91 protein-coding genes, 2 tRNA genes, 5 pseudogenes and 1 riboswitch (1 of these 99 running past the window's edge) are annotated in these 115,343 nt (G+C 60.6%); of the genes and pseudogenes, 55 read left to right on the top strand and 43 right to left on the bottom strand.

Annotated features, from left to right (window positions below; genetic code table 11):
* Positions 1 to 221: 221 nt before the first annotated feature.
* Genes NVV72_00005 through NVV72_00020 form a run of 4 tightly spaced genes read right to left on the bottom strand, consistent with a single transcriptional unit; the run spans position 222 to position 2,577 of the window.
* The gene (locus NVV72_00005) at positions 222 to 1,163 is read right to left on the bottom strand and encodes a CPBP family intramembrane metalloprotease (protein MCR6657784.1); all 942 of its coding nucleotides are present in this window, start codon (positions 1,161 to 1,163) and stop codon (positions 222 to 224) included.
* A 25-nt stretch (positions 1,164 to 1,188) separates the two neighbouring features.
* On the bottom strand, positions 1,189 to 1,539 hold the full coding sequence (locus NVV72_00010; GenBank protein ID MCR6657785.1) for a DUF3147 family protein: 351 nt from the start codon (positions 1,537 to 1,539) through the stop codon (positions 1,189 to 1,191).
* Positions 1,539 to 2,321 (bottom strand): RNA methyltransferase, encoded by a 783-nt coding sequence (locus NVV72_00015; protein ID MCR6657786.1) that lies wholly within the window; start codon positions 2,319 to 2,321, stop codon positions 1,539 to 1,541. Before NVV72_00015 ends, NVV72_00010 begins: the two co-directional genes overlap by 1 nt.
* A 4-nt stretch (positions 2,322 to 2,325) precedes the next feature.
* The gene (locus NVV72_00020; protein ID MCR6657787.1) at positions 2,326 to 2,577 is read right to left on the bottom strand and encodes a hypothetical protein; all 252 of its coding nucleotides are present in this window, start codon (positions 2,575 to 2,577) and stop codon (positions 2,326 to 2,328) included.
* Positions 2,578 to 2,716: 139 nt separating this feature from the next.
* Here NVV72_00020 and NVV72_00025 point away from each other — a divergent pair, with 139 nt between their 5' ends.
* Together NVV72_00025 and NVV72_00030 are read left to right on the top strand one after the other, a co-directional pair.
* Complete coding sequence (locus NVV72_00025) at positions 2,717 to 3,178, top strand: SRPBCC domain-containing protein (GenBank protein ID MCR6657788.1); 462 nt, start codon at positions 2,717 to 2,719, stop codon at positions 3,176 to 3,178.
* A complete protein-coding gene (locus NVV72_00030; GenBank protein MCR6657789.1) occupies positions 3,175 to 3,483 on the top strand; it encodes a metalloregulator ArsR/SmtB family transcription factor in 309 nt (102 codons plus the stop codon). The genes NVV72_00025 and NVV72_00030 overlap by 4 nt, the downstream gene beginning before the upstream one ends.
* Positions 3,484 to 3,489: 6 nt before the next feature.
* Here NVV72_00030 and NVV72_00035 read toward each other — a convergent pair whose 3' ends face one another.
* Positions 3,490 to 3,612, bottom strand: a complete 123-nt coding sequence (locus NVV72_00035; protein ID MCR6657790.1) for a hypothetical protein — start codon at positions 3,610 to 3,612, stop codon at positions 3,490 to 3,492.
* 195 nt (positions 3,613 to 3,807) lie between these two features.
* Between NVV72_00035 and NVV72_00040 the strand changes: the two are divergent.
* The 8 genes and pseudogenes from NVV72_00040 to NVV72_00075 all read left to right on the top strand — a co-directional run bounded on the left by NVV72_00040 (position 3,808) and on the right by NVV72_00075 (position 11,847).
* Positions 3,808 to 5,021, top strand: a pseudogene (locus NVV72_00040) (NADP-dependent isocitrate dehydrogenase).
* A gap of 223 nt (positions 5,022 to 5,244) precedes the next feature.
* Positions 5,245 to 6,396 carry a GDSL-type esterase/lipase family protein gene (locus tag NVV72_00045; protein ID MCR6657791.1) on the top strand — a complete coding sequence of 384 codons (1,152 nt, stop codon included), beginning with the start codon at positions 5,245 to 5,247 and terminating at the stop codon, positions 6,394 to 6,396.
* Between the two features lie 81 nt (positions 6,397 to 6,477).
* The gene (locus NVV72_00050; protein ID MCR6657792.1) at positions 6,478 to 7,593 is read left to right on the top strand and encodes a GDSL-type esterase/lipase family protein; all 1,116 of its coding nucleotides are present in this window, start codon (positions 6,478 to 6,480) and stop codon (positions 7,591 to 7,593) included.
* Complete coding sequence (locus NVV72_00055) at positions 7,594 to 7,944, top strand: hypothetical protein (GenBank protein ID MCR6657793.1); 351 nt, start codon at positions 7,594 to 7,596, stop codon at positions 7,942 to 7,944.
* A 43-nt stretch (positions 7,945 to 7,987) separates the two neighbouring features.
* The gene (locus NVV72_00060; protein ID MCR6657794.1) at positions 7,988 to 8,677 is read left to right on the top strand and encodes an SGNH/GDSL hydrolase family protein; all 690 of its coding nucleotides are present in this window, start codon (positions 7,988 to 7,990) and stop codon (positions 8,675 to 8,677) included.
* On the top strand, positions 8,674 to 9,741 hold the full coding sequence (locus NVV72_00065) for a putative zinc-binding metallopeptidase (protein ID MCR6657795.1): 1,068 nt from the start codon (positions 8,674 to 8,676) through the stop codon (positions 9,739 to 9,741). The genes NVV72_00060 and NVV72_00065 overlap by 4 nt, the downstream gene beginning before the upstream one ends.
* Positions 9,742 to 9,860: 119 nt before the next feature.
* Complete coding sequence (locus tag NVV72_00070) at positions 9,861 to 11,039, top strand: GDSL-type esterase/lipase family protein (GenBank protein MCR6657796.1); 1,179 nt, start codon at positions 9,861 to 9,863, stop codon at positions 11,037 to 11,039.
* Between the two features lie 187 nt (positions 11,040 to 11,226).
* Positions 11,227 to 11,847 (top strand): DUF2939 domain-containing protein, encoded by a 621-nt coding sequence (locus NVV72_00075; protein ID MCR6657797.1) that lies wholly within the window; start codon positions 11,227 to 11,229, stop codon positions 11,845 to 11,847.
* Positions 11,848 to 12,351: 504 nt separating this feature from the next.
* Here NVV72_00075 and NVV72_00080 read toward each other — a convergent pair.
* On the bottom strand, positions 12,352 to 12,642 hold the full coding sequence (locus tag NVV72_00080) for a glycine zipper domain-containing protein (protein ID MCR6657798.1): 291 nt from the start codon (positions 12,640 to 12,642) through the stop codon (positions 12,352 to 12,354).
* A 158-nt stretch (positions 12,643 to 12,800) separates the two neighbouring features.
* Positions 12,801 to 14,348, bottom strand: a complete 1,548-nt coding sequence (locus tag NVV72_00085) for a tetratricopeptide repeat protein (GenBank protein ID MCR6657799.1) — start codon at positions 14,346 to 14,348, stop codon at positions 12,801 to 12,803.
* A gap of 283 nt (positions 14,349 to 14,631) precedes the next feature.
* On the opposite strand from NVV72_00085, the gene NVV72_00090 reads away from it, so the two are divergent.
* The 3 genes from NVV72_00090 (at position 14,632) to NVV72_00100 (ending at position 16,946) form a co-directional block, all read left to right on the top strand.
* Positions 14,632 to 15,090 (top strand): hypothetical protein, encoded by a 459-nt coding sequence (locus NVV72_00090; GenBank protein ID MCR6657800.1) that lies wholly within the window; start codon positions 14,632 to 14,634, stop codon positions 15,088 to 15,090.
* A gap of 130 nt (positions 15,091 to 15,220) precedes the next feature.
* The gene (locus NVV72_00095; GenBank protein ID MCR6657801.1) at positions 15,221 to 16,144 is read left to right on the top strand and encodes an AEC family transporter; all 924 of its coding nucleotides are present in this window, start codon (positions 15,221 to 15,223) and stop codon (positions 16,142 to 16,144) included.
* Between the two features lie 21 nt (positions 16,145 to 16,165).
* A riboswitch (yybP-ykoY riboswitch) is annotated at positions 16,166 to 16,295 on the top strand.
* A gap of 63 nt (positions 16,296 to 16,358) precedes the next feature.
* A complete protein-coding gene (locus tag NVV72_00100) occupies positions 16,359 to 16,946 on the top strand; it encodes a TMEM165/GDT1 family protein (GenBank protein MCR6657802.1) in 588 nt (195 codons plus the stop codon).
* Here the strand turns inward: NVV72_00100 and NVV72_00105 are convergent.
* The 6 genes and pseudogenes from NVV72_00105 to NVV72_00130 all read right to left on the bottom strand — a co-directional run bounded on the left by NVV72_00105 (position 16,930) and on the right by NVV72_00130 (position 24,999).
* Positions 16,930 to 17,715 carry a glucose 1-dehydrogenase gene (locus tag NVV72_00105; GenBank protein ID MCR6657803.1) on the bottom strand — a complete coding sequence of 262 codons (786 nt, stop codon included), beginning with the start codon at positions 17,713 to 17,715 and terminating at the stop codon, positions 16,930 to 16,932. The genes NVV72_00100 and NVV72_00105 overlap by 17 nt on opposite strands.
* Positions 17,716 to 17,775: 60 nt before the next feature.
* Complete coding sequence (alaS, locus tag NVV72_00110) at positions 17,776 to 20,409, bottom strand: alanine--tRNA ligase (protein ID MCR6657804.1); 2,634 nt, start codon at positions 20,407 to 20,409, stop codon at positions 17,776 to 17,778.
* A gap of 274 nt (positions 20,410 to 20,683) precedes the next feature.
* Positions 20,684 to 21,769 carry a recombinase RecA gene (recA, locus tag NVV72_00115; GenBank protein ID MCR6657805.1) on the bottom strand — a complete coding sequence of 362 codons (1,086 nt, stop codon included), beginning with the start codon at positions 21,767 to 21,769 and terminating at the stop codon, positions 20,684 to 20,686.
* A 148-nt stretch (positions 21,770 to 21,917) separates the two neighbouring features.
* Complete coding sequence (locus NVV72_00120) at positions 21,918 to 23,660, bottom strand: SLC13 family permease (protein MCR6657806.1); 1,743 nt, start codon at positions 23,658 to 23,660, stop codon at positions 21,918 to 21,920.
* Between the two features lie 81 nt (positions 23,661 to 23,741).
* Entirely contained in the window at positions 23,742 to 24,116 is a 375-nt protein-coding gene (locus NVV72_00125) for a glycoside hydrolase (GenBank protein MCR6657807.1), read from the bottom strand.
* A gap of 46 nt (positions 24,117 to 24,162) precedes the next feature.
* Positions 24,163 to 24,999 (bottom strand): annotated as a pseudogene (locus NVV72_00130) (glycoside hydrolase).
* A gap of 814 nt (positions 25,000 to 25,813) precedes the next feature.
* On the opposite strand from NVV72_00130, the gene NVV72_00135 reads away from it, so the two are divergent.
* Both NVV72_00135 and NVV72_00140 read left to right on the top strand, forming a co-directional pair.
* On the top strand, positions 25,814 to 26,155 hold the full coding sequence (locus tag NVV72_00135) for a helix-turn-helix transcriptional regulator (GenBank protein ID MCR6657808.1): 342 nt from the start codon (positions 25,814 to 25,816) through the stop codon (positions 26,153 to 26,155).
* 11 nt (positions 26,156 to 26,166) lie between these two features.
* Positions 26,167 to 27,123, top strand: a complete 957-nt coding sequence (locus NVV72_00140; GenBank protein MCR6657809.1) for a hypothetical protein — start codon at positions 26,167 to 26,169, stop codon at positions 27,121 to 27,123.
* A 173-nt stretch (positions 27,124 to 27,296) separates the two neighbouring features.
* Here the strand turns inward: NVV72_00140 and NVV72_00145 are convergent, their stop codons facing one another.
* Positions 27,297 to 28,643 carry a GGDEF domain-containing protein gene (locus NVV72_00145; GenBank protein ID MCR6657810.1) on the bottom strand — a complete coding sequence of 449 codons (1,347 nt, stop codon included), beginning with the start codon at positions 28,641 to 28,643 and terminating at the stop codon, positions 27,297 to 27,299.
* Positions 28,644 to 28,873: 230 nt separating this feature from the next.
* On the opposite strand from NVV72_00145, the gene NVV72_00150 reads away from it, so the two are divergent.
* The 14 genes from NVV72_00150 (at position 28,874) to NVV72_00215 (ending at position 49,212) form a co-directional block, all read left to right on the top strand.
* Entirely contained in the window at positions 28,874 to 30,313 is a 1,440-nt protein-coding gene (locus NVV72_00150) for a DUF4832 domain-containing protein (protein MCR6657811.1), read from the top strand.
* A 98-nt stretch (positions 30,314 to 30,411) separates the two neighbouring features.
* On the top strand, positions 30,412 to 31,206 hold the full coding sequence (locus tag NVV72_00155; protein ID MCR6657812.1) for a hypothetical protein: 795 nt from the start codon (positions 30,412 to 30,414) through the stop codon (positions 31,204 to 31,206).
* 271 nt (positions 31,207 to 31,477) lie between these two features.
* On the top strand, positions 31,478 to 32,515 hold the full coding sequence (locus tag NVV72_00160; GenBank protein MCR6657813.1) for a LacI family DNA-binding transcriptional regulator: 1,038 nt from the start codon (positions 31,478 to 31,480) through the stop codon (positions 32,513 to 32,515).
* 375 nt (positions 32,516 to 32,890) lie between these two features.
* The gene (locus NVV72_00165; GenBank protein ID MCR6657814.1) at positions 32,891 to 34,903 is read left to right on the top strand and encodes a TonB-dependent receptor plug domain-containing protein; all 2,013 of its coding nucleotides are present in this window, start codon (positions 32,891 to 32,893) and stop codon (positions 34,901 to 34,903) included.
* Positions 34,885 to 35,790, top strand: a complete 906-nt coding sequence (locus tag NVV72_00170) for a TonB-dependent receptor (GenBank protein MCR6657815.1) — start codon at positions 34,885 to 34,887, stop codon at positions 35,788 to 35,790. The genes NVV72_00165 and NVV72_00170 overlap by 19 nt, the downstream gene beginning before the upstream one ends.
* A gap of 209 nt (positions 35,791 to 35,999) precedes the next feature.
* Entirely contained in the window at positions 36,000 to 36,527 is a 528-nt protein-coding gene (locus NVV72_00175; protein ID MCR6657816.1) for a gluconokinase, read from the top strand.
* A gap of 67 nt (positions 36,528 to 36,594) precedes the next feature.
* The gene (locus NVV72_00180) at positions 36,595 to 39,606 is read left to right on the top strand and encodes an SMP-30/gluconolactonase/LRE family protein (protein MCR6657817.1); all 3,012 of its coding nucleotides are present in this window, start codon (positions 36,595 to 36,597) and stop codon (positions 39,604 to 39,606) included.
* Positions 39,607 to 39,609: 3 nt separating this feature from the next.
* Positions 39,610 to 40,950, top strand: a complete 1,341-nt coding sequence (locus NVV72_00185; GenBank protein MCR6657818.1) for a GntP family permease — start codon at positions 39,610 to 39,612, stop codon at positions 40,948 to 40,950.
* 204 nt (positions 40,951 to 41,154) lie between these two features.
* Positions 41,155 to 41,247 carry a potassium-transporting ATPase subunit F gene (locus tag NVV72_00190; GenBank protein MCR6657819.1) on the top strand — a complete coding sequence of 31 codons (93 nt, stop codon included), beginning with the start codon at positions 41,155 to 41,157 and terminating at the stop codon, positions 41,245 to 41,247.
* A gap of 29 nt (positions 41,248 to 41,276) precedes the next feature.
* Positions 41,277 to 42,995 carry a potassium-transporting ATPase subunit KdpA gene (gene kdpA, locus NVV72_00195; GenBank protein MCR6657820.1) on the top strand — a complete coding sequence of 573 codons (1,719 nt, stop codon included), beginning with the start codon at positions 41,277 to 41,279 and terminating at the stop codon, positions 42,993 to 42,995.
* Between the two features lie 4 nt (positions 42,996 to 42,999).
* Positions 43,000 to 45,093 (top strand): potassium-transporting ATPase subunit KdpB, encoded by a 2,094-nt coding sequence (gene kdpB / locus NVV72_00200; GenBank protein MCR6657821.1) that lies wholly within the window; start codon positions 43,000 to 43,002, stop codon positions 45,091 to 45,093.
* Positions 45,094 to 45,274: 181 nt separating this feature from the next.
* The gene (gene kdpC / locus NVV72_00205; GenBank protein ID MCR6657822.1) at positions 45,275 to 45,847 is read left to right on the top strand and encodes a potassium-transporting ATPase subunit KdpC; all 573 of its coding nucleotides are present in this window, start codon (positions 45,275 to 45,277) and stop codon (positions 45,845 to 45,847) included.
* A 72-nt stretch (positions 45,848 to 45,919) separates the two neighbouring features.
* Positions 45,920 to 48,532: a sensor histidine kinase KdpD gene (locus NVV72_00210; protein ID MCR6657823.1), complete on the top strand. Its 2,613-nt coding sequence runs from the start codon at positions 45,920 to 45,922 to the stop codon at positions 48,530 to 48,532.
* Positions 48,529 to 49,212 carry a response regulator gene (locus tag NVV72_00215; protein ID MCR6657824.1) on the top strand — a complete coding sequence of 228 codons (684 nt, stop codon included), beginning with the start codon at positions 48,529 to 48,531 and terminating at the stop codon, positions 49,210 to 49,212. Before NVV72_00210 ends, NVV72_00215 begins: the two co-directional genes overlap by 4 nt.
* Positions 49,213 to 49,239: 27 nt before the next feature.
* Here NVV72_00215 and NVV72_00220 read toward each other — a convergent pair.
* The 3 genes and pseudogenes from NVV72_00220 to NVV72_00230 form a co-directional block, all read right to left on the bottom strand.
* Positions 49,240 to 51,043: pseudogene (locus NVV72_00220) on the bottom strand (DUF885 family protein).
* 17 nt (positions 51,044 to 51,060) lie between these two features.
* Positions 51,061 to 52,887, bottom strand: a complete 1,827-nt coding sequence (locus NVV72_00225) for a DUF885 domain-containing protein (GenBank protein MCR6657825.1) — start codon at positions 52,885 to 52,887, stop codon at positions 51,061 to 51,063.
* Positions 52,884 to 53,060 (bottom strand): hypothetical protein, encoded by a 177-nt coding sequence (locus NVV72_00230; protein ID MCR6657826.1) that lies wholly within the window; start codon positions 53,058 to 53,060, stop codon positions 52,884 to 52,886. The genes NVV72_00225 and NVV72_00230 overlap by 4 nt, the downstream gene beginning before the upstream one ends.
* A 183-nt stretch (positions 53,061 to 53,243) precedes the next feature.
* Between NVV72_00230 and NVV72_00235 the strand changes: the two genes are divergently transcribed.
* Both NVV72_00235 and NVV72_00240 read left to right on the top strand, forming a co-directional pair.
* Positions 53,244 to 53,780 (top strand): superoxide dismutase family protein, encoded by a 537-nt coding sequence (locus NVV72_00235; protein ID MCR6657827.1) that lies wholly within the window; start codon positions 53,244 to 53,246, stop codon positions 53,778 to 53,780.
* An 85-nt stretch (positions 53,781 to 53,865) separates the two neighbouring features.
* Positions 53,866 to 54,438 carry a hydrolase gene (locus tag NVV72_00240; GenBank protein ID MCR6657828.1) on the top strand — a complete coding sequence of 191 codons (573 nt, stop codon included), beginning with the start codon at positions 53,866 to 53,868 and terminating at the stop codon, positions 54,436 to 54,438.
* Here the strand turns inward: NVV72_00240 and NVV72_00245 are convergent.
* From NVV72_00245 to typA, 4 genes are all read right to left on the bottom strand, one after another.
* Positions 54,425 to 54,787: a hypothetical protein gene (locus NVV72_00245; protein ID MCR6657829.1), complete on the bottom strand. Its 363-nt coding sequence runs from the start codon at positions 54,785 to 54,787 to the stop codon at positions 54,425 to 54,427. The genes NVV72_00240 and NVV72_00245 overlap by 14 nt on opposite strands.
* 32 nt (positions 54,788 to 54,819) lie before the next feature.
* On the bottom strand, positions 54,820 to 55,212 hold the full coding sequence (locus NVV72_00250) for a hypothetical protein (GenBank protein ID MCR6657830.1): 393 nt from the start codon (positions 55,210 to 55,212) through the stop codon (positions 54,820 to 54,822).
* 96 nt (positions 55,213 to 55,308) lie between these two features.
* Positions 55,309 to 55,965 (bottom strand): hypothetical protein, encoded by a 657-nt coding sequence (locus NVV72_00255; protein MCR6657831.1) that lies wholly within the window; start codon positions 55,963 to 55,965, stop codon positions 55,309 to 55,311.
* Positions 55,966 to 56,240: 275 nt separating this feature from the next.
* Entirely contained in the window at positions 56,241 to 58,079 is a 1,839-nt protein-coding gene (gene typA / locus NVV72_00260) for a translational GTPase TypA (GenBank protein ID MCR6657832.1), read from the bottom strand.
* A 1,054-nt stretch (positions 58,080 to 59,133) separates the two neighbouring features.
* On the opposite strand from typA, the gene NVV72_00265 reads away from it, so the two are divergent.
* On the top strand, positions 59,134 to 59,337 hold the full coding sequence (locus NVV72_00265) for a cold-shock protein (protein ID MCR6657833.1): 204 nt from the start codon (positions 59,134 to 59,136) through the stop codon (positions 59,335 to 59,337).
* Positions 59,338 to 59,386: 49 nt separating this feature from the next.
* Positions 59,387 to 59,638 (top strand): hypothetical protein, encoded by a 252-nt coding sequence (locus NVV72_00270; protein MCR6657834.1) that lies wholly within the window; start codon positions 59,387 to 59,389, stop codon positions 59,636 to 59,638.
* 235 nt (positions 59,639 to 59,873) lie between these two features.
* Here NVV72_00270 and NVV72_00275 read toward each other — a convergent pair whose 3' ends face one another.
* The 5 genes from NVV72_00275 to dctA form a co-directional block, all read right to left on the bottom strand.
* Positions 59,874 to 60,281 (bottom strand): response regulator, encoded by a 408-nt coding sequence (locus tag NVV72_00275; protein MCR6657835.1) that lies wholly within the window; start codon positions 60,279 to 60,281, stop codon positions 59,874 to 59,876.
* Positions 60,282 to 60,344: 63 nt separating this feature from the next.
* On the bottom strand, positions 60,345 to 60,557 hold the full coding sequence (locus NVV72_00280) for a hypothetical protein (protein MCR6657836.1): 213 nt from the start codon (positions 60,555 to 60,557) through the stop codon (positions 60,345 to 60,347).
* Positions 60,490 to 61,746, bottom strand: a complete 1,257-nt coding sequence (locus NVV72_00285) for a hypothetical protein (protein MCR6657837.1) — start codon at positions 61,744 to 61,746, stop codon at positions 60,490 to 60,492. Before NVV72_00285 ends, NVV72_00280 begins: the two co-directional genes overlap by 68 nt.
* Before the next feature lie 118 nt (positions 61,747 to 61,864).
* On the bottom strand, positions 61,865 to 62,647 hold the full coding sequence (locus NVV72_00290; GenBank protein MCR6657838.1) for a glycine zipper 2TM domain-containing protein: 783 nt from the start codon (positions 62,645 to 62,647) through the stop codon (positions 61,865 to 61,867).
* 94 nt (positions 62,648 to 62,741) lie between these two features.
* Complete coding sequence (gene dctA / locus NVV72_00295; protein MCR6657839.1) at positions 62,742 to 64,022, bottom strand: C4-dicarboxylate transporter DctA; 1,281 nt, start codon at positions 64,020 to 64,022, stop codon at positions 62,742 to 62,744.
* 63 nt (positions 64,023 to 64,085) lie between these two features.
* On the opposite strand from dctA, the gene NVV72_00300 reads away from it, so the two are divergent.
* Positions 64,086 to 64,538: a hypothetical protein gene (locus tag NVV72_00300; protein ID MCR6657840.1), complete on the top strand. Its 453-nt coding sequence runs from the start codon at positions 64,086 to 64,088 to the stop codon at positions 64,536 to 64,538.
* A complete protein-coding gene (locus NVV72_00305; protein ID MCR6657841.1) occupies positions 64,535 to 65,362 on the top strand; it encodes an NAD(P)H-hydrate dehydratase in 828 nt (275 codons plus the stop codon). Before NVV72_00300 ends, NVV72_00305 begins: the two co-directional genes overlap by 4 nt.
* 97 nt (positions 65,363 to 65,459) lie before the next feature.
* On the opposite strand, the gene msrA is transcribed toward NVV72_00305, so the two are convergent.
* On the bottom strand, positions 65,460 to 66,089 hold the full coding sequence (gene msrA / locus NVV72_00310; GenBank protein ID MCR6657842.1) for a peptide-methionine (S)-S-oxide reductase MsrA: 630 nt from the start codon (positions 66,087 to 66,089) through the stop codon (positions 65,460 to 65,462).
* 234 nt (positions 66,090 to 66,323) lie between these two features.
* On the opposite strand from msrA, the gene NVV72_00315 reads away from it, so the two are divergent.
* A tRNA-Ser gene (locus tag NVV72_00315) sits at positions 66,324 to 66,413 on the top strand.
* A 474-nt stretch (positions 66,414 to 66,887) separates the two neighbouring features.
* The gene (locus tag NVV72_00320; GenBank protein ID MCR6657843.1) at positions 66,888 to 67,547 is read left to right on the top strand and encodes a hypothetical protein; all 660 of its coding nucleotides are present in this window, start codon (positions 66,888 to 66,890) and stop codon (positions 67,545 to 67,547) included.
* 138 nt (positions 67,548 to 67,685) lie between these two features.
* On the opposite strand, the gene NVV72_00325 is transcribed toward NVV72_00320, so the two are convergent.
* The 3 genes and pseudogenes from NVV72_00325 to NVV72_00335 form a co-directional block, all read right to left on the bottom strand.
* Positions 67,686 to 68,357, bottom strand: a complete 672-nt coding sequence (locus tag NVV72_00325) for an alpha/beta fold hydrolase (protein ID MCR6657844.1) — start codon at positions 68,355 to 68,357, stop codon at positions 67,686 to 67,688.
* A gap of 11 nt (positions 68,358 to 68,368) precedes the next feature.
* Positions 68,369 to 69,724, bottom strand: a complete 1,356-nt coding sequence (locus NVV72_00330) for an erythromycin esterase family protein (protein ID MCR6657845.1) — start codon at positions 69,722 to 69,724, stop codon at positions 68,369 to 68,371.
* A pseudogene (locus NVV72_00335) lies at positions 69,714 to 70,277 on the bottom strand (phosphoribosyltransferase family protein). The gene NVV72_00330 and the pseudogene NVV72_00335 overlap by 11 nt, the downstream one beginning before the upstream one ends.
* Positions 70,278 to 70,511: 234 nt before the next feature.
* On the opposite strand from NVV72_00335, the gene NVV72_00340 reads away from it, so the two are divergent.
* The 9 genes from NVV72_00340 to NVV72_00380 all read left to right on the top strand — a co-directional run bounded on the left by NVV72_00340 (position 70,512) and on the right by NVV72_00380 (position 85,493).
* Entirely contained in the window at positions 70,512 to 71,456 is a 945-nt protein-coding gene (locus NVV72_00340; GenBank protein ID MCR6657846.1) for a CHAD domain-containing protein, read from the top strand.
* Between the two features lie 203 nt (positions 71,457 to 71,659).
* The gene (locus NVV72_00345; GenBank protein ID MCR6657847.1) at positions 71,660 to 73,615 is read left to right on the top strand and encodes an ATP-binding protein; all 1,956 of its coding nucleotides are present in this window, start codon (positions 71,660 to 71,662) and stop codon (positions 73,613 to 73,615) included.
* Entirely contained in the window at positions 73,612 to 75,813 is a 2,202-nt protein-coding gene (locus NVV72_00350; GenBank protein MCR6657848.1) for an EAL domain-containing protein, read from the top strand. Before NVV72_00345 ends, NVV72_00350 begins: the two co-directional genes overlap by 4 nt.
* A gap of 352 nt (positions 75,814 to 76,165) precedes the next feature.
* The gene (locus tag NVV72_00355) at positions 76,166 to 77,080 is read left to right on the top strand and encodes an ATPase (protein MCR6657849.1); all 915 of its coding nucleotides are present in this window, start codon (positions 76,166 to 76,168) and stop codon (positions 77,078 to 77,080) included.
* Positions 77,077 to 77,847: a copper homeostasis protein CutC gene (locus tag NVV72_00360; protein ID MCR6657850.1), complete on the top strand. Its 771-nt coding sequence runs from the start codon at positions 77,077 to 77,079 to the stop codon at positions 77,845 to 77,847. Before NVV72_00355 ends, NVV72_00360 begins: the two co-directional genes overlap by 4 nt.
* A gap of 24 nt (positions 77,848 to 77,871) precedes the next feature.
* Positions 77,872 to 78,621 (top strand): GntR family transcriptional regulator, encoded by a 750-nt coding sequence (locus NVV72_00365; protein MCR6657851.1) that lies wholly within the window; start codon positions 77,872 to 77,874, stop codon positions 78,619 to 78,621.
* A 139-nt stretch (positions 78,622 to 78,760) separates the two neighbouring features.
* A complete protein-coding gene (locus NVV72_00370; protein MCR6657852.1) occupies positions 78,761 to 79,489 on the top strand; it encodes a GntR family transcriptional regulator in 729 nt (242 codons plus the stop codon).
* 140 nt (positions 79,490 to 79,629) lie between these two features.
* Positions 79,630 to 83,958: an alpha-L-fucosidase gene (locus tag NVV72_00375; GenBank protein ID MCR6657853.1), complete on the top strand. Its 4,329-nt coding sequence runs from the start codon at positions 79,630 to 79,632 to the stop codon at positions 83,956 to 83,958.
* Positions 83,959 to 83,984: 26 nt separating this feature from the next.
* Complete coding sequence (locus NVV72_00380; protein MCR6657854.1) at positions 83,985 to 85,493, top strand: tryptophan 7-halogenase; 1,509 nt, start codon at positions 83,985 to 83,987, stop codon at positions 85,491 to 85,493.
* Here the strand turns inward: NVV72_00380 and NVV72_00385 are convergent.
* The 10 genes from NVV72_00385 to NVV72_00430 form a co-directional block, all read right to left on the bottom strand.
* Positions 85,482 to 87,764, bottom strand: coding sequence for a hypothetical protein (locus NVV72_00385; GenBank protein ID MCR6657855.1), 2,283 nt, complete (start codon positions 87,762 to 87,764; stop codon positions 85,482 to 85,484). The two genes, NVV72_00380 and NVV72_00385, sit on opposite strands and share 12 nt — an antisense overlap.
* Positions 87,765 to 87,770: 6 nt before the next feature.
* On the bottom strand, positions 87,771 to 88,787 hold the full coding sequence (locus NVV72_00390; GenBank protein MCR6657856.1) for a N(4)-(beta-N-acetylglucosaminyl)-L-asparaginase: 1,017 nt from the start codon (positions 88,785 to 88,787) through the stop codon (positions 87,771 to 87,773).
* Positions 88,788 to 88,797: 10 nt separating this feature from the next.
* Positions 88,798 to 91,089, bottom strand: a complete 2,292-nt coding sequence (locus NVV72_00395; GenBank protein ID MCR6657857.1) for a GH92 family glycosyl hydrolase — start codon at positions 91,087 to 91,089, stop codon at positions 88,798 to 88,800.
* Complete coding sequence (locus NVV72_00400; protein MCR6657858.1) at positions 91,086 to 92,516, bottom strand: glycoside hydrolase family 125 protein; 1,431 nt, start codon at positions 92,514 to 92,516, stop codon at positions 91,086 to 91,088. Before NVV72_00400 ends, NVV72_00395 begins: the two co-directional genes overlap by 4 nt.
* A 2-nt stretch (positions 92,517 to 92,518) precedes the next feature.
* Positions 92,519 to 94,369 carry a beta-galactosidase gene (locus NVV72_00405; protein MCR6657859.1) on the bottom strand — a complete coding sequence of 617 codons (1,851 nt, stop codon included), beginning with the start codon at positions 94,367 to 94,369 and terminating at the stop codon, positions 92,519 to 92,521.
* 10 nt (positions 94,370 to 94,379) lie between these two features.
* On the bottom strand, positions 94,380 to 96,629 hold the full coding sequence (locus NVV72_00410) for a glycoside hydrolase family 3 C-terminal domain-containing protein (GenBank protein ID MCR6657860.1): 2,250 nt from the start codon (positions 96,627 to 96,629) through the stop codon (positions 94,380 to 94,382).
* The gene (locus NVV72_00415) at positions 96,590 to 96,961 is read right to left on the bottom strand and encodes a hypothetical protein (GenBank protein MCR6657861.1); all 372 of its coding nucleotides are present in this window, start codon (positions 96,959 to 96,961) and stop codon (positions 96,590 to 96,592) included. The genes NVV72_00410 and NVV72_00415 overlap by 40 nt, the downstream gene beginning before the upstream one ends.
* Positions 96,961 to 99,510 (bottom strand): glycoside hydrolase family 2 protein, encoded by a 2,550-nt coding sequence (locus tag NVV72_00420; protein MCR6657862.1) that lies wholly within the window; start codon positions 99,508 to 99,510, stop codon positions 96,961 to 96,963. The genes NVV72_00415 and NVV72_00420 overlap by 1 nt, the downstream gene beginning before the upstream one ends.
* Positions 99,511 to 99,653: 143 nt before the next feature.
* Complete coding sequence (locus tag NVV72_00425) at positions 99,654 to 101,270, bottom strand: alpha-L-fucosidase (protein ID MCR6657863.1); 1,617 nt, start codon at positions 101,268 to 101,270, stop codon at positions 99,654 to 99,656.
* Positions 101,271 to 101,549: 279 nt separating this feature from the next.
* Positions 101,550 to 104,285, bottom strand: coding sequence for a TonB-dependent receptor (locus NVV72_00430; GenBank protein ID MCR6657864.1), 2,736 nt, complete (start codon positions 104,283 to 104,285; stop codon positions 101,550 to 101,552).
* 675 nt (positions 104,286 to 104,960) lie between these two features.
* On the opposite strand from NVV72_00430, the gene NVV72_00435 reads away from it, so the two are divergent.
* The 6 genes from NVV72_00435 (at position 104,961) to NVV72_00460 (ending at position 110,355) form a co-directional block, all read left to right on the top strand.
* Entirely contained in the window at positions 104,961 to 106,538 is a 1,578-nt protein-coding gene (locus NVV72_00435) for a sulfotransferase (protein MCR6657865.1), read from the top strand.
* The gene (locus tag NVV72_00440) at positions 106,539 to 107,225 is read left to right on the top strand and encodes a hypothetical protein (GenBank protein MCR6657866.1); all 687 of its coding nucleotides are present in this window, start codon (positions 106,539 to 106,541) and stop codon (positions 107,223 to 107,225) included.
* Between the two features lie 102 nt (positions 107,226 to 107,327).
* Complete coding sequence (locus NVV72_00445) at positions 107,328 to 107,936, top strand: aspartyl/asparaginyl beta-hydroxylase domain-containing protein (GenBank protein ID MCR6657867.1); 609 nt, start codon at positions 107,328 to 107,330, stop codon at positions 107,934 to 107,936.
* A gap of 9 nt (positions 107,937 to 107,945) precedes the next feature.
* Positions 107,946 to 108,362, top strand: a complete 417-nt coding sequence (gene secB / locus NVV72_00450; protein ID MCR6657868.1) for a protein-export chaperone SecB — start codon at positions 107,946 to 107,948, stop codon at positions 108,360 to 108,362.
* Between the two features lie 192 nt (positions 108,363 to 108,554).
* A complete protein-coding gene (locus tag NVV72_00455) occupies positions 108,555 to 110,030 on the top strand; it encodes a beta-N-acetylglucosaminidase domain-containing protein (protein ID MCR6657869.1) in 1,476 nt (491 codons plus the stop codon).
* A complete protein-coding gene (locus NVV72_00460; GenBank protein MCR6657870.1) occupies positions 109,957 to 110,355 on the top strand; it encodes a hypothetical protein in 399 nt (132 codons plus the stop codon). The genes NVV72_00455 and NVV72_00460 overlap by 74 nt, the downstream gene beginning before the upstream one ends.
* Before the next feature lie 162 nt (positions 110,356 to 110,517).
* Here the strand turns inward: NVV72_00460 and NVV72_00465 are convergent.
* A tRNA-Arg gene (locus NVV72_00465) sits at positions 110,518 to 110,594 on the bottom strand.
* A 256-nt stretch (positions 110,595 to 110,850) separates the two neighbouring features.
* Between NVV72_00465 and NVV72_00470 the strand changes: the two genes are divergently transcribed.
* Complete coding sequence (locus NVV72_00470) at positions 110,851 to 113,745, top strand: helicase-related protein (protein ID MCR6657871.1); 2,895 nt, start codon at positions 110,851 to 110,853, stop codon at positions 113,743 to 113,745.
* Positions 113,746 to 113,949: 204 nt separating this feature from the next.
* Here NVV72_00470 and NVV72_00475 read toward each other — a convergent pair whose 3' ends face one another.
* Entirely contained in the window at positions 113,950 to 114,219 is a 270-nt protein-coding gene (locus NVV72_00475) for a hypothetical protein (protein MCR6657872.1), read from the bottom strand.
* A gap of 228 nt (positions 114,220 to 114,447) precedes the next feature.
* Between NVV72_00475 and NVV72_00480 the strand changes: the two are divergent.
* Together NVV72_00480 and NVV72_00485 are read left to right on the top strand one after the other, a co-directional pair.
* Positions 114,448 to 114,740: pseudogene (locus NVV72_00480) on the top strand (transposase).
* A 341-nt stretch (positions 114,741 to 115,081) separates the two neighbouring features.
* On the top strand, positions 115,082 to 115,291 hold the full coding sequence (locus NVV72_00485) for a cold-shock protein (protein ID MCR6657873.1): 210 nt from the start codon (positions 115,082 to 115,084) through the stop codon (positions 115,289 to 115,291).
* A 50-nt stretch (positions 115,292 to 115,341) separates the two neighbouring features.
* Here the strand turns inward: NVV72_00485 and NVV72_00490 are convergent, their stop codons facing one another.
* On the bottom strand, positions 115,342 to 115,343 hold a 2-nt sliver of the coding sequence (locus NVV72_00490) for a hypothetical protein (GenBank protein MCR6657874.1). The gene runs 169 nt beyond the window's last position; only 2 of the gene's 171 nt are visible here; its start codon lies beyond the right edge, outside the window — the gene reads right to left on this strand; the stop codon is cut by the window's right edge — 2 of its three bases fall inside, at positions 115,342 to 115,343.

Here is a 115,343-nt window from a genome sequence, read left to right on the forward strand (position 1 = left end):
CAAAGAATTTTGCAGTTGCGAAATTCGGCGAAAATGCCGGCCGGCGCCCGCCTTCGAAATTGCCTTAAAGGACTCTAATCGCTGCAGTTTCCTGCGGTTCATGTCGTCGCCGTAAGACGTTGTCGTCGTCGGGAGGGCGGCTTCTAACCACCCCTCCCCCATGAGTCAACCGCGATTTCGTACTTTTTCTCAGATAGCGTCGTTTATGCACAGAACACGGACTAAACCGCCGTTTCCGCCAGCTTTTTCGGCGCCGGATAGCCTGCGCCCTGCTTCAGCGCACCCTTTGATACCTGCCAAGCTATGGCCGCACCGAGCACAATCGAGGTCACAAGGCTGCCTTCCGGGCCAAAACTGGCGCCGGTCAGCCACCAGGCGGCACCGGGCTTGCCCATCAGATCGACGACGATCGGCGCCGCCGCCAGTTTTTCACCGCTGACTTCCAGGCCAAATCCAACGCCCAGCAGCCAGTTCCATGCCGTATGCCAGGCACAGACGCCCCACAGCGAGCCTTCACGAATGGCGTAGAAGCTGAGGAAGATGGCGACCAGCACGATATTGAGCAGCCCCACGGCCAGTTCCGGCGACGGCTTGATATTGCCTGCGTGCAGAAGCGAGAACACGATCATATTCACCGCTATGCCCCAATAGATGCCATGACGCGACGCGATGACCTGCAAAAGATAGCCGCGCATGGCGGTCTCTTCGGTCGCGCCCTGCACCATGAAGCCGCAGAACAGCGCCACCAGCGGCACGAAGGTCATCAGGCTCGGCGCCTTCCAGAAACCGAGGCTCTCAAACTGATAACCGCCGAGTAGCCAGATACTGCCCACCACAGTTGCCAGAAAACCAAGCCCGATCGCCAGTCCGCGCAGATAACGCTTCACAAAATCGCCATTAAAGCCAAGCGTCTGCGGTCCGCGGCGCTCGAACAGCCAGACCCACAGCAGAAAAATGCCGATGATCGGCCCAAAGATCAGGAGCTGATAGACATCGCCTATCCAGCTTGTGCCGGGAATCAGCGGAATATGATTGATCAGCCCGATAAAGGCGCCCGGCATCATGCCAAGGATAATGAATATCACGCTCAAAGGGATGGCAAAAGCGGTCCAGGTCCGGCGATGTCGCTCGGTGCGGGGTGCGTAAAGTTCGATTCCTGCCATGATTGCCCCTTTTGAAATCCGCCCTCTATAGCTTGAGCCCGAAGCGCGGTCCGATAAATACCATCCCCATATACAAGCCAATGGTTAATGCGCAGCCACTGACCAGTGCAGGATAAAAGCCCACGCCCCGGCGCAGCAGGAACGGAATAAGCAGAAACATGGGCAAAGAGGGCAGCACGAACCAGAAAGTGCCTTCAGCATGGGCGGCCATGCGCTCGATATCTTTTGTATCGCGCCACAGCCACAACATGCCCAGGATCGAGACCAGCGGGAGCGAGGCCACCAGCGCGCCAAAGCCCGGCCAGCGCTTGGCGATTTCAGAGACCGCCGCGATGATAATACCCGATAGCAAAGCCTTGATCGCCAGATACAGCATTATTCGCCCTTCTCTGCTTTTTCCTTCGCCAATCGCGCGAGCACCCGCCCGCGCCCTTTGGTGAGTGCCGTCACCACGCCGCGCCAGGTGCGGATTTCCTGTTCGGTCAAATTGGCGCGATTGAGCGACGAGCGCAGGTTGCGCACCATGGAGGGCCGCTTGGCCTCCGGGAAGAAGAAGCCCGAAATATCCAGTTCGGCTTCCAGATGTTCATACAGCCCGACCAGATGCTTCATCTCGGCCGGCGGGTCCTGGTTTTTCGTGAACTCAGCGCCCGGCGCGTCCATGATCTGCAACCGCCATTCGTAGGCGACAATATTGACCGCCTGCGCCAGGTTCAGCGACGAAAAGCGCGGATCGACCGGTATAGTGACAATATAATGGGCGTGAATCAAATCGTGCGTTTCCAGTCCGGTGCGCTCGGCGCCGAACAGCAGCCCGGTCTTAAGCCCCACGCGCGCCTTTTCCATGCCATCGGACGCACATTCCCGCGGCGTGATCACCGGCAGATTGACCTCGCGGTTGCGTGCCGTCGTGGCATAGACCACCTGCAGATCAGCCGTCGCTTCCTCTACAGTGGCATAGACCTTCGCCCCATCGAGCGGCCATTGCGCGCCGGCGGCCATGGTCCAGGCCTTTTCCTGCGGCCAGCCGTCACGCGGCGCGACAAGGCGCAACTCGGTCAGGCCGAAATTGCCCATGACGCGCGCCACAGCGCCGATATTTTCCGCCATCTGCGGCCGGTCAAGAATAATACAGGGAAGCTGGGGATGATAGGTCATAATATTAAGCAATTATTTTGACAAGAACGAGAAACGAAACAATTAAAACAACAACACAAATAACTAAAGTTACATAATAAACGGCGAGCGTGGCGCCAAATATTACTGGATTATTTTCTTTATCTAACTCTATTAACTGATGATTTCTGATTACGCCATTTTTTCTAGCGGAAACAATCTGAAAAACACACCATAAAGCTACCAGGCCCACCGGAAGCCAGAAGAGCCAATTTTTAATTAAAGCAATAATTTGCATTCGCCTCTCTCGCACTTGTCCGCGCTTATAGCGCGTGACGCGCGGGCGTCAAACGACACAACACTAAAGTTTTAACTTGACTATTAGCACTCACGACACAATACTGAAGCCATAGCTTCACTGTCAGAAAGGCAGCGCCATGACCCAGCCCGTCGTCCACCACACCTTCATTATTGAAAAGATCTACCCGAAGCCGCCGGCAGCCGTTTTCGCCGCCTTTTCCGATCCGGCCCAAAAATCCCGCTGGCTCAGCGCCGGCCGGCAGGCCATGACCGGGTTCGAGCTGGATTTCCGCGTCGGCGGCCGCGAATTCGCCGGCTACCTCATGGGCGCCGATACGCCCTTTGAAGGCGCGAAAATGACCAGTGACGGCCTCTATCTCGATATCGTGCAGAATGAGCGTATCGTTATTGGCTCCAACATGGCGATGAACGACCGCTCCTTCTCCGCCGCCCTGCTCACCTTCGAGTTCCTGGCGGATGGCGACAGCACAAAACTCATCCTCACCCACCAGGGCGCCTTCTTCGAGCATTCCGATGGCCCCGAAATGCGCCAGCACGGCTGGACCAAGCTGCTGGACCAGTTGGCGGATACACTTTGAGCGACATCGCTAAAATCTTCCACGCCTTAGGGGATCCCACCCGCCGCGATATGGTCGAGCGCCTGACCGACGCGCCCTTGTCGGTCTCCAGACTGGCCGAACCCTATGCCATGAGCCTGACCGCCGTCGGCCAGCACCTCGCCATTCTGGAAGCCGCCGGCCTGGTCACGACGCAGAAATCCGGTCGGGTGCGCACCTGCGCGCTCGCCCAGCCCGGCCTTGACGCCCTGGGCGACTGGCTGGCCGCGCGTCGGTCTCCGTGGGCGCAGAAACTGGACGCCCTGCGCGATATGCTGGACGAATAAAGGGGCTTACCGGTATTCGCGGAACGCCAGGAAAACCAGCATCACCAGGGCCAGCGGCAGAAGCGCAAAGGCGCGGGCCGTATCCATCCATTCGGGATGTTTGGGCGTTTCAATCGATTGCGTGTTCATTTCGGCACCTCACTGTTGTTTACGCAAGGGCAATGCAAGCGCCGGGCCACATTTTACCGGCCCCAAACACAATGATCCGGGCGCCCAATTTACCGTTTTGCGCCGCCCACCTTTTCCGCTATAGCACCTGCCGTTAGCGGCATGGCCGGCCCTGTGCGCCCCCTTGTCAGCTCCCGTTTGGAAAAGGATTCTGTAATGGCTAAAATCAAGGTGGCGAACCCGGTCGTCGATATCGACGGCGACGAAATGACCCGCATCATCTGGCAGCTTATCAAGGACAAGCTGATCCACCCCTACCTGGACATCAATCTCCAGTATTTCGACCTGGGCATGGAACACCGCGACGCCACCGACGACCAGGTGACGATCGATGCCGCCAATGCCATCAAGGCGTGCGGCGTCGGCGTCAAGTGCGCCACCATTACGCCTGACGAGGCCCGCGTGAAGGAATTCGGCCTGAAGAAGATGTGGAAGTCGCCCAACGGCACCATCCGCAACATCCTGGGCGGCGTTGTGTTCCGTGAACCGATCATCTGCTCGAACGTGCCGCGCCTCGTCCCCGGCTGGACCCAGCCGATCGTCGTTGGCCGTCACGCCTTCGGCGACCAGTACAAGGCCACCGACTTCCTCGTCCCAGTCCCGGCAAGCTGACCATGAAGTTCGAAGGCGATGACGGCAAGGTGCAGGAATACGAAGTGTTCCAGTTCCCCGGCGCCGGCGTGGCCATGGGCATGTACAACCTCGACGCCTCGATCCGCGATTTTGCCCGGGCCTCGTTCGAATACGGCATCGCCCGCCACTATCCGGTCTACCTGTCGACCAAGAACACCATTCTGAAAGCCTATGACGGCCGCTTCAAGGACATCTTCGCCGAAATCTTTGAGGCCGAATACGCCGCCAAGTACAAGGAACTGGGCCTGACCTACGAGCACCGCCTGATCGACGACATGGTCGCTTCGGCGCTGAAGTGGTCCGGCGGTTTCGTGTGGGCCTGTAAGAATTATGACGGCGACGTCCAGTCCGATACCGTGGCGCAGGGCTATGGCTCGCTCGGCCTGATGACCTCGGCCCTGGTCACGCCGGACGGCAAGATCATGGAAGCCGAAGCCGCCCACGGCACCGTCACCCGTCACTACCGCCAGCACCAGAAGGGCGAAGCCACCTCGACCAATTCGATGGCCTCGATCTTCGCCTGGACCCAAGGTCTGAAGCACCGTGCCAAGCTCGATGGCAATGCCGAGCTGAACACCTTCGCCGAAACCCTGGAAAAGGTCTGCATCGACACTGTCGAAGCCGGCTTCATGACCAAGGATCTGGCCCTGCTGGTCGGCCCGACGCAGGGCTGGCTGACGACCGAGGGCTTCCTCGACAAGATCAGCGAAAACCTGACCAAGGCCTTGGCCGCCTAAGTTATCATGGGGGAAACAAGCTTTCCCCCATGCGCCCCCTTTGAAAAAAGAGCCGCCGCATCCTCACCGATGCGACGGCTTTTTTCTTTTCTCCTCCCCATTTCTTAAATGGGGAGGTGGCAGTGGCGAAGTCCGCAGGACTGGTGCCACTGACGGAGGGGCGCCTTGACGCCCTGCCCTCCCCCTGAAATAGTCGCCGCATAACCATAAGGAAACCGGGACGATGCACATTGGGGCGGGACTGATACTGACAGGACTACTCGCCACCGGCGCATACGCCGCACCGCCTAAGCTCGAAACCCTCCCGCAGGTTCCCGCCGGCTATATCAAGGTGGCGCAGTCCGTACACGGCCGCTATTCCAACGCCGACGCCCTCGCGTCCGTCCTCGCCGGCAAGGCGTCACTAGATGACGACCTGCCGGTCAGCTTCCAATGGCCGGGCATCTATATCGAGGCCGAGTTCGGCGGCCCCGAAATCCTGATCAATTTTGGCAACACGACCGACGCCTTCACCGTCTACATCGATGGGGAGGAATCCGCTAAGGTCATCAAGCCCGGCAACACAGTCTATCGCCTCGGCGGCCTGGCCCGGGGCTGGCACCGCCTCCGCATCGAGAAGACCGACGAATCGCAGGACACGGTCGGCACCTTCGGCAATATGTGGATCGGCCCGAAGGAAGATTTCCGCTGGCCTGAGCCCCGCGCCCACCAGATCGAGTTTATCGGCGATTCCTATACCGCCGGTTATGGCAATACCTCGTCCAAACGCGAATGCACTGAGGAAGAGGTCTGGGCCACCACTGATACGCAACAAGCCTTCGGCCCGCTCACCGCCAAACACTATGACGCAGATTACCAGATCAACGCCTATTCCGGCATCGGCATTGTCCGCAATTACAATGGCGGGGCGCCGAAGCGCAACATGCCGCTGCTTTATCGTTCGGCGCTGATCGAGGACGAAACCGTCCATCCCTACAATAATCCCCAATGGAACCCGGCCATCGTCGTCATCGCGCTCGGCGGCAACGACTTCTCAACGCCCGTTCACGCTGGTGAAAAATGGGCCAGTGAAAACGCTTTGACCAACGATTACATCGCCTCTTACGTCGCCTTCGTCCAGCAGGTCCGCGCCAGCCATCCCGACGCCCGCTTTATCCTGATGAACTATGGCGAGGACCGGGTCGCCGCTGCCATTGCCGAGGTCATCGAACGCCTCAATGCCGCCGGCGAAACCCGCGTCGCATCGCTCGATGTCGGCAAAGGATTCGCCCTGACCGGCTGCGACTGGCACCTGAATACCGCCAATGACAAACGCATCAGCGACAGCCTGATCGCCTATATCGACGCCCATCCTGAGCTTTGGCAGGGTAAATAGCCAGCGCCAGTTTACCCTGATCTTGACGCCCTGCCCCGCCCCTGAAATAGTCCAATCCATAAAAATAATGGAGTTGAGACGATGCGGCATTTGGGGCGCAATCTGGGATGGGCAGCCATCACGGCCATTCTGATGGCCGGAACAGCGCAGGCGCAAAAAATAGAGCATATTCCGGCCGCATCTACACCTGCCGGAACCCAGCTTCCAGTGCGCACCGGCGGACGAACCACCAGCCCGGACGGTAATCCGCCCTTCACCCATCAATGGCCCGGCATCTATTGGGAAAGCCGTTTCAGGGGAACCGAAGTGACCGTCGCCTTTGCCGATCCGGTCAATATCCTGCATATTTCCATCGACGGTAAACGGGTCGATACAGTCAGCAAACCCGGTGAATCACAGGTGCGTATCTCCGGATTGAGCGACGGCATTCACGAAATTCTTGTAGAAAAAGCGACTGAAAGCCAGAGCGACGCCGCCACTTTCAAGGGCTTTTATGTCCCGCAACAGAAAGATCGCCTGCCGCTCGGTATTCCACCGGTCTACAGCATGGAGTTCATTGGCGATTCCTATACCGTCGGCTATGGCAATACCGCCGGAAAGCGCACCTGTACGCCGGACGAGCTCTGGGCCTCGACCGACACCACCCAGGCCTTCGGTCCGCTGACGGCGCGTCATTATGGCGCCATGTACCAGATCAATGCCTTTTCCGGCCGCGGCATTGTGCGCAACTATGACGGCTTCGCCGGCGACAGCCTGCCCCAGCTTTACGCCTACACCGTGTTCGACGGCCAGACGAAATATCTAAAGCCGGATTGGCTACAGCCCCAGATCATCGTCATCGCGCTCGGCACCAATGACTTCTCCACGCCGGTCCATGCCGGTGAAAAGTGGAATAATCAGGATGAACTGATCGCCGATTATGAAGCAACCTATGTCGCCTTCGTCAAATCCCTGCGCGAAAAGACCCCCAACGCCACTATCCTGCTGATTTCCTATGACCCGGCCACCTCGCCGCAGATCAGCACGGTGCGCGACCGCCTCAAAGCTGATGGCGACGGCAAGGTCGATTTCCTTGAGATCACTGATTTCACCAAGAATGCCTGCGACTACCACCCCGATACCAATGACGACCGCAAGATCAGCAATACCCTGATCGCCTGGATCGATGCCCACCCCGACGTTTGGCAGGGCAAATAGATGCGTCTTGCCCTGCCGCTCCTGCTCGCTTTCCTGATGGCGCCCGCTTTCGCCGGCACGCCGGTGGGCACAGCCCTGCCGCTGCATATTGGTGGGCGTGTGGTGGCCGTCAGTGCCGATGATCCGGCGCAGGGCTACCGTCATCAATGGCCCGGCACCTATTTCGAGGCGCGCTTCAAGGGGACGGAAGTCCACCTGCGCCTCAATGACGAGGTCAACCGCTTCAATGTCTATGTCGATGGCCGGGTCGTCAACACGCCCAGCCGTCCCGGCGAGGGCGATATCCTGCTCGGCCCCTTCCCGCCCGGCGAACACACCATCCGCGCCGAGAAACTGAGCGAGATCGTTTGACGCCGCGCAATTCACCGGCTTCTTCGTCGCCGATCCGGCCAATGTGCTGCCGGCGCCCGAAGCCCTGCCGCGCGAGATCGAGTTCATCGGCGATTCCTATACGGTCGGCTATGGCAATACCTCCCCTACCCGCACCTGCCCCGGTGATCAAGTCTGGGCCACCACCAATACGCAACTGGCCTTCGGCCCGCTGATCGCCAAGCATTTCAGCGCCGATTACCGCATCAACGCCATTTCCGGCCGCGGTGTGGTGCGCAATTATAATGGCGGCGATGGTCTGCACCTGCCGCAAGCCTATCCCTATACGGTCGCGCCGCAGATGGTCGAAACGGCCGACTGGCGCCCGCAAATCATCGTCATCGGCCTCGGCACCAACGACTTCTCCACGCCCCTGCATGGCGGTGAGGTCTGGACGACGCGCGACGAACTGCACAGCGATTTTGAACAGACCTATGTCCAGTTCGTGCAAACCCTGCGCGCGCAGAACCCGCAAGCCTTCTTCATCCTGATGGCTACCGATCAGGCCAATGGCGAGATCCAGTCCGAGGTCAAAAAGGTACTCACCGCCTTGCGCGCCGCCGGCGAGAGCCGCATCGATTTCTTACCCATGAATAGCCTAGCTTTCAGCGGCTGTGACTGGCACCCTTCCACCGCCGATGATGCCCAGGTCGCCAACAGCCTGATTACCTATATCGACGCCCACCCCGATCTCTGGAACCATAACACCGAATGAAGCTCTTTCTCTGCGATAATTGCGGGAACCCGATCTATTTCGAGAACCGGTCCTGCCTGAATTGCGGCTTTCGCTTAGGCTTCGTATGCGAGGAAATCGCCCTTCACGCCATGCAGCCTGATGCCGCCCGCGCCGATCGCTGGCGCCGCGTCGATCAGCAGCAGTTCGTCTATCGCTTCTGCCCGAACGCCGCCTGGGATATCTGCAACTGGCTGGTGCGCGACGACAGTGATGAGGAATTCTGCACCGCCTGCCGTTATAATGGCCTGGTGCCCGACCCGAATACATCGGACGGCCTGCGCCGCTGGCGGGCCATTTCCGACGCCCAGCGCCACCTCTTCTATTCCTTCCTGCGCTGGGACTTGCCCCGCCCCGGCCGCAAGGAAGACCCCGAAGGCGGGCTACTGTTTGATCTGAAGGACGATGTCATCCTGCCCGATGGCTCCTGCCAGCCGGTGCTGATCGGCCATGACGAGGGCCATATCGTTATCCGCACGGCCGAGGCCGACGACCCGACGCGCGAACAGCAGCGCGCCATGATGAACGAGCCCTACCGCACCCTGCTCGGCCATTTCCGCCACGAGACCGGCCATTTCATCTGGAACCGGATGGTGCGCGATGCCGGCAAGACCGAAAGCTTCCGCGCCCTGTTCGGCGATGAAAACGCCGATTACCAGCAGGCGCTCGACCGCCATTACAGCGAAGGCCCGCCGCCGGGCTGGGGCAGTACCTATATCAGCCATTACGCTACCACCCACCCGTGGGAGGATTTCGCCGAATGCTTCGCCCATGTGCTGCATATCGTCGATTCGCTGGAGACGGCGCATATGTTCGGCATTGCGCTTGCGCCCATGTCGCATGACTTCCTGGCCACACATGCGAACTTCGACCCCTATTCGGTGCTCGATTTCGACCGCATCGCCGAGGTGTGGATCCCGTTGTCGGTGGCGCTGAACAGCATCCACCATTCGATGGGCGAACGCGACCTCTATCCGTTTATCCTGACCCCGGTGATCCAGCAGAAACTGGCCTATGTCCATGGCCTGCTGACGCGGCAGATATAGCTCTTGTCAAAGCGTTCGGGTCGAGGGCCTTTGGCCCTCGTCGCCGAAGGCTCTTGCGAGGCTTGTCTTTTGCCCACAGCGGGTCTTAGATGACACCAATCTAAGGGGGAACCAATTCCATGTGGAAAACAATAGCGACGGCCATCGTCCTGACTGCAAGCGCCACGGCAGCGTCAGCCTCAAACACCCCTCACCCACCGGCGAAAGATATTGCCTTGCCGGTGCATGTCGGCGGCCGGGCTTTCAAAATTCCACATGAATATTCAAACGGAGCCACCTACAGCTATCAATGGCCTGCCGTCTATTTCGAGTCCCGTTTCACAGGTGATGCGGTCACGGCAAAATTTGCCGATAAAGCTAATAACTTCAACATCATCGTTGATAACAAGCTACTCATGGTGGTGAACAAGCCGGGCCTGACCAATATCACGCTGGATCGGCTTGGTCCGGGAGAACATACCATCCGCGTCGAAAAGCGTTCGGAAACCCAATATGCGGAAGGCTCATTCTTGGGCTTTTACATCGCCAACGATTCCGGCGCAGAAAAGCGAATCCTGACTGCCCCCGTCCGCGCCCGCCAGATCGAGTTTATCGGTGATAGCCTGACCGTCGGCTACGGCAACACCTCGGCTTTTTCTCAATGCACACCCGAAGAGATCTTCGAGACAACCGACAGCCAGCAAGGCTTTGGTCCGCTGACCGCGAAACATTTCAACGCCGACTACGAAATCAACGCCTTTTCCGGCCTTGGCATGGTGCGCAACTACGATGGCCGCGAACATCCGAAATACCATATGCCGATGCTTTATAAACGCGTCCTCTACGATATTGTTGAGGGAGACCACCCCTTCATGGCATCTGGCATGTATCTGCCAGGCAATCCCAATACACCGCCATCCGGACCCGACTGGCACCCGCAGGTCATCGTCATCGGCATCGGCGGTAATGACTTCTCCACGCCCGTCCGCCCCGATGAGCCCTGGGGCAATGAAGCCAATCTCCGTGCCGATTATGTCAAGACCTACACCGCCTTTGTGAAAACCATCCGCGACCGCAATCCGGACGCCTTTATCCTTCTCGCCACCCCGCCCGATCGTCAGGAAGGCTATACCGGCGGGACGGATGATGTCTTTGCCGCCATCAAGGCCACCGGCGACACCAAAATCGATCGCGTTACCCTGCCCGAACTGGACAAGATCGGTTGCAACGGCCACCCCTCCACCCGCGCCGATGCCCGCGTGGCCGATTTCTACATCCAATATCTCACCAATCACCCGCAGGTCTGGCAGGGCAAGTAACCCTTCTCCTCCCTTGCGAGCCTCTTGGCGAAGCGGGGGAGGTGTCGAGCAAGCGTAGCCGACAGGTGAAGCGTCGAGACGGAGGGGGCATTGTGGTCACACTCTGCAACCTTCACCACCCAAACAGGCGACAAACGAAAATACCCATGCTAGGAATGGTTAACGCGGTTTTCGAGGGGAACATACTGTGTCGCGCATTTTCGGGGTAATACTGCTTCTGGTCATCGTGGCCGCAGCCGGCCTGTTCTACACGGCGCCGATCATTTCGTTCTATGATGTCCGCAGCGCCTGCAAGAGCCAGGATATCGAGTCCCTCGCCAAGCTGATCGATTTCGATTCCGTCCGCGCCAGCCTGAAAACCCAGCTCTTGGCCGGCGATGAAGGTATCGCCGCGCCAGCCCCTTCCGCGCTGAATGATCCGGTCGGCGCCACCGGCAATGCCGTCAAGGGCGTGGCCGATTCCATCGGCAAGGCGTTCAACGACCTGGTCAACCCGAATGCACCGAAAACCCCGCCCAAGCCGGTGATCGACGTCAATTCCTACCTGACGCCCAAGGCGCTACTCGGCCTGACCTATGGCGCGGCGAAAGACGCCAACCGCTTCGAACTGTCGCAATATGAAGGCAAGCCGCCTGCGCCCAAGACCGCCTTTTTCAGCCTGGAACGCGCCCGCCTGACCGTGACCGACGAACTGCGCGGCACCACCACCTTCACCTTCGAGCGCCACGGCCTGACCCACTGGCAACTGGTCCATATCGGCCTCCCCACCCCGGATATGGAACCCAAGCCCGAAACCCCGGCAGGCTGATATCTCAATGAGAGCTACTCTTAGATTCGTTGCTTTTGCCCTATTGATCGCTCTCGGATTGTCGTTTTTCAACTACAGTTCCTGGGAAGATAAGGTTCTAAGCCCCGATTTCCGTATTCCGAATATGGCTCTTGGCCGCACAATTGAATACCCTATAAAAGGCACAGTCGCTTATGTTAGCCACGACCAATTTGACCATATAAATAGGTCAAAACTCTTTATGTTTGGATGCTTTGCGGGAATGGTCCTTTTAGCAGGTGTTGACTATCTCACACGCAACAAGGCTGCAAAGTGATTTAACGCACATAGTGTTACTCCCCTTATACCTCCCCAGTTCACTGGGGAGGGGGACCGCACGAGCGCGCAGCGTGAGATGTGGTGGTGGGGGTTCTTGCTTTACTCAAATGAAGTCACGGGCATGAGAGCCAGCAACCGCATCGTTCTGTCCAGCGATCACAGCGCCATCAAAGGCATAGCCTGACATATCGCGGCACCTTGGCGGCGTTAGTTCGTGTAATGCCGCTCGCCGTTGTCATCCACCCAGTATTTATTGCCACGGCCATCACTGTAGACTTCACGTTTCTTGCCCTGCTCGACCACATAGCCGATGACAGCGCCGGCGACAGCGCCAACCACCGCGCCCTTTACAGCGTCATTGCCGGTGGCGGCCCCTACCGCCGCACCGCCCACGCCGCCGATAAGCGCGCCGCTGCCCACACCGTCCGTTGCACACCCGCTCAGCAAAACAGCGGAGGACAGGCCCAATACAGCGATTTTCGTAAATGCGATTTTCATGGCGTTTCCTTTTCGTCAGAAAGCGAACGGAGCGCACTGAGCGCCCGTTGGTCACATCGACAGTACTCGACCGGCGCTATTTTTTTGATCGGGGAAAGGCCGCCGGATTGTAAATATGAGGCAATGGCCTGCGGCAGGAAAGCCGCCGGGTTGATATTCTAACCAGACATCGCCGCCTGATATTGGTTCAATTTATCCTGCACAAATTTGTAACCAGGCTTAATGGCCAAGGCTTTTTTCATGTCCTCTATGGCATCGGCCTTATCCCCCTGCTCCCAACGAGCCAGGCCGCGATTGACATAGCCGCCACTTAGCTCTGGTTGCAGTTCTATCGCCTTTGTGGCGTCCAAAATCGCCCTGGCATAGTCATGCTGCCTGTAATATATGCCAGAGCGGTTGATGTAAGCAACGACGAAGGCGGGGGAAATCTCGATAGCTTTCGAATAATCCGCCAGGGCCAGGTCATACTTGCCCAAAGCCACATAGGCCCCACCGCGATCATTAAGGATTTCCACGGCGCCGGGTTTCAGCGTCAGCGCTCTTGAATAGTCCGCAATAGCAAGTTCATCTTTGCCGTTGCCGGAATAGTGGCACCCCCGTGAATAAAGGTATGCGTAATTTTCCGGAGCGAGGTCTATCGCCCTGGAAAAATCCGCCAGGGCCAGCCCTGGCTGATTTTTTTGGTCATACGCCAATCCCCGCCTGACATAGGGGTCCGCAGATTCCGGCCGCAGTTCTATCACCTTGCTGAACTGTTCGATCGCCTGATCGTATTGTGCCTTGGCTGCATAGGCCATGCCCAAATTATAATGCGCAGGCGCCCTGTCCGGAGCCAGGCTTATGGACTTGCTGGCATCGGTAATGGTGAGATCGTATTTGCCCAGGTAAAAATAGGCATTGGCGCGACCGGTGTAACAGGATGCGTCATCAGGTTTCAGAGACAGGCATTGATTGTAATCGGCCACAGCCGTCTCGTGTTCGCCCTTCATATCATACGCTATTGCCCGATTGTAATAGGCGGAAGAATAGTCCGGTCTCAGTTTTATCGCCGCCGTGAAATCGGCAATTGCCAGATCGTGCGCCCCCTTTTCGTCATAAGCTGCCCCACGACTGTTATAGGCCGTGGCATTGCCGGGATCGAGTTGGATCGCGGCAGTATAGTCGGCAAGGGCATGCTCGTAATCGCCCTTTTTCTCGAAGGAAGCACCGCGGTTACTGAAATTCTCAGCACTGACGCCATTCAACGAAATAGCCTGCGTGTAGTCATTTATGGCGTTGTCAAAATCGCCCTGACCGGCATAGGCGGCGCCACGGTTGCCATAGGCGTCGACGTCCTGCGGATGTAATATGATCACCCGCGAATAGTCGGCTATGGCCAGATCGAAGGCCTGACGGCCATAATAGAGAATGCCGCGATTGAACAGGGCATCGTCATCATCTGGATCGAGGTCTATGGCCTTGCTGTAATCAGCGATGGCCTGGTCGACATGCCCTAAATCGTCGTTCGCATAGCCTCTGTAATAATAGGCTTTGGCCAGGGCCACCCGGCTCTGACCGGCCTGATCGATCAGGCCGGTACAGGCATTGACAGCCAGGGCTGCATCGTCGCCTTGGCACAGGCGCCAGTCGTCCGCCGGATTGGCCATCCCCGTATGCGGGAAAACCAGAGCCAGCAAGGCCAGAAACCCTATTCCCCTCTTCAACACAACCTATTCCTTCTATAATTGAAGCAAAATTATACCAGAAGAAGCACTGCCCACTAGCCCACATTTTAGACTTGGACGCATTAGCAATTGGAATGACAGAATATCAATTACCTCAATCCTGCACGCTCATCCCTTGCTCAAAATCTATCCCCGCTCCCTTTTCCCGGTGCATCATATCCGGATGTCTTTGGATGACCACACAGCACAGCAACACCTAAGCCCGGAAGAGCGGCGCGGGCTTTTGCGCGCCTTTGCTGACCGGATGCTGCTCAAAGTTTCCGCCATGGACGATCCCCAAGACCTGCCGGGCGTCGAGAAGGCCATGCGCGTGGCCGCCGTGATCGAACGTGTCTACAGCCGTTGCGACCGCGCCGAGCGCCAGATACGTGACAAAACACCCGATCCAAACAAGCTCGAAGCCGAACGCGCCATCCATGAGACCGCCGCCATCAAGGCCCGCGTTTCGCTCGCCAATACGCTGAAATGGGGCGATGAGCGCCGCCCCGACCTGGGCCAATGGTGGGAAGCCGCCCAAAACATCACAAATCCTGCGACGCAAGCCCATGCTCCGGCGGCCCAGACCGCAACCGCTTCTGACCCTGAGGTCATCTATACTGACCTGACCGACGACATCGAAGCCGCCCGCGCCGAACTGGTCCTGAAAAAACGCGCCGAAGCGTATTCGGCGCAAATCCCCATTCCTCCCGCTGCGTGGGCCGCCGCCTCGATCTGGTTAAAATGACACCAACTGCCCTCTCCCCTCGCTGAGGGGAGAGGGGGGGAGAACAGTTTGACGAATTTCGACAACAAGACATCGTGGCATAACGCCTGACCGCACTTGCCGTGCAGCGGTTTAAAGCGCATGAAGCCGTATGCTCGATACCCTGATCCGCGTCCTCGTTTTCTTCGCCTTTATCGGCCTCGGCGCCCTGTTGGTGAAGCTGAAACGCCTGAACGCGCAAGGGCTCGATGGTCTTTCCGCCTATTTCTACTGGCTGGCCTTTCCGTGCTGGCTGGTGGTCAGTTTCGCCAAATTGCCGCCCTTCCATCCGGCCCTGACCCTGCCGCTTGTGGCCTATATCTCCGCCATGATCGCCACGGCCGTCATGGTCATCGCCACTGCGCGCCTGTTGAAAGCGAAGCCTGACGAGTCGATCGCCGCGGGTATGGCCGGCTTCATCAACAATTCGGCCTTCTTAGGCATTCCCATCGCCATCAGCCTGTTCGGTCCGGCCGTCTCGCAGACCGGGCCGCTGGTGGTGGCCGCCGATTTCCTGATCCTGTTCAGCCTCGGTTGCGCCGGCCTCGCCAAGGCATCCGGCCACACGGTGAAGATGGCGCTCATCAATACCGCCCGCAACCCGACCGTCATCGGCGCGCTGATCGGCGTGCTCTGCATGGTCGCCGGCTTTCATTTCCCGCCCGCCATCGAAAATGCGCTCGATATGCTGGGCCATTCCGGACCGCCCGTCGCCCTGGTGGCGCTCGGCGGGATGCTGGGCATGATGCCGGCCTCAAACCTGATCCGGCCCGATGCCGCCAGCGCCGCCGCGATTATCGGCAAAATCCTGCTGGCCCCGGCGCTGGTCGCCCTTGTCCTGACGCTGCTGCATGTCGATCCGCTGACCTTCCGCGTCTTCGTCTTTCTCTCGGCCACCCCCACCGCGGTCAGCGTCTTCATCCAGTCGAAGATGTATGGCCTGTGGTTCGAAGGGGCCGCGCGTTCGGTGGCGCAATCCACCCTGATCAGCCTGTTCACGCTGTCGGCGCTGGCCCTGCTCTTGACGGCAAGCTGAAAGGCGCTATAAGCGCCTCATCCTTCAGGGGAGTAACCGCTTCGCCAATCCAGGCGAAGGTTATCGTCAACACACTTGCCGGGCATCGGCATGGCGATAGCGGTCCAATCGGACAAGGTGAGACCTGCGGTGTCGTGCGTCGCCTTTGATCGGGCGCCGCTGCATGGCGCCGTATGTCTTGAACCTTGCGCCCGATCAGAACTGAAGCCTTTAAGTGTCCCTCCCCCTTGACGCCTTCCTTCATTCCACCCTGCTTGTCGCTGTCTCCGAAATCGGCGACAAGACGCAGATCCTGTCGCTGATCCTGGCGGCGCGTTATCGCAAATCCATCCCCATCGTCTTCGGCATACTGGTGGCGACGCTCGCCAACCACGCCCTGGCGGCCTTCGGCGGCACCCTGCTCACGCATACGGCGCTGAAAGCCTGGATGCCGCTGATCCTGGCCCTCTCCTTCATCGGCCTCGGCCTGTGGATTCTGGTGCCCGACAAGGTGGATGACGAAGACGGCGCGGTGAAAAAAGACTACGGCGCCTTCGTCACCACCACGATCATGTTCTTCCTGGCCGAGATGGGCGACAAGACCCAGTTCGCCACCATCGCCCTGGCCGCCGAGTACAACAACATCCTGATGGTCGTCGCCGGCTCTACGTTCGGCATGATGATCGCAAATGTCCCCGCCGTCATCTTTGGTGATAAGATCATGAAATACGTGCCGCTGAAATGGGTGCGGATCGTCGCCAGCCTGCTGTTTGTCGGCTTCGGCGCCTGGGCGCTCTGGCAGTATGTCACTTCGGTGATGTAGCCGTGCCAGCCAGTATGCCGCCGTCGATGTTAAATTCCGAACCGGTGATATAGGTCGCCTCGTCGGAAGCCAGCAGGATCGCCACGGCGGCCACCTCGTCCGGCCGGCCGAAGCGATGCAGCGGCATATTGGCCAGCAACTGCTTTTCGTCGTCCGCGCTGTCGATCATGGCGTCCCACATTGGCGTGCGGATCGAGGCCGGATAGAGCGAATTACAGCGGATGCCCAGGTTCTGATCGGCGCAATAAAGCGCCACCGTCTTGCTGTGGTTGCGGATCGCCGCCTTGCTGGCGGCATAGGCGGCGGTCTTCGGCACCCCCACCAGGCCGGAGCGGCTCGACATATTGATGATCGAGCCGCCCCGGCCCGTGGCGCGCATGGCCTGGATGGCGTGTTTGCAGCCCAGGAAGACGCTGTCGAGATTGATGCGCATCACCTGATGCCAGTCATCGAGGCTGGTATGTTCCGGGTCATGCGGACGGCCGCTTTCGGTGCCGGTAATGCCGGCATTATTGACCAGCACGTCGAGCCCGCCATGCTCCGCCACGATGGCCGCCATCACCGCCGCCCACTGCGCCTCGTCGGTGGCATCATGGCGCATGAAACGCGCGTTCGGACCCAATGCCGCTGCCCGCGCCGCGCCGGTTTCGGCATTGATATCGCTGACGATGACGCGCGCGCCTTCCGCCACAAAGGCCTCGGCGATGGCCGCGCCGATGCCGCTGGCTGCGCCGGTGATAAGGGCGGTCTTGCCCAACAGTCTGTTCATAAGAAAATACCCTGTCCGTTTCCAGACAGGGTATGCAATTTTCCGGTGGCTGCCTATGGCTTAAATCAGCGCCTTGACCGCCGCCAGGCCCTCATCGGCCCTGGAATCGTCCGGCGCGCCGCCCTGGGCGAAGTCCGGCTTGCCGCCAGCGCCCTGGCCGCCCATGGCAATCACTGCCGCTTTGGCCAGTTCGGCGGCATTGTACTTCGCCGTCAGATCGGGCGTCACCGCCACGGTCACGGCCGCCTTGCCGTCCAGCTTGCCGACCAGGGCCACGATGCCGCTGCCGACCGACTTCTTGAAATCCTCGGCCAGAGGACGCAGATCCTTGCCGCCGACGCCTTCCAGCACACGGGCAATGACCCCGGTGCCGTTGATCTCTTCCGGCCCGGACGCCGCACCGCCGCCGACCGCAAGCGCGCGCTTGACTTCGGAAAGTTCCTTTTCCAGGCGCTTGCGCTCTGCGATCAGGGCCTCGACGCGCGCTTCGACCTGCGCCACCGGCACCTTGAACTGATCCGCCAGAGATTGCGCCACACCGGCCTGCCCCAGCAGGTACTGGCGCGCCGCCTCACCGGTAAAAGCTTCGATGCGGCGGATGCCGGCAGCGACACCGCCTTCGGAAATAATCTTGAACAGGGCGATATCACCGGTGCGCGACACGTGCGTGCCGCCGCACAGTTCGACCGAATAATCCCCCTCGCCTTCCAGCGCATGGCCGAGCGCCAGAACGCGCACTTCCTCGCCGTACTTCTCACCGAACAGCGCAACGGCGCCGGCTTCGATCGCCTTTTCCGGCGACATCAGCTTGGTGGAGGCAGCCTGGTTTTGCAGGATCACGGCATTGACCTCGGCCTCGATGCGCGCGATCTCGTCGTCGGTCAGCGGCGCGCCGTGGCTGAAGTCGAAACGCATCCGGTCGGCATCGACCAGTTGCCCCTTCTGCGCCACATGCGGCCCAAGCACATGCTTGAGCGCGGCGTGCAGCAGGTGCGCTGCCGAGTGGTTTGAGCGCGTGGTATGGCGCTTTTCGGCATCGACCTTCAGTTCCACCTTGTCGCCGGGTTTCAGCGTGCCTTCGGTGATCTCCAGTTGATGGACAATCAGGTCGCCGGCCTGGCGGTAGGTGTCCCTGATGACGCCCGCACCATGCAGCAGTTCGACCGTACCTGTATCGCCGGCCTGCCCGCCGCCTTCCGGATAGAAGGGGGTCTTCTCGAAGACGACCTCGACCGTGTCACCGGCCAGGGCCTCGCTGACCTGCTGGCCATCCAGCAGCAGCGCCTGCACATGGGCCTGCGCTTCCAGGTGTTCGTAACCAACAAATTCGGAGGCACCGATGGCTTCCTTGATAGTAAACCATTCAGCCGACTGGGCCTTTTCGCCCGAACCCGTCCAGTTTTCGCGGCCGCGCGCCTTCTGGGCTTCCATGGCGTGCTCGAAGCCGTCGAGATTGACGCTCAGACCCTTGGCGCGGACGGCGTCCTGGGTCAGGTCGAGCGGAAAGCCATAGGTATCATAGAGCTTGAAAGCTGTTTCACCGCTCAGCATGTCGCCTTCTTTCAGGTCGCGCGTCGCTTCATCGAGCAGGGTCATGCCGCGGCCAAGCGTGCGGCGGAAGCGTTCTTCCTCCTGGCGCAGGGTCTCGACGATCGTGGCCTCGGCGCGCTTCAGTTCGCCGAAGTGGCTGCCCATTTCCGATACCAGGGTCGGCGCCAGCTTGTGCAACAACGGTTCCTGCGCGCCCAGCAGATAGGCATGGCGCATGGCGCGGCGCATGATGCGGCGCAGGACATAACCGCGGCCTTCATTCGACGGCGTCACGCCATCGGCGATCAGGAAGGACGACGAGCGTAGATGGTCGGCGATGACGCGATGCGACGGCAGGCTGTCGCCCTCGGCCTTGACGCCGGTGGCCGATTCCGAGGCACGGATCAGAGTCTGGAACAGGTCGATGTCGTAATTGTTATGGACGCCCTGAAGCACGGCGGCGACCCTTTCCAGGCCCATGCCGGTATCGATCGACGGCTTGGGCAGGCTGACGCGCGTGCCATCGGCCGACTGGTCGAACTGCATAAAGACTAGGTTCCAGATCTCGACGAACCGGTCGCCATCCTCTTCCGGCGTGCCCGGAGGGCCGCCCCAGATATGATCACCATGATCGTAGAAGATTTCGGTACAGGGACCGCACGGACCGGTATCGCCCATCGACCAGAAATTATCCGAGCCGGCGATGCGGGCGATTTTCGATTCTGGGAGGCCGGCGATCTTCTTCCACAGGTCGAAGGCTTCATCGTCATCGATATAGACGGTCGCCATGAGGCGGTTTTTGTCGATGCCATAGTCCTCGGTGATCAGCTTCCAGGCAAATTCGATCGCCTCGGCCTTGAAATAGTTGCCGAAGGAGAAATTCCCCAGCATTTCGAAGAAGGTATGATGGCGCGCCGTATAGCCGACATTATCGAGATCATTGTGCTTGCCGCCGGCGCGCACGCATTTCTGCGAGGTGGTGGCGCGGTTATAGGGCCGCGTTTCCGCACCGGTGAAGACATTCTTGAACTGCACCATGCCGGCATTGGTGAACATCAGGGTCGGATCGTTATGCGGCACGAGCGACGAGGACGACACGACCTCGTGGCCCTGCCTGGCAAAGTAATCGAGGAAGGTCTGACGTATCTGGTTTAAGGACGGCATGAGTGTCTTCGGTTCTTGAAATAAAGATCGCTATATAGAGGGGCTTACTCACAAGCGCAAAGACCTTTGCGCAGGCAGGACTATCTTTTTGTTAGGGCCGCCGGTGTGCAACAAAAAAGACGCCCCTTGCGAGGGCGCCTTTCTCTGACCGGGCCGGCGGACCGGCGGTTTGGAACCGGCCCAACCTGATCATATTTAGCTCAAGCGCCGCATGGCTCGCCGCATTAGCGGCGGCGGGCAGTCGCCCTTGCCAGATTACTAACGTAATCTGGAACTACAAAGATTCATCACCGTCATTGGCATCCGGTTCCGGCGCGCCCAGCATCTCCTCGGAGATGGCGGCCGTTTTCTTGCGGATGCCGTTTTCGATTTCCTTCGCCATGTCCGGATTGGCCTTCAGGAAATCTCGGGCATTGTCACGGCCCTGACCGATGCGGGTCGAGTTATAGGAATACCAGGAGCCTGACTTCTCGACGATACCGCCCTTGACGCCGAGGTCGATAATCTCACCGATCTTGGAAATGCCTTCGCCGAACAGGATATCGAACTCGACCTCGCGGAACGGCGGCGCAATCTTGTTCTTGACCACCTTGACCTTGACGCTGTTGCCGATGTTCTCATCGCGCACCTTGATGGCGCCGGTGCGGCGGATATCGAGGCGGACCGAGGCGTAGAACTTCAGGGCATTGCCGCCGGTCGTCGTTTCCGGCGAACCGTACATGACACCGATCTTCATGCGGATCTGGTTGATGAAGATGACGATGCACTTCGACTTGGAGATAGAGCCGGTCAGCTTGCGCAGAGCCTGCGACATCAGACGGGCCTGCAGGCCCGGCAGGCTGTCGCCCATGTCGCCTTCGATTTCGGCGCGCGGCGTCAGCGCCGCTACCGAGTCGACAACCACGATATCGACGGCGCCGGAACGGACCAGGGTATCGGTGATTTCAAGCGCCTGCTCACCATTATCCGGCTGCGAGACCAAAAGGTCATCGAGATTGACGCCGAGCTTGTGAGCATAGGTCGGATCGAGTGCGTGTTCGGCATCGACAAACGCCGCGGTGCCGCCCAGCTTCTGGATTTCGGCCACGGTGTGCAGGGCCAGGGTCGTCTTGCCCGACGATTCCGGCCCGTAGATTTCGATGACGCGACCCTTGGGCAGGCCGCCGATACCCAGCGCCATATCCAGGCCCAGAGAGCCGGTGGAGACGGATTCGATTTCCTGAACCTTGCCATTCGAGCCCAGTTTCATCACCGAACCCTTGCCGAATGCGCGGTCAATCTGCGCCAGCGCCGCTTCCAGGGCGCGCTGCTTTTCACCTTCGTTCTTGCCTACCAATTTCAATACCGCCTGAGATGACATAACCAAACCCTCCTATGTCACGATTCCCCGCCCGCGGGGCCTGTTTTCGTCGTCGTGAGGATTAACACGTACCCCATTTGTTCCAAGTTCGCAATATGTTCCAATCGCATTTTGGAACATTTTTAGAACATGCAATGGATTCAACAGTCTAGCCGTACTGCAGACTGAGCACCACGGCTGTAGTGGCAATCACCAGCAGCGACATCAGCGCGCCTACCCGCGAATAGTCACTGAACCGGTAACCGCCCGGCCCCATGATCAGCAGGTTGTTCTGGTGGCCGATTGGGGTGAGGAAATCGCATGACGTGCCCACCAGGACCGCCAGCAGCATGGCGTCAGGCTGGACATGCAGCAGTTGCGCCAACTGGATCGCCAGCGGCCCCATGATTACCGCCGTCGCCACATTATTGAGCAGGATGGTCAGGCACAGGGTGAGCGCGCACATGGCGGCGATGGCCAGAGGCAGCGGAAAGCCGGTCATGACGCCCCCCACGGTTTTAGCGATGAAATCGGCCGCGCCGGAGGTCTCGAAACTGCCGCCCACCGGGATCATCGCCGCCAACAGCACCAAGATCGACCAGTCGATCGAGCTGTAGACCTCTTCCTTCGGAATCAGCCGCAGGGCCGCGATCAGCGCCGCTGCCCCAAGGAAACTCAATGACGGCGGCACATCGGTGAAAATCACCAGCAGGATCGCCGCCGCGAAGATCGCCACGGTCTGGATCGCCGTGCGCAGGTTGACGGGTATGGAATCGCGCCGGTCGAGTTCGATCAGCCGCTCATTGGCGGCGAAACGGGCGATATCATCCGGCGGACCGCTGATGAACAACTGGTCGCCGCTCTGGATCGGCACCACCGAAAGCGCGCACCGCAGGGTGGCGGCGCGCGGCCCCGCCGCCACCACTTCCAGGCCGCCATTGCTGTGCGATTTTACCGCGTCATGCGTCTCGCCGATCAGGGGCGAATTATGCGGCACCATCAGGCGCGCCGTGACATGCCCCGGCTCCGCCGTCTCCTTGCCGCGCAGGAAATCGATCGTTTCCCTTATCTCCGCCGGCAAAGACCGCGAGATCAGCAGCAGGCGGTCGCCCGACTGCACGCGGTTGTTCTTCGGCCATTTGATTGTCTTGTTACGCCTCAGAAGCCCCAGTATGCGCGTCCGGGTCTGGCGCAACTGCCGGGAAATATCCTCGCGGACCAGCACCTTGCGCGCATCGAGCGGCAGTTCCAGCACGCGCCAGGGTGAATCGGCCGTCATCTCATTGCCCTTGCGGTGCGGCAGCAGGCGCCAGCCCAGCAGGATCAGATAGGTCAGCCCCACCACGCAGACCGCCAGCCCCACCGGCGTCATGGTAAAGAACCCGAACGGCGCCCCCAGCGCCTTTTCGCGGAAAGACGACAGGATCATATTGGGCGGCGTGGCAATCAGGGTCGTCATGCCGCCGATCATGGTGGCGAAGGAAAGCGGCATCAGCACCATCCCCACCTGCTTCTTGCTCTGCCGCGCCAGTTCGGTGGCCAGCGGCATCATGATGACCAGGGCGGCGATATGATTCATGAAGGCGGACAGGAAACAGGCCCCGATCAGCAGCATGGTCAGACGCGCCGTGAAGCCGGCCTTTTCCGGGATGACCGAGCGCGCCACCCAGCCGGCCACACCAGTCAGTTCCAGCGCCCGCCCTACCACCAGAACCGCCGCCACGGTGATGACCGCCGGATCGGCAAAGCCCTTCAGGGCATCGCCAAACTTCACCAGGCCCGTGGCCAGGCAGGCAAACAGCGCCGACAGGGCAATCAGGTCGTGGCGCACCTTGTCGCTGATGAAAAGCGCCAGCGCGCCGATGAGAATAATGCCGCAGAGCAGCGGCGGAGACACATAGTCGGTCAGCAATGGAGGCCCCGGAAATGGCCGCGCCCGCCATCGGGCCGCGGTAAAACGGACAGCCATTAGCCGCCGCCGGGCGCTAAATTTTCAATGTGGAGCTGCATTCTGTTTATAGAGCGGCGGGTCAGCCGGCGGACACATATCAATAGCAGACGCACCGGGCCGGGTCAGGCGCACGCAATCGCCTTCAAGCCCCTGCCAGGCCGTGCTGCCGAAATTGGCGACCAGCACCCGGCCATCGGCGTAGCTGGCCTGCTGGACCAGGCGATCCGGCGTCAGCCACTGAAATCCGGTCAGGGCCAAGGGAGGCTCCACGCCATGCGCCTGGCCGAAATCAGCCTCGGCTGCCTTCAGCCAGGGGGCAATGCGCGCCAGTTCGCGGCGGTCGAGGTTCCACATGGTCGGCGTGCCGTAGAGCAAGGACCGGGCAAAGCGGTTCCGCTCCTCGCCGGCGATCTTCATCAAGCCGAACTCCCAGCGGTCGGCCGATACCACCAGAATCGTGGAAAACCGCCTCGAACAAAGGCAGGCGGTCCGAAGCACCAAACAGCGCGCGCGCCTCATCTGGCGTCGGCGTCACGGGCCTGAAAAACATCGGCGGGCGTTCCGGCGGCCAGTAACCGCCGAAATCCGGGTTCTTGTGCATCGGCCAGATAGCGGCGGAGTGGGCCTGCGCCGTGCCGTGCGAATAGTGGGTCACGCCCGCAGCCCAGGCGGTGACGCTTTCCGACCCCAGCACCAGTTTATACTGGTTGATCGCCAGGCCCAGGCGCTTGAGGCGATTGGCGCGGTCCTGCGCCCTGGTCATCGGGTGATCGGGGCTGTGATCCTCGAAGAAGTCGCCGAAAGCATCGACATCGATAAAGACGTGGCTTACGCCATCCTTGATATGTCCGGCATAGCGCTGGCCGGGAATAAACGGCCCCGGATAGCGAGCAATCGCCTCGGTCGACATATAGCAGCCGCGATTGGCGAAGCCCGTTTTCGGCTTGCCATCGGCCTCGATGACGCAGCCCTTCGGATAGAGATCACCCGGCCAGATCGCCACCGGCGTGTCGGCCGTGGCTGCCGGCTGGCCGTTATCGAAGGACTCATATGGCCCGGCCAGATAGCCCATCGCCGCCGCCTTTTTCAGATAGTCGGGGGTGACCACGAATTTGCCGGTCCGTTCGTCCTGATCGTAGGCCAGCAGGATGCGGTCGATGCCCAAGGCTTTCAGGTCATCGAGAAAGGCCAGATCACGGCCATCGCCCCAGACATAGGCGTGCGGCGCCCCGAACAGACGCGGCAGATCGGGCACCGCCTTGTCGGCAAAGGATTTGAACTGACCGCGGCCCTTCAGCATCTCCCGGTAGAACAGCGCCGGCGCCAGCGGCTCCGGCGGCCGGATGGCCAACAGCAGCTCGATCTTTTCCGCGCCGGGGCCGAACGCATGTTTCAGTCGCCCTTGCAAGCCGTCCTGGTCATGCAGACACAGTTTCGATTGCAGCCCGTCGGCCAGGGCGTAGGTCACGGCACGGCTTTCGGTCAGGTAGCTCCAGGCCGGGAACGACAATGCCGTCGTGCCGCCCATGCAGTGCTCTTTGCTGTAGGCCGCCTTCCAGAATGGATCATCGACCGTGAAGGCCATCCCCTCCCCGTCCGGCACCAGCCAGGTGCCGCCCGCTGCCGGCGGCAGGTTCCAGACCATGTCTTCGCCCGCCTTGCCGCTTATGGTGAGCCGCAACGCGCCGCCTTCGGTGTCAAGCACTAGATCGTGGCCCGCGCTGTCAGTCCAGTGATGGCTCGTTGCGCCGTCATCGGTGACGTTTATGTCCTGCGCGGGATAGAGCGGCGGCATGACCGTCACCGCCGTGCCGTCCGGCAGTTGCGCCTCGATGCTCAGGGTGCGTGGATCGACATTATAAACCGTGTCATCGATCTTCATGACAAGAGGCGACGCGGCCGCGGACCCGGCGATGACAACACCCAGCCAAAGCGTCAGACCCGATAAAGCGCCCCTGATCATATATGCCCCCTGTAAGATATGCCCGACGCTAGCAGGCCCGCCCGCGCCCGGCAATTAACGTATCGGTGAGCCGCTATTGACAAAACATACTGCATCACACATACTGTGTAATATACAGTGTACAACACATACTATGCGAGACGCAGGCTATATGGACGGTGAAAGCGATCTTTTCGAGAGTTTGCGCGCGGAGTTGCGGCGCGGATCGCTCAGCCTGGCGGTCCTCGCCCGGCTCAGGGTGGAGCGTTACGGCTACACCCTGCGCCAGGCCCTGGCCGAGGACGGGCTGGATATGGAGGAAAGCACCCTCTATCCGCTGCTGCGCCGGCTGGAGGCGCAGGGGCTGCTGGTCAGCGAATGGCGCGAGGAAGAGAAACGTAAAAAGCGGTTCTACGTTCTCTCTCCTGCGGGAGAGATCATGCTGGAACGGCTGATCGGAGAATGGCGGGCCATCAGCGCCTCGCTGGAAAAGATAACGGGTAAAGCGGTTTAAAGGGGTTCAAAATGGACATGCTGGAAGACTATCTGCGGGCCGTATCGCGGCTTCTGCCAAGGGCCAAACGCGAGGACATCATCGCCGAACTGCGCGACGAGATCCTGACGCGCATCGAGGCGAAGGAGAGCGAACTCGGCCGCACGCTCAAGCCTGACGAGACGGAGCAGGTGCTGCGCGATTTCGGCCACCCGATCGTCGTCGCAGCGCGCTACCGTGACGGCCCGCAATACAGCGTCGGCCCCGCCCTCTATCCGTTCTGGATCTTCGCCGTGCGCCTGGCCGTGATCATCGAGATCGTCATCTCCGCCATTGTCTTCTTCGGCCGCATCGTGGGTGGCGCCAATCCCGCCCAGGCGTTCGGCACCGCCCTCGGCTCGGGCCTCACCGGCGTCATGACCCTGATCGGCTTCGCTACGGTCGCCGCCTGGATCATCGAGCGCAAGGGCATCACCATCGACTACTTCAACACCTGGCGGGTGCGCGACTTGCGCTTCCTCGATTTTCCGGTGTGGAACTGGGGCGATGTCAGCGAGTCATTCGATAAATGGCAAAGCGGCGCGCCCTATCGTGGGGGCTCGCGTGACTACGCCTATCACGGATGGACCCTGCGGCAGTCCTCGGTCGGACGCGGCGTCGGCGCCATCGTGGCGGGCGTGGTCTTTATCCTGTGGTGGGTGGGCATTCTGAGCTTTGGCCTGCGCCCGATTCCGGTCGATTATGCCAGCCTGCATGTCGATCCCGGCCGATTGGCTCAGGTCGACTGGCCGGCGCTCAAGGCCGCGCTCTACTGGCCCGTCCTCGGCCTGGCTGACCGCCACCGTCCTGTTCGGCGCCGCCGTCCTGACCTGGCCCCGCGGCGTCCGCCTGCGCGGCGTGATCGACATGGTCATCGGCCTGTCCGTCATGGGCCCGGCCGGCTGGGTCTGGACCGCCTCCCCGATCACCGATGCCGTCCGCGTCGATGACGTGCCGCACCTTTTTCAGCGTATCCAGGTCTTCCTCGCCAATCCGATTCCCATCCCGCTGGAACTGGGCGTGACGGTCTTCCTGATCCTGTTCGCCTTCGGCGGCGCCTGCCGGGCACTGGGCGGCCTGTGGGAACTCCTCACCGGCGCCCCGCGCTATCCGGGGATGCACCCTAAGCCGCCTTCATCGCCGGGCGGTGCAGGCGGACACAGTTCCGGCCGCCGGCCTTGGCGGCATAGAGCGCGATATCAGCCAGGGCAACCATCTGCGACAGCTCTTTTTCCGGCACATTCGACCAGTGAATGCCGAAACTGGCGGTAATCCGGCCGCCTTCACCGAAGTCGAATGTCTCGATACATTCGCGGATCTTTTCCGAAACCCGCTGTGCGCCGCGCCGGTCGATACCCGCACAGACCACCACAAACTCTTCCCCGCCCCAGCGCGCCACCAGATCGACCGCGCGCACATTGCGGCTGATCACCCCGGCAATCTGGGCCAGCACCCGGTCGCCATACGCGTGGCCAAAGCGGTCGTTCAGCGCCTTGAAGTGGTCTATATCGATCAGGATGACGGTCATCGCCGCCTCACGCCGCGCCCGGCGCAATTCCTCAAAGCGTTCGGTGACACCCCGGCGGTTCAGCACCTTCGTCAGGTGATCGTGGCGCGCCGCCTCCTGCGCCTCACGCAAGGCCAGGGCATCCAGGGTCCGGCGCTCGCGCAAGGCCCGCCGCAGATTACTGAGCCGGTAGCCGAGATAGGCGACGATCATCAGGATCCACAGGCCGAGCAACAGCGAATACCACTGCGCGTCGCTCATGATCGCAGTCCTGATCTCAATGCCCTTTATCCGGAAGGCGTGCGGCCCCAGCGGTGCCTCGGAACCGGTTTCGATGATGATCGAGGTGATATTATCGAACTGCGGCCGGCCATACTGCGGGGCCAGTTTGTATTTGCGCAGCCACCAGTCGGCCACGCCGAAATCATCGGGCACGAAGCTGGTCCGCTGCCATTTTCCGGGCGTGGTGTCGGCCTCCACGCGCAGATATTTCGGCGTGTCGTCATCGGTGGCGCGGCTGTAATGCGGGTCGAAATTCTTGAGATGCACCCGGAATGAGGTCGCGTGGCCCTCGTACATCAGGGTGATGGCGAGGGTGCGCATATTGGTCAGGTTCAGGCCGTGCGTGCCACGATTGCGATCGACAAACAGTTCATAGCCGCAATAGGGATACGGGTTGCCGGCACGCAGGTCGCAATCCCAGGCCAGCGGCCCGGTGCCCTGCACCACCGTCTTGCCGCCGGAATCGGCATCGGAAAAGACCAGATGACTGTTTGAGGCGGTACTGGCCGGTGTAAAGTGCGTGGTGCGCAGGAGTATCTGGTCCTGCCAGATGACGGCCCCGGCGGTGAGCAGCAACAGCCCCAGCAGTGCCAGTTCAAACCTGACATTCGCCAGCAGGCGCGCGGTTCGGCCGGCACGCTCCGCGAAATCCTTAGGCAAGCCCTTGATACGCAAGGCCATTCACTACCTCAAACCACAGGTTTCCATTTTCCCTGTGGATATCTTACACGCCAACCCTAAGCGGACCGTGAAGGTTTAGCGTTAACGCGGTTATCTTAAATCATCGCATCCATTATTATTTTCTTTTTATTTCGTTTTATATCATTTTATAACTTGTAGTATTTTTATAGCCAATTAACCTGGGAACAAAGCACCCGTCTTTCGTCCGGGTGCAGACATGGGAGATATCAATGACTGTGTTTGCCTTTTCCCGCATTCTGGCGCTTTCGGCCTTCGTGACTTTCGCCCTGACCGCTTGCGGCACCAGCACGCAGGCATCCCCGGCAGAACCGCCGCCTGCGCCAGACTCCGCGGTTCAGGCGGTCTTTGCCACGACAGACTCCGACTTTCCCAATCCCGAACGCGGCTTCTACCATGCGTCGGCTACCGGCCTGGAGGCGCTCGACGCCGCTGAAATGACGCAAGCCTACGCCGATGGCTATCGGCTGATCTATGTCCGGATCAATCTGGATGACTACCTTGATGCCGACCTGCCGCCCGCCTTTCTGCAGCGGCTTGAGGCCGGCTTCGCCGTCGCCCGCTCATCCGGCGTCAAGCTGATCGTCCGCGCCACCTATAATTATCCGCAGGGCGAGACCGAATATCACGATGCCAAGGACGCCTCCCTGGCGCGGGTGAAAAGCCAGCTTGCGCAGCTCAAGCCGCTCCTCAATCGCAATGCCGACGTCATCGCCTTCATGCAGGCCGGCTTCATCGGCGCCTGGGGCGAGTGGCACACCTCGTCAAACAACCTCACAACGCCCGAAAACCGCACCGCGATCAAAGACGCCCTGCTCGATGCCGTGCCGCCGACGCGCTTCATCCAGTTCCGCTATCCGCCCTATATCCGCGACTGGTATCCAAACCCGCCGGGCGTGACCGCGGCGATAAAAGACAATTTCCGCATCGGTTTTCATAACGACTGCTTCCTGGCCAGCCAGACGGATGTCGGCACCTATTCGGAAGACCCGGCCACCCGCGCCGGCGAGCAGCAGTTCACCGACGCGCTGGGCGATGCCGGCCCCTTCGGCGGCGAGACCTGCAATCCGGCCGATGACCCTGGTGCTATCCCCCGCACCGCCTGCGCCGATATCCTGGCCGAAGGCGCGCGCTACAATCTCACCTACCTGAATGATGGCTATTATCGCCGCCTGTTCCATGACAACTGGACAAAAGGCGGCTGCATGACCGAGGTTCGCAGCCATATGGGCTACCGCCTGGCCCTCGTCAGCGTGGCTCATGCGAAAACCGCCGCACGCGGCAGTGATTTGTTGATTTCAATCGTGATACGTAACAGCGGCTGGGCACGGCTCTATAACGCCCGGCCGGTCGAGATCATTCTGCGCGATCCGGTCTCCGGAGACCTTCGGCGTCTGGAAGCAAACGGCGCCGATCCGCGCCGCTGGCTGCCGGGCGCGGATACGACTGAGACCCTTAAAATCAGCCTGCCGGCGGATTTACCCGCGGGCACGCGCGAGGTCTGGCTGGCCCTGCCCGATGCCGACAGCCGGATTCAGGCCGATCCGCGCTTTGCTATCCGCCTGGCCAATGCCGATAACGCGGCGAAAGGCCAGACATGGGACGCGGACCTGGGCGCCTTCGCGCTCGGCACCACGTTAGATATAAGGTAGGCCCTGCCCTTAAAGCCAAACTTGCCAATCCCCTTGTTCACGATTAGCCTCGGCACTGTACTTTGCGAAAGCGCACTGTCACAAAAGGGGGAAACATAATGTCATTTACCATCGCCAATGTCTTCGGCGGCACCTTTTCCAGCATCCGGAAAGGATTCATTCCGCTGCTCATTGTCACCCTGCTGCTCTATCTGGGACCAAACCTGCTTGTCACCCTGGGCCTGCGCTTTGGAATGGGCGTTAACCTGGGCACGCTCGCGGCCTTTCAGGGCAAGGCCCTGGCTGTAACCATAGCGGCCTCGCTCGTGATGTATTTTCTGGTTTTCGTCCATATCAGCACGGTGACCGAGATCACCGTCCTGACCGCCACGGACCAGCCCGTTAATCTGGGCACGATTTTGAAACATGGTGTCGTCAATGCTATCCCCATCTTCGTGATCTATCTGCTGTGCGGTATCGGCTGGATGATCGGCAGTCTGTTCCTGCTCGTTCCCGGCTTTATTTTCGGCACCATCTTCTCGCTTGTCATACCCATCTATGTCGCGGAAAGGTCGGGTATATTCAAAGCGTTCGGTCGCTCACGCGCGCTGACCAAGGGGCGCCGCTGGGGTGTTTTCGGCTTCTGGTGCCTGATCGTGGTCATTTTCTACATCCTGATGCTGGCCATCGAAATGCCCATCATCATGCCGATCATGCGCCAGGCCATGCAGGCCCAGACCACCGGACAGACGCCCACGGATTTCATGCCGCCCGGGTCGATGCTGGTCCTGCTCACCATTGCCGGCAGCCTGGCCAGCGTCATCTTCCTGATGATCAATGCCACGGTCTATAACTGCCTGCGCTTCGAGAAGGAGCGCTATACCGGCCTGAACGTGGAAAAGATCTTCGAGTAGAACTTTTAAGCGGCGGAACCCACCGGTTCCGCCGCTACACAACTATCCCTTAGGTGATGATCTAAAATCGTGTGCGGGCCGGTGCGGCCGACTTTCCCTCGGATCACACCACTATTTTTTGACACTGCCCACCTTTGATGATAGCGCTGTCATTGAATAACCGTGCCGAATTTGTCTAAATCAAACAATCGCCCGGTAAAACCCCTTCGGACTTGTCCTCAGCAATGCGTACAGATAGATATTCGGCAATAGTCAGGGGGCGGCACGCAAAGTGTTAGACAAGTCGGCCAGGCGCAGTGTACGGGCCTCCAGTTCGGGGCGCGCAACACTGGACGATATTGCCGCGAAACTCGGCGTATCAAGCATTACCGTGTCGCGGGCGTTTCGCAATCCGGGCAAGGTCGCGGACGAATTGCGCGAACGGATAATTAAGGTGGCCGATGAGCTTGGCTATGTCCGCAACAGAGCCGCGAGTACCCTGGCCTCCGCCCGGTCCATGAATATCGCGGTCATCATCCCCTCCTTAGGCAACGCCGTCTTCGTCGACATACTGAACGGTATCGACAAAATCCTCCGGCCGCGCGGATACCAGATGCTCCTGGGCGTCAGCCATTATTCATCGGAAGAGGAAGATGCGCTCGTCCGCGCCTATCTGGCCTTCGATCCCGACGGCATTATATTGCCAAGCCTGAACTATCGGGAATCGACGCGGCACCTGCTTGAAAAGACCGGCGTGCCGGTCGTGCATCTCATGGAATTGTCCGACCAGCCTGACGTTCATTGCGTTGGCTTTTCGCAGGAAGCCGCCGGCAAGGCGATGACACAACACCTTCTGGCAAAGGGCTACAAACGCATCGCTTTTGTCGCTTCCCAGCTTGATTCGCGTACTCTGGCGCGCGGCCGCGGATACCGCGACGCCCTTGTGGAAACCGGGCTGTATGACCCGAAGCGCGAGCTTATGGTGCCGGATCCGTCCTCGATCGCCCTGGGCGGCCGCTTGCTTCAGCGCCTTCTGCAACAGGCCCCCGACACCGACGCGATCTTTTTCTGTAATGACGACCTGGCGCAGGGCGCGCTTTTTGAATGTGCGCGGCAACAGATTCCCGTGCCGTCGCAACTGGCCGTCGCCGGCTTCAATGACCTTTCTGCCTCGGCTTCGACCGTGCCTTCGCTGACCACAATCGCCACGCCGCGATTCGATATCGGCGTCCAGGGCGCAAACATGCTCTTGTCCCTTATCGAACATCAAAGGGTAAACCGTTCGAGCATCGATCTGGGTTTTGAACTGAAGCCTCGGGAAAGTGCCTGAAAACCGGCTTGCACCCGTGATAAAATTTGACCGCAGCGGGATCAACTCAGACATTTTTTAAAAATCGGATTTGACTCCGGCGAAATTTCACGCATAGTGACGTTCGCATGACAGCGTTACCATCTGATAGCGCTATCATGTAATAAAATATGACACAGGAAATGCCCTTGCCTGCCCGGAAACGGTCGGGCTTTTACAAAACCAAACAATGTTAGCGCTGTCATTATGCTTATAAAGCATAAGGCAGATAACGCAATGCTATGCGATAAAAAGCGGCATGAAAATGCCCGCGCACAATGTTAGCGCTGTCATAATGCACCACATTGTTTTCAAACAGGATTGGGAAAGAATATGCACAACTCGAAGCGAAACATCTTGATCGGATCAGGGTCGCTGCTGGCGTTCTGCGCCTTTGCGGGCGCCGTTCTGGCGGCCGAGCCCGCGCCGCAGCAAACGGACAAGTCCGATGACACCACTGTCGTTGTCGTCACCGCCTCGCGCATCACATCACGCGGCTTCAAGGCCCCTACCCCGACAACCTCCATCAGCACGACGGACATCGCCAACATGGCGCAGCCGAACGTGTTCACCACGATCACGCAATTGCCTTCCCTGCAAGGCTCCAGCGGCGTGGCCACCAATACGTTCAGCACATCGAGCGGCCAGCAGGGCCTCAGCTCCTTCGCCCTGCGCGGCCTGGGCGTCAGCCGCACCCTGACCCTGCTCGACGGCCAGCGCGTCGTCCCTTCCAATATCGGCACCGGCGCCCCTGACATCAGCCTGTTCCCGCAACTGCTGCTCAAGCGCGTGGACGTGGTCAATGGCGGCGCCTCCGCTTCCTGGGGGTCCGATGCCGTCGGCGGCGTCGTCAATTTCATCACCGACAAAAAATTCGAGGGCTTCAAGGCCAATGTCGAAATGGGTGAAACGACCTATGGCGATGACAAGCAGGGGCTGGTCCAGATGGCCTTCGGCAAGTCCTTCCTGGAAGGTAAGCTGCACACCGAGTTCGCCGTTGAATACCACAAGGAAGACGGCATCGAAGCCGGCGACTTTGGCGAGAATGCCGCCAACGGCCGTGACTGGTATCGCAGTTCAACCCTGGTCAATACCGGCATCACCAATAACGGCTCACCGCAGTACGTGAACGTCGATCACGCTCAATCCACCACCTATTCGAAATATGGTTTGATCACCTCCGGCCCGCTGCAGGGCATTGCCTTCGATCAGAACGGTAATCCGTATAACTTCGCCTATGGCTCGAACGGCGTACCGCAAAAGGATGCAGCCGGCACGGTCGCGGGCTGCTATATCGGCTTCTGCGTTGGCGGCGACACCTCAGCCAATGTCGGCGTCGGGGCCAGCCTGCAATCGGCCATCACCCGGTCGAACTTCTATAATCGCACCTCGTTCGATCTGAACGAGGACAACGAAATCTACTTCACCATCAACCTGGCCAAGGTCGATACGCACAACCAGCCGAACCCCGGCTTTACCGAACCGGGCCTGACTATCCAGTGCTCGAACCCTTACGTGCCTGACACGATTGTCACCCAGTGCGGCCTGAATGGTATTACCAGCTTCAAATTGGGCACGGTTACGCCCTTCCTGCCCAGCATCCGCGTCAATACCGAGCGCAAGCAGGAACGGTTTGTTGTCGGCGCCGACGGCAAGTTCGAGCTGTTTGGCAGCAACTGGAACTACGACGCCTATTACGAGCACGGCAAGCAGAACTCGGATATCTTTGTCCATAACCTCCTGCTGAAGGGCCGCTTTACCGCCGCGATCGATGCGGTAGAAGAGAATGGCGTCATAGTCTGCCGTGATCCGGTGGCCCGCGCCAATGGCTGCCAGCCGATCAATGTTATCGGCAACCAGACCCCGAGCGCCTCGGCGATCGCCTATCTGCAACCGGCCGTCGGCGCCTACCAGAATACGATCCAGACCCAGGACGTAACGGCCGTCAGCATTTCGGGCGAGCCTTTCTCACTGTGGGCCGGCCCGGTTTCGATGGCGACCGGTGCGGAATATCGCCGCGAATGGTACAGCGCCGTGGCCGATCCCTATGGCAACGGCACGACCACGCCTTATAATGCCGACTATCCGGCCGATCCGCTGCTCAGCACGGGCGGCGGCAATTTCTACGCCGGCAACTACCGCAACGGCACAGGCAGCTTCAACGTTATCGAAGCCTTCCTGGAATTTAACGTGCCGCTGCTTAATTCCGACGCGACCGGCCAGCTCAACATGAACGTCGCCGGCCGTGCCGAAAAATACAGCACGGCGGGCAATGCCGAAGCCTGGAAGGTCGGCTTTACCTGGGATACCCCCTCAGCGGCCTGCGCTTCCGCACCGTCCGGTCCCAGGACGTGCGGGCGCCGAACCTGAACGACCTGTTCGGCCCAACCACCTCGACCAATATGCCGAACTTCACCAATCCGTTCACCAACACCACTTTGACCATTTCGCAGAACCAGGGCTCGAACCCAGGCCTCAAGCCGGAAATCGCGCAAAACTTCACCTTCGGGGCGGTTCTGTCGAACCCCGACTGGCTGCCTGGTTTCAGCGCGTCGATCGACTATTACGACATCAAGCTGGAAGACGCGATTGCCTCCGGTCCCAACGCCACCCAGCTCGTACAGTACTGCTTTGACGGCTCCGTGCCGGCGGCCTGTAACGCCTTCGATCTGACCGGCGCCAACCCGTATGTCAATGTCGGCAGCATCAACGCCGCCTCGATCAAGACGAGCGGTGTCGATTATGAACTGAGCTATCAGATGCCGCGCCCGCTCGGTCTGCAGGGCAACCTGATCTTGCGCGGCCTGGCGACCAATGTGCATAACTTTACCACGGTACCGGGCCTGCCGGGCACCATTCCTTCGGAATCCGCCGGACAGAACTCCGGTGCGACGCCTGACTGGAAAGCGCTGTTCGTCCAGACCTATTCGACGCCGACCTACAGCCTGACCCTGCAGGAACGCTGGTTCAGCAACGGCGTGATCGGTACGCAATATGTGGTTTGCAGCACGGGATGCCCGGTTTCGACCTCCAACAACCCGACCCTGGACAACAACACCATGAAGGGCGCGACCTATGTCGATCTGGCCGGTTCCTACAACATCAACAAGAATGTCGTGGCCTACTTCAAGATCGACAACCTGTTCAATGTCGATCCGGAGCCATCGCCCCAGACCAATACGGGCCTCGATGTAAACCCTGCGCTCTATGATACGCTCGGCCGCTTCTACCACGCAGGCCTGCGGTTCAACTTCTAAAACCATCCACCGGATATCCGCTGCCTGGCGGCAGATATCCGGTGCTCCTTATTGGAGCGTTTTTCTCCCCCACTTGGCGCGATATCCTGGCAAGCGTGAGCGCAGCGATATTCGAGCCACATGCTTTCAGGCGAAGCCTTCTCCCTGGGCGCCTGGAAGCATGTTTTTTCTTTTCATTCCACGTCCCTGTCGGGCTCCGAGGTAACGCATTGACACTTTCGGCGAAGGCGATCGTCATCATGGGCATCAGCGGGTGCGGCAAATCCACCCTTGGCAATGCGCTGGCCGAGGCAACAGGATACCGGTTCATCGAAGGGGACGATCTCCATACCCCGGAGAATATCGCCAAGATGTCCGCCGGCATCGCCCTGACGGATGATGACCGCTGGCCCTGGCTGGAACGCGTCGCCGATGTGCTGGGCAGCGCTGATGAAAGCAGTGGTGTCATCATCTCCTGCTCGGCCCTTAAATATATTTACCGCGATTTTCTGAGATTGCGGGCCGGGCACCCCATTCTGTTCGTCTTCCCGAATCTCCCGGTCGAGGTCGTGCGCGCCCGTCTGCGCCATCGTTCCGACCATTACATGCCGCCGAGCTTAGTGGACAGTCAGTTGGCAATACTCGAACCGCCCCGGCCGGATGAACGGGTGCTGATCCTGAATGGTACGCCCACCACCGCCCAGTCCGTCAACCTGGTCATGGGTTATCTTTCGGCCCTGACCGAACTCCCCACCTGATCCCTCCCCCCACACCGGAATTGAGGTTACGCTTATGGTACGCAAACACTGGCAAAAAAGACACTGGATGCTCGCTGCGTCCCTGACCGTTCTCTCGTTTGGCATCTGGTCATCGGCCCAGGCCGGCCAGTCGGTTTTCGTGACCGCGCCCCACGATCCGCTGGCCATAACAGTGAAAGCGGTGGGCGATGGCAAGGCGGACGATACGGCCGCGATCCAGGCCGCGATCGATACCGCCGCCAAATCCGGCGCCGGCAGTATTGTCTGGCTGCCATCCGGCCGCTATCGCCTCACACGGACCCTGCTCGTGCCGCCAGCGGTGCGGTTGTTTGGCGAAGGCGCGAAACGGCCCACGCTTGTCCTGGCGGACCGGACGTCGGGGTTCGATACGGGTGTGAAAACCATGGTGACCTTCACCGGCGCCGATCAATATGCCACCGGCCCCGTGCCCGTGCCGGTGCCCTCGGCCATGCCCGGCAAACCCGATGTGCGTGATGCCAATTCCGGGACGTTCTATTCGGCGCTGTCGAATATTGATTTTGAAATCGGCGATGGCAATCCGGCCGCGGCGGCCGTACGCTTCCGGGTCGCCCAGCATGGCTATCTCAGCCATATCGACTTCCATATCGGCTCAGGCTTTGCCGGTATTTACCAGGCCGGTAACGAAGCCGAAGATCTGCACTTCTATGGCGGGCGCTACGGCGTTGTCACCGAAAAGACCTCGCCCGCCTGGCAATTCACCCTGATTGACTCGCACTTTGAAGGCCAGCGCGATGCCGCCATCCGCGAGCACGAGGTCGATCTCACCCTTGTCAACGTCACGATCAAGGATACGCCGACCGGCATCGATATCGACAAGGGCTACAGCGACAGCCTGTGGGGCAAGGACGTGCGCTTCGAGCGCGTGTCGAACGCCGCCGTGGTCATCAGCAATGAGAACAGCCCCTTTACCCAGATCGGCTTCGATAACGCCATGGCCGCGAACGTACCCGTTTTCGCCCGCTTCCGCGAGTCCGGGAAAACCGTCAAAGGACCGGCCAAAGCGTACCAGATCGGCGCATTCAATTACGGGCTAAAAATCGATAACCTCGGCGAAATGGGGCATTTCGACACCCACTTCCAGGCCAAGCCGCTGGCGCAACTGCCCAAATGGGATGGTCCCGTGCTGCCGGCCCTGCCGCCTGTCGATCAGTGGGTGGATGTCCGCAGCCAGGGCGTTATCGGTGACGGCGTGGCCGACGATACGGCGGCCCTTCAAAAGGTCATCGATAATAATCGCGTCGTTTATCTGCCGATCGGCCATTACCTGGTCAGCGACACCCTGCATCTGCGCCCGGACACGGTTCTGATCGCCCTGCATCCCAGCGCGACCCAGATCACCCTGGCTGAAAATACGCCGGCCTACCAAGGCGTCGGCAATGCCAAGGCCCTGGTCGAAAGCGCCAGGGGTGGCAACGCCATCATCACCGGCCTCGGCCTGTTCACCGGCGGCGTCAATCCGCGCGCCACGGCGCTGCTGTGGAAGGCCGGTGAAGGCTCGCTGGTGGAAGATGTCCGCATCCACGGCGGCCACGGCACGCTTCTGCCCAATGGCAAGCGCGTCGATTTCTCCGACCCTAAGTTCCGCATGGATGGCCAGCATCCCGGCATCTGGGTGACCGATGGCGGCGGCGGCACCTTCGTGGCCAACTGGACGCCCAATACCATGTCGGACGCAGGCTTCTATGTCAGTAATACCAAGACCCCCGGCCATGTCTATGAACTGTCGGCCGAGCACCATAACCGCCATGAAATCGTGCTCGACAACGTGGAAAACTGGGAATTCCTGGCGCCCCAAACCGAGCAGGAAGTGATCGACGGGCTGGAATCGATGTCGCTGGAAGTGCGCAACTCGAAGAACATCCTGTTCGCCAATTATCACGCCTATCGCGTGACCCGCAGCCTGAAACCGGCACCGACCGCCGTCAAACTGTTCAATGTCGATAATATCCGCTTCCGTAATATGTCCACCAATGCCGAAAGCGGCTACGCCACCTGCGATGATAACGGTTGCGGCACCTATCTGCGCGCCAGCAAGTTCTCGTTTGAAAATGCCGTCACCGACATGACGCACAAGCTAGAGGTGCGTGAGCGGCAGTTCGCCGTGCTCGACGTATCGGCCATGCCGCCGGCGCCTCAGCCTGCGAACGTGCCGGCCGGCCTGACGGATGCGAAGGTCGAAAAGCTGGAGGACGGTTTCTATTCGATCGCCGGGGGCGCGGTCGATGACAAGGGCAATCTCTATTTTGTCGACCACCACTTCCACCGCATCTATCGCTGGTCGGAAGCAAAGGGCCTGGAAGTCGTGAGCGATGCCGCACTCGACCCGGTCAACCTGGCCGTCGATAAATCCGGGCACCTGATGGTCCTGTCCTCGGATGGCCCGAACGCCACGGTCTACAGCCTCGATCCGTGGGCCGCCACGCCGGAACTGACCCGCATTGCGCCCACGCCGGTCGCGGCGCACCCCGACGCGGTCACCGCCCTGCCCGGCAATCTCTGGAACAACGGCGAATTCCGCGACCAGCTCGATCCGAAGACCTACACCTTCACCACGCTGGCGGAGATGTTCGCGCGCGACGTCGCTATCCCGAAGCCGCTTGAATATGTCTCTCCGGATGACAGCCTGGTCCTGCCGGCCTTCCGCGTCTACAGGCAGGGGCCGACCAACTTCCAGGGCTGGCGGTGGTCCGATACGCTCGACACCTACGGCTTCGTCACGGGCAAGCCCGGCGACCGGGTGACGGTCAGCAACGGCTCCGAAGGGCGGATCTACAGCGGGCAGGTCGGACAAGGCGGCAGCCTGACCGATCTGAAGCCGCTGACCGACCGCGGCGGTGAAAGCGTCGCCGTCGATGCCAAAGGGCGGCTGTTCGTCGCCAACGGGCAGGTCTTCATCTATGACAATGAAGGCAAATCCCTCGGCCGCATCGATACGCCGGAACGGCCGCTGCAACTGATCTTCGGCGGCCCCGACCGACAGACGCTGTTCATTCTCACACATCACAGCCTTTACAGCCTCGATGTGAAAGGTTTCTGATCCATGCTGGCCCTGTCCCCGGAAACGACCGCCCTGGTCATCGTCCTCGCCGCGGTCGTGTCCCTGATCGTCATGATCGCCTGGGCCAAGGTCCAGCCCCTGCTGGCCTTTGTCGTGGCATCGATTCTGGCCGCTCTGCTGCTGCAAATGCCGCTCGACAAGGTGACGCATTCGATCGAGCAGGGCATCGGGGATATGGTGGGCTCGCTCGCCGTATTACTGGCCTTCGGCGCCATCTTCGGCAAGATCGTTGCCGACAGCGGCGCGGCCAAGAAGATCTCCAAGGTGCTGATCGGGCTGTTCGGCGACAAGCGCATTGCCCTGGCCCTGTGCCTGACCGGCTTTATCGTCGGCATTCCCCTCTTCTATAACGTAGGGTTCGTATTGCTGGTGCCGCTGATTTTCTCGGTGGCGCGCCAGTCTGCCCGGCCGATCGTATTCCTCGCCGTGCCGGTCATGGCGGGCCTGTCCATTGCGCACGGCTTCCTGCCGCCGCATCCGTCACCAGCGGCGATCGTGCCCATGTTCAGCGCCAATATGGGCCTGACCCTGATCTACGGGCTTATCGTCGGCATCCCCACCGCCCTGATCGCCGGCCCGGTGTTTGCCCTGAGCGTCAGGCACATCCGGGCCAATCCACCGGCGCTGTTCGTTGCGGAGGAGATTCCGGACGACCAGTTGCCGTCAGCGGCCAACAGCTTCCTGACCGCGCTTCTGCCGGTCATCCTCCTGACTGGTTTCACCCTGCTCGGTTATGCCAGCGGTCTCGATGCGTCTGAGAAGGCGCTCATCAGTTTCCTCGGCAATCCGATGATCGTGATGCTGGTGTCCGTCATTGTGGCGCTGGTGACCCCGGGCCTGGGGCGGCGCAAGCCGCTGGGCGAACTCATGACCGGCTCGGGCACGGCCCTGCGCGAAATCGCCCCGATCCTGCTGATCATCGCCGGCGCGGGCGCCCTGAAGCAGATCTTCGTCGATGGCGGCGTCAATGATCAGCTTGGCATTCTGCTCAAGAGCCTGCCGGTGCCGCCGCTGGTCCTGGGCTGGCTGATCGCCGGGGTCATCCGCCTGTCCCTGGGTTCGGCGACGGTGGCCGGATTAACCGCCGCAGGACTGGTCACGCCGCTGGTCAAGGCCAGCGGGGTCGATCCGAACCTCATGGTGCTGGCGGTCGGCGCCGGCAGTCTGATGTTCAGCCATGTCAACGATTCCGGCTTCTGGATGTTCAAGGAATATTTCGGCCTGTCCGTCAAGGACACCCTGCGGTCCTGGACCCTGATGGAGGGCCTGGTCGGTATATTCGGACTGATCTTCGTCCTCATTCTCAATCAGTTTCTGAAATAGCGCAGACGGTTTTTTGCCTGCGCATATACGGAAACTATATGACGGCATCCGGTGATTATACGCCGGGCATACGCCTGAGCGCTTAAAACAGCCTCCATCACAGGAGGTTCTCATGAGCATCGTCTATCTGCTGATTGGCAGCATTTTCTTCGTCATCTGCAAGACATTTGTCGAATATTGCGAAAAGCTGCGGGAGGACGGGCAATGACCGTTCTCTATGTCGCGGCCGGCCTCATCACCCTGGCCATAGCGGGCTATCTGATCATCGCCCTGATCAGGCCCGAACTCTTTCCGTAACATTCGAGCCATAAATCCGAGACTGTCACATGTCCTATGCACTCACGGGCAATAGCTGGTTGCAGCTTGCCCTTTATCTGGCTGCGCTTATCGCGCTCGCCTGGCCGCTTGGCCTTTACATGGCTAAAATCCTCACGGCCGAGCGCCTTTTCATGGCGCCGGTCGAAAACGCCGTTTATGGCGCGCTAGGCATCAAGCCCTCCGAAGACATGACCTGGAAAAACTATGCCACGGCGGTCATCGTCTTTTCCTTCGGCGGTTTTGCCCTGCTCTACCTGGTCCTGCTGTTCCAGAGCCACCTGGGCCTTAATCCACAGGGCATGGCCGACCTGACGCCCGACCTTGCCTTCAATACGGCGGTCAGCTTCGTCACCAATACCAACTGGCAATCCTATGCCGGTGAAAGCACGCTTGGCTATGCCAGTCAGATGCTCGGCCTAAGCGTGCAGAACTTCCTGTCGGCGGCGGTGGGCATCTCAGTGATGGCGGCGCTGATCCGTGGTCTTTCCCGCCAGTCCGCCAAAGGCATAGGCAATTTCTGGGTCGATCTGGTGCGCAGCACGCTTTATGTCCTGCTGCCCCTGGCCCTGGTCTGGGCCGTGCTTTTGGGCTCGCAGGGTGTCATCCAGACGCTTGATGCCTATGTCACCGGCCACACGCTGGAAGGCGCGCAGCAGACCCTGGCGCTGGGCCCCGTGGCCAGCCAGGAAGCCATCAAGATGCTCGGCACCAATGGCGGCGGCTTCTTCAACACCAATTCATCGCATCCGTTCGAGAATCCGACACCGCTTTCCAACTTCATTGAGGTGCTGGCCATCCTGCTGATCCCTGCGGCCTGCTGCTTTGCCTTCGGCCAGATGATCGGCGACAAGCGTCAGGGTATCGCCGTTCTGGCCGCCATGACCCTGGTTTTTGTGCCGCTGACGCTCTTCTGCGTCTCGGCCGAACAGGGCGGCAACCCGCATTTCACCGCGCTGGGCGTCGATCAACTCGCCTCGGCCACCCAGGCCGGCGGAAACATGGAAGGCAAGGAGACCCGCTTCGGCATCGTCAATTCCGCCCTGTGGGCCACGGCCACCACCGCTGCTTCCAATGGCTCGGTCAATGCCATGCATGACAGCTTCACGCCTCTGGGCGGCGCCGTGCCCATGCTGCTGATGAAGTTCGGCGAAGTCATCTATGGCGGCGTTGGCTCCGGGCTTTACGGGATGCTCGTCTTCGTCATCATCACCGTCTTTATCGCCGGACTGATGGTCGGTCGCACGCCGGAATATCTCGGCAAGAAGATCCAGGCGTTCGAGATCAAGATGGCCTCAATCGCCATACTCGCGCCCTGCGCCTTCGTGCTGATCGGTACGGCGTTGGCGGTGCTGACCCCCTGGGGCAAGGCCGGACTCTATAATCCCGGCGCGCAAGGCTTCTCCGAGGCGCTCTACGCCTTCACCTCGGCGGCCAACAACAACGGCTCGGCCTTCGCGGGCCTCGGCGCCAATACGCCCTTCTATAATACGGCACTCGGCATCTGCATGTTGTTCGGACGGTTCTTTGTCCTGCTGCCGGTCCTGGCCGTCGCCGGGTCGCTGGCCACCAAAAAGGCTGTCCCCGTCTCGGCCGGCACCCTGCCCACCCATACCCCGCTGTTCATCGCGGTCCTGATCGGCGTCATTCTGCTGGTCGGCGTCCTGACCTACCTGCCGGCATTGGCCCTGGGGCCAATCGTCGAGCACCTCAACATGATTAAGGGCTAAGTTCATGTCCTCTATAACCGCTAAAAAGTCCGGCCTGTTTGAAGGCGCCGATCTCGGCTCAGTCCTCAAACAAACAATCCAGCGCCTCAACCCGGCCTATCAGGTGCGCAATCCGGTGATGTTCGTCGTCTTTATCGGCTCGATCGTCACCACTTTGATCTTCGCCGTCATGCTGGCCGCACCCACAAGCGTCATTGGCACTTCAGTTTCTGGGGGCCAACCCCTGTGGTTTATCGGCCTGATCACCTTCTGGCTGTGGTTCACGCTTCTGTTTGCCAACTTCGCCGAGGCCATCGCCGAAGGCAAGGGCAAGGCCCAGGCCGACAGTCTGCGCTCCGCCCGCAAGGATGTGTCGGCCAAAAAGCTCGACAAATCGGGCCAGGTCTCGATCGTCGCCGCCAACACCCTGCGCAAGGGCGACCTTGTCCTGATCGAGGCCGGCGATGTCGTCCCCGCCGATGGCGAGGTCATCGAGGGCATTGCCTCGGTCGATGAAAGCGCCGTCACTGGCGAGAGCGCCCCGGTCATCCGCGAATCCGGCGGCGACCGCGATGCTGTCACCGGCGGCACGCGCGTCCTTTCCGACCAGATAAAGGTGCGCGTCACCTCCGATCCCGGCGAGAGCTTCCTCGACCGCATGATCGGCCTGGTGGAAAGCGCCAAACGCCAGAAGACGCCCAACGAGATCGCCCTGTCGATCCTGCTGGCCGCCATGACCCTTATCTTCCTGCTGGCCGTGGCCACCCTCCTGCCCTTCTCGCTGTTTTCGGTGGCGCGCGCCGGTTCCGGCTCGGTCATCACCATCGTGGTGCTGATCGCCCTGCTGGTCTGCCTGATTCCGACCACCATCGGCGGGCTTCTGTCGGCCATCGGTATTTCGGGGATGCAGCGCCTGATCAAGGCCAATGTCATCGCTACCTCCGGCCGCGCGGTCGAGGCCGCCGGCGACGTCAACGTCCTGCTGCTGGATAAAACCGGCACCATCACCTTCGGCAATCGCCAGGCGGTCGAGTTCTTCCCGGCGCCGGGCGTCACCGCCCGGCAACTGGCCGAGGCCGCCGAACTGGCCTCATTGGCTGACGAGACCCCGGAAGGCCGCTCAATCGTGACGCTTGCCCGCACGCAGTTCGGCCTGGCCGAAAGAACCGCCAATGATGTGGAGGCCACCTTCATACCCTTCAGCGCCGAACAGCGCCTCTCAGGCATCGTGGTCAATGAGCGCCATATCATGAAGGGCGCTGGCGATGCCATTGCCGCGCTTGTCGCCCTGAAAGGCGGCGCGGTAACATCGGAAGTGACCGCCCAGATCGACGATATCGCCCGCAAGGGCGGCACGCCGCTGACCGTCGCCGAAGGCCCGCAGGTGCTGGGCGTGGTCTACCTCAAGGATATCGTCAAGCCTGGCATCAAGGCGCGCCTGGCCGACCTGCGCAAGATGGGCATCAAGTCCGTGATGATCACCGGCGACAATCCGCTGACCGCCGCAGCCATCGCTTCGGAAGCCGGGGTTGATGACTTCATCGCCCAGGCGACGCCCGAGACCAAGCTGAAATATATTCGGCAGATGCAGGCCGGCGGCGAAATGGTCGCCATGGTCGGCGACGGCACCAATGACGCCCCGGCCCTGGCGCAATCCGACGTGGCTGTGGCGATGAATTCCGGCACCCAGGCGGCCAAGGAAGCCGGCAATATGGTCGATCTCGACTCAGACCCCACCAAGCTGATCGAGATCGTCGAGATCGGCAAGCAGCTCCTGATGACACGAGGGGCGCTGACCACCTTCAGCATCTCCAACGACCTGGCCAAGTATTTCGCCATCATCCCGGCGGCGTTCGCCACCACCTATCCGGCGCTGGGCCTGCTCAATATCATGCACCTGGCCTCGCCGCAGAGCGCCATCCTGGCGGCGGTAATCTTCAATGCCCTGATCATCATCGCGCTCGTACCGCTGGCCCTGAAAGGCGTCAAATATCGCGCGGCCAGGGCGCAAAACCTGCTCACCCGCAATGTGCTGATCTATGGCCTGGGCGGCGTCATCACCCCGTTTATCGGCATCAAGCTGATCGATATGGGCCTGGCGGCTGTCGGGCTGGCTTAAGAAAAGAAAGGAAGCAAGATTCCCCACCACCAAAGCGCTAAAGCGCTTCGGTCCCCCTCCCCAACAAGTTGGGGAGGTATAAAAGCAAGTCTTTCTTGTACCTCCCCGGCTTTGCCGGGGAGGGGGACCACAAGCGAAGCGAAGTGGTGGTGGGGTTTCTGGCTTAATCAAGGAACCCGAAATGACCAATCTCTTCAAACAGGCGCAGGCCACGATCGTCAGTCTGCTGTTCTTCACCCTCCTTCTGGGCGGCCTCTACCCGCTGCTGACCACAGCCATCGTCCAGACCGCTTTTCATGCCAAGGCCGAAGGCAGCCTGATCCGTGACGGCAAGGGCCAGGTGATCGGCTCCCGCCTGATCGGCCAGAATTTCAGCCAATCGCAATATCTCTGGGGCCGGCTGTCGGCTACTGGCCCGACGCCCTATAATGCCGGCGCCTCTTCCGGCTCCAATCTTGGCGTCAACAATCCGGCGTTGATGGAGGCAGTCAAAGGCCGGATCGACGCGCTGAAAGGCACCAAACCCGTACCGGTAGATCTGGTCACTGCCTCCGGCTCCGGCCTCGATCCGGAGATCAGCCCGGCGGCGGCGGCCTACCAGGTGCCGCGCATCGCTAGCGCCCGCCGGATCAGCGCAGCGGTCGTCACCGAAGCCATCGCCCGATCGACCAGGGGCCGCACCTTCGGAATCCTCGGCGAACCGCGCGTCAATGTGCTAGAGGTCAATCTGCGACTGGATGGCCAACTGAAGTGAACACCCGACCCGACCCCGACAAGCTCCTCGGCCCTCGTCAATGCCGACGAGGGCCGCCTCGCGCGTGGTGCCTTGAAGATCTTCTTCGGGGCCTCGGCCGGCGTCGGCAAGACCTACGCCATGCTCTCGGAAGCCCGGCGATTGGCGGCGGAAGGCCGTGACGTGCTGATCGGCGTCATCGAGCACCATGGCCGCAGCGAAACCAGGGACTTGACGGAAGGGCTGGAGATCCTGCCCCGGCTGGAAATCGATCATCGCGGCGTCAAGGTTCATGAATTCGATCTCGATGCGGCGCTTGCCCGCCGGCCTTCGCTGATCCTGATGGACGAGTTCGCCCACACGAATGCGCCGGGCTCGCGCCATCCCAAGCGCTGGCAGGATGTCGAGGAATTGCTCGACAACGGCATCGACGTCTATACCACCCTCAATGTCCAGCACCTCGAAAGCGTTAACGACCAGGTGGCGCGCCTGACCGGCGTCTGGGTGAAGGAAACCGTACCCGACAGCGTGTTTGACGAAGCGGCCGATATCGCCCTGATCGATATTCCGTCCGATGAACTGCTGAAGCGTCTGGCCGATGGCAAGGTCTATGTCGCCGAAGGCGCCAATACCCGCGCCGCCGAAAACTTTTTCAAAAAGACCAATCTCGGGCACTTGCGTGAACTGGCCCTGCGCCGCACCGCCGAACGGGTGGACGCCCAGAATGACCAGTTGAGCGCCGCCACCGGTCAGGGTGAAGCCGCGCTCTCCGAAAAGGTGCTGGTGCTGGTCGGGCCCGACAGTTTTTCCGGCCGCCTGATCCGCCATACCCGCCGCATGGCCGGCCGTTCCAAGTCGCCGTGGACCGCGCTCTATGTACAGACCGACCGCCACGAACTGCTTGACCGGAAAGGCCGCCTGCGCGTCGAGCATAATCTGCGCCTGGCCGAACGCATGGGTGCCCAGGTGGTGCGGCTGAACGGCACCCATGCCGCCACCACCATCATCACCTACGCCACAGCAAACGGCTTTACCCGCGTTGTGGTCGGCAATCGCAAGGTGCCCCTCTGGCGGCGCTGGGGCAAGTCGCTGTCGCAAAAGCTGATCGAACGCGGCGACGGGCTGGAAATCACCACCCTCAGCGCCGACTATATGCCGGCCGATCGCTCTGAAGCCGCGCGTCCTCGCTCAATCGCAGGTCTGGCCGCGCCGCTGATCGTGCCGTGGATGGACTATGTCTATGCCGCCCTGGTCGTGGCGGTCGTGACCGCCCTGGGCTTTCCCCTGCGCGGCGTCACCGATCCCGACAATCTCGCCCTGCTCTACCTGACCGGCGTGGTCATCGCCGCGGCGCGCTTCGGCATTGGCCCCGCCGTGCTGGCCTCGGTGATCAGCCTGCCCGCCTTCAATTTCTTCTTCACCCAGCCCTATTACACCTTCAGCTTCTATGACTCGCATTACTATTTCACCTTCGGTTTCATGCTGGCCACATCGCTGATCGTCGGCTCCCTGACCGCTCGCCTCTCCCTGCACGCCCGCATGGCGCGCAAAAGCGAACAGGAAACCCGCCTGCTCTACGACCTGACGCGCGGCCTTTCCTCGGTGCGCGGCTATGCCGCCATGGCCGAGGTGACCGCCCGCCACCTGGCGCCGGCGCTCAATGCCGAGGTGCGTTTATGGGTGAGCGAGGACAAGGTGCTGACGGCCTTTCCGGCAGGTGAGAGCGAAATCAGGGAAAGCGGTGCGGTGCAATGGGTGGCGGCCAATGGCCAGATCGCCGGGCGCGGCACCGATACCCTGCCCTCTGCGCGCGGCCTCTACCTGCCGCTTATCGCCGAGAACAAAACCCTCGGCGTGCTCGGCCTGACACCGCCGGACGACCGCGCCTTTACCGGCGCCGACATTCTCGTTTTCGAGACCATAGCCAGCCTGATCGCCAGCGCCCTGCAACGCGCCCAGCGCGCCGATGAGGCCGAGACATCGCGCATCGAAAGCGAAAACGAGAAGCTGCGCAATGTGCTTCTGGCCTCGCTGTCGCATGACCTGCGCACGCCCCTCACCGTGATGAACAACAGCATCTCCACCCTGTTGAAACAACGCAAGAAGCTGCCGCGCGAGGCGGTCGACGAACTGACGGGCCTGTGGGGCCAGATGCAACGCCTGCAGAAGTTCGTCACCAACCTGCTGAAAATGGCGGCCATAACGTCCGGACAACTCAGGCTGAATTTCGAGCCCTATCTGATCCAGGAAATCATCGGTGCCGCCATCAGCCGCGTGGAGCCGCAAAAGGAAAACCGCCAGGTCCGCACCCAGATCAATGGCCAGATACCGATGGTCATGATCGATGGCGCCCTGATCGAACAGGTGCTGCTCAACCTGCTGGAAAACGCTTTCGCGCATACGGCCGCCAACGGCGTTATCCTGATCTCGGTCGAAAACGACGCCGACCGGGTGCGTGTGCGGGTATCGGACGATGGCAACGGTCTGAAACCCGGCGAGGAAGACCAGATCTTCGAGAAATTCCATACCCGCCAGAGCGAGAAATCCGACCGCAGCCATTCCGGCACGGGCCTGGGCCTGGCCATCTGCCGCGGAATCATCCAGGCGCACGGCGGCCTGATCTATGCTAAGAACAATCCGACCGGTGGCGCCAGTTTTATCTTCACTCTGCCAATAGCCAGCGAAGCGGCAAAGGATCAAATATGACCGCCACGATCCTGATCATCGAAGATGAAACCGAAATCCGCCGTTTCCTGCGCGCCACGCTCAATACCAACGGCTTCACGCCGCTGGAGGCCGAAACGGCCCACGAGGGCCTGCAAAAGCTCATCGCCCAACGGCCCGAAGTCGTCATCCTCGATCTCGGCCTGCCCGACCAGGACGGCCAGGATTTCATCCGCGATGTCCGTGAGTGGTCGCAGGTGCCGATCATCGTCGTCTCTGCCCGCGAGCAGGAGGCCGACAAGGTGCTGGCGCTGGAAAACGGCGCCGACGACTACCTGACCAAGCCCTTTGCCGCCGGCGAATTGCTGGCGCGCATCAAGGTAGCCCTGCGCCACGCCCAGCGCGTGGGAAACAGCGTCGGCCATACCTATGATTTTGACGGCCTGAGCATCGACCTCTCCGCGCGGCGCGTGACGCTGGATGGCGAAGAGGTCCGCCTGACGCCGATCGAATACAGGCTGCTCAGTGTGCTGGCCAAGAACGCCGGTAAGGTGCTGACCCACGCCTATCTGCTGAAAGAGGTCTGGGGACGGCATTCAACCGAGCAGAACCACTATCTGCGCATCCATACCCAGCACCTGCGCGAAAAGCTGAACGACGATCCGCTGTCGCCGCGCTTTATCATCACCGAACCCGGTATCGGCTACCGGCTGAAGATATGAGGCGGTAAGGCCCGCCACCATCCTTCGTCAGATCAGGCCCGCATCCTTATAGACCTGTTCCAGTACATCGAGCGGCACGGCGCCGCACAGAAGTCCAGTATCGTGGAACTTTTTGATGTCGAAGGCCGTCCCAGCCTTGGCTGTGGCCGCTGCGCGCAGCTTCAGCCACTGGATCTTGCCGACCATATAGCCCAGGGCCTGCCCCGGCCAGACGCAATAGCGCTCGATCTCGGTCTCGTTGGAATCGCCGAGATTGGTCATCATGAAGGCCATGGCCTGCTCGCGGCTCCAGCGTTTGGCGTGCATTCCGGTATCGACCACCAGGCGGCAGGCACGGAACATGGCATCGCTCAGGTAACCGATATGGCCGAACGGATCGGTCGCGTACATGCCCATATCGGTGCCGGCCAGTTGCTCGGCATAGAGCGCCCAGCCCTCGATATAGGCGTTGAAGCCCGAAATCTTGCGCAGTTCCGGCAGGTTCTTGTTTTCCTGCTGGATGGAAATCTGCATGTGGTGACCGGGAATGGCCTCGTGATAGGTGAGCGTCGGCAGGGTCCAGCTCGGCACTTCCTTCGTGTCGCGCAGGTTGATGTAATAGGCGCCCGGACGCTTGCCATCGAGCGAAGCCCCCTGATAATAGCCGCCCGGCGCACCCAGTTCGGTCGCCTTGGGCACGCGCTTGACCGTCACCTTCGATTTCGGCAGCACGCCGAAGAACTGCGGCAGCTTGGCGAAAACGACCTCGACCTGCTTGTTCAGGTCGGCCAGCAGCTTGTCCTTGCCGGCGTCAGTGTTTTCGTACCAGAATTTCGGATCCTTGTGCATGGCCGCCAGGCGCTCGCCGGTCGTGCCCTTCGTCATCCCCTGCGCCTTCATGATGGCGTCCATCTCGGCCGAGATTTCCTTCACCTTGTCGAGGCCGATCTGGTGGATTTCATCCGGCGTCAGCGTGGTCGAGGTATTGGCCTTGACACCAAAGGCATAGCGCGCGTCGCCATTCGGAATATGCCAGACGCCGGCGTCATGCGTCGCTTTCGGCAGGGCGGCCTTCAGCGCCTCGATCTGACGGCCGAGCGCCGGCAGGATGGCCTCCTGGTACGCCTTGGTCGCGGGCGCCGACCAGTCGCCGGCAATGGCCTTGTCCCCTGGTGCGGTTGACGATCGATTGCACCAGCGGCGACGCGTCGGCCTTGGTGCTGCTTTGCGTCTCCATCTGCCGGATCGCCTTTTGCAGGGCGAAGTCGGGCGGCACGATGCCGTCGGCGATGCTGGCATTGAAGCGTGCCGTTTCCTGGTCGAGCAACTGGGCATACTGGTTCAGGCGGCTGAGATAGGCGTCGGCATCATCCTTGGTCTCGATCGCGTGCTGGCTGTCGAGGAAGTCCGGCACATACTGATAGCTGCCGGTCAGTTGCGTGATCGGGTACGGCCCCCAGTAGGTACCGCCATCACCGAACTTGAAGCTCTTATAGCCCTCCAGCGTGGTTTCGGTATCCCACAGCACGGTGTCGTAATTGATGCGGTCCATGCCGGAGAGCGTATTGCGATCGATGGCCTTCAGGGCGGTGGCCGACTTTTCGTAATAGGCGGTCAGGCGGGCGCGTTCTTCCGGCGTGGCCGGGTCGAGCTTCGATTTCAGCGGGGCCAGCTTGTCCTTGTCCAGACCCAGCGAGGTGGCGAGCATCGGCGAATTGGCCACCGTCTCGTCGTACATCGACTGGAACAGCGTATTGAGATCGGCGGCCTTCGCCGCCGGCTTCGAGCAGGCGGTGACCGCCACGGCCGCCGGGGCGGAGCCGCCGGCCAGCAGATTACGACGATTGATCATATTATTTCCCTTTTTCATCAAATCATTCCAGCCGTTTTGTACACATCATCCAGCACATCCAGCGGCACGGCGCCGCAGGTCAGGCCGACATCATGGAAGCGCTTGATATCGAAGCCGGGCTTCGCCTTGGCGGCATCGCGCAGCTTCAGCCATTCGAGCTTGCCGACCATGTAGCCCAGCGCCTGACCCGGCCAGACGCAATAGCGCTCGACCTCAGCCGTCGCCTCGCCCTGCGCCTTGCCGGCCGTATCCATCATGTAGGTGATCGCCTGTTCGCGGCTCCAGCCGGCGCCGTGGATGCCGGTATCGACCACCAGCCGCACCGCGCGGAACAGGGCATCGTGCAGATAGCCGATACGCCCGGCGGGGTCGGTGTCGTACATGCCCATCTCACCGGCCAGTTGCTCGGCGTAGAGCGCCCAACCCTCGACATAGGCATTGAAGCTGGAGAGCTTGCGCAGCATCGGCAGCCCTTTTGTCTCCTGCTGGATCGTGCCTTGCAGATGGTGGCCCGGAATGGCTTCGTGATAGGTGAGCGTGGGCAGTGTCCAGCTCGGCAGCTCGGAAATATCACGCAGATTTATGTAATACATGCCCGGCCGCGCCCCGTCGACCGATCCCGGACTGTAATAGCCGCCCGGCGCCCCGGCCTCGGTCGTCACCGGCACGCGCTTGACCTGCACCCGGGTATTGGGCCGAACCCCGAACCATTGCGGCAGGCGGATCTGCACCGCCTTGACCTTGGCGTTCAGGTCCTCCAGCAGCTTCGCCTTGCCGGCGTCGTCATTGGCATAAAGATACTGCGGGTCCTTGTACATGGCCTTCATGCGGTCGGCCACGGTGCCTTGCGTGCGCCCCATCGCCCGGAACCGCGTCTCCAGTTCGGCGGTGATCTCGCTGACCTTTTGCAGGCCCAGTTTGTGGATGTCCTTCACCGTCAGGCTCGAAGACGTATTGAGCCTGACGCACTGATCATAATAGGCGCGGCCATTGCTCAGGTTCAGCACCCCGGCATCATGCTTCGCCACACTCTGCTGCGCCGTCAGGGCATCGACCTGGCGGCCAAGCGCCTCCTTCACCGAACCTGAAACAATGGCTGTGGCCTGCGCCTGCCAGTCACCAGCAATCCCCTTGGCCGCCGTGCGCGTCACCAGCGAGGTGACCAGGCCGGAGGTCGCCGGATCGGCGTCGCGCAGAGCGGTCAGCGCCGCGATCGTCTTGCTCATGATGAAATCGGGCGGCACCACGCCGCGCGCGAAATCGGCTTTCGCCCGCGCCGTTTCCTGATCGAGCACCCCCGCCCAGGCCGACAGGCGGCTGAGATAGGCTTGCGCGTCACTGGCATTTTCAATGGTATGCTGGCTATCGAGAAAGTCCGGAATATACTGCCACGATCCCGAAAGCTGGCTGATGACATAGGGATTGGGGAACCCGCCGCTCCACGACCCGCCGCAGGGCGCGCTGTCGCCGAAGGTAAAATTGCGCGCCAGGGCCAGTTGATTGCTGTTGTCCCACAGCACGGCGTCATAATTGACCCGATCAGTCGCCGCCAGTTGGTCGCGCGGAATGGCGCTCAGTCGATCCACCGCCCTTTGCAGCCGCGTGACATGCGCCGCCTGCGCGGTGGCGCTGCGGTCATCGAGCTTCGCTTTCAGGGCGGCGAATTCGCCATATTCCGGCTTGTCGAGCCCGGCATAGGTGGCCAGAACCGGCGAGGCCAGCAGCATATCGCGCAATATCGCGCCGAAGGCCGCGGTCAGGGCCTGGGCCACTTCCGGCGGCGTCACATCGGGGATCGGCGGGGGCGGCGGCTCCACCGGCTTTGGGGGCGGCGCCTTCTTCACGGCCTTTTTCGGTGCGGCCTTGCCCCTGGATTTCTTCGTCGTTTTGCTTGATTTTTCTTGCCCGAAGTCTTCTTCGCGGCCGGTTTTTTCTTCTTGGCGGCGGCCAGGGCTTCGGTGGCGGTCAGGCCCAGCAGGGCGCCCAAGGCGCCCACCAGAAAACGACGATCGATCATAAGAACCCACTTTATGGTTTATTATGACGGCGAACCTATGCCGAACTTGTCTCGCCCGCAACCGCCCGCACATGAATAGTTTGTCATCTGACGATCCGCCGCATCATTCCCTTATGGTTTCCTTATGCCACAGATGCTACGAACGCCTTGTTCAGAATCGTTCGCAAAACCGGGAGCCTACGCATGATCCGTTACAGCCTCGCCGCCCTCGCCCTGCTCGCCACACCGGTGCTGGCGCAAACATCGACGCCCCCCGCACCCGCTTCGGATACGCTCACTGGTAAACTGGCCGGCCCTGAGGGTGCCGATATGGGCAGCGTCACCATCACACCGGCGCCGAACGGCGTCATCCTGCGCGTTGAGGCCAAGGGGCTTACCCCCGGCTGGCACGCCATGCACTTCCATGAAAAAGGCGCCTGCTCGGATGAGAAATTCGCCTCGGCCGGCGGCCACGTCCATAATATGACGCCTGTCACCCACGGCCTGCTCAATGCGAACGCCAATGACGCCGGCGACCTGCCCAATATCTTCGCCAATGCCGACGGCACCGCCACGGCGGAGGTTTATTCCAGCTTCGTCAGCGCCCGCGAAGGCGGCAAGCTGCCCGCCCTGATGGATAGCGACGGTTCCGCCGTGGTCATTCACGCCATGGCGGATGACTACACCACCCAGCCGATCGGCGGCGCCGGCGTCCGTGTCGCCTGCGCCGCCCTGCAATAGTTTGATGAAAAGGCGGTGGACCACCACCGCCGCCTTTTGCTAAGACAGAGGCGTCCGGGGGGCAGATCATTTGTAAGGCCGCGCCATGTCCCTCCCCCCGCTTGATCCCGGCACCACCGCCCTCGTTCTGATCGACCTGCAAAAGGGCATCGCCACACCCGGCCGCGCGCCCCATGACAGCACCGACGTGCTAGCCAGGGCCAAATCCCTGGCCGCACAATTTCGCGCCGCCGGCAGCCCGGTTTTCCTCGTTCACGTCTACTGGGCGAAGGACTACAAAGACGCCCTGAACCAGGCGGTTGACCAGCCGGCGCCACTGCCGGCCGATGGCCTGCCACCGGCTTTCTATGAATTTGTCGATGGTCTGAAACAGGACGGCGATATCATCATACACAAGCGCAACTGGGGCGCCTTCCACGGCACGGACCTCGAGCTGCACCTGCGCCGCCGCGGCATCCAGACAATCGTGCTGGCAGGTATCGCCAGCAATATCGGCGTCGAATCCACCGCGCGCGACGCCTGGGAACGCAATTACAGCCTGGTCGTGGTAGAAGACGCCTGCACCACTAATGCCGCCGAGGCCCACGCGGCGGCATTCAAGTACATTTTCCCGCGTATTGCGCGCGTGGTCAAAAGCGAAGAGGTCAGGCTGGCCTGACCGGTTCGTCGTCAGGCGCATCCACTACCGGCGGCTTCAGCCACTGCTTCAGGCGCCGCCGGATCATCTGGCCGCCGACAAACAGCAGCAGGACCACCGCCGCCAACAGCCAGAAGGACAGGCCACGGATCAGCATCTCGTCGGAATGGCCGAAATACCAGGTCACGCCGTCCCGGTAATGCGGCAGCACAAACCCGCCGGGCGCATCGGTTACGTGCGGCCGCACCGCATAGAGATGGCTGATAAACAGCGGCAGACTGATTGCTGGCACGGCCACAAACACAAAAGCCGCCAGCAGACGCCACCAGGCGGCAGCAGGACGGGGCTTGGAAACAGGCGCTTTACTCATGCCCGCACCCTAAGCCGCCCCGCCCTAAAAACTCAATGCGGAACCAATGGCAATGACAACTGCCGCTTCGCCGCCGGAATGACCGGCGCGATCCGCAGCCGCGGCTTGACCACCGCCTTGACCGGATAAAGCGGCCGTTCCGCCCGCTTCGGCCGCGCCAGTACGGATACCCGTGGCGCGACCGGCGGCAGGACCGGCGCCTCGCCATTGATGGCGATCCGCACCATGCCGCCGCACGTCTCATCTCGGCAGCGGTATTTCCATTCGAGCAGGTCGACAAATTCCACGCCTAAGTGCCTGTCGATCAGCCCCTGCACGTTCTCGCTCCATTGCCGCCCGCAGCTCCGGCAGGTGGCGCCAATCCGGGTGTCGCGCGGCAAATCCTTCACCTGCGGCGGACATATATAGGTTTTGGTATCCAGCATGATGAAACATCCTCAAGGGAACAGCCACGCCCCAATGTTCTTATTTTGTTCCATTCTGTGGATAAAGTCAACAGGCAAAACTCTCCTGCCTGCGCTCTAAAATCCGTCAGGTACGTCAATGCCCATTTCACGGGCGCGCGAATGCACCATATCCCGGTGCTCATTGCGGATGCGGTCGCGCTCGGCGTCGCTGCCTGCCGTGCGCATCCGTTCATGAAACTGTAAGCGTTCCTGATCGGTGAGCAGCAGTGACATCAGATAGCGATTCTGCGCAGGTCCGGCCCCCGAGCCCGGACCAAACGGCGCATCAACACCCAGTTCGCGCGCCCGTTCTGCTATGATATTGCGATGCTCGTTACGGATGCGCGTGCGGTCCGCATCCGTCGATGCCTGCTGCATTTCCTGGTGAAAGCGCGAGCGCTCCTCGCTCGTCAGCAGGCTCCAGTTGCTGATCTGGTCGCGCAGAGCCTGATCCGTGCGCAAACGATCCTGATCATTAAGCCTGTCCTGATCCTTGAGCCGATCCTGGTCCTTGAGGCTGTCCTTGTCCTTAAGCCTGTCCTGGTCCTTGAGCCGGTCCTGGTCGGTGGTACGCGTCCCCATGGGCATGTTCATTGCCCCGCCGCGCCCCTGACCACCCCCACCACTACCGCCGCCGCCGCCGCCGCCGCCCTGCGCCTGCGCCTGCGCGGGTTCACCCGCCACCGCTACCATCAATATTGCCGGAATGATCCATAATTTGGCTAAAGACATGCCTTTCTCCTTTCATGCGTGAATACCGCCGGTCGGCAAAATGCCGCAAACTCTGGAGGTATTTCTAATGGAAGGGAGGGCCGGCCGGTTTGACCGCAATCAAGACGGCGGTCATTTCGGGATTACGGCTCCGACCATAAAAAAACGGCCTCAGTTGCCTGGGGCCGTTTAATGATAAGCGAGAGATTTGAGTCGAGTAGCAGGAGGTGAGCGCCAGCAGGTATATCTGGTACCTGCCAGCGAAACCGACGCCCTAATCGACCAAAGATCGATGCTTAGGCGTCTGCCTTAACGCGCTTCTTGCGGAACGACGGGTTCAGCTCCTTCTTGCGCAGGCGGATCGACTTCGGCGTCACTTCCACCAGTTCATCGTCTTCGATATAGGCGATCGCCTGTTCCAGCGTCGGACGGCGCGGCGGCGTCAGGCGGATGGCTTCGTCCGTGCCCGAGGCGCGGATATTGGTCAACTGCTTGGTCTTCATCGGGTTGACGTCGAGGTCATCGGTACGCGAATTTTCGCCGATAATCATGCCCATATAGGTCTTTTCGCCGCCGCCCACGAACATGGTGCCGCGTTCTTCCAGCTTCCACAGCGCAAACGCCGCGGTTTCGCCGTCGCCGTTGGAGACGAGCACGCCCTTGCGGTTCTGGTCGATCAGGCCCTTATAGCCTTCATAGTGCGAGAACACACGGTTCAGCACGCCGGAGCCACGCGTATCGGTCAGGAACTCGCCCTGATACCCGATCAGCGAGCGCGACGGCGACTTCAAGGTGATGCGCGTCTTGCCGGCGCCCGAAGGCCCCATGTCCTTCAGCTCGGCCTTGCGGGCGGAGAGCTTTTCGATGACCACGCCGGTATATTCTTCGTCAACGTCGATCACCACGTCTTCGATCGGCTCCAGCTTCTCACCGGTTTCCGGATCGTTCTTGAAGACCACGCGCGGACGCGAAATGGCCACTTCAAACCCTTCGCGGCGCATGTTTTCGATCAGCACGCCCAGTTGCAGTTCTCCACGGCCGGCCACTTCAAACGCGTCCTTCTCGTCGGTTTCCGTCACGCGGATGGCGACGTTCGATTCGGCTTCACGCAGCAGGCGCTCACGGATAACACGCGACTGCACCTTGGTGCCTTCCTTGCCGGCCAGCGGCGAATCGTTGACCGAAACGGTCATCGAGATGGTGGGCGGATCGATCGGCTGCGCCGGCAGCGCGTCGGTCAGGCTCATGTCGCACAGCGTATCGGCCACGGTCGCCTTGGAAAGGCCGGCAATCGCGCAGATGTCACCGGCTTCGGTGCCTTCGTCGATCGGCTGGCGCTTCAGGCCGCGGAAGGCCAGCACCTTGGTGATGCGGCCGCGCTCGATTTCAACGCCGTCGCGGTTCAGCGCCTTGATGGCCAGGCCCGGAACGGCGCGGCCCGAATTGACGCGGCCGGTCAGGACGCGGCCGAGGAACGGATCGGATTCGATCAGAACGGCCAGCATCTGGAACGGCTTGTCCTTGTTTTCGACCACCTTCGGCGCCGGCACATGTTCCACGATCAGGTCGAAGAGCGGCCCCAGGTTATCCGAAGGCACATTCATGTCCATCGTCGCCCAGCCGTTCTTGCCGGAAGCGTAGATGTGCGGGAAATCAAGCTGCTCGTCGGTCGCGCCCATGGCGGCGAACAGGTCGAAGGCTTCATTGTGGACGCGGTCCGGATCGGCGTGCGGGCGGTCGACCTTATTGATGCAGAGGATCGGACGCAGGCCCAGCTTCAGCGCCTTGCCGAGCACGAACTTGGTCTGCGGCATGACGCCTTCCTCGGCGTCGATCAGGATGACGCAGCCGTCAACCATGCCCAGGATGCGTTCCACTTCGCCGCCGAAGTCGGCGTGGCCCGGCGTGTCGATGATGTTGATGCGGGTCTCGCCCGCCTTGCCGTTCCACAGAACGGAGGTACACTTGGCGAGGATGGTGATGCCGCGCTCGCGCTCCTGGTCGTTTGAGTCCATGGCGCGCTCGACGGTCGCTTCATTGGCGCGGAAAACGCCGGACTGGGCCAGCAGGGCGTCAACGAGAGTGGTCTTGCCATGGTCAACGTGGGCGATGATGGCGATATTACGCAGATTCATAAAGGGCCTTTAAACTGTTTCGCCTCCCCTGTTTACGGGGGAGGTGGCGCGAAGCGCCGGAGGGGGCTTTCATCTTAAGCCTCCCCAACAGGTCAGGGCGGCTTCTGTTTATACCTCCCCAACTTGTTGGGGAGGGGGGACCGCGCCCGTCAGGGCGTGGTGGTGGGGTATCTTGCTTCCCTCTCCTCCCCTGCGAAGCGGGGGAGGTGGCGCGAAGCGACGGAGGGGGCATAAGGCCCTTCCCGCTCCGGATGCCAAAAAAGCCTCTGCGAATTCGGAGAGGCTGCGAGGTGGAGGTGTCTATAGATTTGCGCGCCGTATAACCGAAACCGGCCCAAAAGGCCAGACCACCCGCCAAACTATTTTTCGCGGGTGCGAGAGGCAGGCAGGGGCACGGCCCCTGCACCCGGAAGGTGCTTACAAGCGCCTATTTACATAATACAAATAGCGAACCATCGGATATAGAATAAAGGGAGAGCTTTAGCTCTCCCTGATCCGTAATAAATTCACTTGTTAAGCTGTCGGATCGTATTCTCCGCTTTTGCTATAGCATCCTTTGCAATTTCAAGAGCGGCAATAGCCGCAACAGCTTGTGCTGCTTTCGGGTATGGCCCAGGTGGTGGAAGATCTTGAGAGGATGCCGGTATATCCCCCCGGATGGAGGCCGGCCTCGACACCGACAGCGCGCCGGAAACCGGCGAAGAGACCGACGCCATTGCCCTGAAGCGGCGGCGCGAGCCTGGCGCGCCACGTGCAAATAAAGCCAAAATGACCGCCGCCGCTCCACATCGAAATCTTATTTATTTCGCCAGATCAAAAAGTATATTTTGAAATACGCCTTCATATATTGAGCCCATCCTGCAAATATTTCTTCAATAATAGCGAATTTTATTGCTATTAAACCCCATATATGAGACCCTGAAATATATTCGAAACCAGACCTTTGACTTGTCTGCACGCTCAGGCCTTCTCTCAAGCATCGCAAATTTCGGACCGTGCCGCGCATTCTCGCGCCGCATAACCGCACGATCGTGCGATCTTCAAGGAGCCCCCCATGGCCAACGGTACAGTTAAGTGGTTCAACCCGATCAAGGGTTTTGGTTTCATCCAGCCGACAGACGGCAGCGGCGATGTCTTCGTCCATATCTCGGCAGTCGAAAAGGCCGGTCTGCGCAGCCTGAACGAAGGCCAGTCGATCGCCTACCAGATCGTCAATGAGCGCGGCAAGAACGCCGCGGTTGATCTCAGCACCGTCTGAGCAAAGGAAAGGGCCAGGTTCGGCCACGCCGGACCTGCGCACGCATATCATGACACAAAAGCTTTCATTGGCGGCCCTGCGCTGGGACGACATCTGGCCGACCGCCGGCGAAACCGGACTGAAGCACCAGGTCGTGCCCGTTCGCTTTTGCATCCTGCCGCGCGGCAAATCCTGGCAGGTCTCGCGTAACGCCGCCTTCTGGGGCGTTTTCCAGTCGCGCACCGAAGCCGATAACTCGGTCCGTCAGGCCATGCTGGCCATCTTCACGGCGGGCGGCGCGGCCCAGGTTCGCTTTACCTGACCCCAATTTACCCGCAGACCAAAGACTTGCCGGACGGCCTTTCGCGATCGCGCTCTGGCCGACGCCCGTCCGCTCTGAATAAACAAGAAACCCCACCACCAACGCGCAAGAGCGCGTCGGCCCCCCTCCCCGGCAGAGCCAGGGAGGTATAAGAAATATCATACCTCCCCAATTTATTGGGGAGGGGGACCGCGCCCAGAGGGCGTGGTGGTGGGGTTTCTTGCTTTTTAACCCCTCAGTTCACCCGCTTGACCGAAACCGCCGTCACGATCTCTTCAAGCTGCTCCATCAGGAACGGCTTGCACAACACCTCGTCCATCCCGGCCAGTTGACACAGCCGGCGCGTGCCCATGTCCGAATGTCCGGTGATCCCCACGATCGGCACCGGCGGCACCAGCCCCTCACCTTCCTGGCCGCGGATCGCCTTGGTGGCCATGAGCCCGTCCATGACCGGCATCTCGATATCCATGAGGATCAGCGCATAGGCCGAACGGCCCGACATCTCCAGCGCCTCGCGGCCGTCGCGCGCGCGCTCGACGCCGAAATCCAGCAGGTCCAGCATGGATTCGATGACGAAGGCAGTCTCGTCATTGTCATCGGCCACAAGGACCAGACGGTTTGTCTTGGGACTGAGTTCGCTCATGCGGCACCCTTTTACACTGCCGCGAACATAGCCCGGCGCATGTAAAGGTTCAGTACGGGATGGCTATTGGCGGCCCATGTTTCGATCCGCCCAGGCGATGAAGCTGGCGATATTCGGCGCATCCGTGTGGCCGCCGGTGTGCTGACGCCAGGCCAGTTGGCCATCCAGCAGGTCGGTCAGCGGCGGTGGCATGACGGCGGTTTTGTAGTCATTGCCGACGCCAAGATCCTTCGCGCCGAGCAGCTTCCAGACGCTGCCGGCCGCCACGGTCGCCATATAGCTGCCCTGCTGGTCCAGCCATTTGGCGTCGCCCTGTTCGGGCACGCCGTAGGAGATAAAGACCAGTCGCGGCGCCGCCAGGGCGATCAGTTCGTGGGAATCCACCGGCAGGTCGCCGGCAGTCTGCGGCCCGCCATATTTGAGGAAGTTGCCGGCCATCCAGTGATATTCGCCGGAACCGGTCAAGGATCTCGACCGCCTCGCCGAAATTGCGCCGGTGCGGCTTGGCCCCGCCTTCGCCGGAAGAGCCGATCAGCCCCATGTAAAAGCGCTGATCGAAAGCCATGGTGACCAGCGCCGCCTTGCCGTAGCGCGACACGCCCTCGATGCCGATGTGCGATTTATCCACCTCCGGCCGGGTGGTGAGATAATCGAACACTTGGCCGGCGCCCCAGGCCCAGGCACGCAACGCGCCCCAGTCGTCCGGCTTGCGTGGCTGGCCCTTGTTGACGAGGCCGATGATGCCTTGAGTCAGGCCCGCGCCGTTATCGGCCTGGTAGCTGGTCGGGTTAAGGATAACCACGCCCCAGCCATCGGCCACCAGTTGGTGGATGCGGTCGAGATTGGCGGCCTGCGCCGCGGCCAGAAAGCCCGCCATGCGTGGGTCAAGGTCTTTCGGCGGCGCGGGCGGCACTTTCGGCGCCGGGAACTGGGCCGGCCCCCAGTTGAACATGATCAGCACCGGCGCCGGGGCTTTCGTCTTCGCCGGCAAGATCAGCACGGCGTCGATATCAACGCCGATCGCCGGATAAGCCGAATTATCGACACGCCCCACCAGGCGCGAAGCCAGAATGTCTGTGCCCAGCAGGGTTTCCGCCTCGCTTTCGGTGGTACGCCACGTCACGGCAGGCACATTTGCGGGGATACGGCCATAAACCTCGCGCTCGAAGGCTTCGGCAATCTGCGGCCGCCGTTTTTGCCACCAGTCATCGACCGTAGTGACCTTCCGGCCATTGTCGAGGGTCAGGATATCCGGCCAGTCGGGATAGGGATTGGCCCTGGCTTCGTCATAATTGGCATGGTCCGGCGCCTTTTCATCGCCGTTCGGACCTGGCCGCAGGGTCTGGATACCAAGCTGGTCCATCATGTTGCGGTGGTCCTGCTCAGCGGTAATGGTTTCGGCCGGCGCCGCCCCTGGTAGCGCTAACAAAAAGAGACCCAAAACGACGCTGACAACCGCTTTCATGATATCCTCCGGGCAAATGACGGCGTCATTGGCGCGCCGTCTGCCCCCACCTTTTCATAAAAGGGCTCGCAGGTGAAGACGATAAAGGCGGAAGATGTCCCCACCTTCCGCCTTCCTGTTAGTATCCGGAGCTTGAATAGCTGCTGCTGGAATAGCTGGACGATTCCTCGTGCCAGCCGCCGTCACGGTCACGCCAGCCATAGGCGACCACCTGGCCGATATGCCAGCGGCCGTCATCATCCTGCCAGCCTACGGCGCGCGGACGGCCATAGTGCCACTGGCCCTGGTCGTCGCGCCAGCCTTCGTCGGCATTATACGGGCGGCGGGAACCATATTGCGAACCGGAATTATACCGGTCATCGACATAAGGCCGATCCGACCCATTATTATCGTAAGGCCGGGACTGGTAGTCGCTGTTGTCGCTGTAGGGAACGGTGTTGTATCCGCTGTCGTCCGACTGGCTGTAGCGGCTCGATGGCGCATCATAATAGACGTTGTCGTAATAGCCGCTTTGCGGACGGTCACGGAAGTAAAGTACCTGATAGCCATCGGGCGCCGCCGGTGGCGAATAATACTGCCCCTGGCGATAGGCGTAATAGGCGCCGTTGTAGCACTTCACCGACGACTTGCCGACCTGGTTGCCGATCACGCCGCCGAGCACTGCGCCGCCGACCGTACCGAGACCGCGTTCGTGCTTCGATACCTGGCTGCCGGCCAGGCCGCCGACCACGGCGCCGATCACCGCACCATTGGTGCCGGCATTGTCCTTTTTGGCGTAACAATAACCATCATAGGATCGTGTGTCATACTGGGCGTGAGCCGCGAAGGGCGTGGCCAGGGTGGCCGCCATCAGGCCGAGCACGGCCAGCGAGGGCGCCAGATATTTCTTGTGCTGTGTCATCTCAAGGTTCTCCTCCAGGCGCAAAGCCTTTGCCTGCCAGCCTGAACCCATAAGTATAAGTATGCAATAAGGCGCGCTTGCGGCGGGAATTGGCCTATTCGGCCGATATTTCCAGCGCATTGCGATGCAGGCCGGCCCTGAGCGCGGCCCTGTCCAGTTCGCCTTCCCAGCGCGAAACGACGACGCAGGCCACACCATTGCCAATGAAATTGGTCAGCGCCCGGCATTCGCTCATGAACTTGTCGATGCCGAGTACAATGGCCATGCCGGGCACCAGCGCCGGATTGACCACGGCAAGCGTCGCGCCAAGGGTAATAAAGCCCGCGCCGGTGACGCCGGAAGCGCCTTTCGAAGTCAGCATGGCCACGCCCAGAAGGGTCAGTTGCTGCATCAGGCTGAGGTCATAACCCAGGGCCTGGGCGATAAACAGCGAGGCCAGGGTCATGTAGATATTGGTGCCGTCAAGATTGAACGAATAGCCGGTCGGGATCACCAGCCCCACCACCGGCTTGGAGCAGCCGAGCGCCTCCATCTTGCGCATCAGGTTCGGCAGGGCACTTTCCGAGGACGAGGTGCCGAGCACGATCAGCAGTTCATCCTTGATATAGGCGACGAAGCGGAAAATCGAAAAGCCGCACAACCAGGCAACGATGCCAAGCACGACAACAACGAACAGGATAGCCGTCAGGTAAAAGGTGCCGATCAGCATCAGCAGCGATCCCAGCGCCGCCGCGCCAAACTTGCCGAGCGTATAGGCCATGGCCGCGCCGGCGCCGATCGGCGCCAGCTTCATGATTTGGGTGATGATATCGAAGATGATCTGGCTTCCCTGGTCGATCAGGTTGCGGATTTCCTGCACCGGCGGACCGATACGCTGGAGGGCCAAGCCGGTCAGGATAGCCACCAGCAGCACCTGCAGGATATTGCCCTCGGCAAAGCCGCTCAGGAAGGTATCCGGGATCAGGTGCAGGAAGAAATCGACCAGGGTTTCGTGGGTTTCCGGCGCGACGTATTTCGCCACGGCGGCGGCATTGCCGGCGGCGTGCATACCGGCGCCCGGCTTGATGACATTGGCGACGATCAGGCCGAGTATCAGCGCGAAAGTCGAGATCACCTCGAAATAGACCATGGCCTTGACGCCGACCCGACCGACCTGCTTGGCTTCAGCCACCTGGCCGATGCCGGAGACAACCGTGCAGAAGATCAGTACGGCAATGGTCATCTTGATCAGCTTGACGAAACCGTCGCCCAGCGCCTTCACCCAAGGCTGCGCCGCCACCTCCGGCCAGATCAGGCCGATGGCCGCGCCAAGCATCACGCCGAACAGCACTTGCACATAGAGATGACGGTAGAAGGGTTTCTTATTCTCTGGCATGGCCGCCCCGTTTATCATTGGCGCACACTGTATAAGCGGTTAGGCTTCGTCACAATGGTTCAAATGCGCCCGCTCACCGCTGCCGAGATCAACGCCCTGCCGACAGGGTTGCTGGCTGCCGTGCCTTTTGCGGAGGTGCGGTTGGTCAGTGCCCACCACTGGGTATCCTGGCTGGCGCAGTTTATCGGGCGCGGCCCGCAAATCGTGGTGCGCGGCCGCCGGATTTTCTGGCCTCACCTGCCTGCGGATATGAGCGGCAGTTCGGCCGCCATGAGCCTGCTGGCGCATGAACTCGTCCATGTCTGGCAATATGAAAGCGGCATGACTCTTATGCGCTATGTCTGGCGCGAACGCGGGCATTATCATTACCGGATCGATGGCCGGGCCTATGTTGATTACGGTTATGAGCAGCAGGCGGCGATGATGGAGGACTGGATGCGATTACAAGTTGGACTGACACCGAGATATGGACAGGTTGACTCCACGGCACTGAAAGAGATCATACCCTTCCTATGACCGATAACACCCCTGCCCCCTGGCTTTCCGCCCTGCCCGCCCTCAAGACGGACGGCAGCAAGTACGATCGCGGACACTGTGTCGTGCTCGGCGGGCCTGTGGCCAGCACGGGTGCGGCGCGGCTGGCGGCGCGGGCAGCGCTGCGGATCGGGGCCGGGCTGGTTTCGGTGGCCTGCGATCCATCGAGCTTGATGGTCTATGCCACGGCGCTGGAAGCGGTCATGACCAAGCCGGTGAAGGACGAGGCCGCCTTTGCAGACTTGATCAGTGATCCCCGCATCACTTCGCTCGTTATGGGGCCGGCGGCGGGCGTCAATGACCGGACAAAGGCATTTGTGCTGGCGGCGCTGAAAGCCCAAAGAGCCTGCGTGCTCGATGCCGATGCCCTGACCGTTTTCAAGAACGATCCGTCGCAGCTTTTCGACGCCATCCGTTCGCCGGTCCTGCTCACACCGCATGAAGGCGAGTTTGCCCGGTTGTTCGGCAAGGTTACCCACCGCGAAGACGATGCCTTGCGGGCCGCAAAGACCAGTGGCGCGGTGGTGTTGTTGAAGGGTCGTGATACGGTCATCGCCGCGCCGGATGGCCGTCTTGTCATCAACCGCGACGCCCCGCCGACCCTGGCCACCGCCGGTTCCGGTGATGTGCTGGCGGGGTTCGCCGGCGGGCTGATGGCGCAGGGCATGGAGGTTTTTGAAACCGCCTGCGCCGCCGCCTGGATACACGCCGAAGCGGCGCGCCTGTTCGGCCCCGGCCTGATTTCGGAAGACCTGAGCGAAATGGTGCCGCAGGTGCTGCGTCAGTTAGAGCGTTTTCCGATCTGATTTGATCAGATCGGAAAGCACTCTAACTCTTTACTGTACCACACTTTTTAATCCGAAAAGTGCGTTACACTTTTCGGAAAGTGCTCTAAACCGCTGATCAGATGGCGCAGACGGCGCCGGTGCCTTTCAGACCGCAATAGCCTTCCGGATTCTTGGCGAGATAACCCTGGTGGTAGCCTTCAGCGAAATAGAACGGCGCTTCCGGCTCAATCTCCGTGGTGATCAGACCCTTTCCGAGCGCATTCAGCGACTTCTGGAACGCCGCCTTGCTGCTGACGGCGGCATCATACTGCGCCTCGGAGGTGGTGAAGATTGCCGAACGGTACTGGGTGCCGATATCATTGCCCTGGCGATAGCCCTGCGTCGGGTCATGGCTTTCCCAGAAAACCTTCAGCAATTGCTGGAAGCTGATCTTTTTCGGGTCGAAGACCACGAGCACACCTTCGGTATGACCGGTCTGGCCGGTGCAGACCTCCTTGTAGGTCGGGTTGGGCGTATAGCCACCGATATAACCGGCGGCAGTGACGTAGACTCCTTCCTGCTGCCACAGCTTGCGCTCGACGCCCCAGAAACAGCCCATGGCGAAGACGACCGTTTCCATGCCGGCCGGATAAGGCCCCTTCAGCGGTGTATGCAGCACAAAATGGGTTTCTTCGGTCGGTATGGGCTCGCTGCGGCCCGGCAGGGCCTGGTTGGCGGAAATCATCTGGGATTTAAGGCCGAACATGGTGTTTTCCTTTATTATGGCTCAAGAGCCGCCGGGCTCGCCGCAAAGGCGGCGGCGGGCGCTTGCCCTTGCCAAATCCCCTGATAAGGGGATTTGGAGACTTATATTACGCTTTGCCGCCAATATAGTTACAAAAAAAGCGGTGGTAAGAGGCAAACTAGGCTTGCTCATTCGCAAAGCATGGGTATAAAGGCCGCCTTCCGCGCACCACCGACCTGGTGCGGCTTGATGGATGGACAGATGGCGGAGTGGTCGATCGCGCACGCTTGGAAAGCGTGTGTACGTGCAAGCGTACCGAGGGTTCGAATCCCTCTCTGTCCGCCATTAAAAAAGGCTCCCGCAAGGGGGCCTTTTTTAATGGCGGAAAACGGGGTTCAGAACCGCTCGGTACTGGAAAAATGCCGGGTTCGTAAACCGAGCACAGCGAAGGTTTCGGCGGAGCGAAGCGCAGCCAATCCCTCCCTGTCCGCCCCATAAACAAAATTCTTTAAAATTCAACAAATTAACAAAAACCCGGACAGCCAACGAACATTCTACCTCACATTATTTATGGGGGTGAATGGGAATAAACGGGCACCCCCAGCCTGCACGCGGCGACTAAGCACATGCGAAAAAAGCCCCGCCGGAAAACATCCACTAGATCCATCGAGTGGAACTTGTTTGATTTGGCCGTTTTATGCGCTGATTTGGATCGTTATGAATTTTGACCATTTGAGTTTACAGAGACCGAAATTCGGTGTGGCAGGCCATTTTCGAGACTGATAGGATGTGATCGCACGCACATGCAGTCGAAGAAAAATGCCCCTTATCAATTATCAGCCTTTTCCAAGAAAACTGTTTAAATTCATGGAGGCAAGGTACGTCGCGGATTTCATAAGCGGGAATGCCGTTATGGTAGGAACGCTAGTGGATTTTAACAAAGCAGAGCATGGAAAAAATAAGGCAGACGATTATGAAGGTCGTATTGGCTTAGGTGGACCTGGCACGGCCGTGATTGGGTCGGAGCCTGTAATAGGCATCCGAGGATTAACTATAGAGTTTGGAAACAGTACCCGGCCAGCCATAATATTTCAGTGTCCTAACCATTATGTCTTCTGCGCTTCTCGTGAACTCTTGCCTGAAATAGCCGCTGATCTTGATCCGAAATATGACGCATGTGTCGAGATTTCGACGCCCGAGATATTTATGGAGGCATTGCACAAAGCAATTATGAGTCAGGGAAGTGGAAGAACTATGGGGTCTACTGGCAATGTTGAATATGCAAATCGTAACTTTGGACCAAATGATATCCATGAATTGGACAGGCATTTAAGCCCCTTTAGAAAGCCTGAAAGATTTAGGACGCAGCAGGAGTTCAGGCTCGCGGTTCCCTGTGATCAAACCGCTTCGCCTCAACTTTTTAAAGTTGATATGGCCGGAGTGATTGCAAAGGAAGTACATGAGTGGAGAGAATGCTGACGAATATCATTGTGGCGAGCTATTGCACGTTAAGCCGCGATATCGACTTTCGTTTACCAAGACTATCATCAATCAGTCCCGCCTAAAATGGCGCATATAAGACGTATAAATCCCTCCCCCCACACCACCGTAAAACCTCTAACCCAAATACCTTTTGAACCAGTCCGCAGCCTGATTCGCCACGCTTTCGAGGCATCCGGGCTCTTCAAACAGGTGCGTGGCGCCGGGCACGACCAACAGTTTAGACCGGGCATTCAGGCCGCGCAGGGCCTGCTCGTTCCACTCAAGCACCTGAGGATCATTGCCACCGACAATCAGCAGCACCGGCGCCTTGACCTTATCCAGAAAAGCCGCCGCCAGATCCGGCCGGCCGCCGCGTGAAACGACCGCGCCGATACGGTCAGGCTGGCGCGCCGCCGCAATCAAAGCCGCGCCACCGCCGGTGCTCGCACCGAAATACCCCAGATGAAGCGCGGCAAGCGCCGGCTGCTCAACCACCCAGTGCGCAATGTCAACAAGCCGGTCGGCCAGCAGCGGTATATCGAACCGATACTGGCGGGTCTGCTGGTCGATCTCTTCCTCCCCGCTGGTCAGAAGATCGATCAGCAGGGTCGCCGTGCCCCGGTCGTTCAATGTTTTCGCCACGCGCCGGTTACGCACGCTCCTGCGGCTTGAACCGCTGCCGTGGGCGAAGACGACCAGCCCCTTCGCGTCCTCCGGAACGGTCAGGTCTCCCGCAAGGCTCATATCGCCCGCAGGCACGACGACAGGGATGGAAAGCGCTTCGGCAAGATGAGTATGCGGTATCATGATGAATGCCCTCAAAAACCGCTGGGGTAGGTTTCAAAGACTTCGCCCTCGTGCCATGGCGCCGAAGGCTCCAGGGGACGCAAGGCGTGCGTCTGGTCAAAATGGATGATGGCGTCGAACTGCTCCGGCAGTTTTGAGAAGAAGTAATGGCTCTGCCGTTCCGTCTCCGGCAGGTAGAGGACGCCGATGGCGCGCTGAAGCCGGCTGATGTCCAGGCGCAGGTTCAGAGCCTCGCTGCCCTTCAGCGACAGGAGAAAATTCGGTAATCCGCTGTCATGGAAGAGGGCCTCGTAGCTTTGCGGCAAGGCCCGGCGCACGGCCTTGCGTTCGGCGGGGCCATCCCATCGGGACGCGGCCGTCACCTCGCCGGAACAGGTGGAAAAGCCAAGCAGGAAAGCCGCCTTGCCATGGGCCTCGCGCACGAGCTGGCCGATATTGAACTCGCCGCCCGCCCCCATTTCGGTGGCCCTTGCATCCCCGACATGCGAATTGTGCGCCCAGACGACGATCTTCGCCGGCGCCCCGGTCTGCCGCTCCAGATGTTCCATCAGGGCGTCAAGCGTTTCCGCCATGTGCCGGTCGCGCAGGTTCCACGATGAAACGCGCCCGCGGAACATGGCCCGGTAATAGGTCTCGGCGTCAACGACGGTCCGGGCGTTGCGGTCGGCGGAGAAATAATCCTCGGCGGCGTCGAATCCGTCCGCCGCCAGATATTGTGCGGCATTCCGACGCAGGCTGACCAGGGTATCGACGGCGTGACGCTCACAGCTCTCGCTGATGCCAAAAACGGTCGAATAACCGTATTGCTGCGGGTTTCGAGCCAGTTTGTGGCCATGATCGAAGCAGGCATAATATGCCCGCGCCTGGCGGGCGGCGGGCGGATCGACCTCATCGAGATAGGTGATCACCGCCTGGATGGAGGCGTATAGGCTATAGAGGTCAAGGCCATAGAAACCGGCCCGCTTTTCCGCTGGCTTGCCGGCATTGTGTGCCCTCAGCCAGTCCACGAATTCAGCGACGACCTCATTGCGCCACATCCAGGCCGGGAAGCGCTTGAAATCCGACAGGGCGTCCTCAGCCGTGCTGATCCTTTCGTCACCGCGCACGAAGCGGTTCACCCGGTAACAATCGGGCCAGTCGCCTTCGACCGCCACGGCCGAGAAACCATCCTGCTCTATAAGCCGCCGTGTCAGCCCGGCGCGGAAGCGATAAAATTCATCACTGCCGTGGGTCGCCTCGCCGATCAGCACAAACCGCGCGTTCCCGATCAGGCCACGCACGGCGTCATAATCGCCGGAATTTCGCTTAAGGGCGACCGCCTGGCTGGCGACAAGCCGCGTCAGGTGGCGGGCGGCGTCATGAGACATGGGACTGCCCTTTTGTCTCAGCCGCCAGGGTCAGCAGGTTCATGACCTCACTGTCGTCCGTCTGTCCGAAATCCGTGTAAAACCGGCCAACACCATAGAAGGGCTCCGGCACAGAGACGCAAACCGCCTCGTCAGCCATACGGCCCATCATGGCGAAGGCCGAATCGGAAGCCACGGGCGCGGCGGCGATAATCCATGCCGCCCCACGCCGGCGCGCCGCCTGAATGGCCGCTTCCATCGTAGCGCCTGTGGCGCACCCGTCATCGACCAAAATCACCGTCCGGTTTTTCAGTTCCGGCACCGACCGCCCCTGGCGGTATACATGGCTGCGGCGTTGGAGTTCGGCCCGTTCGCGTTCTGCAACCGCGGCTATTGCGGGCTTACCTATGTTCAGGCTTCTCACAATGTCATCATTGATGACTTCAACCCCGCCGTCGGCGATGGCGCCCATGGCCAGTTCCTCATGCCCCGGTACACCAAGTTTGCGCACCAGCATGAGATCGAGCGGCAGGTGCAAAAGGCGCGCGACCTCGAACGCCACGGGCACGCCCCCCGCGGCAACGCCAGGACGAGCGAATCCGGCTTGTTTAGTCTGGGTTTCAGAACGGCGGCCAACTGGCGCCCCGCCGCTTCACGATCGGGAAAACAAATCATGGTTCACACTCCTGGAACAGAGCTGTCAGAGTGTGCGGAAGAACGGACGGGGCGGCTTTGACCCCAATCAAATGGGATGGCGGCGCCGTGAGGTAAAAACAGGGTCTCTTCAGCGGATTTACGGGCAACAGCCATGACACGGAAGACGGAACACACAGCGCTCTCGACCACCATCGACCACCTTCTGCATCAGGAAATCAATCTCCTGATGGCGCCAGACGCTGAACCCGGTGAAACCTCGACCGTGCATACGGTAAGAGCAGGCACCAAGAAGATCCGCGCCTGTCTGCGCCTGGTCCGGGGATCACTCGACCGCCTTACGTTCGACAAGGCCAATACCCTCTTCAGGGATAGTGCGAAAAGCCTGCGCGCCTTCCGCGATAACGAAGTCATATCCGAAGTCCTTGCCTATCTGAATGAAATCGGGGCGACCGAGTTCGACGTCGGTGAAATGGACGGTTTGCGCGAAATCCTGACGACTTCCCCGCTCCCCACCGGTTGTGACGATGCCCTGGCAACGGTGCGCAACAATACTCAGGCGAGACGGACGGCCCTTCACCTGGACGCGCTGAAAATCAAAAAGTCCGACCTCACCAAAGCCATGCGGCGCACCTACAGGCGCAACCGCAACGCCTTCGCCAATGTGGTGCGAGACCCGTCAGGCATCAATCTGCACGAATGGCGCAAACAAATAAAGGTGCTGGAATATCAGTTACATGACCTGAACACGATCTGGCCGAAGCCGATGGACGGCACCGAGGATGATGCCCGGCACCTGGCCCAGATACTGGGCCATATTCAGGATCTTACCCTCCTCCGGAAACGGCTGAAGCAGATCCGGCCGGTCCCTGAGGGCAGCCCGGCGGACCGTCTGCTCACCGCAGCCAGACGTCAGCGCCGCAAGCTGCGCAATGAGGCCCTCCGGCTGGGACACGCGCTTTATGCCCGGTCGGCGGATGACTTCGCCATGGATGTGAACCGCCACTGGAAAGCCTGGCGCCAGATGCCGCCTGAGCAACCGGTTGTCCCGGCAGGCCGGGGCCGGACGCCCAAGACACCGGCGGCTCATCTGCACTGACCCGCGCGCTTGGTTCGATAAAGTGTCCAGATACCGCATTAAATAATCAATATCCGCACAAATCATCCGCTATAATTGCCGGCAGTATAAATATTTCCCGGCAGAAACCGATTAATAAGCATTCCGTGTAATCATCATACATACCTCCGGCGACAGGGAGGACATAAAAATATAAATGGTCGCCCAAAGTATGAGAGTGCAGTTTGCATAAGCGTTACAACAGTACACCAGGCGTTAAGCTTGCCAATGACACCGCCCCCACGCTTGTGGCGCATAATCTGCTGGAAGACGCCCCGCTCGCTTCGGTGTCTGCCCGCCAGACACCCCGCCGTAGCTGGCTCCATTACAGCAATCTCAAGGTCGAGGCGGCGATATTCCTGCTGATTGCCCTGACCTTCGCCGCGGTCCTTGGCCAGAAGGCCATAACCAGCCGGCACCTCGACCTCACATCACGGGTTGGTCAGTATTATCCCTTTGTCTATGGCGACAAGGATGATGGCGGCAATTCCACCATCGATCACGATACGACCAAACCGCTGACCTGGAGCTGTGATCTGCGCGAGGGCGCGACATTCGTCTATTGCGGCTACGGCCTGCAATTCGAAGCCCCCGGCAAGGGCAAGGGGATCGACTTTTCAAAGTACAAGAATGTCACGATTCGGTTGACCTATCATGGCGTCGGTGATCATCTGCGCCTGTTGCTGCAAAGTACGGCGCCGGCGACGCTCGGCAGCAAGGTCAAGCCTGGCGAGACCATGCCCTTCGTCGCCGAGTTCCCCGTCACGCAAGGCGTAAACGAAATCCACCTGAACGCGGAGCAGTTCGCCGTCGAACAATGGTGGCTCACCAGTCACGGTGTCTCGGCGGACGAGGCCGGCATCGACATGGATGACATTGTGTCCCTCGCCTTTTCGTCGGGAAGCCAGACACCGCATGGACGCTTTGACGTAAAAGTCACTTCCCTGGAGTTCCACGGTGTCTCGCTGTCCACCGATCAGTGGTATCTCATCATTCTGGGCGTCTGGCTGGTCCTGACCGGCGGTTTTCTCGTCTTTCGCTTCCTGGGGGTGCGGCGGCTCTATGAAGCGCGCCAGCGCCAGCAGGCCGAGGAAAGCCGCGTTCTGGCCGAGGCCCGCGCGGCCGCCGAAGCCGCCAGTTCGGCCAAGTCGCAGTTTCTCGCCAATATGAGCCATGAATTGCGCACGCCGCTCAATGCGATCCTGGGCTATGCCCAGTTGCTGAAGACTACCAAGGTAAGCGAGCGCGATCTGGCTGCCCTCCAGACGATCGAACACAGCGGCGAGCATCTTTTGACGATGATCACCGACATTCTGGATATCGCCAAGGTGGAGGCCGGCCGGCTTGAACTGTTGCCGGGCGTCTTCGATATCCGTCAGTGCGTCCTCAATGTGGCGCAGATGGTTCGTCTGCGGGCGGAAGAAAAGGGCCTGCTGTTTACGGTCAACATCGCCGACGACGTACCCCGCCTGGTGGTGGCGGACCAGAAGCGTATCCGTCAGGTGCTGATCAATCTGCTGGGCAACGCCATCAAGTTCACGCCATCCGGCGAAGTTCGCCTTGAGGTTTCCTGCGTCGCCTCCGCGACGGACGACACCGGCCTGCGCTTCTGCGTTGCGGATACCGGTGTCGGCATCAACCCGGACCAGCTCCAGCGGATTTTCCAGCCCTTCGAGCAGGCCGGCAACGCCATCGACAAAAGCGGTGGCACCGGGCTTGGGCTCAGCATCACCTATCATATCGTCCAGATGATGGGCGGCGATATCCGCGTGGAAAGCGGGATCGGCAGCGGCAGCCGCTTCATTGTCGAGGCGCCGTTTGGCCATGCCGATGAGGAAATGGCCAGGCTTGAGGCCCCGGATACCGTGGCTGACGTACCAGATGACAACAAACCTCCGCTGCCGGAGACCGAAGACGCCTCCCATCTGGTGGCCCCCTTCGGCCCGCAACTGGACCACCTGCTTTTCCTGGCCCGCGCGGGCAATCTGCGCGCCATCCGCAAGGCGGTGCCGGAAATCATCGCGGCCGGGCCTGAATATCGCGGCTTTGCGGAACGGCTCGATTCCCTGGCCGCCGCCTATCAGTCCCCGGCCGTTTTACGCCTGATCGAAGACGCCGCGAAAGAAAGAGATGCCGCATGACCCATTTGCTCACGCCCGGTCAGGACGCATCCCCCGCCCTGCCCCAGATCCTGGTCGTTGACGACACCCCGGCCAACCTGGGCCTGCTGGTCGATCACCTGGAAGCCCGTGGTTACGAGGTTCTCGTGGCCCTGGGCGGCCAGGAAGCGCTCGACCGGCTGCGCTATGCCCAGCCTGATCTTATCCTGCTCGATGTCATGATGCCGGGCATGGATGGTTTCGAGACCTGCCGCAGGCTGAAGGCCGACGCGCAGACCCGCGACATACCGGTCATTTTCATGACCGCCCTGACCGATGTCGACAGCAAGGTATCGGCCTTTGCGGCCGGCGGCGTTGACTATGTCACCAAGCCGTTCCAGATCGAGGAACTGATCGCCCGCGTCCGGACGCATATCGCCCTTCGCAAGGCGCGCGTCGAGCTTCTGGAACAGAAGATGTCGCTCCAGGCTGAGGTTGAGGCGCGCCACCTTGTGGAAGCCTCCCTGCGCGACTCAGAACTGCGGCACCGCCGCCTCTTTGAAACTGCCGGCGACGGCATACTGGTCATCGATTGCGATGCCCGCACCGTCCACGATCTCAACGCGCAATGCGCCCATATCCTGCCCATGCCGCTTGACGAGGTGCGCGGCCGCTATCTCGACGACCTGCCCATTTTCGCGGCCGTCGGCGATGCCCGCACGATCGTCGACACGCTGCGGCAGAGCGGTGAAATGAAATGGGCCGAATGGACCTGGGAGCGCCCGGACGGGACGACAGTCAGTGTCGAGGTGCTCTGCACCACCTATCGCGTCGGCCACAGGTTACTGGCCCAATGCACCCTGCGCGACGTCAAGGCGCGAAAAGAGGCAGAAGCGCGTATCCGCTACCTCGCCATGCATGACGCCCTGACAGGCCTGCCCAACCGCACCCTCCTGATGGATCGCCTCAGCCATGGCATTGCGCGGGCGCGCCGCGACCACACGCAGGTCGGTTTGCTGCTGCTCGATCTCGATCATTTCAAACACATCAATGACAGCCTGGGGCATTTCGTCGGTGACGCCCTGCTTGAAGAGGTGTCGAAGCGGCTGCGCAGTGTCCTGCGCGACAGCGATACCCCGGCGCGTCTGGGCGGAGATGAATTTGTTATCGCGGCCGAAGACCTGTCCGGCAGCGCCGATGCCGAGATCCTGGCGCAGCGCATCCAGGCGGCCCTGGAGCCGGACTTCCATTTCGGCAGCCACACGCTTCGTATCGGCACCAGTATCGGCATCAGCATGTACCCCGCCGACGGTGACAGCCCCTCCGCCCTCCTCCAGGCCGCAGATACCGCCATGTACCAGGCCAAGAAGAACGGCCGCGGCACCTACCGCCTGTTCACCAGCGACCTGACCATGGCGGCCGAACGCTGGCATACCTTGTCGAATGATCTTTACGGCGCCTGCGAACGGGGCGAATTCGCCCTTTATTACCAGCCGCAGGTATCGGTCAGCGATTCCACCATAACGGGCCTGGAGGCGCTTCTGCGCTGGCATCACCCGACCGAGGGGCTTATCCAGCCAGCCCTGTTCATCCCCTTGCTGGAAGAACACGGGCGCATGGTCGAGGTCGGCCGCTGGGTGCTGCGTACCGCCTGCCTGCAGAACGCCGCCTGGCAGGCCCAAGGCCTGCCAAAGGTCCGGGTTGCGGTCAACCTGTCCGCCCAGCAGTTCTATCGCGGGGATATCGTCCGGGCGGTCCGCGACGCGCTGGATGAATCGGGCCTGGCCCCGGAATGGCTTGAACTCGAACTGACCGAAAGCCTGACGCTCGATGATACCGAAGTGACCGTCAGGGTCATGGAAGAACTGAAGGCCATGGGCGTCAATCTGTCGCTGGATGATTTCGGCACAGGCTGGTCGTCCCCGGGGTATCTGCGGCGCTTTCCGCTCGACCGGATCAAGATAGACCGCTCTTTCGTGCGCGACATCGTGAACGACCACAGCACGGCCGCCATCGTCCACAGCATCCTTGGGCTGGCGCGTGACCTTAATCTCGATTGCGTGGCCGAGGGCGTGGAAACGACCGATCAGCTCGAACACCTGCGCCGTGCCCACTGCGCGGAAATTCAGGGCTATCTGTTCAGCCGCCCTGTAGAAGTCGCCCAGGTCGAGGATCTTTTGCGCCAGATGCAGGCGGATGGCGACGCCACCCTGCCACAGAAAAAATCTGGCACCCGCTGACGGCAGCCCCATATCCCGCAGTCCCCCGGATCGCCGGTTGCCAAATGGCGCCAGTGCTCAAGATGACGCGTTCAGGCAGGCTCGCGCGCCTGCTCCGGTCAGCCATGACTTAAATTGGTGTTATCCGCCATAAAGATACGATTTAAAACAGCACCTTAGAGACAAACAGCGACATTCATTTTCACATTCGATAATGTTTTTATAGACAAATCAGCTCAATTTCTATTATTTGATATGACAACATGCAAATTGGTAAGCATTAATGTGCGCCAAAACGCATCTCAGATGCGCCTTTCCGCCTCGGCCTAACCCCGCCAGACACAACACGCTGAAATCGTTCTAAAACACTGTGATGACATATATATTTCGTCCGAATTATTACATTGGAATCGATGGTGGCGGAACGCGATGCCGGGCCAGGCTTCAGGACGACCACGGCCGCACCCTGGGCGAGGGTGAAAGCGGGCCGGCCAATATCCGCCTGGGCCTCGATGTGGCCTGGGGAAACATCATGGCCGCCATTGACGCTGCCCTGACTGCCGCCGGCCTGACCCGCGACATCCTGCCCCGGACCTCCCTTGGTCTCGGACTGGCCGGCATAGTGACACCGGCGGATTGCGTGCGCACTAAGGAGGCAGCGCCGGTCGAGTTCGGCCAGATCTGCGCCGCGGCGGATTGTCATGTGGCCTGCCTTGGCGCCTTTGCCGGCGAAGATGGCGCCATTCAGATCGCCGGGACAGGCAGTTCGGGTTATGCCATAGTGAATGGCCGGGGCTATCCGGTCGGGGGCTGGGGTTTTCTGTTGAGCGAAAAGGGATCCGCGGCGGCGCTTGGCCGTGACGCCATTCGGGCCGCCCTCGAAGCGAATGACGGCCTGGCCCAGCGCACGCCCTTCACCGAGGCCATGATCGCCCGTTTCGGCGCTACTTCAGACATCATTGACTGGTCGGAACGCGCGCGCCCTGCTGACTATGGTGCGCTCTCGCCCTTCGTATTTGACTATGCCCGGCAGGCGGACGCGGTGGCCACACGGCTGGTGCGCCAGTTGGCCGCTGACATCGACCATTATATCGCCCATCTTGTCGCTGTCGGTGCGCCCCGGATCTGCCTGGTCGGCGGGCTGGCGCCGCACATCTCGCCGTGGCTTTCCGACGCTACGCACGCACACCTCACCGACGCCCGCATGGACGTGCTCGATGGCGCGATCCTGATGGCGCGCCAAGGGGACGGCGCCTCGATCACCCTGCGGGCAGGTGGTGCGGCATGACCGGCCCTGTTCTGCTCGAAATATGCGTGGATACGGCCGATGGGCTGGACATCGCCGCGACCTGTGGCGCCGACCGCATCGAGCTGTGCGCCAGCTTAGGGATAGGCGGCCTGACCCCGAGTCTCGGCATGATGCGTCTGGCGGCCGAACTTGATTGCCCGACACGGGTCATGATCCGCCCGCGCCAGGGCGATTTCACCTACAGCGCCGCCGAACTGGCCATGATGCGCCACGATATCGATGCCGTGGCCGATATCGGTCTGGAAGGTGTGGTGCTGGGCGCCAATCTGGAAAACGGCGAACTGGACGCCGCCGCCCTGGCGGAACTGACGGCCTATGCGAAGGCCGCCGGCCTTAAGGTGACCCTGCATCGCAGCTTCGACCTGGTGCCTGACCCGCTGGCCGCGCTGGCGCTCGCGCGTTCGCTCGGCATCAATTCAATCCTGACCTCCGGCTGCGCGATGTCCGCCATAGAAGGCACCGAGGTCATCGCCCGGCTGGTTCAGGCCGTCCGCAGCGAACCCGGCAATCCGATCGAGATCATGGCCGGTGTCGGAGTCAGCTACCGCACGGTCGGCGAAATCCTGCGGCGGACCGGTGTGCCAGCGGTTCATGGCTCGTGCAGTCTCGTCGACACGCAGGCGACGGGGGATACCGTCCGCTTTGGCTTCGCCGTACAAGGCCATCGTCGCACGGATGTCACACTGGTCACGCAATTACGCCAGGCCCTGTCGCAGGACGCCGATAACACGGTCGGGGCAAGGTAAGCCGGTTTCCGAGGAGCTGATAAGATGTCGTTTTTCTCTGTCATACCTGCGCTCACCGCGCATCACGGCCCGCTTTACATCCAGCTTGAACGCATCCTGCGCGACGCCATCATGGATGGCTCCCTGAGCCAGAGCGAGCCCCTGCCGACCGAGCGTGAACTGGCGGAGCGCTACGACATTTCGCGCATTACGGTGCGCAAGGCGCTCAATGACCTCCAGCGCGAGGGCCTGCTGATCCGCCGCCGCGGGGCCGGCACCTTCGTGGCACCGCGCGAAGAACGCCATTTTTCCGGCCTGCCTGCCTTCAGCGAGGACATGCTGTCCGGTGGCCGCACCACCCGCAGCACCTGGATCGGGCGCGAAACCGATGTGGTCACGGCCGATGAATCCATGCAACTGGGCCTGGCGCCGGGCGCGCGCGTTCATCGCCTGAAACGCCTGCGCTATGCCGATGACATGCCGGTCGCCATCGAGATGTCCGCCATCCCGATCTATTGCCTGCTGGGCGATCTCACCGATGATGAAACTCTTTATACCGCGCTTCAAAAAGCCGGCAATCCGGTGGTGCGCGCCCTGCAGCGCCTGCGCGCCGTGGCGCTGGAGCCGGCGGAGGCCGAAAGCCTGGGGGTCGAGGCCGGCGCGCCGGGTCTTTATGTCGAACGGCGCGGCTTCCTGGGCGATGGTCGCACCGGCGAACTGACCCGCGCCTGGTATCGCGGCGATGTGTCGGACCTGGTGGCGGAAGTGGTGGTCCCGCAGCTTTTGCCGGCCTGATTTTGCTTTACTATGCCGTTATCGCGCGCGTCAGGATTGAATTGACGCAACAATACCAATACCATATATAAAAAATGGCAATTACAAGCTTGTCATTACAAGTACATGGAAGCGCAATATCGGGGGAATGACGGACAGTATGGCTTCAGGAAACCAGGCCACGGCGAAATCGGAAAGCCTTTATCTGCAACTGCAGAATGCTCTGAGAGAGTCGATAACCAGCCGCCGGCTGTCGCCCAACGACGCCATCCCGACGGAGCGCGAACTGGCCGAGGAATTCAATGTGTCCCGCATCACCGTGCGCAAGGCGGTGGATGGCCTGGTCTACGAGGGCCTGCTGACGCGACGTCAGGGCGCCGGCACCTTTGTGGCTACCCGTGTCGAAAAAAGCTACTCCAAGATGACCTCCTTCACGGAGGACATGATCTCGCGCGGACGCACCCCCAGCAGCAAGTGGCTCTCCAAAACCTCCGGCACGGTCAATCCGGAAGAGGCACTTTCCCTGGGCCTGTCTCCCGGCACCCTGGTCTATCGCTTCAACCGGATGCGCTTCGCTGACGGATCTTCCATGGGACTGGATTACGCCACCGTGCCGGCGGACTGCCTGCCCTCGCTCGATTCCGTCGAGGACTCCCTTTACGCGGCCCTTGAAGCTTACGGCACGCGTCCGATCCGTGCTCTGCAACGCCTGCGCGCCGTCGCCTTCAATGCCGAGCAGGCAAAACTCCTGGACATCCCGACCGGCGCCCCCGGCCTGCTGATCGAACGGCGCGGGTTCCTGGCTGATGGCCGCCCCGCCGAATTTACGCAGTCCTATTATCGCGGCGACGCCTACGACCTGATGTCGGAACTCAGTCATAATCCCTGATATTGCCGGTCCTGATATTTTTATCAGGAAAACGATTTTTACCATTGCCATTCAGACCTGCGGATATAGAGTTGTCATGACAAATATCTGACGAAGGCGGACGGCGGCCCACCTTCTGACGGCATACAGAAGGAAGCGGCATGACTGCGATCGACCGGCGACAGCTTTTCATAGGTGGCGGCGCCACCCTGGCCTTTAGCCCAGTGGCCGCTCATGCTATGTCAGGCCCCGCACCCTATGGTGCCACGCCCGCACCGCGCCAGTTGGCCTGGCATAAACGCCAGACCTATGCCTTCGTCCACTTCACCATCAATACCTTTACCGACCGGGAATGGGGCTATGGCGACGAATCCGTTTCGCTGTTCAACCCCACCGATTTCAGCGCCGACCAGATTGTTGAAAGCGCCAAAGCCGGCGGCCTGAAGGCGATCATCCTGACCGCCAAGCACCATGACGGCTTCTGCCTGTGGCCCAGTCGCTATACCGAACACTCAGTCAAATACAGCCCCTACAAGGACGGCCATGGCGATATTGTTGGCGAAATGGCCGCCGCCTGCCGCAGGCATGGCCTGGAATTCGGCCTTTATCTCTCGCCCTGGGACCGAAATCATGCCGAATACGGCCGTCCGGCCTATGTCGAATATTACCACAACCAGCTTGAGGAACTGACAACGCAATACGGCCCGCTGATCGAGGTGTGGTTTGACGGCGCCAATGGCGGCGATGGCTATTATGGCGGCGCGCGCGAACGCCGCAAGATCGACGGCCACACCTATTATCAATGGGATAAGGTCCGCGAAATCGTCCGCAAAAACCAGCCAAATGCCGTCATGTTCGCTGATTCCGACATGGATGTGCGCTGGGTCGGCAATGAGGAAGGCATAGCCGGCGATCCCTGCTGGCCGACCTGGGACTACACCACGCCCTACAGCCTGGGAAAGGCCAATGCCGGTGTGCGCGGCGGGCCGATCTGGAACCCGGCCGAGGTCGATGTTTCCATCCGTCCGGGCTGGTTCTGGCACGCCGACGAAGCGCCGCGCACCCCGGCCAACCTGCTGAACCTGTGGTTTGTTTCAGTTGGGCGCGGCGCCAATCTACTGCTGAATATAGCCCCTGACCGCCGCGGCCGGATTCCGGATGAGGACGTGGCAGCGCTGAAAGCCTGGAAGGCCCTGCGTGACCACGGTTTCGCCACCAATCTGGCGGATGGGGCCACGGTTACGGCCTCCAGTGACCGGGGCCGCGCCTATGCGCCGAAGAATGCCCTGTCGCAGACCGCCGCCTGGGCGGCCCGCTCCAGCGATCGCGCCGGCGCCTGGCTGCAACTCGACTTGCCCAAGGCCACGACCTTCGATGTCATCCGCCTGGCGGAAGACATTACCAAAGGTGTACGCGTCGATGACTTTGCCGTCGATGTTCGCAATGCAGATGGCTGGACCGAGATCGCTCGCCATACCGCCATCGGCTTCGAGCGTCTGATCCGCCTCGATCAGCCGGTGACGACAAAATCCGTGCGTCTGCGCATTATCAGTGCGACCGCCGCCCCCGTTATCCGCAATGTCGGTCTGTTCCGCCTGCCGGATATTCTGGAAGAACCCGGTATCCGCCGGGATGAAAAAGGCATGATCATGCTCAGGAGTCCGGCCGAGGGTCTGGAAGTACGCTATACGCTCGATGGCACTGAGCCCGGCGCGGCCTCACCTCTGTACACAGCGCCGTTTGCACTGCCGGACGGCGGTACGGTCAGGGCGATTACCCGACGCTCCGCTACCGACGTGATGAGCGCGGCGATTACCCGCGCCTTTGACGTCTCCCCGGCGGGCTGGCAGGTTGTGTCCAGCAATGGCGACAAACCAGGAAGTCTGCTGACCGGCGCCCCTGTCACCGGACCGGCAGGCCAGCCGCTTGAGGCCGTACTTGATCTTGGGAAGCCTTACGCGCTTACTGGCTTCACCCTGAAACCGGCGCCGCAGGATATTTCGCTGGGCGTCGAGGCCGTTGCGCGCATGGGGCCGCCCGCCGGTTACGAAATCTGGCTGAGCGCCGACGGCCAGGACTGGGGGGCGCCGGTAGCCAGCGGGGAATTCTCCAATATCGCCGCCAGCCGCTCGGAACAGAAGATCTCGTTTCGATGTGCCTCATGCGGGGCGCTTCCTGCGCCTGCGCCTGCCGCGCGCCGTGCAGGACAAGCCTGTCATCGTTTTTGCCGGTTTCGGTATCATTACACGCTAATTCAGAGTCAGATCATGTCCGCCTTCGCCTCCCGTCGTCAGTTCTTGACCCTGACCACCGCCGCTTCCGCCGCGGCCTTCATTCCGGCGGCGTTGAGCTTCGCCGCGGGCAATATTGCCCCGGCCTACCCGCTGACCGGCGGCGATGCCTGGGATGCCTTCAAGGCTTATGACCCGGCCACCAACCCCAATGCCCCCTTCTTCCGTTCAAAAGTGAAGCGCGCCGACCGCGTCAAGCCTTTTGCCGCCACACAGGCCCATCCCGAGCTGAAACCCGAAGTGCCCGGCGGCACGCTTCTGGCGGCCTACCTGACGCTCTCCGGCCCCGACGAAGACCTCAACCGCACGCGTTACCAGACCGGCGCGCGGAGCCGCGTCCATGTCGAGCGCGCCTGGCAATATCAGGATGTCGTGGTGGCGTGGAACACGACCGGTCTTGTGCCCAATCCGGCGCTCAGCGATGCCGTCCACCGCAATGGGGCGCGGATTCTCGGCACCATGTTCCAGCCCGACAAGCGCATGTTCGATGGCTCAGACCTGCCGCGCGAAGCCGTGGCGGTCAAGCTGGTCGCGCTGGCCAAATATTTTGGCTTTGATGGCTATTTCGTCAATTTCGAGAGCTATACGCCCGAAGACGCCCGCGCGGTTCAGGATCTGATCGGCCTGATGCAGGTGGAGGCCGCCAAACAGGGGCTGAGCGACTTCCACATCCAGTATTATAACGGCTATACCGATGCCCGCGCCGTCTGGCCAGGCTCGCCACATGTCGATGGCAGCCCGCGCGAAGCCGATGCGCCGCGCGCCAATTCGATGATGATCGACCAGGGCTGGAGCCATTACGGCCTGACGCGCGGCTGCTGCTCCGGCTTGCCGCTGGAGGCCCTGCCCCTGCCGGCCGATCTCGGTCAGACCTATGACCCGATGCAGGTCTATTATGGCCTGCAACTGTACCCCGGCCCCGGTTATCTCGGTCTCATTGCACCCACGGTCATCTCGCCCAACAGCGGTGAAAAGGCGCTCGGCGGCCTTCAGGTCTACAGCGCCGAGGACGGCCTGCGCAAGATGCGCCGCGCCCGTCTCGATCAGCTAAAGGCTACCACCAGCCTGTCGGCCCAGGATAAGGAAGACCTGGCCGATCTGACCGATCCAAACCGCACGCGTGCTTCGTGGTATCGCCTGCATGACCGCTTCTGGTCTGGCCAGTCCGGCAACCCGGCGCGCAACAATACGCCCAGCAACGAGCAGGCGGCTATCTACGGTCCGCCGGAGGTCCGTAAAATCTATACCGACTACGAGGCACCGGGTAAGCCGACAGACCAGTTGCGTCTGCCGATCACCTATGGTGTCGCCAACTTCATTGCAGAGCGCTCGGTGATCGGCACCCTGCCCTTCGTCACCCGCTTCAATACCGGCGAAGGCGATCGCTTCTTCCGCGAGGGCGTTGAGGTCTCGTCCCTGCCGTGGTTCAATCTCGGCATCCAGGACGTGCTGCCGACCTGGACCTGGTGGACGAAGCCCCTGCATGGCGCCTTCGACCGCGACCACGATGCCGCCGGCCTGCTGGCGGTGGATTACGATTTCGAAGACGCCTGGGATGGCGGCGCCTCGCTGAAAGTTTCAGGCCCGCTGACGGCTGAGAATGCCACTGAGGTGCGTCTCTACAAGACAAAACTGCCCGTAAGCACCGATACGGGGCTTGGTTTGGTTCTGAAAGGCGGCGCTGGCGGCCGGCTTTCGGTCGGCCTTGTATTTGAGGATGCGCCGGAGGTGACAGAATGGATCGCCGTGAAGGGTAGCTCTGCCGGCTGGCGACGCTGGAAGACACCTTTGCGCGCCTATGCCGGCCGCACCCTGGCGGCTATTTCCCTCGGAATAGACGCTGACAAGGGCGCAAGTCCTTTCAGCCTGCATCTCGGCGAACTGTCCCTGACCGGTCAGCCCGCGCCTGTTCCGCGCCAACCCGAAGGCTTCCGGATCGAAAAAAGCCGGATTGCCGTGGATGGCCAGTCCGTGGAACTGCGCCTGAACTGGACATTCGATCCGGCTGTCCGTCATTATGACCTGTTCGCCGAAACCGGCCGGACACAATCATGGCTGGGCCGGATCGCCGGCGACGCCTACTATGTCGAAAGCCTGACGCGCGGCAGCGCCAGACGCACACGCCTGAAACTCGTTCCCTGTGCCGGCGACGGACGGCCTGGGAATGCCGCAACGCTCACCTATGACTGGGCGACCTGACAAAACCTTATTCCGGGGAGAACTATATGGAGGGCCAAACGCCTGTAACCACCCGGCGGCGGCAGGTGGTGATCGTCGGCGGCGGCACCGCCGGCTGGATGTCGGCCGCCTTGCTGGCGAAGATCACGCAGGGCAAGCTGGGCGATATCACCCTGGTGGAATCCGAGGAGATCGGCACCATCGGCGTGGGCGAAGCCACCATTCCGGCCATCAAGCGCTTCAATCGTTTGCTAGAAATCCATGAGCGCGATTTCGTTCGCCAGACCCAGGCCAGTTTCAAGCTGGGTATCGAATTCGTCAACTGGGGACGGTTGGGCACGCGCTATTTCCATCCATTCGGTCAGATCGGCGATCCGATCGGGCGCACCGCCTTTCATCAGTTCCTCACCCGGCGGCGGCTCGCCGGCGAAAGTGAGTCCTTCGAGGACTATTCGCTGAATGCCGCCGCGGCGAAGCTGAACCATTTCGCCACACCGCCGCGCGACGATTCACTGCTCTCCACCCTGAGTTACGCCTATCATTTCGACGCCAGCCTCTATGCGGCTTTCCTGCGCCGTCATGCCGAGGGTAATGGTGTCAGGCGCATCGAAGGCAGGATCAGGCATATTTCACAAAACGCCGAAACCGGCTTTGTCGAGACCCTGACCCTGGAAAGCGGCCAGACCGTCAGCGGCGACTTCTTCATCGACTGTTCGGGGCTTTCCGCCCTGCTGATCGAAAAGACGCTGCACAGCGGCTTCGACGACTGGAGCGACGTCCTGCCATGCGACAGCGCCGCTTTCGTACCCAGCGAAAAGACAGGCGATGTCACGCCCTATACGCGCTCCACCGCCCATAAAGCCGGCTGGCAGTGGCGCATCCCGCTCCAGCACCGCACCGGCAATGGTCATGTCTTCTGCTCGAATTACACGACAAAGGAAGAGGCGGAGGAAACGCTTCTGCAACATCTTGACGGCAAGGCCCTGGCCGATCCGAAGTTCCTGCGCTTCACCACCGGCCGCCGCAAACTGAGCTGGAACCGCAATGTTGTGGCCATTGGCCTCTCCAGCGGGTTTCTGGAGCCGCTGGAATCGACCAGCATCCATCTGATTCAGTCGGCCCTGGTGAAACTGCTCGATTTCTGGCCGGGCGAGACCTTCGACCCGCTGCTGGCCGAACAGTATAACCGCGCCATGGCCAACCAGTACGAGTCGATCCGCGATTTCATCATCCTGCACTACAAGGCCACCGAACGCGATGATTCCGCCTTCTGGCGCTATTGCCGCGATATGCCGGTGCCGGAGAGCTTGAGCTATCGCATCGATCACTTCCGTTCGTCCGCGCGCATCGTCCTGACACCGGGCGAGCTGTTCCAGCCGAATAGCTGGCTGGCCGTCATGCTGGGCCAGCATGTCGAACCGCAGGGCTATGATCCATTGGCGGAGATCATCGATGAGGACAGAATTGCCAGGCAGTTTTCACGGATGCGGACCGCCGTCGATCAGGCCGCGCATTCCATGCCGACACATCAGGCGTTTCTCGACTCATTGCGCTAAAACGGGGAACAGCCAGACCTGCGCGACTTGATGGCCACGCCCGCTGCCGCCCATGCCGTCCGGACGCGTCCATTCGAGGGTGAGTTGTCCACCCGCCGTCAGGCGTTGCGGCACATCCAGTTCAACCGTCATGGGATTGGTTTTGCGTTCGGTAAAATCATGCAGGATTTCGCCATTGGCGGTGAGTTTGACAGGCAGGGCATAGCCCTCCCCGGCATAGACGATCTTCAGCCGGTAATGTGCCGCTGGATCGAGCGTGTCATAGCGCAGGGTGATCGGTTGTTCGTAAAGGGTTTCCGCATAGGTCGCCCAGGCTGTGCGCCAGCCATCGTCAGGCGTCATATCCGCTATGCCGTCGAGGGCGCTGCTGTACATTTCCGGATCACGGTCAAAGCCCGCCCCCCGCAGCAAATGGGGTTCATTTTGCGGATCGCCGAGATCATCGTAGAAGCCACCAGGAAGCGGAGTGTCTCCCGCCGCCAGTTGCGCCAGCCGCGCCGCCTTTTGAGTACCATCCAGCGCTTGTATGTCACTGAGTTGCTTCTCCAGCCAGACGCGGTCGTTCAGTGACACATCCACACGGTCGAGATTGGCGCCTCGCTCGATGCTGGAGGCACCATAGAGGCTGACACTCAGTTGCAGGCCGATTTCCTTATAAAGCCTGCCTGCCAGATCGAACAGACGGACGCGCAGGTCCGCAATATCGGCTCTATCCGACCTGGCCAATGCCGCGCGCGCCGCAGGGATATCACCTTCGCCAATCGCCTGACAGGCCGCGGCTTCGCGTGTCGTTTCAGCCGCCAAACGCTCCTGCACATAGGCATCATAGGTGGCACGGTAATACGCCATATCAAAGCGCCAGTTACCGACATGATCGCGCGCCATATCATCGAAAAGCGCAAGCGTCAGCGCAATGGATGCGTTCAGCACAACCGGCCCCTCCCAGTTATGCTCCAGCGCATTCAACCCTTCAGCGAAGCGCGGATCGCCGATGAAGTAACGGGCATAGTCAGCCAGTATCTCATCAGTATCGCCCTGTGTATTCCAGCCAAGCGCCGACCATAGCATCTTGTTGACATCATCATTAACCCCCTCGGAATAGGTGACGAAGCCGGCATAGTCGCCCGGGAAGTGGCGGATGATGTGGCTCTGAGCGCGCGGCTGGGGATTGACCGGCTCGCGGCCCTCGGTCAGGGCGAAGGCCGGATCCCATTGCGGCACCGGGAATTGGGCGTGCATTGTGTGGGCAATATCCGGATAGAACAGGATGGGGTAACGCCTGGGGATGCGGACCCGCTGCACCGGTAGAGGATCGCGCGACTGCGGCCCGAAGAAGACGCCGGTCAGCCAGTTCGGTTGTTGCGCCAGCAGGGCATAAAAGCGCTCATACTGCGCCTGATCAAACCCCTGGCCGGATATCCAGACCGTCGCCTTCGGATGGTAGCGATGCAGGATGGCGACTTCGGCCTCGACCAGCGGAAACAGCACATCGGGGTCAGTATGGCCCGGATCGCCGCCCGGCACATAAAGCGCATCCACCTTCGGCAGACGCTTCACCAGATCCTTGAAGCGCGCCAGTTCTTCGGCGCGCGTGTTGGCCTTTCGGTAATCATCGCCCATCTGCGGATAGTAAAGATCGAAATCGAGCCCGTATTTGGCCATCAGTCCGGAGACGGCGACCGCCATGTCGAGCGGCTTTTCGTGAAACAGCGGGCTTTCCGATGCGTCATCCGAGACCGGCGCGATCCACTGGATGCCATTGGCGCCAAAGACCGCTAGGTCGCGTACCTGCTGCTCGAACATATCGAGCGTAAAGGCGTCATAGCTATTGTTCTTGTAACGGTAACCGATCTGGTGCGCCCGCCAGGCCATCTGCGGCGCGGCATAGGTGTCGTGCGCCGCCTCCCCCTTGCGCAGCAGGTAGCCGATACCGAACAGGATACCCCGGTCGTCGTCACCGGCCACGACGAGCAAGCGGCCGATATGCGCGATGGTGTAAGCCTCCCGTGTCTCGGGCGGAAGGCTTTTCAATCTTTGCCGCCACATATCGCGCGCATTGGGAGGCAGCAGGCTGGCCACTTCATTCCGCCGGGCAATCACCAGTGTCTGACCGTCGAGCTCCAGTCCGGCGCGCTTTTCCGCTTCCTCGTGCAGCATCGCCACGGCGGTCAGCGCCTGCGGTGTCGCCCTGGGTGAGGTCAAGACGCTCAGCTCATCCGCCCGCGCTGAAAACGCCAGCAACAGTCCAAAGGCGACGATCAGGCACCGCATGGTGGCCTACGCAAAGACGCTTTTCGACGGAACGACCAGATCGGTCCTCTTGCTATCACACTGCGCGTAGACGAAACCCGGCTGGATGGCGAAGGCGCCAACCTCTCCCTTGGTGTTCAGTGCCAGGAAGCCGACCTGCAAGGTCTTTGCGGCCTCCGGACGGCGCTTGACGATCCGCATGACCGCCTCCTCGCACGCCTGTTGCGGCGAACGGCCCTGACGCATCAGTTCGACGACGAGGAAGCTGCCGGCATTACGGATAACCTCTTCACCCACACCGGTAGAGGTAGCCCCGCCAACTTCGCCATCGACATAAAGCCCCGCACCAATGATTGGACTGTCCCCTACCCGGCCGCGCAGCTTCCACGCCATGCCGGAAGTGGTGCAGGCGCCGCAAAGCCGCCCCTGCGCATCCAGCGCCAACATACCGAGCGTATCGTGATTATGGACATCGCCCGGCACCTTGCTGCCTGGGGCGTGGCCATAAGTCGACATCTCGCTGTTGGCGACCGGCGCGTATTTTGCCTCCTTTAGCCACGCCTTCCAGGCGGCCTCGGATTCAGGCGTCAGCAGTTTCTGCGGCTTGAAGCCCTGTTCGATGGCGAATTGCAAAGCGCCCTCCCCCACCAACAGGACGTGCGGCGTCTTTTCCATGACCAGACGCGCCACCGAGATGGGATGGTCGATATGTTCGAGCGCAGCTACGGCACCACAGCGCCATTGTTCGTCCATGATGCTGGCGTCGAGCGAGACGTGGCCATCGCGGTCCGGATAGCCGGCGCGGCCCACGCTATGGTTCTTGAGGTCGACTTCCGGCACGCGCGCGCCCGCCTCAACCGCATCAAGCGCATGGCCGCCGGTTTTCAGCACGTCCCATGCCGCTGAATTGGCAGCGACGCCGAAATCCCAGGTCGAGACGACGATCGGCGTGCCGGTTGAGGCCGCGCCCGCGCCCGTGGCGGCGAGTCCCGCCAGGGATGACAGGGCCAGGGTGGTTTTGAAAACATCACGACGATTTTGCATGGGAAACGCCTTAAACAAAGGAAGGGGGTCTGGCGGCCAGGGCCGTGCCGAAGGCTTTATTGGGCTTTGAGCTCATTTCGAAGGTCAACCGTCCTCCGCGGATCAGCTCGGCATGGCTGATCCAGCTCTTGTGCCAAGGTTTGCCATTCCAGCGCACGCCCTGGACATAGATATTCTCGGTGCTGTTGTTTGGCGCGTCAATGATCAGGCGGCGGCCATCACCGAGAGCGACTTCAGCGCGCTTCACAAGCGGTGAGCCGAAGACATAGGCGGCGCTGACCGGATCAACTGCATACAGCCCCAGCGCGCTCATCAGATACCAGGCGCTCATGGCGCCGCAATCTTCATTGCCTTCCAGTCCATCCGGCTGGTCGCGGTACATCGACGTCATCAACTCGCGCACGCGCGCCTGTGTTTTCCACGGCGCGCCGGTATAGGCATAGAGATAGGCGACGTGGTGGCTCGGCTCATTGCCATGGGCATATTGCCCCACCAGACCAGTAATATCGGCCAGGCTTTCCTGGGCCGGGTCCGGCGGCGTACTGAAAAGGGCGTCGAGCTTCGTCTCAAAGGCTTTTTCCCCGCCAAACAGGGCGGCATAGCTATAGATATCGTGCTGGTTCAGAAAGGTGGCCTGCCAGCCATTTGTCTCGGTATAATCACGCCATTTCGTCTGGTCGTGACCGAGCGACTGCGGATTATAGGGCGTGACCCACTGGCCATCGGCCTGTCGGCCACGCACGAAACCGATATAGGTATCGAAGACATTGCGATAATTCTGTGAGCGGCTTTTCAGGGTTTTTGCCGCCGCATTTTCACCAATGACCAGGGCCAGTTTCGAGACGCACCAGTCGTCATAGGCGAATTCCAGCGTGCGCGAGACGGCCTCGTCGACCGTGTCCGCCGGAATATAGCCCATCTGGCGGTACAGCCCCAGGCCGTGGACATCATCGACAAAGGCGCGCTTAGCCAGCACCTCATAGCCGGCGCGGTAATCGATCCCTTTGATACCCTTGACCGCCGCCTCGGCAATGACGGCGGAGGCATGATAGCCGATCATGGTGTCGGTCTCGCGCCCTTGCAGCGGCCAGATCGGGACGCCGTCCGGGCTTTGCTGGCCCATGCGGATCAACGAGCCGATCATGCCGGGCATGCGTTCGCCCTGGCTCAGCGTAAAGAACGGATGGACCGAACGGTAGGTATCCCACAGGCTGTAGGTCGAATAGCTGGCCTCGCCGGGTGCCAGCGTATGAATTGCGTTATCCATGCCGCGATAACGGCCATCGACATCCTGGAAGATCGTCGGCGCCATCAGGGTATGGTAGTGCGCCGTGTAGAAGATGCGCTTGTCCGCTTCACTGGTCATATCGACACGGACACGGCCGAGCTCCGCTTCCCAGGCGGTGCGGGCAGAGGCGCGAATGCGTTCGAAATCGAAATCCGGCAGTTCGGCGTCGAGATTTTTCAGGGCGCCGTCGATATCGACCGAAGAAATCCCGACCTTGACCAGCAGCGGCGCCTCGCCGGCATCGGGAAAATGCAGGACGGCCTTGAGGTTTTTGTCGGTGAGTTCGCTGCCCGCTGCGGGCTGGTCGTCGCTGAAAAGATCAGCCTTTGCGAACGGCCGCGACAGCTTGAGTGCGAAGAATAGCCATCGCCCTTTCGCCCACTGGAAGACCTGACGGCCGCCGACCACCGTGTCATTTCCGACCAGCTTCAGCGACACATTGTCGAGCACCAGATCCTTGTCACCCCACCATTTGATCGCGCCATGTGCCAGGTCGATCAGGATATGACCGCCCTCGCCTTTCGGGAAGGTATAGCGGTGAAGCCCCGCGCGCGTTGTCGCCGTCAGTTCGGCTTTCACGCGGCTGTCGGTCAGGTTGACGCTGTAATAGCCGGGCGTGGCAATCTCAGTCGCCCGGTCATAGCGCGAGCGGTAGCCTGCATCGGGATTATCGAGCGGCCCCGGCTGGAGTTTGACCTCGCCGGTGGCGGGCACCAGCAGGATATCGAGCATGTCCGGACAGCCGGTGCCGCTTAAGTGGGTGTGTGAAAAGCCCATGATCGAACTGTCGGCCTGATGATAGCCGGAGCACGAATCCCAGCCCAGATTGCTGGTATCCGGCGAGAGTTGCACCATACCGAATGGCACGGTCGCACCCGGAAAGGTGTGCCCGTGGCCGCCCGTGCCGATAAACGGATCAACATGGTCGCACAGCGAGTCCGTGGCCGCGAAACCGGTTTGCGGCAGCAGGCCAAGCGCGGTCGAACCGGCGATCAACTGACGACGCGAGATCATGTCAGAAGCTCCGGCTTTTCAGCCATCAGTGTCAGGATCAGTTCGCCGAACAGGCTGTTGGCCCAGGCAAACCACGAGCGCGTGTAGATCGCCGCGTCATCCTTGCCGACCGACTCGTTCATGAAACCGCGCGGTGCGGCTGCGACCTTCAGTTCGCCCAGACAGGCGCGGATTTCGGCATCGTCTATGCTGGTCAGGGCCTGGATCATCAGGGAGATCGGCCAGACCGTGTTCAGGCCCGAATGCGGGGAACCTACGCCGCGCAGCACCCTGCCCTCGTAATAGTAGGGATTGCGGGCGCTCAAGACCGCCGCGCGGGTGCGCAAATAAAGCGGATCGTCCTTGGCGCAGAAGCCGAGGAAGGGCAGGCTCAGGAGACTCGGCACATTGGCGTCATCCATAAAAAGCGCATTGCCAAAGCCATCGACCTCATAGGCCCAGATATCCTGACCGGCCGCGTCCTTCATCTTGCCATACTGGTGCATGGCGGTCTCGACCTCGGTGGCAAATGCCAGGCATTCGGTCTTGAAATCCCCGCCCAGCCCTGTTTTTTCCGCCATATCAGCCAGTTGCCGCAGACTAACGACCGCGAAGGCATTACCGGGAATAAAATACGGATAGATGCAGGCGTCATCAGACGGACGGAAACCGGAATGGATCATGCCGGTGACTTTTGTCGGCCAGCCATAGCCATGCGCCAAGGTCTCGGTCGGCTCGGAGGCCGTGCGGTTGAATTTGTACGGTCCGTCGTTCTCTTTCCGCTGCTGGTCGCGGAAGGTCTTGACGATGGTGCGCATGGCGGCGCGCCAGGTGTCATCGAATGGCGTCAGGTCACTGGTCGCCGCCAGATAACCGTGCGCCAGCCGGATCGGATAGCACAGACTGTCGATCTCCCATTTGCGTTCGGCCACGCCGGGTTTCATATCGGTGTCGTCGGTCTGTGACCAAGACAGGTCGGTCATCGCCTTGGGATCGCGCATATAGGCGTTGGCGTAGGGGTCGATCAGGATGCAGCGCGCCTGCCGCCGGATCAGCCCCTGGAACAGGGTCTTCAATGCCGGGTCGGTCTTCGCCAGCGGCAGGTAGGGCGAAACCTGGGCCGAGGAATCGCGCAGCCACAGGGCCTTGATATCGCCGGTAATGACAAAAGTATCAGGCTGGCCGTCCACCATTCCCATCTCGACTGTGGTATCGAGTGTATTGGGATAGCCGTTGGTAAACAAACGCGCCAGTTCCGGGTCTTTCAATGCCCTGGTGGTCCTTTTGATCACCGCCTCAACCGCCGGACTGGTGAATTTTCGCTGTCCCACCGGCAGGCGTGTGCCCGACGCGACCTCCGGTGACATGACGGGAATATCCGCAAACGCGCGCGACGCTGCAAGCGCACCAAGGGCCGTCATCCCCATAAGCAGGTGTCGCCGGTCCATGCTCATGCCTCCACCAGTCCGGGACGATCCCAGATCTGGTTCTTGCCGCCGGCCAGGGTCCGCTCGGCGCCGTCATGCAGGTCAAGCACGACTACCTCATTCGTGCCCACCTTGAGCCAGGGCGCCGGCACGAACAGGGCATGCTGCGACCCGACCGACCAGTGACGGCCGAGATTATGGCCATTGATCCAGACATAGCCCTTTCCCCAGCCGCGCATGTCGAGGAAGGTGTAGCCGGTCTCAGTCGTCTCGAACGTGCCGCGATAAAAGGCCGGACCATCTATGTGAGCCGTGTCGAATTTGAGCCCGCTCAGGTCTTCCAGTGGCAGACTGTAATGATCCCAGCCCGTCAGCGTCTTGTCGCCGAGCTTTGCCTCACCGATCAGGCCCTTCTGGTCCTTACCGATCTGGTCGCCATAGTTGATGCGTCCCATTGTATCGACCAGCACATCAATGGCTGCGCCCTTTTTAGCCGTGATCACCAGCGCCGCTTCATGATTGCGGCGGTCCAGCGTGCCGACCGGGACACCATCCACCGAAACCTGCGCATAGTCGCGCACTTCGCCGAAGCTGAGGGTGCCCGAAAGCGCGGTCGTGGCCGTGTGGCGATAGAGGATCATGCCATGCGGCTGACCCATTTGTTCGAGCATCCTGGGCGACGGCGCCGTGACCGGCTTGCCCAGAAGCTGTCTCAGGGACGCTGATTCCGTCAGACGGAAACGCTTGATCTCAAGTGCCTCTTCCGGCGCCGGCAGGGCGGCGAAACGCTCGGCTGGCAGGTACTTTTGGAACAAGGTTTTGGCCGCCTCGAATTTCGGCGTCGGCCGCCCGGCCTCATCGAGCATGGCGTCATAGTCATAGCTCGAAATATCCGGCTGGTAGGTCTTGGTTTTCCGGTCGTAATTGGCGCCGGCGTCGAAGCCGAACGAGGTGCCGCCATGCACCATGTAGAAACTGATCGATATCTTCTGGTCGAGCATCCATTTCAGGCTGTCGATCAGCGGCGGGATCGGCATGGAAGCGTGCATCTCACCGAAATGATCAAACCAGCCGCCCCACAGTTCCGTACACATGCGCGGGCCGGATTTTTTAAACTGGCCGTAGCGGGCGAATTCTTTTTCCGCCTTGTCATAAGTGCCGAAATTGATGCCGTTGAACAGCTCCGGCAAGGCGCCGTTCTCGATTACCGCCGCGCCATCGACCGTGTAGAGCGCACCGTTGAAACCGGCGGTGCGGATCTGGTCCTTCACCGCGCGCATATAGCTGAGGTCATTGCCATAGGAGCCGTATTCGTTCTCCACCTGGGTCATCAGGATCGGCCCGCCCTTGTCGATTTCGAGATGGGCGACCTCCTGGCCCAGGCGCTTCAGCCAGTCACCGGCAGGTCCCATATAGCGCGGATCGAGCGAGCGCGGCCTGATCGCCGGGTCATTGAGGAACCAGGCCGGATAGCCGCCATTGTCCCATTCGCCGCATACATAAGGGCCTGGCCGCAGCAGCACCCACAGTCCTTCTTCCTGGGCCATTTTTATCCAGGCCGTGATATCGAGGTTGCCGGTGAAATCATACTGTCCCGGCCGCTTTTCATGCGCGTTCCAAAACATATAGGTGCACAGCGTATTCAGCCCCAGCGACTTCAGCTTCTTCAGGCGGTCACGCCACAGTTCGCGCGGAATACGCGGATAGTGCATCTCACCAGCCATGATATGAAACGGCTGGCCATCGAGCAGGAAATCGTCCCCCTTGATGGTGAAGCGCGCATCGGCAGCCATTGCCGCGCCGGCGGGCACAAGACCGCTGGTGGCGATACCGGCGGCGGTCAGGGCAGTGAGGAAATCTCTGCGTGTCGTCATCATATTCACTCTATTTCGGCAGTTGATAGGACCCGGTGAGGGTCAGATTGTGGCTCACTCCGGCGGTCGACGGCTGGCCGCCGCCAACGAACAGGGCGTAGTCACCGGCGATCTGTGTGCGATTGCCGGCGCGATCGACCGTGCTCAGATCACGCGGCGTCAGATCGAAGGACACCTCCGCGCTTTCGCCCGGCTTTAGATGAATCCGCTTGAAGCCAACGAGGCTGTATTTCAGACCTTGCGCATTGGCCGGCGGCGTCAGGTAAAGTTGCGCCACTTCATCGCCTTCAACCGCGCCGGTATTGGTGACTTTCGCTTTGACCGTCATGCCCTTGCCGGCCTCAAGGGTCGGGCTCGACAGGCGGATATCGCTGTAGCCGAAGGTGGTGTAGCTCAGACCGTAGCCGAAGCCATAGAGGTCTTCTCCCTTAAAATATCGGTAGGTGCGCCCGTCCATACGATAGTCGATAAAGGGCGGCAAATCCTGCACGGACTTATAGAAGGTGACCGGCAGGCGGCCCGAAGGATTGTTCTGGCCCAGCAGGGTTTCGGCGATGGCCGTCCCGCCGGATTCGCCTGGATACCAGCCTTGTAGCAGGGCATTGGCATTGACCTTCGCCCAGTTGAGCGCCACGGCTCCGCCGGAGAGATTGACGATGATCAGCGGTTTGCCGGTGGCTTTCATCGCCTTGAGCAAGGCTTCCTGTCGGGCTGGCAGGGCCAAATCGGTGCGGTCGCCACGATCAAAGCCATCGACCAGGATTTGCAATTCCTCGCCTTCGATATCCGGTGACAGGCCGACAAAAGCGACGATAGCATCAACATCTTTTGCGGCCTTCACCGCCTCGGCCACCTGTGCCTCCGCCGGGGCCTGCCATTGCAGACGCACACCCCAGTCCTGACCGACATGGCGGAATTCCAGCCGGATCGGATGCGGCCTGACGTCATCGAAATGCAGGCTGGCTTCCAGAGACTTGCCGTCGCCGGTATCGGTGATCACCGGCTTGCCATCGACGTAGAGGGTGACGGTGTCGTGCTGATTATTACATTCCCAGCAGCGCTCGGTATAGATTTTGAGCTGGTAATCACCGGCAGCGAGGGGAGACAGATACCCCGTCCAGCGCACACTGTAAGCCTTATTTTCCAAGCTTTTCACCGGCACCGTATTGTAAAGATCGAGATTGACCGTCCTGTCGATACGGGTCAGCACCGGCTGACCGGCAAAATCGGAATTGTCGAAATATTCGCCGGTAAGGCCCGCTGTCTTTCCGGTCGAAAGCGCGGTTTCCGGAATGGGAATGGCCACGCCCTCGGCGATGTTGCTGCCTTGCGCGTAAGCGACACGATCCGCCGTCAGAGCGGTGCGCAGGCCTGTCAGCGGCGTCACCGGATCAATGGCTGTACCATGATAATTGGCCTGCAGGATTTCCAGTGTATCGGCATTGGGCCCCACGACGGCGATCCGGGCGGTCGGCTTTAGCGGCAGGACGCCATCATTCTTTAGCAGGACGATCGATTCGCGTGCTGCCTTAAGCGCCAGGGCGGCGGCTTCGGGGGTATGGAGCGCGGACGGTGAAATCGTGCTGTAGGGGCTGGGCGCGCCATCGAGGCCTAGCTTCGTGCGGGCATCCCACAGGCGGGTCACGGCGGTGTCGATGTCGGTGGACGTGACCAGTTTCTTGTCAACCGCCGTTTTCAGGTGGCTGAAATAGGTGCCGCAATTCAGATCGGTGCCGGCCCTCAGCGCTTCGGCGGCGTTTTCTTCCGGCGTCGGGCGATAGAAGTGGAAGGCGTACATATCCTCGACCGCGTCGCAGTCGGTGACGACATAGCCCTTGAAATCCCAGTCTTGGCGCAGGCGGCCATCGAGCAAATCCGCAGAGGCGCAAGCCGGCACGCCGTGCAAGGCATTATAGGCGCACATCACCGAGCCCGGCTTGGCGACCGTCACCACCTGGCGGAAAGCCGGCAAATAGGTGGCTTCCCGGTCATAGGGCGAGGCATCGACATCGAAACCGTGACGGCCGGCTTCTGGTCCGGAATGGACGGCGAAGTGCTTGACCGAGGCGATGGTCTTAGGGTGCGCCGGATCGGGCCCTTGCAAACCCTCCACAAAAGCGGTCGCCAGATGGCCGGTCAGGTAGGGGTCCTCGCCATAGGTTTCCTGGCCCCGGCCCCAGCGCGGATCGCGGAAGATATTGATATTGGGCGACCAGATGGTCAGGCCCTGATAGCGGCCGTGATCCTTGTCTGCGCCCACGCCATTGAACTTGGCGCGCGCTTCGGTGGAGACCGTATCACCGATGCTGTGCAGTAGGTCCGAATCGAGGTCGCCGCCAGACCGATGGCCTGCGGGAAGACGGTCGCGTCGCCGATACGGGCGATCCCGTGCAGCCCTTCGTTCCACCAGTTATAGGCGGTGACGCCGAGGCGCGGGATGGCGGGCGCTGCCGCCTGAAGCTGGCCGACCTTCTCATCAAGTGTCATCTGGCGAACGACCGGCGGCGGACTGGGGGCCGCCGCCGGTTTCGCCGCAACCACCGCGGGGATACTCGCGGCGGTCAACAGGAGGGATATCGAGAGTATACGCATCAGTTGAACACCGTCGCCGAACCAAAATACGACCGCACCTTGAGCGCTTTTTTGAGTTTCGCAAGCGGCGCATCGGTCGTGACATGGACGGTCACCGCCTCGCCGCCGGTCATGTCGAAACTGTTGTCCGACAGGTCGGCCTTAAGGTCGCCGACGTCGATCCACACCCCGCGTGCGGCGGATTTGGCGCTGACAGTCACATCATAGCCGCCGGCCGCCGGTTTGATCACCGTCACCAGTTTCGGATCTGTCCAGGCCAATGTCTTCGTGGCGCCGGCATAACCGAAGACTTTCGCCACAACCTTATCGCCATCCAGCAGTTCCAGCACGGCCTGCGTCGTCCTGGCGTCGCCGCCGGCCAGCAGGTCGGCGTCTGTGAACGTGCCGATCAGCGGACTGGACAGCGGAGCGATTGTAATTGAGCCGGTCTTCTCACCGAGCACCTTGCCGGTCAGATCAAGTGTGCGCAGACGCCAGTTCAGTGTCTTTTCGGTCGTCAGGTCAGAGAGGATATGCGCTTCGCTCACCCCATCCTTACGCAGCAGGCTGACCGACAGCGGTGCATAGAAACGCTTCGCCCGGAATTGCAGCGCCTTCCAGCGGCCGAAATAGTCGATACTGGCCCAGGAGGCGCCCGGCCAGACATCGTTGAGCTGCCAGTACATCGACCCCATGGTTTGCGGACGGGCAGCGCGCAGATGGGTGGCTGCCAGTTCGATGCCATCGGCCTGCATCAACTGGCTGAGATAAACAAAATCTGCGAAGGTTTTCGGCTCGCCGTAGTTGTTATGGATATAGAGCAGCAGGCGTTTATTGCCATTACCCTTGTCGTACTTCTGGTGGCCGCGCATGACCGGACTTTCCGGCGCCATGTCCTTTTCCGAGGCAAAGGCCCGTATCGTCGCCATGTCCGGGAAGGATTGCAGGCCGTATTCGCTCATGAAACGCGGCGTGACATTGAGATATTCCTCGACCGGCTTGCCGCCCCAGACCTTCCAGTAGTGGCGGTCGCCATCATTATCCTGGTCAGCCGCGCCGTCATAGTCGGTGGAGGGCGATGACGCCCAGTAAGGCGTGCCCGGCGCGTTCTGATCAACCGCGCCCCGCAGCACCTGATCGAACATCCGCACCATGCCGATAACGATCCTGTCGCGTTCTTCCGGTGAAACCCCCGTTTTCAGCGCATCGGTGCCGGCGCCCCAGTTTTCCCAGTCGGTCTGGACCTCGTTATTGCCGGCCCACAGCACGATCGACGGATGATTGCGCAGGCGCTTCACCTGCTCCACCGCCTCGATGCGCGTGCTTTCGCGGAAATCGCGGTCATAGGGAATGATGGCGCCGCCGAACATGAAGTCCTGCCAGATCATCAGGCCCAGTTCGTCGGCCTTGTCATAGACGTGGTCATCCTGATAGGTGCCGCCGCCCCAAATGCGCAGGATGTTCATATTGGCGTCGACCGCCGATTGCAGCATCCGGTCCTGTTCGGCCGCCGTCACGCGCGTCGGGAACATATCGAACGGGATCAGGTTGGCGCCTTTGGCGAAGATCGGCACGCCATTAACGACGATCTCGAAACTCTTGCCCCACTGGTCCTTTTCGCGGCGGATTTCCGTGGTGCGCAGGCCGATCTTGCGCGTCCATTCGCCGATAACATCGCCGTCCTGCGTGACGGTCGCCTTGACGATATAGAGATTGGGCTTGCCATAGCCCGCCGGCCACCAACGCTGCGGGTTCCTGATCTGCACCGGCAGGCTAACCGGGTTGCTGCCGGCGAACAGACTGACATCCTGCGTTACCGTCTGGGTCGTGCCATCGGGCGCGGTGATATCGACGCGCACCTGAGCAGGCGTTACCTTGCTCGACTGGATATCGACCACCGCATTGACCGCCGCCACCTGATCATCAAGATGAACCTGAGCCACATGGAAGTCATCCACGCGGGCCTCATCCCACGCCTCGATCTTCACCGGCTTCCAGATACCGAGCGTCACCACGCGCGGGCCCCAGTCCCAGCCGTACTGATAGCCGGCCTTGCGCACATAGGTGGAGGAATTGCGGCCCAGCGGCTCATCGCCCCACAGCGAGTCATAGGCGCCCGGCATGACATAGGGCATGTCGGCGACCAGTGGCTTCATCTTCTTGAGCGGCGATTTCAGATCGACCTCGACGACATTGACCCCGGACTTCAGCAGGCTCTTCACATTGACACGCCAGGTGCGGAACATATTGTCGGAATTCAGGATCGCCGTGCCATTGACGCGCACCTCAGCAAATGTATCGAGCCCCTCGAACACCATCTCGACATGGTCGCGCTTAAGCGTCTCAGGCGAGACGGTCACTTCGGAGCGGTATTGCCAGTCCGACAGCCCCACCCATTGCACCTTGCCTTCGTTATCCGCCAGGTATGGATCGGGGAGCTTTTTCAGCGCCATCAGATCGGTCTGAGCCGTACCGGGGACCGTTGCTTTCAACCAGCCAGCCGCTTCCGGATGGATGCTCGCGTCTTCCGGCGACAGTCGGAAAGTCCAGTTCTGGTCCAGCACCTGCACGCTGGGGGCGGCTGCAAAGGCGCCCCCCGGCTAGACAATACAATGCCGTGGTAACGGCCAGGCCGCGGAGGGTCGTTGTCAGCATGGTTTCACTCCGGTCTTATTATTTGGATTTGACGCCCGCCGGCGTTCGGAAAGCGGCGTCAGGTTTCGATGCGCCACACATAGGCCAGTTGCTCCGGCGCGCCGGCCGGCAGGCTTAAGCTCAGGCCGTGGGCATCCTGGCGGAAGGTCACCGACGCATCGCTGCCCAGCAACATCACCTTTTTCACCGGATAATCGCTGCGCACCGAGGTGATGGTCACCTCCCCTTCCGGCCGCGCCATCTCAATGGCGTGCAGCACGCCGTCCTTGACCGTAAAGCGGAAATCCTGAGCGGTGTAAGACTTCGCCTTGCTTTCAGCGAATGTGCCGGAGGCCGTTTCGGTTGGGCCTTCGCCAAAGACGATCCACGGGCGCGTACCGTAGATGGCCTCGCCGTTGACCTTCAGCCACGCCCCCATCTGCATCAGACTGTCGCGCGCCGCTTCAGGGATGCGGCCATCGGCATGAGGCCCGACATTGAGCAGCAGATTGCCGTTTTTTGACACGACATCGGCCAGCAGGTGAACCAGTTGCGCCGGCGACTTGTAGGTATCGTTTTCGATATAGCCCCAGGCCTTGTCGCTGATCGAGGTGCAGGTCTGCCAGACATCGCTGCGAATACCGGGCGCCTGGCCGCGCTCGATATCGAGCACGCCGGCACCGTCGGCAAATTCACCCAGCTTGTAATTGACGATAGCCGAGCCGCCCTCTTTGGCCGCCTTGTTGTAGTACCAGGCGAGGAATTTCGGCAGGGTGTTGCGGAAGGCTGGCTGGCCGATCCACCAGTCGAAATAGACCAGATCCGGATCGTAAGCAGAGACCAGCTCGGCCTGGCGCGCCAGCCAGTCATCAAGCCAGGCCTGCGACACATGTGTGTAGTCGCCGAACAGGTCCTGGTCGTCCTTGCCGGCCAGGCGATCCTGCGCCGGTCCGTAAAGCCCGGCATTGGCCGGATCGGAAACATCCGACGGGAACTGGCGGCCGCCATCAAAGAACCAGTCGTGTTCAGCACGGTGCGACGACAAGGCGAAATGCAGGCCCTTGTCCTTTACAGCTTTTTTGATTTCGCCCAGCAGATCGCGCTTCGGCCCCATCTTGACCGCCGTATAGTCCGAAAGATGGCTGTCATACATCGAGAAGCCGTCATGGTGTTCGGCCACAGGCACGACATAGCGCGCCCCGGCATCGGCGAAGAGCTGCGCCCAGTTGGCCGGATCAAAGGCGGATGCCGTAAATTGCGGGATAAAATCCTTGTAGCCGAACTGCGTGTGCGGCCCATAGGTTTTGATATGGTGTTCGTATTCCGGGCTGCCCTGGACATACATGTTGCGCGAATACCATTCGCCGACAAAGGCCGGTATGGAATAGAGGCCCCAATGGATGAAGATGCCGAACTTCGCGTCGGCATACCATTGCGGCACCTTGTAATTCTGGAGAGACGCCCAGTCCGCGCGGAACGGTCCGTCACTGTCGCCCTTGTCCACGGCGGCCAGCCAGCGTTTGCGCTCGGGGGCATATTTTTGTGTGGCCTTCAGCCACTGCGCGTCACGCTCATCGGGCGTGGTATTGTCGTTAGTGGCGGCAAAGGCCCGACTGAATAGTCCAAGCGCGACACCCAGCCCCGCTCCTCCCAGCAACAGACCACGGCGCGACATCGAGGGGTGTTTGGCGGTCATGGCAGTCTCCGGCAGGCAAATCGGGTCAATAAACGCTGCGACGCATTCGAAGCCAGGGACAGTGCCCCGTCTTCGAATGCAGCGCAATGTTCCGGCCTGGCCGGATGCCTTCTTGATCCGATGACACACACAAATCGGAACAGCCGGACAGGAACACATTCGCCGTTCAGGGAGGGAACCGGCGCGGCCTGTCGGGCCGGCAAGGCGGTTCGGGGCGACCGAACCGGAACATGGAACTCCCTCCGGTCCTCGGAAAGCAGGACCGGAGGGAGGAAGTCGTTACTGCATCTTGTAGGTCACGCCGAAGGTAATGCGCGTGCCGTACTTTCTCCAGCCCTGCGGCAGGCCGCCTGTGGTGTAAGGATGTTGCAGATCATCCAGCACATTCTGCGCTGCCACGTTGAACGACAGGTGGTCGTTCACGTTATAGGACGCCGATGCATCGAGTTGGCCCCAGCCGTCAACATAGCTCGGAGGTACGGTGTCACTACCCAAGGCAGTATTGTACTTGCTGCGGTATGTGTAGGAAACACGGGCCTGGATCGGACCCTTTTCATAATAGGGCGAAACCGTATAGCTCCAGCGCGACAGATACGGCATGGCCAGCTTGCCACCGCCCGTGTTGTACTGGTCGGTGTAGGAACCATATTGCTGATCCAGGAAGGTCACGTTGGCCTGAATGCCGAAGCCATACCACAGGTCGCCCTGGTAACCGACCGAAATGCCCGGGATCTTGGCATTGCTGCCGTTGAACGGGGCATAGATCAGCATGTTCTCAACGCGGTTACATTCACGGCCGACCGTTCCCTGGCAGTAATCCAGCGCTGTACTCGGCAACGTCACATCAACGAAGGTATACTTCTTGACGATATAGGATTCGACGTCCTTGTAGGTCAGGTCGACATTGAACAGGCTGTTCGGCGCGAAGTACCATTCATAGGACGCGCTGTAGTTGGTGGCGCGGTAAGGCTGAAGGTCTGGATTACCGCCAACGCCGCCAAACTTTTGCAGGCTCGGATCGATCTGGCTGTAACGGTCAAGGCTGTATTCGACCTGGCCGGACATATCGGCGAAGGTTGGACGCGACATGACCTTGCCTGCCGAAAAGCGGATCATCATGTCGTCGGTCAGGTCGTAGGCAGCGTTGAACGACGGCAGGATATCATCATAGCTCTTGTCGAGCGTGATCATTTCCTCGTCCCACGGATAGTAGTCCATGGTCGAACGATAGGTCTGGCGGTTTTCGGTCTTGGCGTAACGTACACCGAAGTCGCCATGCCACTTGCCGGATCGGAAATTGGCCTGGACGTAGGCCGCGTCAGTCTTTTCCGAGGTATCCCAGAAATTGCCGGCATCACGGTAATCGCCGGCGGCATTACCAGGGCTCTTGTTGGCGATCGAGTAGTCGATAACGGCCTGCTGCGTCATCGAAACATAGGACAGCAGGTCACCGCCTGCGCCAAGACCATCGACCAGGGCCGGATCACTCAGCGCGGTTTCGAAATCAGCCATGGTGCCGGTGACATCAAACACCGTATTGAAGAAGTGCGGCTTATTGACGTTGGTGTGCTTCTGATAGCGGTAGCCAAACAGGATCTCGTTGACCGGTCCCCATTCGACTTCACGCTTGAAGTCAAACTTGGCGTAGTCGATCTGGTCGGTGGTTACGGCGGTCTTCACGAAGCCAGCCTGATCGCCTACCTTGCGGGTGGCGAAAAGCGTCGGGTCAGAGGCCGGCTTGTCGAGGTTAAGCGTGATGCCATCCGGGCTCATGGCCCAGCTACCGGAATCCGTACCATAGAAGCTCAGGTAATATTCCGGATCGGAACCGCCGGTCGCCTTGGTGGTGCCGATATCGGACTGCACCGTCCACATACCCGGCGTCCACTTACCCTGCAGGTTATAGCTGGACGTGTTGAGCATGGAGCGCTTGTAGTATTCATCCATCCGGACAGCCATAGTGCCCGTTCCGCCCGTGACGCCAGCTTCATTGGTCGTCACCGAAGACATTTTCGTCGGATAGAGATTATTGCCGTTGGCGTCCGTTATCACGTCCCCAACTTTGTGAACCCTTACACCACCCTCATAAACGTCGTTAAGGTAACGCGTGTAATATGGATTGGTTTCATTCCAGTTGACACTCAGATCCGTCTCGAAGGTCTGCTGATAGCTGGAATAATCGCTGTTGATACGCGTACCCGTCAGGTTGAATTCCAGGTCGTCGCTCGGCTTGAACTGCAAGGCCAGTTGATAGGTCTTGCGCTCACGATTTTCCAGGCCGGAAGACAGGGAGATATAAGTAGGCACAAGCATGTCGGCATTAAGGGCCGGACCACTGCTCACCGTCGGCAAAGAGGCCGGATCGCTGAAGCTGCCATCATCTTCACAACCGCCCCAGTGTGCGGCATTACATACCGACTGGTAGGACGCACCGATCTGACCACTGCCCAGGACCGACTTGTTGTAATCGTAGCTGAACAGCAGGCCGAAGCGGCCACTGTCATCCTTGGTGCTGTAGAAGACCGAGTAACGCGGATCCTTTTCCTTGTTACGCTCGTTGATGTTGTAGTTGTAATTGACGGTGAAGGTATTCTTCGGCAGCGACAGCGGGCGGCGCGAATTGACGATGACCGTACCACCGATGCCGCCTTCTTCCAGGCGGGCTTCGGTGGTCTTGTAGACCTCGACATTGCCGATCAGTTCCGGCGCCAGGTTCGAGAAGTTGAAGCTGCGGCCGTTGTCGTGATCACTGGCACCCGAGTCGGCCGTGGCCAGCGGGTTGCCGTTCAGCGACACGTTGATCAGGCGCGAATCGATACCGTTGATGGCGATCTTTTCGCCTTCGCCGCCGCCGGAACGGTCAACCGTTATGCCCGGCAGGCGCGACAGCGATTCCGCCACGTTCACGTCCGGGAACTTGCTGACATCTTCAGCGGTGATGACGTCGATGTGCGCCGAGGCGCGGCGCTTGACGTTGAGCGATTTCTGCAGGGATTTGCGGACGCCGACGACAATGACTTCCTGCGCGGTGTCGTTATCCGCGGTCGCGGCGGGGGCCGTGGTGTCCTGCGCATAAGCGCCCCCGCAATCATCACGCCCGTGAGGGCGGTCGTGATCAATGCATAAGATTTTAGTTTCATTCCCTATTTCTCCAACTGTCCAACGTGCGGAAGCGCTTCAAGACGTATGCAAACTACTCGTTTGAGCCATCGCCAATACCTTTTGAGTACCAAAATTCCCCGGTAAATAGCCACTGGTGAAATAATTCTTACATATAAAATCAGAAATACGTCAAATCCTAGTTTTGTAGATATGTCATATTTCGTGAAGGAAAGAGACCAAAGTCTAACGTTGTCATATCCTTTCCGGCGACGCCACCTATTGAAATTTGATATACAAATTCAATCCTCTAGGCAAAACCATGCGAAAAATAACTGAAAAACAGCGCCATACCTGCACGCGTTGACAAAATATGATAATAAGAAAGAATGTTGCTTTTGCAGCACATATTACGCTTCAGGGCCGCCATAATTGCCCCGGTCCAAACCAGGCCGACAGGCATTGCCGCATTACACACCCATTTTTGAAAAAGGTCATGACACATTTGGTTGACCGGTTGACACGGTCGCGTTCGCGAGAAATTGGTAATATAACGGCGCGCGTACCCCCGCCGGTGTGTGGAGTCTGACCTTGAATGCTTTTACTGAGGCCGTGAAAAAAGCCCATGCCGCCATCCGGCAGGGCCAGCCGGCGCAGGCCCTTGAGGCCGCAAATACGGCTGTCGCGGCGACCCCCGACTCGGCCGAAGCCTGGTGGCTGCTGGGCACGGCCGCCATGGGGCTGGACGATATGCCGGCTGCGGAAGATGCCTTCGCCAGGGCCGCCCTCGCTGCGCCGCCAGGGTCAAAGCTAAGCGGCCAGATGCTGGCCCTGCGCGGCAAGCCCCTGATCAGTGACGGCCGGATGGCGGACGCCGTGGAAAGCGCGCGCGAAGCCGTCACCACCGGGCTTTCCGACGTGCCGAGCCTGGTCAAACTCAGCTACACCTTCACCCATGCCGGCCTGCCCGAAGAGGCGCTTTCCTGCATCCGCCACGCGACAGAACAGGCGCCGGATCATGCGGAAGCCTGGTACAGCCTGGGCAGTGTTTACCGGGCATTGGGCCGGATAGACGATTCGGAAGCGGCCTTTAAAAGGGCCATAGATCTGTCTGCCTCGCCGCCGGTTGCCGCCTATTTCAACCTCGCCTATCTGCGGCGCTGGACGGAAGCGGAAAACCACATCTCCCTGCTGGAATCACTGTCCTGCCGGACCAGCCTGGAAGCCTGCCGGGTGGCCTATACCCTGTTCAAGGAATATGACGACCTCCGCCAGCCCGAAAAGGCGTGGGACTGCCTGCAGGTAGGGGCCGGTCTGGCCGGAAAGATCGAGCCGTGGTCCTCCGCCGAAGAGGCCGAAACCATCGCCGCCTGGAAGGCCAATTTTCCGCCCGGGCGCTTCCAGGCCGGGGATGCACGCCCCCGCAGCGGGCCGAAGCGTATCTTTATCGTCGGCCTGCCGCGATCCGGAACCACGCTCATCGAGCGCGTCCTGGCCGCCCACAGCCAGGTTCAGGCGATCGGCGAACTGAAGACATTCGGTATCGCCACGCATAAGCTGGCCGGCATCGAAAATGCGCGCCGGCTGGCCCCGGAGGTCATCGCCGCCGCCGCTCGTCTCGACCCGCTCGATATCGCCAATTACTACACACGCGAATCGGCCTTCCTGAATGACGGCAGCGCCTATGTCATCGACAAGTTGCCGGCCAATCATGACTATGCCGGCCTGATCCGCCTCGCTTTCCCTGACTCCCTCATCATCGCCCTCGACCGGAACCCGATGGATGCCCTGTTCGGCTGCTACAAGGTCCTCTTCACCGGTGCCTATGGCTGGTCTTATTCCCAGGACGACCTGGCGGACCATTACGCGCACTTCCGCGACCTGATGGCCTATTGGAAGCAGGTGCTGGGAGATGGCCTGATCGAGGTGTCGCTCGAAGCCGTGATCCGGAACCCGGAGCCTGAGATCCGGCGACTGCTGGATGCCTGCGGCCTGCCGTTTGAAGAGGGCTGCCTGAAACCCCACGAGGCCAAGGGTGGCGTCTCGACGGCCAGCGCCGTCCAGGTCCGCTCGCCGATCAATTCTCAGGGCGTCGACGCCTGGAAGCGATACGAAACGCAACTGGCGCCCCTATACAAACGCCTGCGCCAGTTCGGACATGTGGATTAGATGATCGTTTGCGACACATTCGTTTTCCTGCACTTGCACAAGTCAGGCGGCACATTCGTCAATCATATGATGATGAAGTGCATTTCGTCGGCCAGACGCGTCGGTTACCACCTGCCCTATGCAGAGCTTCCCGAAGCTTGCCGGCACCTGCCCATACTGGGCACCGTGCGCAATCCGTGGTCCTACTATGTCTCCTGGTATCATTTCCAGCAATCGCAAGTCAAACCCAACCCCCTGTTCCGGATATGCAGTGAGGAGCGGACGCTCGATTTTTCCGGCACCATCCGCAACCTTCTGACACTGGAAAGCGATAATGACCGCATCGACCGGCTTGTCGCCGCCTTCCCCGATCATTTTGTCAATTACGGCCTGAATCTCACCAAGACCTGCATCGAGAAAATCCGCGGCTCCGGTGTTGGATTTTACAGCTACCTGCATGACCGGCTCTATGCCGGCGCGGCGTCACCGCGTATCCTGCCAATGGAAACCCTGCGCGCCGACCTGCATAGCGTACCGCTGGGCCTCAGCCCGTCCGAAACAATGCTCACCCGCCAGTTCATCCTGTCCGTCCCCAATCTGAATGTCAGCGACCACAAGCCGCATCATGATTACTATTCGCCGGAGCTGAAGGCCCTGGTCGGGACCATGGATGGCTCCCTGATGGACAGATACGGTTACGTTTTCTGAGTGGCATCCGTCACCGACGACAAATGTCATGACATATATGGACAATGGTATGCACTTGAGCCTAGTTTAGACGCCTGCCGCCTCAGCCTTTAACAGCGACCCATGAATTTCGAACGCGACGCCCAAAAACTGGGGACTTTTGATATCTCCGGACTGAGAACCATCGTCCGGTCCTTCACTGACGACGCATGGAACGAAGATGCCAGCCGTCAGGCGGCTTTCAATGCCCATGTCGCCACGCAGACACTCAAGCTGATCGCCGACAGCGATTTTCGCCATACAGATCCGACCTATCACCCGCTGTTCGCCAGGCTGGAGCCGCAGATCCGTCCGCTGATGGACCATATCCGGAGCCATTTTCTGCAAACCCTGCGCCAGCGCCGGGTGGCCGAACAGAACGGCCCCGGCTATTTCGTCCGCGCCCTGCTGACCCGCCTCCCCGCCGGCGCGGAGATAAAACCGCACATCGATGACGGCGAGTCCCTCAAGCGCTGCCACCGCATTCACGTGCCCCTCATCTCAAACCCGGACGCCCAGTTCATTGTGGGCAATCTGCGGTTCCACATGCCGGAAGGCGAGATGTGGGAGATCAACAACAGACGCACCCACGCCGTTCGTAACGCGGGAACGGAAGCCCGCGTTCACCTGATCATGGACTATGTCCAGCCCGGTGAAACGGTTTTCGATCTCGACGGCCCTCTTACAGCTTAAGGTATTCTCATGACGCAGTCGTTCACCATTCGCCAGATCTATCTCAAGGACATGTCCTACCAGGCCCCCACCGGGGCCGCCATCTTCATGCGTGAATGGGCGCCGGAGGTGAAGGTGGACATGAAGGTCACGCACGAGGCCATTGCCGGCGGGCTCACCGAAGTCGTCCTGACGATCTCCGTCGTGGCGATGAGCGCCGGCAGCACAGCCTATATGATCGAAGTGATGCAGGCCGGCGTTTTCCAGATGACCGGCTTTACCCCCGACCAGATCGACAAGATCATCTATGCAAAGTGTCCGGCCATTCTGCTGCCTTACGCACGAGAAACCATAGACACCGTATTGATGAAGGGACGCATTCCGGCCCTGATCCTCGATCCCATTGATTTTGATGCCAACTGGCAGTCGCTGAAGGCGTCCCGCTAGGCTTGCGCCCCATCTCGCCATTTCAGACATCAGGATTCTTCATGTCCCTTACCCGCTCACTGTTCCTGTCCGGCGCGCTGGCATTTGCCGGCGCGGCCATGACTTTTGGCACCACGGCGAACGCAGCGCCACTGAACTCCGCACCCGCCATTTTTTCCGGCGCCGGTATCGCTCAAACTGACCGGTACAGACATTTCGCTCGGCAAGAGCGTCGTGCTGGTGCGTGCGGGCTATGTCGACGCTGAAACCGAAACACTGGTGCGCCAGGTGATGAATGAGGCCGGCGTGGAGACGATCCGGACGGCGACGAAACTGCCTGCCCGGTTCGACACGACCTATGTGGTCATAGGCACCACTGATGCGACCGCGATCAGGTCCGCCCTGGCGCGCACCGGTGGCGCGCTCCCGACCGATACGGAAGGCTACGCGCTGGCCAGCCATACGGACGGAGACGGCGCCCTGATCGTGCTGGCAGGCAAGGATGGGGACGGGCTTTATCACGCCGCGCAAACCTTGCGGCAGATCGCAACGGCCGGCCACATTCCGGCGCTGACCATCGCCGATCATCCGGCCATGCCGGTCCGCGGCACGATCGAAGGCTTCTATGGCAAGCCATGGTCGATGGCGGAACGCGCCGAACATATCGAATTTCTGGCGGGAATGAAGGCCAATACCTACATCTACAGTCCCAAGGACGACGTCTTCGCGCGGGCCAAATGGCGTGACGCCTATCCGGCGGAAACGCTCAAGGCACTGGGCGATCTGGTCGGGGATGCGAACCGTCATCATGTCAACTTTGTTTACGCCATCTCGCCCGGCCCTTCGATCTGCTACAGCGATCCGGCCGATCTCGAAGCGATCCGGCAAAAGTTCGCGGCCCTGCGCGGCATTGGCGTGCGCAGCTTCTACATTGCCCTCGACGATATCGAATATACCAAATGGAACTGCGCGGCAGATGAAACCGCCTACGGACCTTCGGGCGAGGTCGCGGCGGCGCACGCTCAGGCCACCCTGCTCAATACGGTGCAGGCCGACCTGACAGCCGCCGGACACGGCTCTCTGATCATGGTGCCGACCGAATACTACAACGCCACGGTTTCGCCTTACAAGACCATGCTAGGCAAGGAACTCGACCCGCGCGTCGTGATCCAGTGGACCGGCACCGATACGGTGCCGGCCGCGATCTCGGTCGCCGATGCGCGCAACGCGACCAAGGCGTTCGGCCGCAAGACCTTGCTGTGGGACAATTACCCGGTCAATGATTACAACGAATCCGCCGGACGCCTGCTGCTTGCCCCCTATGACCGGCGCGAAGCCGGACTTTCGACTGAGCTTGCCGGGATCGTCTCAAATCCGATGAATCAGGAAGTGGCAAGCCGCCCGGCCGTCATGGGGTTGATCGCCTTTGCCTGGAATGACAAGGGCTATGACGCCGAACGCACCTGGCAGGCGGCGGCACGCTATCTGGCCGGTGGCGATCCGCAGGTGACAGAGGCCCTGCTGACTTTTTTCGATACCCAGCACCTGGCCCCCACCTTCGGCAACCAGCCCCTGGCAGCCGCAGGCGCCGCGGCTTCGCGCCCTGACCAACCGCGTGCGCGACGCCCTGGCCTCCGACAATGCCACCGAGCGCGCGGCAGCGCTGGATGCCCTGGGCCAGGCGGCTGACGAGTTGGCCGCCGCACCCGACCTTATCCGCGCCGGCGTGATCGTGCCTGGATTCGCAACCGAGGCTCAGCCCTGGCTTGATGCAACCGCCCTGTGGTGCCGTGCCCTGCGCCTGACCGTGGACGGCCTGCGCGCCGAAGATGCAGGATCGGCTTCGCGTCTGTTCGGCGAGGCCGCACGGCTGGCGGACGAGGCCGCCAAAATCCGGACGATCCCCGGCGCCACGCGCCCCGAAGGGTCAATCAAGATTGCCGATGGCGTACTCGATCGCTTCATCGCCGAAGCGCCAGGGCTGATCTACCTGCCTGCGCCGCCGCCCTCGTAAGCGGCATCCCCTCTGCGTGTAAGACGCTCATTCGTCAGCACCACCGGCCACCATCGGGCTGATGTTTTTTCCAGGCTTGCTCGCGCCGATTATGACAATTTTGAAATAGTCGTTTACGTCCCGATGATTGGAGGACGTTCCGGGAATGCTAACACACAGGGCTGGCGACTCCTGAGGGACTCGAACCCCCGACCTCTGCTTTAGGAAAGCCTTGCTCTATCCGGCTGAGCTAAGGAGCCACGCCTCGCCTCTTTACACGCCCCGCCCCATGAGGCGCAAGGCCCAGATAGTTTTGCTGCCTTTTTATCCACGACACGCCGCATATGGTTAAAGGGATTTGTGGATACCATATATGGTAGAGAACAGAACAGGTATCGGCCAGTGTCAGTGATTCGGACACGGTTTGTTTCCGTGCTGTTCAAGAGTCCGGTAACACCTCGTTCAGATTTGCGATTAGCGCTTTCCAAACGCCATCTCCGCGCCTATTTATGCACCGTGTCAGAGATCGCCCCCCACCATACCCGCCCCCTCATCCACGCCGCCAGCGACGCGAAGCTGATGGCCGTGCTTGGCCCCACCAACACCGGCAAGACCCACTACGCCATCGAGCGCATGTGCGGCTATGCCTCTGGCATGATGGGCCTGCCCCTGCGGCTGCTCGCCCGTGAAATCTATGAGCGCGTAGTGGCGATCAAGGGCGTCAATGCCGTGGCCCTGATTACCGGCGAGGAAAAGATCATTCCGCGCCTGCCGTCCTATTTCATCTGTACGGTCGAAGCCATGCCGCTGGAACGCCAGGTCGACTTCCTGTGCGTCGATGAAATCCAGCTCTGCGGCGATACTGAGCGCGGTTACGTCTTCACCGATCGCCTGCTGCACGCCCGCGGCCGTTTCGAGACACTGTTTCTCGGCGCCAAAACCTTCGCGCCGCTGTTCCATCGCCTCTTCCCCGGCGCCGAGATCATGATGCGCGAGCGGCTGTCGTCACTCCGCTATTCCGGCCCGAAGAAGCTGACCCGCCTGCCCAAGCGCACCGCTATCGTCGCCTTTTCGACCGAGAAGGTCTACGCCATCGCCGAACTGATCCGCCGCCAGCGCGGCGGCGCCGCCGTAGTCATGGGCAGCCTTTCGCCTAAGACGCGTAACGCCCAGGTCGAATTATTTCAAAAAGGCGAGGTCGATTTTCTGGTAGCGACCGATGCCATCGGCATGGGTCTGAATATGGACATCCAGCATGTCGCCTTTTCGGGTCTTTCCAAGTTCGACGGCAAGCATACCCGTCACCTGACGGCGCAGGAGATCGGCCAGATCGCCGGCCGCGCCGGCCGCCATATGAATGACGGCACGTTTGGCGTTACCGGCGAATGCCACGAACTGGACGAAGACCTGGTCCATGCGGTGGAAAATCATATTTTCACCCCGCTCGATGCCGCGCAATGGCGCAACCACAAGCTCGACTTCTCGACGCTGGATGCCCTGCTGAAAAGCCTGACCGAGCCGTCCCACGTCATCGGCCTGCATCTGGCCAAGGAGGCGCTGGATGAAAAGGCCCTTCGCGCCCTGGCACAGGACGAAGACATCGCCGCCAAGATCAAAAATCCGGTGTCTTTGCGCGTCCTTTGGGAAGCCTGCCAGTTGCCGGATTTCCGCAAGATCGGCTTCGATGAGCACCTGAAGCTGGTGTCGCATCTGTTCTGGTCGCGCCTCAGTCCCGGCGGTTTCATCGCCGAGGATTGGTTCGAAGGCGCTCTGCGTGATCTCGACCATATGGACGGCGATATCGATACCCTGTCGTCGCGCCTTTCTGGCGTACGTACGCTTTCCTATATCGCCAATCGCGGCGCCTGGCTGGCGCGCACCGAGCATTGGCGCGACACCACGCGCGATCTCGAAGAACGGCTATCAGACAAGCTGCACCAAGCTCTGATGCAGCGCTTTATCGATGCCCGGACCAGCGCGCTCCTGAAGGCGCTCGATGCTGAGGAAGCCCCGCGTCCGGAAGTCACGCCCGAAGGTCAGGTGATCATCGAAGGCCACGTCGTCGGCGAGGTCAAGGGCCTGAGCTTCCGCCCCTCCGGCAGCGAGAGCCTGGTCGCCGACAAGGCCCTGCGCCAGGCGGCCAACCGCGCCATCAAGCCCCTGCTGCTCGATCGCCTGCGCGATCTGGCGCAAAGCGCCTCGAAAACCTTCCATATCCGCAACCATGATGTGTTGTGGCAAAAGGAACCCGTGGCCCGTATCGAGCCTTCGGACTGGTTCAATCCGCGCCTGAAGCTGATCGATGCGCCGGACCATCCGGTGCTGGCCGAACGCGCGCTGAAGCGCCTGACAGACTATGTACGCCAAAGTGCGCAATCGGGCCTGAAAAGCCTCTACAAGATGAAGCAGGTGGCTGATGACGAGAGCGTCTCGGCCAATGTCCGCGCCATCACCTTCCGCCTGTATGAAAACGGCGGCGTCATGGTGCGCGACGAGGCGCTCAAGCTGTCGCCGGAAGACAAGGCCGCGCTTAAAGCCTTGGGAATCGCAGGCCATCGCTACGCCTGGTTCCTGCCCGATATACAAAGCCCGAAACTCCGGCCGCTTTTGCAGGCCTTCGGCAAGGGCGAAAATCCGGCCGATCATCCCCAGCGCAAGCACAGCCTGCGCGGCCAGTTGCTGCTGGAAGATTATGGCGCCGTGGCGCTCAAGACCCTGTCACAGCTCGACAAGGTCATGAACCATGGCCAATGGCAGAAGGGCGCCACCTATGTGCGGGAAGACGCCTTTGCAGCCCTTTCCCTCGGAGACAAGCAGCGCGACAAACTGATGCAGGCCCTGGGCCTGGTAAAGGTCGAGCCAATGACCATTACCGAGACGGTCGCGGTCGCGCCGATTGCCGGGGATGCCGCCCCTGAAGGCAAGAAGCGCCGCCGTCGCCGCAAGGCCAAGACCGCGCCGGAAACGCCGGTTGAATCGCTCGAAGCCGTTGAGGCCGTAGATGTAGCGGTGACGGAAGTGGCTACCGAAGTGACCGCTGAACCGACTGTTGAATCCCTGCCGGACGCTTCCGAAGGTGTGACTGAAACACTCGCCCCTGTGACGGAAACACGCGAAATTCAATTGCTGGGCTGGCGTCAAAAGTCCTTCGAGCCGCGTCCGCCGCGCGAAAAGCCACAACGGCCGCGTCCGGACCGCAAGGCGCCAAAAGACTCCGGTGAACACAGCGAAGGCAAGCACCTGCGCAAAGGTAAGCGGCCAGGCAAACCGGAGGGACAGCGAGACTCCTTACGAGGTCACCGTGATCGCGAACCGAAGCCAGGCGACATGCGCTCACGCGAGCCTTATGTTAATCCCTACTCGCCTTTCGCTATTTTGCGCGAAAAGCTGGGCGAAAAGCAGGACAGTTAGGTCGTGAACTCATAAATCATCGAGGCTGAGCGGGAGATGTTTCTTAAACGGGATGGCGTTTAGGACGCATCCGTCCGTGTCCGTCCAACTCCTTCACCCGTCGCCCAGGATTTCCAAGATATTCATCAGTTGATCGACGTCCTTGTTTATCTTCAATTGATACGATGAACCTTCGCCCAAAGGCGTCCGAGGAAAAGCGGGCCTTTAGTTCGCGAAACGCATCCGGCGCATAGCCTGCCTCTGGCATAAATCGTTTAAGGTCTCCGAATAGAGAGAAATTGCCTTCGATAAGGAAGGTGATATTTGAGCACCTGACGAGGTCCCAGCAACAAAATCGACTAAGATATAGCCTTCAGGACTAGCCGAAGCCTCAGCAAACACATCCGTAGCATAAATGCCGATCATAAATCCCATGCCGCTTGCAAACGAGTCGGCGATGTTGTGAGCGACGGATTTTAGATTGCCAAATTTCATGGTGTCGCTCTGGTTTAAACCGAAAACTATCTCAAAGTGGCGGAACTAAGGTCTGCGCCTGACTATATGCAGACGGTGCCCAAGACCCTAGGCGCGTTCAGCATTGCCCTCTGGGGCACGTTAGGGATGTCCTTCCCCCCACCAGATCCATTTTACTCCTGACGTTTCCTTATTCAAGTGCAGCAACTTACTCTTGGGTAACACGCCGCTTTTTGATTCAAGTTGATTATGAGCCCATATGACCTTTCTGACTTCGAGCGGCTAGCCATTGAACCGCCGTTTCCGAACAAACCACGAGGCGTTCCCCGCGTCGACGATTGAGGGTTTCAAACGGCATCTTTTGATTTCTAAGATCCGGTGCGTCATGGCGCGATCTCCCTGAACGGTACGGTCCTCACACGACCGCGTACAACCGTTTTCGACGCTGGAGCAACGCGAGTGTTTGAGACCGGTTCATGGATGCGATCTCGGAGAAACACGGCGGAAACCTTCCAATGATCGACGGCACCTCGGTACGCGCTATGACACGCTTGGATCGACCTTTCTCTCCATAGTAAAATGAGCCTGCAATCGTCTCAAGCTGCGCCATTATGAGTCTACGACCTAATCAGCTTTTTTTAAATTAAGCCGCGAAACATATGTGTTCCGCAGCTTAATTATATTACCCGGAATGTCAAAAATAAGATATTTGCTATTGATGATAAAATAAGGTAGCTTTCTTTCATCGATATCTAATTGTCTGCTGTTTTGTTTCGCACTTAAAATAAAGTGCATCGAGCGAACCCCCATTCAAAAATTTACCGAGAGGCATCCGAATATTTCGTTCGGCTGCGTATACACATGCTATTTGAAAGGGTTCATTATGAGCACCGGAACAGTTAAGTGGTTTAATCCGACAAAGGGCTTCGGCTTCATCGAGCCGATCGATGGCGGCCAAGACGTATTCGTTCACATCAGCGCCGTTGAACGCGCCGGTATGCGCAGCCTCAACGAAGGCCAGAAGGTCTCCTATGAGATGGCGCGCGACTCAAAGTCCGGCAAGATGTCGGCTGAGCAGCTCGAAAACGCCTAAGCTGTAAAGCTTGGATGGAAAGGCCGGTCCTGCGAGGGACCGGCCTTTTTTT

The organism is Asticcacaulis sp. (genome assembly GCA_024707255.1).
Taxonomy (GTDB): Bacteria; Pseudomonadota; Alphaproteobacteria; order Caulobacterales; family Caulobacteraceae; genus Asticcacaulis.

What these genes read in the sequence shown, in the direction of transcription:
- NVV72_00005 (MCR6657784.1), bottom strand. Translation starts at nt 1,163, where the DNA reads ATGGCAGGAATCGAACTTTACGCACCCCGCACCGAGCGACATCGCCGG.
- NVV72_00010 (MCR6657785.1), bottom strand. Translation starts at nt 1,539, where the DNA reads ATGCTGTATCTGGCGATCAAGGCTTTGCTATCGGGTATTATCATCGCG.
- NVV72_00015 (MCR6657786.1), bottom strand. Translation starts at nt 2,321, where the DNA reads ATGACCTATCATCCCCAGCTTCCCTGTATTATTCTTGACCGGCCGCAG.
- NVV72_00020 (MCR6657787.1), bottom strand. Translation starts at nt 2,577, where the DNA reads ATGCAAATTATTGCTTTAATTAAAAATTGGCTCTTCTGGCTTCCGGTG.
- NVV72_00025 (MCR6657788.1), top strand. Translation starts at nt 2,717, where the DNA reads ATGACCCAGCCCGTCGTCCACCACACCTTCATTATTGAAAAGATCTAC.
- NVV72_00035 (MCR6657790.1), bottom strand. Translation starts at nt 3,612, where the DNA reads ATGAACACGCAATCGATTGAAACGCCCAAACATCCCGAATGGATGGAT.
- NVV72_00045 (MCR6657791.1), top strand. Translation starts at nt 5,245, where the DNA reads ATGCACATTGGGGCGGGACTGATACTGACAGGACTACTCGCCACCGGC.
- NVV72_00050 (MCR6657792.1), top strand. Translation starts at nt 6,478, where the DNA reads ATGCGGCATTTGGGGCGCAATCTGGGATGGGCAGCCATCACGGCCATT.
- NVV72_00055 (MCR6657793.1), top strand. Translation starts at nt 7,594, where the DNA reads ATGCGTCTTGCCCTGCCGCTCCTGCTCGCTTTCCTGATGGCGCCCGCT.
- NVV72_00065 (MCR6657795.1), top strand. Translation starts at nt 8,674, where the DNA reads ATGAAGCTCTTTCTCTGCGATAATTGCGGGAACCCGATCTATTTCGAG.
- NVV72_00070 (MCR6657796.1), top strand. Translation starts at nt 9,861, where the DNA reads ATGTGGAAAACAATAGCGACGGCCATCGTCCTGACTGCAAGCGCCACG.
- NVV72_00080 (MCR6657798.1), bottom strand. Translation starts at nt 12,642, where the DNA reads ATGAAAATCGCATTTACGAAAATCGCTGTATTGGGCCTGTCCTCCGCT.
- NVV72_00090 (MCR6657800.1), top strand. Translation starts at nt 14,632, where the DNA reads ATGGACGATCCCCAAGACCTGCCGGGCGTCGAGAAGGCCATGCGCGTG.
- NVV72_00095 (MCR6657801.1), top strand. Translation starts at nt 15,221, where the DNA reads ATGCTCGATACCCTGATCCGCGTCCTCGTTTTCTTCGCCTTTATCGGC.
- NVV72_00105 (MCR6657803.1), bottom strand. Translation starts at nt 17,715, where the DNA reads ATGAACAGACTGTTGGGCAAGACCGCCCTTATCACCGGCGCAGCCAGC.
- alaS (MCR6657804.1), bottom strand. Translation starts at nt 20,409, where the DNA reads ATGCCGTCCTTAAACCAGATACGTCAGACCTTCCTCGATTACTTTGCC.
- recA (MCR6657805.1), bottom strand. Translation starts at nt 21,769, where the DNA reads ATGTCATCTCAGGCGGTATTGAAATTGGTAGGCAAGAACGAAGGTGAA.
- NVV72_00125 (MCR6657807.1), bottom strand. Translation starts at nt 24,116, where the DNA reads ATGAAGATCGCCGGCGAGGAGCGGAACCGCTTTGCCCGGTCCTTGCTC.
- NVV72_00135 (MCR6657808.1), top strand. Translation starts at nt 25,814, where the DNA reads ATGGACGGTGAAAGCGATCTTTTCGAGAGTTTGCGCGCGGAGTTGCGG.
- NVV72_00140 (MCR6657809.1), top strand. Translation starts at nt 26,167, where the DNA reads ATGGACATGCTGGAAGACTATCTGCGGGCCGTATCGCGGCTTCTGCCA.
- NVV72_00145 (MCR6657810.1), bottom strand. Translation starts at nt 28,643, where the DNA reads ATGGCCTTGCGTATCAAGGGCTTGCCTAAGGATTTCGCGGAGCGTGCC.
- NVV72_00150 (MCR6657811.1), top strand. Translation starts at nt 28,874, where the DNA reads ATGACTGTGTTTGCCTTTTCCCGCATTCTGGCGCTTTCGGCCTTCGTG.
- NVV72_00155 (MCR6657812.1), top strand. Translation starts at nt 30,412, where the DNA reads ATGTCATTTACCATCGCCAATGTCTTCGGCGGCACCTTTTCCAGCATC.
- NVV72_00180 (MCR6657817.1), top strand. Translation starts at nt 36,595, where the DNA reads ATGCTCGCTGCGTCCCTGACCGTTCTCTCGTTTGGCATCTGGTCATCG.
- NVV72_00185 (MCR6657818.1), top strand. Translation starts at nt 39,610, where the DNA reads ATGCTGGCCCTGTCCCCGGAAACGACCGCCCTGGTCATCGTCCTCGCC.
- NVV72_00190 (MCR6657819.1), top strand. Translation starts at nt 41,155, where the DNA reads ATGACCGTTCTCTATGTCGCGGCCGGCCTCATCACCCTGGCCATAGCG.
- kdpA (MCR6657820.1), top strand. Translation starts at nt 41,277, where the DNA reads ATGTCCTATGCACTCACGGGCAATAGCTGGTTGCAGCTTGCCCTTTAT.
- kdpB (MCR6657821.1), top strand. Translation starts at nt 43,000, where the DNA reads ATGTCCTCTATAACCGCTAAAAAGTCCGGCCTGTTTGAAGGCGCCGAT.
- kdpC (MCR6657822.1), top strand. Translation starts at nt 45,275, where the DNA reads ATGACCAATCTCTTCAAACAGGCGCAGGCCACGATCGTCAGTCTGCTG.
- NVV72_00215 (MCR6657824.1), top strand. Translation starts at nt 48,529, where the DNA reads ATGACCGCCACGATCCTGATCATCGAAGATGAAACCGAAATCCGCCGT.
- NVV72_00230 (MCR6657826.1), bottom strand. Translation starts at nt 53,060, where the DNA reads ATGATCGATCGTCGTTTTCTGGTGGGCGCCTTGGGCGCCCTGCTGGGC.
- NVV72_00235 (MCR6657827.1), top strand. Translation starts at nt 53,244, where the DNA reads ATGATCCGTTACAGCCTCGCCGCCCTCGCCCTGCTCGCCACACCGGTG.
- NVV72_00240 (MCR6657828.1), top strand. Translation starts at nt 53,866, where the DNA reads ATGTCCCTCCCCCCGCTTGATCCCGGCACCACCGCCCTCGTTCTGATC.
- NVV72_00245 (MCR6657829.1), bottom strand. Translation starts at nt 54,787, where the DNA reads ATGAGTAAAGCGCCTGTTTCCAAGCCCCGTCCTGCTGCCGCCTGGTGG.
- NVV72_00250 (MCR6657830.1), bottom strand. Translation starts at nt 55,212, where the DNA reads ATGCTGGATACCAAAACCTATATATGTCCGCCGCAGGTGAAGGATTTG.
- NVV72_00255 (MCR6657831.1), bottom strand. Translation starts at nt 55,965, where the DNA reads ATGTCTTTAGCCAAATTATGGATCATTCCGGCAATATTGATGGTAGCG.
- typA (MCR6657832.1), bottom strand. Translation starts at nt 58,079, where the DNA reads ATGAATCTGCGTAATATCGCCATCATCGCCCACGTTGACCATGGCAAG.
- NVV72_00265 (MCR6657833.1), top strand. Translation starts at nt 59,134, where the DNA reads ATGGCCAACGGTACAGTTAAGTGGTTCAACCCGATCAAGGGTTTTGGT.
- NVV72_00270 (MCR6657834.1), top strand. Translation starts at nt 59,387, where the DNA reads ATGACACAAAAGCTTTCATTGGCGGCCCTGCGCTGGGACGACATCTGG.
- NVV72_00275 (MCR6657835.1), bottom strand. Translation starts at nt 60,281, where the DNA reads ATGAGCGAACTCAGTCCCAAGACAAACCGTCTGGTCCTTGTGGCCGAT.
- NVV72_00280 (MCR6657836.1), bottom strand. Translation starts at nt 60,557, where the DNA reads ATGGCGACCGTGGCGGCCGGCAGCGTCTGGAAGCTGCTCGGCGCGAAG.
- NVV72_00285 (MCR6657837.1), bottom strand. Translation starts at nt 61,746, where the DNA reads ATGAAAGCGGTTGTCAGCGTCGTTTTGGGTCTCTTTTTGTTAGCGCTA.
- NVV72_00290 (MCR6657838.1), bottom strand. Translation starts at nt 62,647, where the DNA reads ATGACACAGCACAAGAAATATCTGGCGCCCTCGCTGGCCGTGCTCGGC.
- dctA (MCR6657839.1), bottom strand. Translation starts at nt 64,022, where the DNA reads ATGCCAGAGAATAAGAAACCCTTCTACCGTCATCTCTATGTGCAAGTG.
- NVV72_00300 (MCR6657840.1), top strand. Translation starts at nt 64,086, where the DNA reads ATGCGCCCGCTCACCGCTGCCGAGATCAACGCCCTGCCGACAGGGTTG.
- NVV72_00305 (MCR6657841.1), top strand. Translation starts at nt 64,535, where the DNA reads ATGACCGATAACACCCCTGCCCCCTGGCTTTCCGCCCTGCCCGCCCTC.
- msrA (MCR6657842.1), bottom strand. Translation starts at nt 66,089, where the DNA reads ATGTTCGGCCTTAAATCCCAGATGATTTCCGCCAACCAGGCCCTGCCG.
- NVV72_00320 (MCR6657843.1), top strand. Translation starts at nt 66,888, where the DNA reads ATGCCCCTTATCAATTATCAGCCTTTTCCAAGAAAACTGTTTAAATTC.
- NVV72_00325 (MCR6657844.1), bottom strand. Translation starts at nt 68,357, where the DNA reads ATGATACCGCATACTCATCTTGCCGAAGCGCTTTCCATCCCTGTCGTC.
- NVV72_00330 (MCR6657845.1), bottom strand. Translation starts at nt 69,724, where the DNA reads ATGTCTCATGACGCCGCCCGCCACCTGACGCGGCTTGTCGCCAGCCAG.
- NVV72_00340 (MCR6657846.1), top strand. Translation starts at nt 70,512, where the DNA reads ATGACACGGAAGACGGAACACACAGCGCTCTCGACCACCATCGACCAC.
- NVV72_00350 (MCR6657848.1), top strand. Translation starts at nt 73,612, where the DNA reads ATGACCCATTTGCTCACGCCCGGTCAGGACGCATCCCCCGCCCTGCCC.
- NVV72_00355 (MCR6657849.1), top strand. Translation starts at nt 76,166, where the DNA reads ATGACATATATATTTCGTCCGAATTATTACATTGGAATCGATGGTGGC.
- NVV72_00360 (MCR6657850.1), top strand. Translation starts at nt 77,077, where the DNA reads ATGACCGGCCCTGTTCTGCTCGAAATATGCGTGGATACGGCCGATGGG.
- NVV72_00365 (MCR6657851.1), top strand. Translation starts at nt 77,872, where the DNA reads ATGTCGTTTTTCTCTGTCATACCTGCGCTCACCGCGCATCACGGCCCG.
- NVV72_00370 (MCR6657852.1), top strand. Translation starts at nt 78,761, where the DNA reads ATGGCTTCAGGAAACCAGGCCACGGCGAAATCGGAAAGCCTTTATCTG.
- NVV72_00375 (MCR6657853.1), top strand. Translation starts at nt 79,630, where the DNA reads ATGACTGCGATCGACCGGCGACAGCTTTTCATAGGTGGCGGCGCCACC.
- NVV72_00380 (MCR6657854.1), top strand. Translation starts at nt 83,985, where the DNA reads ATGGAGGGCCAAACGCCTGTAACCACCCGGCGGCGGCAGGTGGTGATC.
- NVV72_00385 (MCR6657855.1), bottom strand. Translation starts at nt 87,764, where the DNA reads ATGCGGTGCCTGATCGTCGCCTTTGGACTGTTGCTGGCGTTTTCAGCG.
- NVV72_00390 (MCR6657856.1), bottom strand. Translation starts at nt 88,787, where the DNA reads ATGCAAAATCGTCGTGATGTTTTCAAAACCACCCTGGCCCTGTCATCC.
- NVV72_00395 (MCR6657857.1), bottom strand. Translation starts at nt 91,089, where the DNA reads ATGATCTCGCGTCGTCAGTTGATCGCCGGTTCGACCGCGCTTGGCCTG.
- NVV72_00400 (MCR6657858.1), bottom strand. Translation starts at nt 92,516, where the DNA reads ATGGACCGGCGACACCTGCTTATGGGGATGACGGCCCTTGGTGCGCTT.
- NVV72_00405 (MCR6657859.1), bottom strand. Translation starts at nt 94,369, where the DNA reads ATGACGACACGCAGAGATTTCCTCACTGCCCTGACCGCCGCCGGTATC.
- NVV72_00415 (MCR6657861.1), bottom strand. Translation starts at nt 96,961, where the DNA reads ATGCGTATACTCTCGATATCCCTCCTGTTGACCGCCGCGAGTATCCCC.
- NVV72_00425 (MCR6657863.1), bottom strand. Translation starts at nt 101,270, where the DNA reads ATGACCGCCAAACACCCCTCGATGTCGCGCCGTGGTCTGTTGCTGGGA.
- NVV72_00440 (MCR6657866.1), top strand. Translation starts at nt 106,539, where the DNA reads ATGATCGTTTGCGACACATTCGTTTTCCTGCACTTGCACAAGTCAGGC.
- NVV72_00445 (MCR6657867.1), top strand. Translation starts at nt 107,328, where the DNA reads ATGAATTTCGAACGCGACGCCCAAAAACTGGGGACTTTTGATATCTCC.
- secB (MCR6657868.1), top strand. Translation starts at nt 107,946, where the DNA reads ATGACGCAGTCGTTCACCATTCGCCAGATCTATCTCAAGGACATGTCC.
- NVV72_00475 (MCR6657872.1), bottom strand. Translation starts at nt 114,219, where the DNA reads ATGAAATTTGGCAATCTAAAATCCGTCGCTCACAACATCGCCGACTCG.
- NVV72_00485 (MCR6657873.1), top strand. Translation starts at nt 115,082, where the DNA reads ATGAGCACCGGAACAGTTAAGTGGTTTAATCCGACAAAGGGCTTCGGC.